The organism is Vibrio hangzhouensis (assembly GCF_900107935.1).
GTDB lineage: Bacteria > Pseudomonadota > Gammaproteobacteria > Enterobacterales > Vibrionaceae > Vibrio > Vibrio hangzhouensis.
In genome coordinates this window covers 1-115,343 of sequence record NZ_FNVG01000008.1, presented here as the reverse complement: position 1 = coordinate 115,343, position 115,343 = coordinate 1, and the positions used below count along the sequence as shown (strand labels likewise).

Genomic DNA, 115,343 nt, shown 5'->3' with positions numbered 1-115,343 from the left:
AGAGCCCAATCCTCATGATGAATGAGATTGAAGCTCCATCAAAATTTGCTCTACAAGCAATAGCGTCGGTCAGATCCGGCCTACTGACGAGCGTTTTACTAGTATAGGGGCAAACAGGTTTTGCTCTCTGACGACCTCTTTACCTGCGGCGCGATCCAATGCCTCCAATACCGCTTGCTTAGCCATAACCTGAATTGGGTAACGTATGGTAGTCAGTCTCGGATAGATAAAGCGGGCAATCAAACCATCGTCAAAGCCAATCACAGACATATCTTCAGGGATGCGGATCCCATTTTCCTGAATCAAGGCAAGACAGCCTGCCGCCATATCATCATTGTAAGTGGCAACAGCGGTGAGTGACAGATTCTTGGCCAGTAGATTGACCATAGCCTGCTCCCCACCAATTTCATCTGGTTCTCCGGACTCAATCAACTCTTCGTGCGCTTCTATGTCATGATCTATGAGCGCTGCCAGGTAGCCAGCTTTTCGGTCATAGGCATCATCGATATCGTGGTTGGATGCGATATAGCCGATTTTTCGATGGCCATTTTTGATGAGAAACTCAGTGGCGAGATAGGCACCTTTAAAGTTGTCGAGCGCGATACAGCGGTCGGCGATGGCGGGTACGGAGCGGTTAATCACCATCATGCCAGGGATTTCCTGTGCCAGCTCGGTTAACTCTTGATCTGACAGACCTTTGCTGTGTATTACTAAAGACTCACAACGACTACTCATCAGCAGGTTGATGGCATTACGTTCTTTAACGGGATCATGATAGCCACTGCCAATCAAAATCTGTTTACCCTGTTCACAAGCCACTGAGTCAATCGCTTTGACCATCGCGCCAAAAAAGGGGGCAGACACATCATGTACGAGAATACCAATGGTATTCGAAGACTTACTGACCAGAGCGCGTGCGTTAGCATTGGGCCGGTAGCCCAGCTTTTTCATTGCCTGTTTGACGGCAATGATGGCCGCTTCGCTGGTATGCGGTGCATTGTTGATGACACGTGATGTGGTCGCGATTGAAACACCAGCTTCTTTAGCGACTTCTTTAATGGTTGCCATGGGGTACTCTAATTCTTATGAATTCAATTTATTAAACAACGCTTAAGATGATATGACAAACGCTATTAGTGTGCGTCGCCCCTCAATTCTGAGGATTTGGGTAATCGTTTCCAGTCGTTGGTCAATATTTGCGCGGAATGTGGCCGGTTAAGAACTTGTGATATTCAGCAAGCAATACAATTCTTTATGCATCGGGGTAAAGAGTATGGTTGAGCAAATTGAATAATTGTAAACGTTTCCACTAATATGCAGTGGTTCACAGAATTAATTGATTTAGCAGCTATTATATATACCAAAATGACCTCAAGAATGCAGGGGCCGGAGCACTAGACGAAAGAGGTTTAAAGAAAAACCTCCACGACAAGTGCCATAAACCAGACCATTTTCACTGAACCTGCACCTTGACGTTACTTGGCTATATTTAATTAACAGTTTTTTAGGTTGAACCAAATGACAGACAAAACACTGATTGAGCTAAACGGCGATGGTACGCAGTTGATCCTTGAAGTCGGGGAGTTAGCAGAAATCCTGCACTGGGGGAAGAAGGTTGAGACATGTAATGCCAGTTCACGGATAGCCGTCAAACGTCCTGTGCCTTATGGTCGCCTGGATGATGATATCCCAATGTCACTGAGCCCTGAGCTCGGTCGTGGTTTATTCAGTAGCCCTGCGGTGGAAGGGCACAGAGACGGCCTGGATTGGGCGCCGGTATTCTCTATTAATAAGGTCGTGCGCCAGGAGAATGCTCTGACCATGGTGAGTGTGGACGCACAAGCTGGACTGGAGCTGGTCACTGAACTTGAGCTAGATCGCTATGATGTGGTTAAGGTTCGTCATTGTCTTAAGAATAACAAAGCTGGCGTGTATCAGGTTAACCGTCTGGCCAATACGCTAATGCTACCGGAGCGGGCCAAAGAGCTAATGACGTTTTATGGACGCTGGGTGCATGAGTTTCAGACGGTTCGTCAGCCCCTGTTACAGGGAGGTTTTCAACAGGAAAACCGACGGGGCCGGACTTCTCACGAACATTACCCGGCAATGATTGCCGGCACGCCTCACTTTGGCGAAATGTCGGGCGAAGTATGGGGTTTTCATTTTGCCTGGAGCGGCAACCACCGCATGCGAATCGACGTTAAAGCGGATGGTCGTCGCTACGCTCAAGCGGAGGTAATTTATCTACCGGGTGAGATTTCATTGGCCGAGGGAGAAAGCATTACAACGCCTTGGTTGTATGCCAGTTACAGCCATGATGGTCTGAATGGAATGAGTCAGCAATTTCATGACCATGTACGCCATCATATCTTGCCACAAGAATTTACTGCCAAACCACGGCCAATCCACCTCAACACCTGGGAAGGGATCTATTTTGACCATGATCCTGATTATATTAAGTCAATGGCCACGCAAGCGGCTGAAATGGGTGTAGAGCGCTTTATTATTGATGATGGCTGGTTCAAAGGTCGCGACGGGGATAGAGCAGCACTGGGGGACTGGTATCTGGATGAACGCAAATATCCTCAGGGTTTAGAACCTATAGTTGACCACGTCAACGCGTTGGGGATGGAGTTTGGGCTGTGGTTTGAACCAGAAATGATCAACAAAGATTCAGACCTATATCGTCGACATCCGGAGTGGTTGCTCGCTGTTGATGGCTATCAGCAGCCCACGGGCCGAAATCAGTACGTGATTGACCTGCAAAATCAGCAAGCGTTTGATTATTTGTTTGAGCGCCTGGACCATTTTTTGAGTAAGTATAATATTGCCTACATAAAATGGGATATGAATCGGGAAGTGGTTCAACCGGGCCACCTGGGACGCGCGGCTGGTCATGCGCAGGTTGTGCGTTATTACCAGCTCGTGGATAAGGTGAGGCAGAAGCATCCGCAAGTAGAAATTGAGTCGTGTGCTGCGGGCGGCGGTCGGATTGATTTTGAAGTGTTAAAGCGCACCCATCGTTTCTGGGCCTCAGATAATAATGATGCGTTAGAGCGTCAGTCGATTCAGCGTGGAATGAGCTATTTCTTCCCACCTGAAGTGATGGGTAGTCATATAGGCGCTAGTCATTGCCACAGTACCAGGCGCCGTCATGGAATTGAGTTTCGGGGTCTGACGGCCTTGTTTGGTCATATGGGTATCGAGCTGGATCCGGTGAAAGAAACACAGGAGGAAAAACAGGGATTTGAGCGATATATTGAACTGCATAAAGCGCTCCGACCTCTCCTCCATAGTGGCAAAAGCTGGCGCCTGGAGACCGATGACGATGCCCATCAAATTACGGCGGTGATTGCCAGAGACCAGAGTCAGGCCGTAGTACAGATAGCTCAGCTTGCGATGCCCACGAACTCGCTTAGCGGTTATCTCAGGGTACCGGGATTAGATCCCAAGGCATGTTATCGTGTGATGGTGCTGGATAAGCCAAATCTGTTTGACGACATTGTTAATTACCAGCCTCTCTGGATGGAGTGTGGTTGTGAAATAACAGGGGAGTGGTGTGAACAAGTTGGGCTTTCAATGCCAATTCTTGATGCGGAAAGCGCTGTGTTGATTAAATTTGAACGTGTGACATGAGAAGACTGACGACGAAAATGAACCGTTGAATGTTATGGGCTGCAAATTGAATGATTTGCAGCCTTTTTTATTAGCTTGACTGAAATCGTTTCCAGACTTTTGTGGGGATAATTCAACAAATAGACCGTTTTAGATCACATGTTTATCACATTTAGTTGGTTTTCTATGTCTGAGATCTCATTTTGATATCTGGTGGTGTAAACGTTTCCAATTATGGTCGCCGATCACAGAAAGCAGAGAGTGACAGCTGTAGCATTACCTCCAGTTCGATAACTTACAAAAAAATTAGTGTAGCGCTTACTACCAAAAGTAACCTGCACCTAAAGGATAACTATGTCTAATCAATTAACCCTACAAACAAAGCTCTCATATGGCCTTGGCGCATTGGGCAAAGACTTCGCCTGCGCGCCCATTTACATTTTCCTGATGTTTTATTTTACCGACGTTGCTGGTCTGTCAGCAGCGTTCGTGGGAACAATCTTCTTAATTGCGCGAGTTTTTGACGCAATCACGGACCCAATGATGGGAGTGATCGTCGATAACACCCGTTCCAAAATGGGTAAGTTCCGTCCATGGATTGTTATCGGCACCATTCTTAATGCCGTTGTGCTTATTGCGTTGTTCAGCACCCATATGTTTGAGGGTAAGGCACTGTATGTTTATGCTGCCGCAGCCTACATTTTGTGGGGATTGACGTATACCATCATGGACATTCCATATTGGTCTATGATCCCAGCGCTTTCAAATTCTCGTCAAGAGCGTGAAAAGCTGGTGGTGTGGCCGCGTCTGTTTGCCAGTTTAGCCTGGTTTATTATTGGCACATATGGCCTGCATATCGTGGGAACACTTGGAGACGGTGATCAAGGTGCCGGATTCTTCAATCTTTCAATCTTGATTGCCATTTTGTTTGTGATGAGTGCGTTCTTAGTGGCGAGAAACGTCAAAGAAGACACTGAGATCCAGGCCAATGCTGCTGAGAAGTTTAACTTCAAGGATGTCATGGTGATTATCGGTAAAAACGACCAGCTAAAGGCTTTAATTGGCACGGTTCTGTCGTTCCAAATCGCCAACTTGCTGGTGGGCGGCTTTGCGATATATTACTTCTCTTATGCGCTGGGAAATCCGGAACTGTTCCCGGTTTATATGATGGTTGCGGGTGCAGCGGAAGTGGCGGGCGTTTTCCTCTTTCCTCGTATCGCAGCGAAGCTGCCGAGAAAGAATTTATGGTTGCTGGCTTGTGGCTTCCCAATTCTGTCTTGCGGTCTGCTCTTAGCGATGAGTGGCTTGGCTCCGGGTAATGTTTTGCTCATTGGCCTATCTGGCGCGGCGATTAAGTTCGGGATTGGCATCGCTAACGCGTTGCAGACGGTAATGCTTGCGGATGTCGTCGATTATGGCGAGCACAAAACTGGCCGACGAAGCGAAAGCGTGATTTTTTCGGTACAAACCATGTTGGTAAAATTTGCGGGCGCTGCTGGCGGTTTCATTGTGGGCGTTGGTCTGTCATTGGTAGGTTATGTACCCAATGTCGAGCAATCTGCGGATACTATTCTCGGTATTGAGTTCATGATGGTGGGCCTTCCGGCTCTGTTGATGGCATTGAGTGGCATTGTTTACAAGCGATACTATCGCTTGCATGAAGGATTCAGTATCGAAGAGGTGTCGGAATCAGCGAAACAACAGCCTGAAACTGCATCGGTTTAACCATTCTTTTTTCAACGACTTCCGAACAACACCACTTTCACGGTAACACCCGTTCCGGGGAAGTGGTGTTGTTTTCTTACTCTTACTCTTACTCTTACTCTTACTCTAACCCTAACCCTAACCCTTACACCCGTCCTTCCACGTTACCCCTCTATCTGAATTTAGAGTGACACTTCATTACAACACTTGACGGTGTATCTATATAGACTATCTATATATTTATGGCTTCAGTTTTTGTTAACTGATTAATAAATATGATTTTTGCAGAAAACTTACATAGAGCCATTTAATAATGGTTTGCCACTAAGTACAGTTTGTCGCCAAAACTTTATCACTTTGTTTTTTTGGGGAGCCTTAATTAGCCAATGCTTTCAGTTTTTCTCAGTTTTGACCGAGCGTCAGTCTCATCTTCTGACATTGAGCGCTCGCATCGCTTTGCATTTTTATGGTGTTTTATCTACGCCGTAGCGTGGTCTTTGGTTTCATATCACCTTGACCCAACCGTACCTTATGACGCAGTGGAAGCGCTAAACTGGGCCAGTAATGGCGAATGGGGAAGCCCAAATAATCCTTGGTTTGTGGGCTTTTTCGCTCGCATCCTATTATTGTCAGAGTCTACTCAGTTTGCTTCTGCCTTCTGGTATGTGGGCCACTTCTCAGTGATCGCGTTAGGTATGCTGGGCTGTTATCGTCTGGCTTATAAACTCACCGAATCAACCTCTTTGGCCTGGTTAGGGTTGCTGACATTAAATCTATCAGGTGTGATTAACTTTGAGGCAATTCCATACAACGATAACTACTTGTTGTTTGGCTCATGGCCTTGGATTTTGCTGTTTTTTGTAAAGGCGGTTTACGAAGACAGTAAATGGTGGGTTCCGTTTGGTATTCTCGCTGGCTGTTCAGCGATGGCAAAATACACGACGTTTGCCCCTGTGGGTATGGTGTTTATTCTTAGCCTCACTGTGCCAAGTGTCAGGCGTTTTTGGAAACAGCCTTATTTCTATGTTGGAATTTTTGCTTTTCTGTGTTTGGTGACCCCAAATTTCTTTTGGATGTTTGCCAATAATTTCTCTTCTATCAAATGGGTAAGTGGTCAGGTTTCAGCGCAGCTGAGTCCAGGGAGCTGGCTGGCGCTGTTATCGGTATTTTATCCGTTTGTTTTGCTAGCCGGCCTGCTGGGCAAACGTGGTCTGAAATTGACCAGAAATGTACCAGAAAAAGTATTACTCACTACGTTCGTCCTTCTGGCTCCTCTTGTTATCATTATGGCTTGGTTTACTTTCCATAAAGGTGACCGTTTGGTTGAGTGGCTTCACCCATTCTTCATGCCTGCCCCGGCAGTACTGGTTGCGTATTTGGCAAAGGATGTGGTGGGACAGTTGTCAAGACCATTTAAGGTACTGCCAATTATGGCGGTCGTGATGTTGTCAGGATATGCGTCAGTCATGCATTTTAACGTTCGCAACGCTGGCCAAAGTTTTATTGGCATTAAAATGCTGAGCTACGAAGCCGAGCAATTCTGGTATGAGCATAATGAACAGCCACTTAAGCTTGTTGGAGGGGATGCGATTTCTCAGTGGTTCACGTTTTATATCGCGCCACATCCTGAACTGACTAACCAATGGAGCAATGAGACGTTACCCAATGTCTATAATCGTCATATTACGGCGGATAGGATCGAGGACCAGGGGGTGTTGTTGCTTGGTCAAATGGGCGCAGGGTGTCAGGAGGGGGTATTCTCGAGTTTTACAAACGAATGGCCTCAATTTACACCTGAAGTTCAGCGTGAGGTTATTTTTCAGGATTCGCCACAGGATGAAGCCAAGCTTGCCTGTTTAGGCATAATTCCGCCGGGGCAGTAGCTTCCTTTTGTCACTTCGTAGATAAAGGCCTCCTTATTGGGAGGCCTTTTATACATAGAAAAGATCACGCAATTTTGATGCCTTCCAGATGTTGTTGACACTGAGTCCTCGCTGTTCCAAAGAACGCCTGCAAGTAATGTTTTTCTCTTTCACCTTCTCTGACCGCGGCAAACAGTCTGCGCCATAACCCCTTTCCTAAAGGCTTACTGGTGATGAGTCCCTGTCTGGAAAACTCACTGACTGCCCAATTTGGTAGTGCGGCTACACCCAGTCCTGCTGACACCATTTGTACCAACATGAGCGTGTTGTCGGCTTGTTTCCATTTTTTCGGTTCAACCCCTGCAGGCGTGAGAAAGTGCTTAACCACGTCGAGTCGCTGTTTTTGAACCGGGTAGGTCAGCAGAGTTTGATCAGACAAATCGTTAGGCTCAATAACCTCTTTTTCGGCGAGAGGATGAGAGATGGAAGTCACTAATCGCATTTCAAAATCAAACAAGGGCTCATAATGGATTTCAGAGCGAGCTTGAATATCCGATGTGATAACCAAATCAAGTTCACCCGCCACCAGTGCAGGAATAGGCTCAAAACCAAATCCGGAAGAGAAGTCGAGCTCTACGTGTGGCCAGGCAAGCTGATATTCCTTGAGTGCTGGCATCAGCCACTGAAAGCAAGAATGGCAATCAATCGCCATATGCAGACGGCCATTAATGTCTTCTTTTAGTCCTGCAAGGTCCCCCTCGGCCTGAGCGATTCTGGGTAAAATTTCATTGGCGAGGTTTAACAGGATCTCTCCCTCAGAGGTGAACTTTACCGGACGTGTTTTGCGGATAAACAGCGGAGCGCCAATTCTGGCTTCAAGGTCTTTGAGTTGGTGAGAAAGGGCTGACTGGGTTAGGTGTAACGAAGTGGCGGTAGCCGTCAGTGAGCCTGTGTCTCGCAGCGACGCGAGCGTTTTTAAGTGTTTCAGTTCAATCATGAATATCCCTCATCTCCAATCCCTTTTCATTAACTTATCTTGATTGTTGAGACATGTAAACATCTAGACGTCTAAAATTTCAATGTGTTTATATGTTGAATATATTTCATATCTAATGTGAATAAATTGAGATTGTTCATAGTGCGCTTCCTGAGCAATAGTTTAGCCATCTAGACTGCTTTACTATAAGGACACAACAATGACAGTAACTCACATACTTGGCTACCCCCGCATTGGCGAAAAGCGCGAGCTCAAATTTGCACTAGAAAGCTATTGGAACGGCGAAACAGATCAGTCACAACTTAAACAAGTTGCTGACAAAATAAAACTACACAACTGGAGTCATCAGGATAACTGTGAGCTCTCATACGTGACGGCAGGTGACTTTGCATGGTATGACCATGTCTTAGGGACCAGTTTGCTTCTCGGTCACGTTCCCAAGCGCCATGCAAAGGGATTTCCAGATTTAGATACGTTATTTCGTGTTGGTCGTGGACAATCGCAGTCAGGGTGCGGATGTCATGGAGAGGCGGCCTCTGATATGACCAAATGGTTTAACACCAACTATCACTATATCGTGCCCGAATTTTCCTCCCGCGACACGTTTCAGGTAAGTTGGCCGCAATTGTTTGATGAGATAAACGAAGCACAGCAGAAAGGTCACCGTGTAAAACCGGTACTGCTGGGACCACTGAGTTATCTTTATCTGGGAAAAGAAGTTGAGGAAGGCTTTGACCGCCTTACGCTTTTGCCTCGATTACTCACTGCCTATCAGGCTATCATCGCCAAACTGGAAAAACTGGGTGTTGAATGGGTGCAAATTGACGAGCCCATTCTGGCGCTGGAATTGGATAAGGTATGGTTAGACAGTTTTAAACTTGCTTACCAGGTAATACGAGGTGAGGTGAAAGTGCTACTGACGACGTACTTCGACTCAGTGGTGGATACCCTGGATACCATTGTTGATCTAGAAGTTGATGGTTTGCATGTCGATTTGGCAGCGGCTCCGGAACAACTAGAGCAAGTAGCTGAGCGACTGCCAGATGACTGGGTTCTGTCTGCTGGCGTGGTGAATGGCAGAAACGTATGGCGTGCCAATTTGTACAGTGCACTGAAACAACTGCAGCCTGTGAAAGATCGACTCGGTGACAGGTTGTGGGTAGCGTCCTCCTGTTCTCTGCTTCATACACCGGTTGACCTGGAGCTAGAAACGGGATTACCAACCGTCACTAAGAACTGGTTCGCATTCGCCAAGCAAAAGGTGTCAGAGGTTCAATGGTTGGCAAAAGCGCTTGATGGGGACGATGTGGCTATTCAGTACTGTGCACAGTACAGCCAGCCTATTATCGAGCGAGATCTGTCTACCTGGGTCAATAAGCCAGAGGTACAAAAACGGATTGCAGGTCTCAACCTTAAGAGCGGATTGCGCAGCGCGCAATATCGTCAGCGTGCACATCATCAAAAAGAAGTACTTAAACTACCTTTGTTGCCGACAACAACCATCGGATCTTTCCCTCAAACCGGCGAGGTTAGGAACGTCCGAGCGGCGTATAAACGAGGAGATATAGACTTTGCCAATTATCAGAGCGCAATGCAGGGATTTATCAAAGACACCGTAGAGCGACAGGAAGCGGTAGGACTGGATGTGCTGGTGCATGGAGAGGCCGAGCGTAATGATATGGTGGAATACTTTGCAGAGAATTTGGAGGGTTTTCAGACCACTCAATTTGGTTGGGTGCAAAGTTACGGCTCGCGCTGTGTGAAACCGGCAATTGTAGTGGCAGACATCGAGCGCAAAAAACCGATCACTGTCGAGTGGTCCACTTATGCTCAGTCGCTGACTGACAAGCCTATGAAAGGGATGCTTACAGGGCCGGTTACCATCCTTTGTTGGACATTTCCTCGTGAAGATGTACCTCGTGAGACCATTGCAAACCAGCTGGCATTGGCTCTGCAAGACGAAGTCAGTGACTTGCAACAGGCTGGTATCAACATCATTCAAATTGACGAGCCTGCGATACGGGAAGGTCTGCCTCTGAAAGCCAATAAACATCAGGATTATTTGGACTGGGCGGTGAAGGCGTTCCGGATTTCTGCACAGACGGCCAAACCTGAAACGCAAATTCATACGCACATGTGTTACAGCGAGTTTAATGAGATTATTGAATCCGTGGCGGCGCTGGATGCAGACGTCATTACAATCGAAACGTCGCGCTCGAACATGGAATTGCTCAACGCTTTTGAAGCGTTTAACTATCCGAACGAAATTGGCCCAGGAGTTTATGATATCCACTCACCAAATATCCCAAGTGTCGAATGGATTGAACAGTTGATTCACAAAGCGGCCACTCGAATTCCAGTAGAACGGTTATGGGTAAACCCTGATTGCGGATTAAAGACGCGAAATTGGGAAGAAACTGAACAGTCACTGAAGCATCTGGTTCAGGCCGCAGCTCAACTCAGAGAAAAGCTGACTTAATCAGGCAATGGTTAAGGACGAAAAAGGCTCGCATTAGCGAGCCTTTGAGTTTTTAGCAACGTATGTCATTGTGAGACTGGTTGGTTGCAGTATTGTTTAGTGACCATTTGATCGACCATTAACTGGCCTCTGGCGTTGCGAATCATGATTCGATACGCGAGCCCCATATCCAGATTAGCTTTCACTTCTCTGTCTGTGCAGTAATAGTTCATGCTATTGCGTAACACTGTGTCGATAGGCTTCGCACCTTTTGCATCGGTGTTATAAAGCATCATGATTTCAACCACGCCTTTATTGGCCGACGCTTTCATAATCGAGAGAGGTCCCTGTTCAATAGGCAGGCCAGAAGACAGCACACTAGCACGACTTTGAGCTAACATTTCGATTTGACGTTGTTGGTCGTCACCCGTATTCGCACAACCGGCCAGAATGCTGGTTGCTGCAAGAGCAAGCCATGTAAGTTGTTTTTTCATCATGCCACTAACCGCCATTAAAAGACTTTCTTAAAAGGTTTTACGATGACATTTGCATAGACGCCTGCCTCGATATAAGGATCGGCATCCGCCCACAGTTTCGCTGCCTCGAGAGAGTCGAACTCTGCGATAACCGTTGAACCAGTGAAGCCTGCTTCCCCTGGGTTGTCGCTGTCGATTGCAGGCATCGGGCCCGCAGTAAGCAGTCGTCCTTCATCCTGGAGTTTTTGAAGTCTTTCCAGATGTTGTGGGCGAACGCTTAATCGTTTTTCTAGTGAGTTCTCAACATCTTGAGAAAAAATAACGTACCACATATTTGTTTCCTTCAAATAGTTATGTGCTATTAAGATGTCATTTTTTCACGGAAATGTCATCGCCCAACCTCGCTTAATTTGGATTAATTGGACGTGGGCGTCCATTTCCATCAATAGCTACGTAATGGAACGTCGCTTCACAGACCTGATAACGATCACCGACACCTTCAACGCTGACGGGCTTGACCCAGACCTCGAGGTTAATTGTCATCGATGTATTGCCAATTTTAGTACATTCGCCGTAACAGCATACGACATCACCCACTTTAACCGGGTGCTTAAATGTTATACCAGACACAGAGACGGTTACGATACGGCCATGTGAAATTTCTTTCGCCAGGATACCGCCCGCCAGATCGAGTTGTGACATGATCCAACCACCGAAAATATCACCGTTTGCGTTGGTGTTTTCTGGCATTGCCAGAGTACGAATGATTGGTTGGCCTTTAGGAGTGTTTGCTGTTGTATTCGTCATCGTTATAGTCTTCCGGAAACAAGACAGCGACCCGTAGGTCGCTGCTTTTTAATCGTTGGCGGAGTATACAAAGAATCCACTTTGAATCAAGATGTATGATCTTGGTTCTCATTTTTGGTAACTTCGACTTTCTGCTCTTTTGGCATGTGCTTAAAGATATAGATACCAGTCAGGACGGTAAACATCAGGGTGGCTGCCAGTAACCCAAATACCTTGAAATTGACCCAAACGTCAAGGGGGAGTTCGTAAGCCACATAAATGTTTAGGCCAGCACAGAAAGAGAAAAAGCCGACCCAGGCATAATTCACCTTGGTCCAGATAGAGTCTGGCAGAGTGATCTCTTTACTTAGCATACCCTTGATGGCACTGCGACCAATAGCGTGACTGACCGCGAGTCCAATAGCAAAAATGGCATAGACAATCGTGACTTTCCATTTAATGAAGTTGTCATCGTGCAAGAAAATAGTCATACCACCGAATACGGCCACCATCAGGAATGTGATGATTTGCATCTTCTCTACTTTCTTGAAAAGGAAGTATGTGAGGACGATTTGTACTGCCGTTGCAACGATAAGAGCACCGGTCGCTACGTAGATGTCCTGCATTTTGTACAGTACAAAAAAGATGATTAGTGGAATGAAATCGATTAGTTGCTTCATACTTCTAGCAAACCCTTCATAAACAGTTCACGACAGTGTAACCAAAAACGGACTCAATACAAAACCTTTAGAGACATTTCGAAACAATAAGCTTTACGTGCTACAGGACAAAAAAGTACGGTGCCAGGGTTCAGAATGGGCCGTTACAATCTGTTAAGTATATACCTACTAATCGCTGAAATCAGTGTTTGGGCAGATGAGGAGACAGATAAAAAAAGGGCCGTAGCAATGCAGCTGCGGCCCTGAATTTCGTTATTACAGGCTTTGTCTGTATTTACGCTTGTTGTTTCTGAAGCTCTACTTCTTGTGCTTCTTCTTCAACCATCGAGTCAACAATCACGGCACACGCAGCGTCGCCCGTGATGTTCAGTGCTGTACGAATCATGTCAAAGATACGGTCTAGAGCGAACAGTAGCGGTAGGCCTTCAATTGGGATGCCAGCAGCAAGAAGTACTGCAACAACAAGGAATGATGGACCCGGTACGCCCGCTTGACCCACTGCACCTAGCGTTGAAGTCAGGATGATGGCAATGTAAGCACCCATTGAAAGATCAATGTTGAACAACTGTGCAAAGAAGATAGCAACCAAGCCGTAGTAAATCGCATTACCAGACATGTTGATAGTCGCACCTAATGGTAGAACGAAAGAAGCAGTTGAGTTTTTCACGCCAAGCTCGTGTTCAACTGTATCCATCGTTACAGGCAGAGTCGCCATTGAAGAAGCAGTAGAAAGTGCAACGGCTTGAGGTTTTTTCATTGCTACAAGGAATTTCTTCGCTGATGTTTTAGTGAAGAATTGAACCATTAGAGGGTAGGCAACAAAACCAAAGATAAGGATAGCAGCAACGTAAACTACGAATAGTTTAAATACGACCATCAGCGCACCAAAACCGAATGTACCAACAGCTTCAGCCATAAGGCCAAATACACCGATAGGTGCAATGATCATGACTTTATTGATCATCCAAACCATCACGTCAACGATCGCATTGACACCGTTCAGTACAGGGTCACGACGTGTTGCTTCTAGCTTAGACAGACCGATACCAAAGAACAGGCAGAAGACGAGAATTTGGAGAATATTGGCTTCATTCAGTGACTGGAAAACGTTAGTTGGGATCATACCAGTGATGGTTGCCCAGAAAGTGGGTAGTTCACCTTTTGAAGCGTATTCTGCCGAGAACATGCCTTCGATACCAGCAGTGTCAATGTTCACACCCGGTTGGAATACTTCACCCATAACGAGTGCAAGTGCAACCGCAAGTGCAGACGTCAAACCGAAGTAAGCAAGAGTGGTCACACCCACTTTACCAGCGTTACTGCTGTTGCCAAGACCAGCAGCACCAGAGATTAGCGCAACGGCAACCAATGGGATCACAAGCATCTTGATCAGATTGATGAAGATGGTACCCAGCGGTGCAAACATTGACGCAGATTCACCCATAGCGGCACCGATAACAGTACCTAAGATCATTGCAATCACGACCTGGATGCCAATGTTGTTTAGCATCAACTTTTCCTTTAACACTTCCATAACTCCTGTGCTAATAAATTTTAAAATCCTAGTATAGTCTTCCATTTGAACGGCAAATATCAGACTAATATTCGATAGAGATTTTTACACTTTATTAGCACTGTACGCAATAGACAGAAATCAATTAGTGGTGAAATTTGTCAGAAAAAGCGAAAGAACGCTGTACTATTAACCGAAGGCAAACGTTTGCTATTGGCTTGGGTAATAAATTATTACCAAAAGACATAGGTTGAAAATAATTAACAGCGGTAGGGATGTAAAAAAAAGGTTGCACGATGAGTGCAACCTTAGTGATGAGCGATGTTGGGGTTAACGTTGCGTCGCTGCCTTCATGGCTTTAACAAAATTAGCCAGTTCATTGAGCATGTTGTCAGCGTTATTCAGGTTTTTCTCGATGATTTTGACTACCGCACTGCCCGAAATTGCGCCGGCTGCGCCTGCATTAAGGGCTTCTGTAACCTGTTGTGGTTCAGAGATGCCAAAACCAAGTAGTGACGGCGGTGCATCGTACTTGTTGAGTTTGTCCAACTGCGTGTTCATTGGCATGTTGGCTTTAGTTTCGGTGCCGGTAACCCCTGCTCGTGACAGTAAGTAGGTGTATCCACCGCCCAGTTGAGCCACTTGTTCAATGGTTTCTTCGCTGGCGGTCGGTGGTGCGATAAAAATCGGATGAACTCCGTGTCGATGGGCTGCTTCCACAAACTCTTTACTTTCGTTGGTTGGAACATCAGCAATCAATACTGAATCGACACCGACCTCTGCACATTGTTGATAAAACGCATCCACACCCTTTGAATAGACCAGGTTGGCATACATCAAAAGGCCGATTGGGGTCTCCGGGAATTTCGCTCGGATTTTTGCCAGCATATCAAAGCAGATTGTTGGGGTGGTTTTTGACTCGAGCGCTCGAATATTAGCGCCCTGAATCGTTGGACCGTCAGCTTGGGGGTCAGAAAACGGCATGCCAAGCTCTAATGCGTCTGCACCCGATTCAACTAACGTTTCGATAATCTGCAGTGACAACTCTGGGCTTGGGTCACCCATAGTAACGAAAGGAACAAATGCGCCTTGGTTTTTCTCGCTCAGGCGTTGAAACATCTCTTTATAGCGATCGTTTTTAAGGCTCATTACATAACTCCTTTTTCTTTTAGAATATCGTGAACAGTAAAGATGTCTTTGTCACCGCGACCTGATAGGTTGACGACAAGAAGCTGTTCTTTCTCTGGGTTCTCGCGCGCCATTTTTAATGCATAGGCCAGAGCATGTGATGACTCGAGCGCCGGGATAATCCCTTCATGTCGAGCCAGTTCCTGAAAGGCATCCAGAGCTTCATCATCGGTGATTGCTTCATATTCAGCGCGGCCGATGCTATTGAGATACGCATGTTGAGGACCCACAGATGGGAAGTCCAATCCTGCCGAGACTGAGTAGGACTCCTCAATTTGACCATGAGGATCCTGCATTAACGGTGCTTTCATGCCAAAGAAAATGCCGGTTGTACCGTGTTTCAGTGGCGCACCGTGTTGGTCTGTATCAATTCCCAGACCCGCTGGTTCTACGCCGATGAGGCGCACTGATTCTTCTTCAATAAAGTCGGCAAACATGCCAATGGCATTTGAACCACCACCCACGCAGGCAATAACCGCATCCGGTAGAACGCCTTCGCGAGCCAGGATCTGGTTCTTAGTTTCTTCGCCAATCATGCGTTGGAACTCACGCACAATTGTCGGGAATGGGTGAGGGCCAGCAGCCGTACCCAGTAAGTAGTGTGCATCTTCATAGCTTGCAGACCAGTCACGGAGCGCTTCGTTACAGGCGTCTTTCAGCGTCGCAGAGCCTGAATGCACCGGGATAACTTCTGCTCCCATCAGGCGCATACGAAATACATTCGGGCTTTGACGTTCAACGTCTTTTGCTCCCATGTAGACCCGGCATTTTAGTCCTAATAGCGCGCAGGCCAGAGCGGTTGCGACACCGTGTTGGCCAGCGCCAGTTTCTGCGATGATTTCATTTTTGCCCATACGCTTAGCAAGCAGCGCCTGACCCAGAACCTGGTTGGTTTTGTGAGCACCACCGTGCAGCAGATCTTCGCGCTTAAGGTAGAGTTTAGTTTTTGTACCTTTAGTCAGATTACGGGTCAACGTTAACGCAGTTGGACGACCGGCGTACTCTTGCAGTAACGACATGAATTCAGATTGAAACTCAGGATCGCTCTGAGCATCGATGAAGGCTTGCTCTAGTTGATCCAGTGCTGGCACAAGGATCTGTGGAACAAATTGTCCACCGTATTCGCCAAAATAGGCATCTAATTTAGACATGGTAAATTCCTCAAAATGAAACTTGATACTCGTACTAGAGCAAGTTTTAGTAATCTCTGATTAACGCAAAAGCCTGATTGAGTTTCTCTGCATCTTTTTTGCCCGGTGCAGATTCCACTCCAGAATTCAAATCTAAGCCAATGCATCCAAGCTGACTTGCCTGCCTGATATTGTCCGGTGACAAGCCGCCGGCCAGCATGATGTCGGTGGTATTGTTCAGAAGTTGCCAGTCAAAGCTGTGACCCGTCCCGCCTGACTGTTCACCAATTTGGGCATCCAACAGGTGACGGTCAACAGAAACAGAAGATAAGTCCGGCAGCTGATCTTTTACGCCGTGCGCTTTCCATATCTTGATGTTGTCACTCAGCAGAGGTTTGAGAGCATCGACATAAGCCTGATCTTCGTTACCATGCAGTTGCACAGCGGACAGTTTTAGTTGGTTTGCAGTCTGAGCTACGAACTCAGGTGTGTGGTTCTGGAATACCCCCACAAACTCAAGAGGCGCACCGCTCATAACCATCCGCGCCGCTTCCGTATCAACATAACGCGGTGATTTTTCCACAAAGATAAGACCACCTTTGACTGCCCCCGCTTGATAGGCTTTGGCGGCGTCATCCGCATGGGTCAGCCCACATACCTTGTTTTCGCCCAATAAAACTTTGCGCACCGCCAGCTCGAGGTTGTCTTCAGCCATCAGTGAGCTGCCAATTAAAAAGCCATTGGCATAACTGCACAGGTCACGGACTTGTTGGTGGCTATAGATGCCTGATTCAGAAATAATGATGGTGCCTTCGGGCAATTTAGGTGCCAGCTCTTTCGTGCGGTTGAGATCAACAGACAGATCGCGAAGGTTACGGTTGTTTATTCCAACGACTTTGGCACCTAAAGCAATCGCGCGTTGCAATTCTTCTTCGTTGCTGACTTCTGTCAGAATACCGAGCTTTAAGCTATCGGCAACAGCGGCAAGTTCACGGTACTCATCATCGTTAAGCACCGATAGCATAAGAAGAATTGCATCGGCCTGATAATGGCGTGCCAGATAAACCTGATAGGTGTCGATCATAAAGTCCTTACACAGCACCGGCTGTTTTACCTGACCGCGAACCTGAGGAAGAAAGTCAAAGTTGCCCTGGAAGTACTTTTCATCCGTCAGTACAGAGATAGCACTGGCGTGGTTGTTGTACACCGATGCGATGTAGTCCAGATTGAAATCATCGCGGATGAGACCTTTGGATGGCGACGCTTTTTTACACTCTAGAATAAACGCCGTTTTTCCTGTTGAAAGCGCATCGTAAAAGCTGCGATCAGAAGGTGTTAAATTGGCTTTAAAGCTCTTCAGGGGTTGAGATTGTTTACGAGCTTCAACCCAAATTCGTTTGTCGTCGACGATTTTTGCTAATACGGTTTCCATTGTTTTTATTTCCTACTGATTCGTCGAGTGATTAACCACGTGCCGCAAGTTGCTGCACCAGTTTATATGCTTCGCCTGAGTTCATCGCCTCAATCGCTTGTGTCGCGTTCGCCTTAAGATCTTCGTGTCCGAATAGCTTCATCAGGAGTGCGACGTTTACAGCTACTGCGCCTAGTTGAGCGTCCGTCCCTTTACCCGTCAGCATATTGGTAATGATGGCGCGGTTTTCTTCTGGCTCGCCACCTTTAATAGCTTCCAAAGGATGCGCCTCCAATCCAAAATCAGCGGGCGACAACGTGTATTCTGTGATTTGTCCGTCTTTGATTTCAGCGACAAGGGTCTCACCGTGGATCGCCACTTCATCCAGACCACTGCCATGGACGACGGCTGCACGCTTCATACCCATTTGTAGCATGGTTTCTGCGATAGGACGAACCAGTTTTTGGTCATAGACGCCCATCAGTTCGATGTTGGGTCTGGCTGGGTTGATGAGTGGACCCAGAATGTTAAAAATCGTACGGGTTTTCATGGTCTGGCGTACTGGCATGGCATGGCGCACACCGCCGTGATATTGCGGTGCAAATAGGAAAGCTACGCCAATGTCATCGACTGCTTTGCGAGTGTCTTCTGCAGACATCGCTAGGTTGATACCAAAAGAGTCAAGCAGATCAGAAGAACCAGATTTACTCGATACGCCACGGTTACCGTGTTTGGCCACTTTAAGGCCACATGCAGCGGCGACAAATGCCGCCGTGGTTGAGATGTTGATAGTGTTTGCACCGTCGCCACCTGTGCCTACGATATCCGCGAAGTCATAGTCTGGGCGAGGGAACGGGTTTGCGTTGGCAAGTAATGCTTTTGCCGCTCCGGCGATTTCATCCGGTGTTTCCCCTTTGATTTTCAGGGCCGTGAGCGCAGCGGCCATCAAGATAGGATCCAGCTCACCTTTAATAATGGTGTCAAACAACTGCTGGCTCTCTTGTTGAGACAGATCCAGTTGGTCGTAAAGTTTATTGATAATGGCTTCCATAATTACGATTCCTTGAATAATTGACAGTTGTTTGATTTGCTAAAGTTGTTTTGTTGCCCAAGCGATGGCGTTCGCCAACAGCGTGGCACCATAGGTGGTCATGATAGATTCTGGATGAAACTGGAATCCACAGACTCGGTCTTGCTCGTGAGCCACTGACATGACCAATCCATCGACCTCAGCCGTGACTTCCAGGCTATCTGGTACGGTGGTCGCGACCAGTGAGTGGTAGCGGGCAATGGCGAGGGGGGAGGGCAGTCCTTGATAAATCTCATGTTCACCGTGCTCCATCATGGAAACTTTACCGTGAATAATTTCACCGGCACCAGCAACGACACCCCCGTAGGCCTCAACGATGGCCTGATGTCCAAGACAAATGCCAATCATTGGTACCTTACCGCGTAACAGTGTAATCAGTTCTGGCATACAGCCGGCTTCAGACGGCGCACCCGGCCCCGGTGACAATACAACGACAGGGTTGTCCAGTGCTAACACCGCTTCGGCGATTTTGCTGGCGGCGATGTGGTTTCGATAAATCGTCACCTTGTGGCCAAGACTACGGAACTGATCAACCAGGTTATAAGTGAACGAATCGAAGTTATCGACGAAAACAATGTTGGCTTGCTGTGTTTCTGAAATACTTGTCATCGTGATTACCCCTTGTGAGCCGTTTTAATCGCAGAGATAACGGCTTGCGCCTTACCACGTGTTTCGTCTGCTTCCGATTGTGGGTCCGAGTCGAAAACCACACCAGCGCCAGCCTGAACCTGAGCGACGCCGTTCTCGACGTAAGCCGAGCGAATGACGATACAGGTGTCCAGGTCACCCGCCCCGTTCATGTATCCCACTGCGCCTCCATAGCTGCCACGAGTCTGCCCCTCAAACTGACGAATCAATTGCATGGCACGAATTTTTGGTGCGCCTGTCAGGGTCCCCATATTCATACAAGCCTGATAACCGTGAAGTGCATCTAAATCACTGCGCAACTGACCGACAACACGGGATACCAAATGCATGACGTGACTGTATCGATCGGTCTTCAGTAAATCTGCTACATGGCGGGTTCCCGGCTCTGCGATTCGGGCAACATCATTTCGAGCCAAGTCCACTAACATCATGTGTTCAGCGTTTTCTTTCATGTCGCTACGTAGTTCCAGTTCAATTCGGCTGTCCAGGTCGTGATTGATGGAACCATCAGGATTCTTGCCACGGCGACGGGTACCAGCAATCGGGTAGATTTCGATCTGATTGGAATCTGCCCCATACTTCAAAGCACTCTCCGGTGACGCGCCAAACAGGGTAAACAGTTCATCCTGCATGTAGAACATGTATGGGCTTGGGTTACTTTGTTTTAGCTCTTTATAAGCGGCAAGAGGAGAAGGACAAGGTAGGGTAAAGCGACGAGACGGCACGACCTGGAAGATATCCCCACGCACGACATACTCTTTTAAGTCTTTGACTATTTGGCAGAAGTCTTCATCTGAAATACTGACGGTTTCTTCTATATTGTCGATTTTGGTTGCTTCAGGCACCAGGGCCAGATTGTCACATTGATGGCTGATTTCGGTGATGCGGGAACGAATACGCGCAAGTTCAGCTTCATCGTGATTGAACAGAGTTGTTTGCAGGTCACAGGAGCCTTTCTGATGGTCGACGACCAGCAAACTCTCTGCAACGTAAAACACGAAGTCAGGACACTGGTTAGCGTGCGTAGCTTCACCGAGTGGTTCAAAGTTAGCAACGATATCATAGGCAAACAGACCGCCCATGAAGATGGCATTTTTATCCAGGCCAGTCAGATCAAAGCTGTGCTGGATTAAACGCAGTGCATCGAAAGAAGAGGCCTCTCTGAGTCTTGAGTCCTCGTCTAAGGTGTCGTCTGGCATTTCAAACTCAACGACCAATTCGTTGTTCTCGAGAGAATGGTTAAGCTCGCTAGTAATGTTCTGAGAGATGATGTCCAGTAAATTGACACCGTTTGTCGTCAGGGCCTGATAGCGAACCGTGTGACCTTCGCAAACAATTCGCACCGCAGAATCCACGATAAGCAGACTTTGGAGATCTTGCTTGGAGTCAATTTCGGCAGACTCAAGGAGCAGGCTATCCGTTTTGTTTTCACAAAGTGTATGGAACAGCCTTGTTGGGTCCTGAGCGTAGGGGACTTGCAGTGAGAGTACTTCCAGTCGACCCTGCTTTCTAATTGTAATGGCTTTGTTCACAAAACCTCCTTTTAATCTTGAATCTGCTCATGCAACAATATTGGTACATACTCGCATAATTAAAACGTTTGCCCAACGTAGAATGTGTCCAAACTGTTGCTAAAATAATCAGTTAAATCGAAAAAGTGTCAGTTAAATCAAAAAACAAAAAAGCCCACTCGATTGAGTGGGCTTTAATCAAATTTGGTTTGATTATGCACGTAACGAAGCCCACCCGGATTGTGTCCAAGTGCGCCACCAACCTTGTAGAGGATTAACCTTACGGTTTAAAGGTTTTTTGATTGTATGAATATCTAGTAACATACGTGCCTAACTCAAATTCTGTATCTGCGTACTAGTTAACTAGTTCGGCGAAAGAAAGTCAACCGAAATTGTGAAAAAATGAAGATAGATTTACATAGCCATACCACAGCCTCTGATGGCCGATTGTCGGTTGCAGAACTCATTGAACGTGCGATGAGTTTTGACGTTAAGGTGCTTGCCATTACCGACCACGATACACTGGATGCGATACCGGAAGCTCAACGTTTCATTCAGGAGCAGTCTTTGCCCATTGAACTGGTTAATGGCATAGAGATTTCTACTGTCTGGCAAAATAAAGACATTCATATTGTTGGCCTTGGTGTTGCGCTGGATTCACCTGAGCTACTTGCTTTAATTGATGACCAACAAGCCAGACGCATTGAACGTTCAGAGTTGATTGCGCACCGATTACAAAAAGCGACGCGTGAAGGGGTGTTGGAAGAGGTCAAACTCATTGCCGGCAACGCGCCCATTACTCGCGCTCATTTTGCAAAGTGGCTGGTCGACAATGGATACGTCAAGAATATGCAGCTAGTGTTTAAGAAGTACATGACCCGCAATAATCCGGGGTATGTGCCGCCCAACTGGTGTTCGATGGGCGAAGCAATAGATGCGATCCATAAAGCGGGTGGTGTGGCGGTATTAGCTCACCCTGGCCGCTACCAGCTCACTGCGAAATGGATCAAGCGACTTTTGACGGCATTTAGTGAAGCAGGAGGAGACGCGATGGAAGTGGCTCAACCGCAACAAAGTCTTCAAGAAAGGCGCAACCTTGCCGATTATGCGATACAATACAATCTATTAGCTTCGCAAGGATCTGATTTTCACTATCCTTCTCCTTGGATGGAGCTGGGTCGAAATTTGTGGCTTCCATCAGGCGTAACGCCAGTGTGGGACCGCCTTTCACTACAGACTGCAACGACACTAGGCGGCTCCGGGTCGACGGATGCTAATCCAGATTGTGGAGACGTTGCACCTTAGTATTCAATGTATTGCTCTTGACGTCGAACAACAAGGAAGGTTGTACCGAGAGCATCCTAAGTTTGAAGGAATAACAATGAGCCAATTTTTTTATGTTCACCCAGAGAACCCACAAGCTCGCCTGATCACTCAGGCGGTGGCCATCGTGCGCAATGGTGGTGTGATCATCTATCCTACGGACTCTGGCTATGCCCTCGGGTGCCAGTTAGAAAACAAGCAAGCGTTAGAACGAATCTGTCAGATCCGTCGTTTAGATGACAAGCATAATTTCACCTTGTTGTGTCGCGATCTCTCTGAGTTGTCATTGTACGCTCGTGTGGACAACACGGCTTTCCGTTTGCTTAAGAACAATACTCCTGGTCCTTACACCTTTATTTTCAAAGGGACTAAAGAAGTGCCGCGTCGTCTGATGAATCCAAAGCGTAAGACGATTGGTATTCGTGTACCTGATAACCAAATTGCGCTGGATCTGCTGGAAGCACTGGGTGAGCCTTTGATGTCCACCTCGTTGATTTTACCGGGCAGTGATGTCACAGAGTCTGATCCAGAAGAAATCAGAGACAAGCTGGAACATGCTGTTGATTGTATCCTCAACGGTGGCTTTCTGGGAGAGCAGCCGACAACGGTCATCGACTTCAGTGATGATGATGCCAAAGTCGTTCGTGTTGGCGCCGGTGACCCTGCACCTTTCGAATAGCATATCCAACGTTTTCTTACTAAATTAACAAAGAAACTTGATGCGTCCGTCCGGTTTCTTTGCGATAATGTGCGACCGCGATTTTTAGGTCGCATTATCTGGTTTCGACGTCTGTGAAGACGACATTATAGGTAGGTAAATGAGCGAAAAATTACAAAAAGTGCTTGCTCGCGCAGGCCACGGTTCTCGTCGTGAACTGGAAACCCTTATCAAAGCTGGGCGCGTGAGTGTGAATGGTCAGGTAGCAAGACTGGGTGAACGTCTGGAAGACGAAAATGCGGTGATTCGTATTGACGGTCATACGGTTTCTGCCAAAGCACAAGAAGAAGTGGTTTGTCGAGTACTGGCCTATTACAAGCCAGAGGGTGAGCTGTGTACCCGTCACGACCCAGAAGGTCGCCGCACAGTATTTGATCGCCTTCCCAAAATCCGTGGCTCTCGTTGGATTTCAGTAGGTCGTCTTGATGCAAATACCTCAGGTTTGCTTCTTTTCACTACTGACGGTGAGCTTGCCAACCGCCTGATGCACCCGAGCCGTCAGGTTGAGCGTGAATACCTGGTTCGCGTATTCGGTGAAATTAACGAAAAGAAAGTACGTAACGTCGTGAATGGCGTTGAACTTGAAGACGGTATGGCTCGTTTCGAAGACGTTGTTTATGCCGGTGGTGAAGGCATGAACCACACGTTTTACGTGGTGATCAACGAAGGTCGTAACCGTGAAGTTCGTCGTTTGTGGGAGTCTCAGGATACCACTGTTAGCCGTCTGAAACGTGTTCGTTACGGTGATATTTACCTGGATAAGAAATTGCCTCGTGGTGGTTGGATGGAACTGACCCTGAAAGAGGTGAACTACCTGCGTGAATTGGTAGAGCTTCGTCCAGAGAAAGAAACGATGCTGGACTTGAGCCAAAATACCTCGCGCCAGCGCGAACGTTCTCGTAGTCAGAAAATCCGCCGAGCGGTACGTCGCCACGAAGAACGCGCTAATGCGCCAAAAGGCCGTAGCAATCAGCAGCGCCGCAGAAAGTCTGCGGGAGAACAGGGTGCTCGTTCTAAGACGCGTCGCTGATGAAATGATTTAAAGGAAAGGCCAGCTCGTTAGCTGGCCTTTTTTGATCCCCAGGTCCGAAAGTGTCGGGCTATCGATACATCGGTGCTTTGTGGAAGTGACTTTCTACCATGCGCTGAGTGACAATGTGTTGCGGATTTGTCATGATTTCACTGGTATTTCCATACTCCACGACATCCCCCTCATGCATTACCATGACTTTGTCGGTGATGTGTTTAATGATGCCAAGGTGCTGTGATACGTAAACAAATGCCACGCCCATCTCTTCCTGAAGCTCAAGAAACAAATTGATGATCTGTGAACGCATAGCCATATCAAGACCGTTCAGGGCTTCATCGGCAACGATAATCGATGGTTGCAAAATCAATGCTCGCGCCAGACACACACGTTGTTTCTGTCCAGTGGCCAACATCTGTGGGTAGAAGTAGGCGTGCTCAGGCAGCAGACCGACTCGAATCAGAGTTTCCTTAACGCGCTTCATCCGGGCTTCGGGAGGCATGTTAGTGTTTCGCTTTAAAGGGCCTTCCAGAATACGGCCAATTTGGATGCGCGGATTCAGCGAAGTGTTTGGATCCTGAAAAATCATTCGAATCAGTTTACAACGAGTCGAATAGTCCCTGTGTTCCAGCAGTTCACCATTTACTCGAATCTCTCCTGAGGTCGGCTCGACCACTCCAGCCAACATTCGCGCCAGCGTCGATTTGCCTGAACCATTTTTTCCTATAAAGCCAATGGTTTGTCCTGCCTCAAGACTAAAGCTAACCGGCTTGACCGCATGCTGCACTTTCTTCTTAAACAGCTTGGAGCGTGTCACAAAGTCCTTCTTCAGGCCAGAGACTTCTAACAATGCACTCATGCTTTTTTCTCCGTATTAAGAGGGAAGTGACAACTGTATTTATGATTCTTCACACGTTTGGCTTGGGGAATTTCCACGCACTGCCGCTGAGCATATGGGCAACGTGGGCCGAGGCGGCAGCCGATTGGCAAATGTTGCAGCGGTGGGATGGAGCCGGGTAGCGACTGAAGCTTCTCTTTGTGAGGAATCCAGTCACCAAAATCTGGCATTGCTTTTAGCAGCGCTACCGTATAAGGGTGTTTTGGCTTGGCCATGATTTTAGCTGTGTCTGCGGATTCTACCGATTGACCACAGTACATTACGGTAATTCGAGTCGCCCACTGAGTGATGGTTGTCAGGTCATGGCCGATAAGAATGATTGTCGTATTGTTTAACTGGTTCATACGACTCAACAGGCGCAGTATCTGCGACTGGGTTATCGGGTCCAAATCGTTGGTCGGTTCATCAGCAATCAGCAGTTTTGGCTTGGCTGCGATAGCCATTGCAATCATGATTTTCTGACATTCACCATCGGTCAGTTCATATGGGTAGCTGTGCATGACCCTAGTATGTTCTTTGATCCCCACTTTGTGCAGTAAAGCGATAGCCTGTTTTTTACGCCACTTAAAGCGTTCCCACCACTTGCCTTCAAAAGAGCGAGAGGGGATGGATTCAATTAACTGCTTACCAACTTCTTCAGAGGGATCAAGACACGTAGTGGGTTCCTGAAAGATCATCGCAACGTCTCGAGCGATCACTCTTCTTCGCTCTCGAGGCGTCAGTTGTAGTAGATCGACATTGCCAAGTCGCATCCGGTCAGCGCTGACACGCCAGTTGTCCTTACAAACGCCAACGATAGCTTTTGCCACCAGACTTTTTCCTGACCCGGATTCTCCTACCAGACCACGGATTTCTCCTTCGTTGATGGTAAAGCTCATTCTGTCAACGGCCTTGACCAGCCCCTGAGGTGTCTCGATTTCGATGGTTAAGTGTCGAATATCTAAAACTGGCATTATTCGATCCCCGCATTAAGTGCGCTTCTGGCGCCCTCACCAACTATATTCACTACCACGACGGTAAACAGAATGGCCAGACCCGGAAGGATAACGGTCCAGGGGGCCAGGTATAAGAGCTCTGCAGCGTCGCCAAGTATCGCACCCCACTCACTGCTCGGTGCTTGAGCACCTAAGCCCAAAAAGCCGAGTGCAGTGATGTCCAGGATCGCAATCGAAAGTGCAAAGGTCAGTTCTGCAGCGATAACCGCCAGGATATTCGGGAAAATAGAATTCCAAAGTAGATAGAAGTCATTCGCGCCATCAAGACGAGCGGCCATGATGTAGTCTTTCTCGACTTCGGTATGAACAGCGACGTAAACCGAGCGAATGAAGCGTGGAATCAATGCCAGGCAGATAGCGAGTAGAATGTTAAATTCCCCGGGGCCTAGAAAAGCAACAAAGATGATTGCCAACAACAGTGACGGAATGGACATGACCGTATCGAGCAAGTGGTTTAATGTACTTGATAGTAAACCTCGGGTCATGCCAGCAAGGATACCAATAAAGCAGCCCACCAGAGCGGCGATAGCCGTAATAATGACTGCAGCGCCAAATGACAGGCGAGAGCCATCGATGATTCGTGAAAGTATGTCACGGCCAAGGTCGTCGGTACCAAAGAAGAAGTCAACAGTACCTTTAGGATCCCAGGATGGCGGTACAAGCAGATAAGAGCTCTGCGCCATTGGGTCGTAGGGCGTCAGGAAAGGCGAAACCAAGGTGATAACGATAATAAACAGCAAACACCATAGGCCAAACATGGATAAGCTATTGGAACGATAGCTACGCCAAAAACGTTCCAATTGAGTCGGAATCTGCTCTTCCTGATAGACATTATCTGACAGCATACCATTCCTTCCTTACCAATGGATTGATCATTGCTCCTAATAAATCCGACAGGATACTTGCGGCCAACACGATGGTAGCGACGACCAGAACGCCTGCCTGAATAGAGGCATAATCCTGAGTCGATAATGCATCGAGCAGCCAACGCCCGATACCAGGCCAGTTAAAGATGGACTCGGTCATGATCGCCAATGTGATCATACTGGACAACTGTACGCCTAGCTTAGGAATGATAGGTGGGATAGCGTTTCGTAACACGTGCTCAATCACGATCTCGTAATTGGATAAACCTTTAATTCGAGCCGCGCGGATGTAGTTCTGGCCCATGACCTCCGTCACAGAGGTTCTCATCATGCGAATAACCTGCATTGTGGGAGAAAGAGCAAGAACCAGACACGGCAAAATCATATGTTCAATGACACTTTGCAATGCCTCTTTACGGTAAGGTCCATCAGACAGTAGGGCGTCGACAAGAGCAAATCCAGTTACATGGTCGATTTCATATAGAAGATCGTATCTTCCAGCAACGGGAAACCACTGATAGTTCAATGAAAAATACATGATCATCAGCAGGGCGATCCAGAATAATGGAGCGGCATAGCCCACCATTGAAGAGAAGGAAATAATGTTATCGAGCCATTTCCCTTTGCGCATGCCCGCAATGGTTCCGGCTGGAATACCAACCACCACCGATATCATAAAGGCGACAAAGCAGAGCTCAAGTGTGGCAGGAAGCACCGCTGCCAGTTCATTGGTGATAGGGATGCCTGCCTTGGTCAAACCAAAATCAAGACGGGATAACTGCCTGACATAGTCTACCCAGCCAGGTAAAAATGCCTGTGTAGTCCATACAGAATTGGGATCGAGTCGCACCAGACTGTAACCAACAAACGTCAGGATAAGCAGTGTAATAATGAACAGGTTTAGCCTGCGTACTGAATACCAGAACATTATTTCAACCTCACGACTTGATCGAATGGTTGAGCATTAAATGGACTGGTTCTGAATCCGGTCAGGCTGTCATTGTGTGCCTGATACTTTTGTCCATGGGCAATAGGTATCACTGGTACCTCTTCGTTAAGAATATTCTGAGCCTGACGGTAAAGATTCAGCCGATAGCGGGGCTCACTTACTTCTAGTGCCAGATCGAGAATAAAGTCAAAGTCATCGTTACACCACATTGAGAGATTAAGACCTTCTCGTTTGGATGTACATGAGAGTAGAGGACGCAGATAGTTGTCTGGGTCACCAGTATTGCCGACCCAACCGGTGAGCAGTAAATCGACAGATTCAATGTTCGCTAGTTCTTGCCTGTCGACGCGATCATCTGTCAGCAGATTCAGCTTAACACCGATGTCCGCCAGATTGGCCTGAATGAGTTCGGCTGTCTTTCGCGGACTTGGGTTGTACACTCGCGGTTCAAGCGGTACCGCCATGGTGAGTTCTAAGCCTTGTTGATAGCCGGCATCGCGGAGTAAGGCCCTGGCGTAATTACGATCATAACGCACCTGAGTTTGGTCTTTCTGATGTGCCCATGAGCTTGGAGGTAACAAACTGTAGGCTTTTTCACCGGTACCAAAATAGACCGCTTCAAGAATGTTGTCGCGATTGATGGCGAGATTCAGCGCTTTACGTACGCGGGGATCACTGAGTGCTTTGTGCTGCGTATTGATGGCCACAAAGGCTACGTTCATCGCCGGTTTCGCCTGCAGGACAATGGAGTCCTCTTCCAGTATCACTGGGATCTGGCTGGAAATCGGCGAGTTCAACACATCGCATTCATTTCGCAACAGTTTTGCCAGTGCACCGGCACCACGGTGCGAGATATCAAAAACCACCTGAGACATTTCGACTGGTCCACGCCAATAGTTTTCATGACGTTTGAGGCGCACCAGATCGGCCACCTGATATTCATCCAGATAGAACGGGCCCGTTCCTACCGGATGCGTGTCGATAGCTAACTTGTGGTCTGAAAACAGCAGTTGTGCGGCGTACTCTGCGGAATAAATTGGCGCATGGGCAGTGGAGATATTGGATAAGAAAGAATTGTCTGGGCGAGTGAGAGTGAACCTCACGGTATGGTCATCAAGAGCTTCTACTTTCTCTACCAGATTGGCAAAATCAATACCCGCAAACCACGGATAGACACTTCCGCCCACCTCGTGAAATGGATTGCCTGAATCAATAATGCGATTGAAGCTAAACACCACGTCTTCCGCAATGAAAGGGCGGGTTGGGGTGAACCACTTGGTGGTCTGAAACTGAACGCCATCTCTGAGTATAAAGGTGTATTCTGTCCCTTCCTCGTTAACGCTCCAATGCTTTGCCAGATTCTGTACCGGTTGATGTGTACCCGGATTCAGCGTCAGCAGCGTATCAAAGAGTTGTGGCGCGATGGATTCGACAGTGATACCACCGTCTACGAGTTGAGGATTGAAGGTACCGGGACGCCCTTGGTCACAGTACACAAACCCATCTTGTCTGACTTTAGAGTGATCCACTTTATCTTCGCACCCTGTTAGGAAAATCAGGCCGCAAAGTCCAAGTGATATATTGAGTAATGCCTTCATAAACACGCTACATTCATTTTAGCGAACGTAATATCTGTATTGAGATCAGGGTAATTTACCACTAAATCGATAGCTAAACCAATAATGACAAACACTTATCACACGATTTGTGCAAATCTATGGTGACTATTTGACCAACCTCAAACCAGTTTATACTTCCGCACTAAGCCCCTTAGCTGATCATAGCTCAAGGACAGCAGCTTGGCTGCACCCCTTTGATTGTATTGAGCTTGTCTGAGTGCCTCATTAATCAACTTTATATTTTGCTCATCCTGCCAGGTTTTAAAGTCTAGCGGGAAGGTGAGCGTTGCCGCGGCATCTGAATTCTGGGCTGTGTGCGTGTTCTCTGCTGGCGTAGCCAGATCTGTGTCTGGGCGTTGTTCATTATCAACCGCATTTCCCGAATGAACCATGGACGGTTGTTCGTCAAACTGATTGTCGAACGGATTGATAATTAGCGATTCGATGGGTGACTCATTGGTTCCTTGCTGATAAACCGCTCGCTCAACCACATTTTTCAGTTCCCTTACGTTACCGGGCCAGTGGTATTCGAAAATACTTTGCCAGGCCTGGTCAGTGAAGCCGACGAAAAAAGGCAGCCCAAGTTCGCGGCACATCTTGATGGCGAAGAATTCCGCCAGTAGCGGGATGTCCTCTTGTCTGTGACGAAGGGGTGGTAAATGAATCACATCAAACGCCAGGCGGTCTAGTAAGTCAGGTCGGAATTTGCCCTGCTTAGCGAGCAAAGGTAGGTTTTCATTTGTTGCACATACTAACCGAACATTGGATTCCAGCGCTTTAGCACCTCCCACGCGTTCATATTGGCCATATTCGATCACGCGCAATAATTTTTCTTGTACGGCGAGTGGCGTCGTGGCCAATTCGTCTAAGAATAATGTGCCATTTTCTGCTCGTTCAAATCGACCCTGATGACGGCCTTTCGCTCCGGTAAAGGCTCCGGATTCATGGCCAAACAGTTCAGAGTCGATCAGTCCTTCACTCAGCGTTGAACAGTTAAGTGATACCAAAGGCTGTTCCCAGCGCTTAGAAAGGTAGTGCAAACGTTGCGCAATCAGTTCTTTGCCTGTACCGCGTTCACCAATGACCAATACTGGACGGTCGATAGGCGCCAGTCTGGACACCTTGTCCAGTACGGCGAGAAAGTTAGGAGATTCTCCAATTAAATTCTGAGCCATAGTGATCCCTCAGCGGTTGGTAAAAATGACCAATTGTTGGCACTAGCATCATAGCACGCTGTAAGATAAATTCGACGTTATTTATTTACCCTTTGAATTTTATAGTAATTTTATGTTGGCACGGTACTTGGATTAGTTAGCGTATCGATGAGAGTTCAGTGGCGAACTCATCCAAACAGGAGATGTATTATGGGTATTTTTTCGCGTTTTGCCGATATCGTAAACTCAAACGTTAGCGCACTGTTAGACAAAGCTGAAGATCCGGAAAAGATGATTCGTCTGATTATTCAGGAGATGGAAGACACGCTGGTTGAAGTGCGTACCAACTCTGCTAAAGCCATTGCAGACAAAAAAGAACTTGCACGTAAAGTCGCAGCCATTGAAGAGCAGATCGTAGAATGGCAACAAAAAGCCACTCTGGCTCTGACTAAGCAGCGTGAAGATCTGGCACGAGCTGCGTTGATAGAGAAACAGAAGCTTGAAAACGTCGTTAAAGGTCTGCACGATGAGCAGATGCTGGTCGAAGAGACCATCGATAAGTTAACGAATGAGATTGCCAAACTGGAATCGAAAATCACAGAGACACGAGCAAAACAGCAAGCTTTGGTGATTCGCTCACAAGCTGCCAGCAATCGACGTGATGTTCAGAAGCATCTTCATACTAGCCGCACCAATGAAGCGATGGCTAAGTTTGAACAGTACTCTCGAAAGATTGACGAACTGGAAGCTGAAGCGGATCTTTATTCTAAGACGGGCAATGCCAAGTCACTTGATCAGGAGTTTGCAGAGCTTCAGGCTCAAGATGAGATTGATAAAGAGCTTGCTAAGTTAAAAGAGCAGATGAACAACGAGAAATAATTCAGACTAGGAGAAAAGTATGTCGACGTTTTTAATTGCGGGTCCACTGATTGTCTTCTTGATTTTTGTTGCACCGCTGTGGCTTTTTCTCCATTACCGCAGCAAGCGAAAGGCAGAAAGCGGACTATCTGAACAGGACTTTCAGAAGCTGCAGAGTCTGTCTCAGCGAGCGGAGAAAATGCAGTCTCGCGTGGATAACTTAGAGCGAATTCTGGATGCTGAATCGCCGAACTGGAGACAAAACTATGACTCATAAAGAGCTGTATAAAGATCCGGTTAATGGCAAGCTCACCGGCGTTTGTGCCGGACTGGCCAATTACTTTGGTGTGGAAGTCTGGTTAATCCGAATTCTGGTCATATCTGCGGCCTTATTGGGAGGCAGTTTTCTGGTATTGCTGGCCTATGTAGCGATGAGCCTGATGTTGGAAAAACAGCCAGATAATTTCGTTGAAGCGATGAAGGCTAAGCAGGAACACTCACTAAAGAGTAAGCCCTGGAAACAGGGCCAAAATGCCAAGGACTTGCTCGATACCTTAGAACGGGACTTTGATTCGATGGAACACAAAGTCAGAGATATTGAAGCTTATGTCACTTCAGAGGCATTCAAGGTTAATCGAGAGTTCAGTAAGTTATAAGGAAAAGGAGGCACTTAGGTGCCTCTACTTGTTTTGGGCGAATATAAACCTCACGATTTGGGAGGTTTAATAAAACTGATTAATAATTAATTGGTTAATGGTAAACATTATTTCTCTCGACTATGTTTTAAAGTACAACTAAAACAGGGTAGTCGCAGAATGAATTTCAAGCTCTTTTTACTGGTCACTATCACCAGTCTTATCAGTGGGTGTGGTAAGGCACCGCCACCAATTCCCGAACCGGAATCCCGTCCAGCCAAATTATTCACAGTCTCAGTCGGCAATAGTAAATTTGAACGTACCTTTCCCGCGACCTCAGAAGCTGGCGACCGAGCGGTATTGGCCTTTAGGGTACCCGGTCAGCTTGAGCAGATAGTGGTCCGTTCTGGTCAACCCGTATCGAAGGGAGACTTGCTCGCTAAATTAAACCCTGATGAATATCAATTGCTCGAGAAGCAAGCCAAAGCCAATTTCCAGCTAGCCGATGTTCAGTATAAGCGTGCATTAAGCCTGAGAAAGGACAAAGTGGTGTCCGAGCAGGACTTTGATCAGGCCAAGGCGAATATGAACTCTGCGCAGGCGAACTGGTCACAAGCCAAAGCGAACCTGAGTTATACCCAATTAGTTGCCCCCTACGATGGCACCATCTCTATCATTCCTGCGGATAATTACGAATACATTCAGGCCAAGGAAGGAGTGATGAACATTCAGACTAATCAATTGCTGAAAGTTATCTTCCAACTGCCAGACATCCTACTGAATCGCTTTCGCTCTAAAGTTCAGGTGGATGCGACCATGGTATTCGATGCGTACCCTTCACGGGAGTTCGAGCTGACCTTTCAGGAAATTGATACCGAGGCCGATCCCAAAACCGGCAGTTATAAAGTGACCATGATTATGGAGCGCCCCAGTGATGTCGGTATTCTACCCGGTATGGCGGGTCAGGTGCGCGTGGTTGCGAGCAGCAGTGGAGCTACTGTGATACCAATATCTGCGCTGTTTATGGAGGGTGACAAGAAGTGTGTGTGGCGCGTTAACATCGATGGCATTGTCGAGAAAGTGGCGTTGGAGCTCAATGAACAAAGACAAGTGCTTTCAGGCTTAGAAGATGGTGACCAAATTGTCATTTCGGGCGTTCAGGGGATCGAGCCGGGAATAAAGGTTCGCGAATGGGTCAAGGAAAGGGGGCTTTAGTATGATGTATCGAGCAATGACTATTTTGGCCCTTACCCTGTTGATGGCGGGTTGCAGCAAACCAGAGGTTGGCGTTAGAGAAGAAGTGCCTAAAGTACGTGTGACACAGCTGGGTACGTCTGAGTTGAAGAGTCGCCTTTACTTCCCGGCTATCGCCAGAGCGGCGGATCGGTCTCATCTCAGTTTCAGAGTGGCGGGGGAAATTCGCACAATCGAACTTAAAGAAGGGGATTTCGTCAAGCAAGGCGATGTATTGGCGGAATTGGAACCAACCGACTATCAATTGGCCGTCGATAATGCACAAGCTCGCTTTAATGTGATTGATAGTCAATATCGACGTTCCAGCCCGTTAGTCAAGAAGGGCTTACTCGCACAGTCTCAATTTGACGAAATTGCAGCTCAGCGCTCCTATGCAAAAGCCGAATTAGAGCTTACCAAGCTGCGATTGTCTTTTACTAAATTGCTAGCTCCGGTGGATGGTGTTATCTCCCGAGTGTCAGCTGAGAGGTTTGAAAATATTCAGATTGGACAGCAAGTGGTGAATATTCATAGTGTTGGTGAAGTCGAAATTGTACTGCAAGTACCTGACAGCTATTCGCTAAATCAACCCAAAAGTCAGGACTTGTCTGTCATCGAGGCTCTTGTAAGGGTGCCTTCAGGAAATGAGTATATTGCTCGTTTAAAGGAATACACGACGGAACCGGATCCGAGCTTAGGAACATTTACCGCTACGTTGGTTCTGCCAATGCCTGAGAACGAATTCATTCTGGATGGGATGGCTGTGGATGTGACCTCGCGAGCGAAGGATATTGGGCTGAATCTTAGTCAGGGAGTCAGTGTGCCAATTGAGGCAGTGTTTAACCAGGATGGTGATGGACTCAATGATAGTGAGAAGTTTGTTTGGGTGGTAAACAGCGACAGTACGGTTTCGAAGCAAAAAGTGACCACAGGAAAAGTATCTCAGTCGACAGTACAAATCGTAGATGGATTAGAGCAAACCCAACAAATCGTCATTGCTGGTATTGCCCGTCTTAGAGATGGTATGACAGTGGAAGTGTTAGCGCAGGAGGCGAAATAATGAGTCAGGAACAACAAAAAATATCGCCTCAATCGGATGATGAAATTACGGGTGTCGCGGCCTATTTTATCCGTAATCGAGTCATCAGCTGGATGGTCTCGCTGATTTTTCTAATCGGTGGTGTGTCGGCATTTTTCGGCTTAGGGCGTTTAGAAGACCCCGCTTTTACTATCAAGGATGCGATGGTAGTCACTTCATACCCTGGAGCTACGCCTCAGCAGGTAGAAGAAGAGGTGACCTATCCCATTGAAAAAGCCATTCAGCAGCTTACTTATGTCGATGAAGTCAATTCCATTTCCAGTCGAGGTCTGTCACAAATCACAGTGACCATGAAAAACAATTATGGTCCGGACGATCTTCCACAGATCTGGGACGAGTTGCGCCGCAAAGTGAATGATGTAAAAGGTTCTCTTCCTCCAGGGGTAAATGAACCTTCTGTTATTGATGACTTTGGTGATGTGTATGGTGTCCTGTTTGCATTGACAGGGGAAGGCTATAACTACAAAGAGCTGTCGGATTACGTGGATTATTTGCGTCGGGAGCTCGAACTGATTGATGGCGTGAGCAAGGTTTCGGTGAGCGGAGAGCAGCAGGAGCAGGTGTTTATTGAGATTTCGATAAAGCGCATCAGTGCTCTGGGTATCTCACCCAGCACCATCTTTAATCTACTCCAGACCCAGAATATTGTGTCTAATGCTGGCGGCACTCGTATTGGTAGCGAGTACATTCGGATTCAGCCAACCGGAGAGTTTACTGACGTTTCGGAGCTTGGTGACTTGATCCTGACTGAAGGCGGCGCACAGGGGCTTATTTACTTAAAAGATGTCGCCGAAATCAAACGTGGCTTTATAGAGATCCCCAACAACATAATTACCTTTAACGGTAATCTGGCATTGAACCTCGGCATCTCATTTGCCTCTGGTGTCAATGTTGTCGAGGTGGGGAACCGCTTATACCGAAGATTGGCAGAACTCAAGTACCAACAACCTGTCGGTATTGAAATTAATGAAGTATACAGCCAGCCGAAAGAAGTTGATAAATCGGTGCGTGGCTTTGTGGTGAGTCTGGGACAGGCCGTTGCCATTGTTATTGTGGTTTTGCTGTTCTTTATGGGGCTGCGTTCGGGGCTGCTGATTGGTCTTATCCTGTTACTCACAGTGTTGGGCACCTTTATCTTCATGCAGTATATGGCGATTGACTTACAGCGTATTTCTCTGGGGGCTCTGGTCATTGCGCTAGGGATGTTGGTTGATAACGCCATTGTGGTGGTTGAAGGGATACTCATAGGCACTCAAAAAGGGCGAACGAGGATGCAAGCCGCGACCGACATCGTGACCCAAACTAAGTGGCCGTTATTGGGAGCCACAGTCATAGCGGTTACCGCCTTCGCACCCATAGGGCTCTCTGAAGACTCAACTGGTGAGTACTGCGGAACGTTATTTTCGGTGCTATTGATTTCTTTGATGCTGAGTTGGTTCACCGCGATTTCTCTGACGCCGTTCTTTGCCGACATTTTCTTCCGAGGACAGAAACAGCCAGAGGGTGACGAGTCGAAAGATCCTTACAATGGATTTGTATTTGTGGCTTATCGGAAGTTCCTCGAGTTTTGTATGCACAGGGCGTGGTTGACTGTCGCGTTCTTGATTGTTGCGTTGGTGGCCTCCCTTTATGGCTTTACCCAAGTGAAGCAATCATTCTTCCCTGCATCGACCACACCCATGTTCCAGGCGGACATCTGGTTGCCTGAGGGGACGGATATCCGCGCGACCAACACCAAACTTAAAGTGATAGAGAACTGGATCTCACAACAACCGGAAACGGACCACATCACAACCACCGCCGGGAAGGGATTACAGCGGTTCATGCTGACGTACTCACCGGAAAAAAGCTATGCGGCTTATGGGGAAATAACCACTCGTGTGAAAAGTTACGACGAGTTAGAAAGTCTGATGGATCGCTTTAGGGCGTATCTTGGTTCGAATTTCCCCGAAATAAACTACAAACTGAAACAGATAGAGTTGGGGCCTGGAGGCGGTGCGAAAATTGAAGCGCGCATTATTGGTTCCGATCCAACTGTACTCAGGACTATAGCGTCACAGGTGATGGACATTATGTATGCCGATCCGGGGGCGCATAATATTCGTCATGACTGGAGAGAACGGACTAAGATCCTGGAGCCCATTTTTAACGAAAGTCAGGCAAGGCGTTACGGCATCACAAAAGCTGATGTCGACGACGTGTTGTTGATGTCGTTTTCTGGCAAATCAGTCGGTTTGTATCGCGATGGAACAACCTTGATGCCAATTGTTGCTCGTCTTCCAGACGAGGAGAGGGTCGATATTCGTAATATCGAAGGTATGATGATCTGGAGCCCTGCGCTTAGTGAGTTCATTCCATTCCAGCAGGTGACGATGGGATATGACACCCGTTGGGAAGACCCTATCATTGTTCGTAAAAATCGCAAGCGTATGCTGACAGTGATGGCTGATCCTGATTTGTTAAGCGAAGAGACTGCCGCCACATTGCAAAAACGTCTGCAACCACAAATAGAAGCGATAGCGTTGCCGCCCGGATACTCGTTGGAGTGGGGAGGTGAATATGAATCATCGGGTGATGCACAGGCGTCCTTGTTCCAGACAATGCCAATGGGTTATCTGTTCATGTTCTTAATTACCATTTTCCTCTTCAATGCAGTTAAAGAGGCGATGATAGTATGGTTGACAGTGCCATTGGCGGTCATTGGCGTGACCACTGGGTTGTTGGTTCTGAATACCCCGTTTGGTTTTATGGCTCTGCTTGGCTTTCTGAGTCTGTCTGGTATGTTATTGAAAAATGGTATCGTGTTGCTGGATCAGATAGAAATAGAAATTCACTCTGGGAAAGAACCTTATCTGGCGGTTGTCGACGCTGCTCTGAGTCGTGTCAGACCAGTATGTATGGCTGCGATAACGACCATTCTGGGTATGATTCCGCTATTACCGGATATCTTCTTCAAGCCTATGGCCGTTACTATCATGTTTGGTTTGGGATTTGCGACCGTACTGACGTTAATTGTTGTGCCAGTCCTGTATCGTATTTTTCATCGGGTGAAACCAATCTGACCTAATGTCAGTTATCATTCCTTTCTTCCTTTGTCGTCCGAGGGAAGAGAGGGGCGTTGTGCTACCATCAGGCTAGCCACTTACGTTGTAAAAGAAAGGAATAGTATGTGTAAACGATGCCCATGGTTGGATGAGACCAAGGCGGATTATGTCGAGTATCACGATAAGGAGTGGGGTGTCCCGGTTCTCGATGATAAGACCATGTTTGAGTATCTGGTATTGGAATCAGCTCAGGCAGGATTGAGTTGGTATACCATCTTGAAACGACGCGAAGGGTATCGCCGGGCATTTGCCAACTTTGATGTAGAAAAAGTGGCAGCGTTTACTGAACAAGATGAGAATCGGCTTAGGGAAGATGCGGGAATCATCCGTAATAAATTGAAAATCAGTGCGACCATCACTAATGCCAGACATTTTATTGAGATTCAGAAAGAGTTTGGCAGCTTTTGTCACTATATTTGGTCCTTTGTCGACCACAAAGTTATTGTGAATTCTTACCAAACGCTTGAACAATATCCGGCGACTTCACCGATCTCCGATGCTTTGAGCAAAGACCTCAAGAAACGTGGATTTAAGTTTGTAGGCTCGACCATTATCTACGCCCACCTGCAGGCTGCTGGCCTTGTGAATGACCACAGTCTGGACTGTAATCGACGTCAGGAAGTGATAGATAGTTATGCTCAACTCGGTCTAGAATATCAGGCGGTGTAAGTCAGTGTTGTAAAGTCAGCTAGAGGACATATGGAAAAGTTTGATTCAATTTACGCAAGAGCGTCAGAACGCAAGGGGGGCGAAAAAGCGCTTGAAGCGATTGTGACGAGACCACTGAGTCGAGATGAGGTCGCATTGATACCGGAAGATCGTTGGTTGTCTGCCTTTACGATGAAAGTGTTTCAAAGTGGCATTTCCTGGAAAGTGGTGAGAAACAAGTGGCCAAACTTTGAGGAACATTTTTTCCAGTTTCGAATTGATCCATTGTTGATGTTGTCAGAAGAGCAGTGGGAAAAAAAAGCGCAGGACCCAAAAATCATCCGTCACTTGACCAAGGTGATGTCGATTCCAGCGAACGCAGCTATGATCCAGGCCGCACGTTATGAACACGACTCTTTTTCTCAGATGGTCGCAGACTGGCCTAGTGACTCGATCATTGATCTCTGGGCACATTTGAAAAAACACGGTGCCAGACTCGGGGGCAATACTGGGCCCTACGCGCTCAGACAAATGGGCGTAGATACTTTTATTCTGTCAAATGATGTGGAAGGCTATTTGAGAAACACCCACATTATCGATTCAGGGCGCGGAACCAAACGAGCGATGACGGCGGCTAACAAGGCATTTATGGACTGGCACCAGCAATCCGGACGTTCTCTGTCGGAGATCAGTCAGATCATTGCCTACGGTTTTGGAGATAATCGAGTGTGAATCAAAAAAGCAGCCAACGGGCTGCTTTTTTTTGTACTGAGATAAGTCTGAACTAGGACTCGAGAATCACGCGAGTATCTTCGCTCAATGCTTCCAGTTCATTGGCGACATCCTCAATCTTCATAGCTGGTGGAATTTTCAACGCCATATTGGCCGTAAACAGGCTCGAGCCAATGCCTCCTCCGCCAGCAATAAATACACGGTGACAATCCATATCCAGAATTCGAATGTCTTGTCCGTCAAGGAACTGAGTGATTTCGTTTACAATTCCTGCTCGGTCATTTGCATCGAGCCGCAATTGAAAGATCTCTTCGTTTTCATGCTTGTGCTGATCAGTATCGGTGATTTGCACCAGCAAATCTGGTTGACCCGTGAAGGCATCTTTGACGGCTTGTGCATTTTGAGTAGGAAGTTCGATTTTAATGACTGCTGCCACATTGTCTTCGATGAAATTCACTTTGCTTACTAGCCATTTCCCACCATTTTCGTGGGTGACTGACGCCAGGTTTTTAATGGTGGCTGGAGTAGCTTGGCCAACAAAGTTGACGATGAATGTACTGCTGCTCATAAGTTTCCCTCCACAGGTATAAAACCGATAACGATTGGAATTGCTAATTTCAGTTTAGTTCCAAATTCAGCTAACCGCATGACAGACTTCAAGTATTTAGCTCATACCTAAGGGGGAGATCAATGAAATGTAATAGACCACACAAAAATAGTGGACTTAACAGCAAAGGAATCAAGGATAGTTGTTTGATATCTGTTGCTATTTCCTCTTCTCATGTCATTCTAACAAAAAAGATAATCAAGGAGAGAGCATGCCTAAAATCGCAATGTTGAGTACCGGAGAAGAAGTATTGTATGGCGATATTGTTGATACGAATGCCGCTTGGCTCAGCCGTGAATTTTATGAGCATGGGTTTTCCATGTACAAGCGTTCCACCGTCGGAGACCAAAAGGCATCACTATTACAGGAAATAGTGATGTTGAGTCTGAATCTGGATGTTGTCATAGTGAACGGTGGACTTGGGCCTACCTCTGATGATCTGACGGCAGAAATTGCTGCAGAAGCCGCTGATGAACAGTTGGTTCTTAATCAGCGCTGGTACGACAATCTGAAAGCATTTTATGCCAAGCGTGGTAAAGAAATGCCAGAGAGCAATATTAAACAGGCCATGCTCCCGGCAAGCGCTACTGTCGTCGATAATCCCATCGGTACGGCATGCGGATTCAAAATGAGGATAAACGGGTGTCTCTTTTATTTCACACCGGGAGTTCCTAGCGAGTTTAAGAAGATGACATTAGAGCAAATTCTTCCGGATTTGCAGGCAGAATTCCCCGCTCAACAGGGAAAGGCATGTCGCCGTTTGTACACCTTTGGGCTCTCCGAGTCGGGCATTGCTGATACTCTCTCTAGTCTGGTGCTTCCGCCAGAATATGAAATGGGGTATCGCTCGTACCTGCCCTTTATAGAAGTGAAATTGTTCGGTCCGGCGGAGGATCTTGAGATGGGGGCTCGCCTCTTAGCCATGGTCGAGAAACTACTACACAGTAATGTGGTGAGTATTGATGAACCAATGCTGGAGCGGATTGGTCACCTAGTGAATTTGTATAAACCGACCATTGCTATCTCGGAACATGCTACCAAGGGGTATTTAGCTTCCTGGCTGCAAGATAATGACAATATCGCACAACATTGCGCGGCAACCTGGGTGCTCGGTAACAGGACTTCCTCACCATTGGACCGCGATAGCGAACGACTGGGCGCAACGTTAGCGTTAGCGGGGGCGACTAAATCCAATTGCAACGCTGATATTGCTATCTCAACCGGTAAGCTAGAGAGCGACGCGTTTTCTGTGGCGATAGCAACGTCGAAAGGGGAATGGGGACAAACCCTGAAACTACAACGAAGTTACAGCACCCAGAGTATCAAAACGGTGATAGCAACAGTGGCAGGAGACATGCTGCGTCGCTATCTGGATAATAAGCCGATGTTTCCTGACTATGGGTTTTTAACTCGATCGGAAGAGATCTTTGTTCCTCAGGATAAGTTAGCCTGATTAATTTGGTGCAAATATTCAACCCTGTGCGTATATATGTTTTAGTTATTTATATATGAAAATTGGATCTAGGTCACAATAAGCTGATCTCTAAGAGGAATTTAAAAATCTCATTTTTGAGAGTAGCCCTTTCCTTTTGATTGATTAAAATCAAGGTTCACCCTGAAAATAGTGGTGTTGAGGAGGGGTAAGTATGATCCAGCAGTCAAAAATAAGAGTGTTTTATCAGATTGCCAACGAGCAAATTATGCTAGGTGAAGCTTTCAGTAAAAAATGCGGTGATATTGCAGCTATGTGGTTAAAGGCGCCTATGGAAGATATCCTGTCTGACGACGGTTTTAGAATCTCACTCTACGATGATGGCGGCCGTCATGTTGCTGACAAACATGTGTCCATGGGGACAGCAGACTCAATCTTATCGACGGATGATTAACCGTTTCTTCTGAATATTTCGGGCTGGTCTTTTAGACCAGCCTTTTCTTTTGTCGTCGATATCTCTTTGTAGGCACAAAGAAAGCAGAAACTGTGATCAGTTTTGTGCTTTTGCTCTAATTTATTTTACGTTTTTTAATCCTGTCTCATACTTTGCGAATGTGAAATGTAAACAGTAAGTTAATCAACGGAATGGACTCCTTTTCAGTACAACAGATCAAATCTCTGATGGATGTCGATGGGCGGCCAAACTGTGGCTATCTCACCTCGATACCCGAATCACTAGACCTCGTCAGTTTTCGTTATTTTTCGTCGATGGATAGACCTAAAAGCGCATTATCTAAGTATCTGGATTATAAACAGTTTCAGTTCGTCAGTTTGTTTACACCTGACTACGTAGTCGGTATTGCGATAGCCGATATCCGTTATTTAGGATCAAGCTTTTGTTATCTGTACGACATTAAAAAAGATGTGCTTAAAGAACACAGTTGGATCCGACCGGGAGGGTTGGGGTATTCACTCACGGCGTCACCCTGGCAGGGAGTGGCTCAGTTTAATGGTGGCCAGATCCAGTTCGAGATAGAAGAAGGAGAGTGGACAGTACGCGCTCGTTGTCCGTCATTCGAACTGGATGCTCGTCTGGGTTTGAACAATCAGGACAGTGCGCCGCTGATGGTATGCTCGCCGACGGGTTATTCAGGTTGGACCTATACTCAGAAACACAATGCATTAGCCGTGACCGGAAGTTTGATTGTTGGCGGGCATTATGTTGATCTCGAAGGATGTCTCGGTGGTTACGATTTTTCGGCTGGCTATATGAGACGTGAAACCAGTTGGCGCTGGGCAAGTATGAGTGCCTTCTCTGACGGGGTGTATATTGGTTTGAATCTGGCTGCGGGGGTGAACGAAACCGGAGTAACCGAGAACGCAATATGGATAAATGGTGAACGGTTTTTATTGTCGGGAGTGATGTTTGACTTTGACCGGCACTCGCCGGAGTCAAATTGGCGGATATATGATTCTGCTGGAAAGCTGGATTTGACGTTTACGCCGCTCAATGTGCGCAAGGAAAAGCTCAATCTGTGGTTGTTAAAGAGCAACTTCAGACAGTTTGTTGGCCATTTTTCTGGGACAATCACCGTCGCGAAAGGGCGTACTTATCATCTATCTCAAGTTATGGGATTAACCGAAGATCACTTCGCTAAGTGGTAAGCTCAACTTTACGGTTTAATGGATTATGATGGAAAGACTGGTTCAAAGCCCGGAGTGGCTGCTCATTGTGTTGGCCCCTTTATTTGTGGTCATGATGATACTGGAATATTGGTTGGGTCAGCGGGCAAACCGACTACCAAGTTCGGCAAGTTACTCGCTCAAAGAGCTACTCTGCAATTTCTCTTTGGCTGGAATGCATCAGCTATCAGATCTGTTGGTCGGCCTCTTTATCGCTAAGCTATATTTGCTTCTTTTTGGCTGGAAACTGTTCGATATAGAAATGTCGCTTTCCATGTTTATCCTACTCATGGTTCTTCAGGATTTCTTTTACTACTGGTTCCATCGAGCCAGCCATCGAATACGTTGGATGTGGGCGGCACATGTAGTGCACCATAGTTCAGAAAATATGAATTTTAGTACTGCATTTCGGCAAAGTCTGATGTATCCACTTGCAGGAATGTGGTTGTTCTGGATACCACTGGTGATCATTGGCTTTGACCCTAAATGGGTGGTATTTGTGGTCTTACTGAACCTGGGTTTGCAGTTCTTTGTGCATACGCAGTGGATCAAGCGGTTAGGGCCACTGGAGTGGGTGATTAATACGCCTTCTCATCATCGCGTTCACCACGGTGTTAATGCTCAGTACATTGATAAAAACTACGCGGGTATTTTGATCATCTGGGACCGAATGTTCGGTACATTCGAGCCAGAAGTGGAGCAAGTCCGCTATGGTATTAGCAAACCGGTCAATAGTTTTAACCCTATAACCGTCACGTTTGCGGAATGGAAGGATATGTTCAGAGACGTCTCAGTTCCTAATCAGTCAATTAAGCAAAAGCTGAAAGTACTGTTTTCGCCACCTTCTGACAGTTAACTCCTGAAGAGTCTCCGCAGAGTGCCTATGGTGTGAAAATCTGGCTCTTTACTTGGTCTGGTGCCCGGTTAACTAATGGTTCATGTTGCTTTATTGACTCAATGCAATGGTAAAAGTGCAAATTAACCCGGATGGCGAGTTTCTTTGTAAGGTAAGTTTGCCACCATAAGCACTGGCTAGAGTACTGGTTATGGATAAACCAAGTCCGACATTCGAACTGCCGGTGTCTCGAGCAGAATCTAAACGGGTGAAGGGCTTGACGACTTCTTGTAGTTTATCGTCTTCAATTCCTACACCAGTATCGCTAACCTCAAAGTGTAGGAACTGGCCTTGCTTTTTGACCTTAAGGGCAATCGTGTTTTGTTCTCCCCCGTACTGTACGGAGTTGTTGACCAGATTTTCAATCATTCGACGTATGCTCAGTGGTGGGATGGACTCGATTAACATTTTTGAATCTTGATAATCGATATGCACGTTCCTATCCGAGTATTCATCGACGACGGTTTGCAGCAAGCTGTTTATGTTTGTGCGTTGTCTGGGTTCTAATTGACTATCATCCTTGGCAAATCTCATTGTGCTGGTGAGCATCTTGTCCATGATGCTTAAGGTTTGTAACATCTGCTGTTTATCGTCACTTTCTTCAATGAACTCCAGCCTCAGCCTAAGGCTTGTCAGCGGGGTCCTGAGATCATGTGAAATAGCGGCGAGGAGTTTGCTTCGCTCCTGGATATAATCCGCTAACTGAGTTTGCATTTCGTTGAAAGCCGTTATCGTAGGTAACAGATCCGCGGGGCCATGGCTTTCGATCGGCGAGACAAGTCGGTTTTGAGCAAATTGACGCGCTGAAACTTCCAAATTTCTTATTGGTGTCAATGCTTTATGAATGATTAAAATGCAACCGCCAACCGTAATAATCATTACACCTACAAGAGACAGGAGAATTCCGGTGGACCAGTGTGTTGTATCTTGCTGGATGCCGGAGGAAAAGTTGAGCCAGGTATCGGTGCCAAGTTTTACCGAACCGTCGATGGTGGCAATGTAACTCATTCTGCTGCTGTGCATCTCCCTCATAGTCATTCCAGTCATCATCGCATCATGCATATCACTCATATTTAGGATAGGGCGCTCGCGTTTGACCAAAGCAAGATGTACCTGCTCAAGGCCGGCCTGATTAAGTCTGCGGATAAGCAGAAGTTCTTCAGAGGAATGGCGGGCAGGTTCGTCCACCTGAGGTCGTCGAGAAATAGAAAGCGACAGGTCGGTGCTTTGACTAGCGTGAATAATCGATGAATGAAGCTCTGTTGGTGTTTGAGCCAGAATATCGGTGACGGAAATGACCCTTTGAATCGCCCCTGAAGATGATAGAAAACTCAGGTTTTCAGATTTCTCCGAAGAAAGAAGGTAAATAGAAAGGAAAAAACTTAATCCAAAGCCCAGTAAAATGACCAGGCCGATTTGATGAATGAGCTTTAGTCCCTGGTACCATCTAGTCATGACTCACCTCACAACTGAACTGGTAACCACCGCCCCAAATAGTTTTGATCAATTTGGGCGCCTTGGGGTTAGCTTCGATTTTTTTTCTTAGCCTGCTAATGAGCGTGTCTACGGCTCTGTCATAGACATCTGCCCCTCGACCTTGAACGAGCTTCAACAGGTCTTCTCTTTTGAGTACAACGTTTGGATGCGTTAGAAAAGCCAACAGTAGTTCAAATTCGGTAGACGTAAGTGTGATTAGAATACCGTCGGGATTGACTAAGTCACGAGTGATGGCATTGAGTGTCCAGCCTGCGAAATGGTAGCGCTCGACAGCTGAGATCTGCTCGGTCACATTTGGAATGGCGAAATGTCGTCTCAGTACAGACTTAATTCGTGCAAGCAGTTCCCTTGGGTTGAAGGGTTTTGCGATGTAGTCATCGGCACCAACCTCTAAACCTATAATGCGGTCAATATCTTCACCCAAGGCCGTTAACATGATAATAGGGATGTTTGAGCCTACACGAAGCTCTTTACATAACGTGATCCCGTCTCTACCAGGTAACATCAAGTCAAGAATGATGAGATCGAAGGGGCTATGGGCCAGTAACTTGTCCATCTCATTTCCGTCTACGGCCACGCTTACCGTAAAACCGTGTTGGCTCAGGAAGCGCTTGAGCAGGTCGCGGATTTCTGCGTGGTCGTCAACGACAAGAATATGGTAGGTGCGTTCCATCCTGATGCCTCTTTACGGTGTCTTATTATTCAATATAACCAGATTGTTAGGAAAAGTGTGGCAAAGTTTGTCAAACCTGACGTCTGTCATCAAATGAAAGAATTAATGGCATTTGTGACACACTTCGATTTGCCGAATCTGCTGTAATTGAATTGAAGAAAACAGAAAGGTGGAGGGATGTATTATGAGAACTTTAACCAGAACTTTAACCATTGTCGCTGCATTACTCCTTTCAGTAGGTGTATTAGCTCATATGGGCGGCGGCTACGCGCAAATGGGTTTTCAGCATCCAATGATGAATGAAGATAATCCGCAGTATCAAGCCATGCTTGAACTTCGGGGAAACCCAGAAGCAATGCAGGCCTGGATGCAAAGTATGCATAACAACCCTGAAGCAATGCAGGCATGGATGGATCAAATGCATGCAAATTATGAGGGTGATGAGTCTGTTGCACGTTTTGGTTGTCATGGACGTTGGCAACCGTTAGATAAACCAGAACAAAGTGAATAGGAGGTGACTATGCATGACTTCTATCACTCGTGGATGATTACAGGAGGTCACACTATGTTCTTATTCTGGATTTTATTCGCGGTTGTGCTGGTATGGTTAGTGTTTGCCTACCGTGACCGGGCAGAGAAACCGGGTGAGACGCCACTGGAGATAGCCCAAAAGCGATACGCTGCAGGGGAAATTAGCCGTACCGAGTTGGACGAGATCAAGCGAAACCTTTAATTAAAAACAGGATTGATAGTCGATCCTGTTTTTGTAAGCATTGCTTTAATCACAGGATGTGAACTTTAGACAAAAAAAACGGCTCCTTAAGAGCCGTTTTAGTATGCCTGAGAGGTTGTCTGTTTATGCGCGCTTTTTAATTTGGTGCGCGATATTGTCGAGCTCAATGTCGGTTTTTGCCCGACAAATACAAGGCAAAATCTCATTTTCCTTTGTATAAGCCATTGCAAACCCTACGTATTCCACCTCTCCTGAAACGAGTGTGCAACGACATGCGCCACAGTGACCGTCCCGGCAGTTATATTCTGGTTCTAACCCGGCTTGTTCCATCGTTTCAAGCACTGTATTTGAAGGGTTAGACTCGATCGAGGTGATAGAGTTTATCTTAATGGTCGGCATTAAAGTTCGAAGCCCTCGAAATCGTCTGCGCTTACTTCGTTGTCAATTTGACCAACAAGGTATGAGCTGATTTCCGCCTCTTGAGGTGCCACCTGAACGTTATCAGACGATAGCCATGCGTTAATCCATGGAATCGGGTTAGATGTTGCTTCAGGGTACGCTGCGTCAAGACCAACAGCCTGCATACGTACGTTAGTGATGTATTCAACGTATTGGCACAGGATGTCTTTGTTCAGGCCGATCATGGAGCCATCTTTGAACAGGTATTCAGCCCACTCTTTCTCTTGCTCCGCCGCTTCTTTAAACAGGTCGAAACATTCTTGCTTGCACTCTTCGGCCACCTGCATGAATGAGAAGTCGTCCTGACCGTTACGAAGCAGGTTGATCATGTGCTGAGTACCGGTAAGGTGCAGCGCTTCATCACGAGCGATTAGCTTGATGATCTTCGCGTTACCTTCCATCAGTTCACGCTCTGCAAATGCGAACGAGCAAGCGAAACTTACGTAGAAACGAATTGCTTCCAGTGCGTTTACTGACATCAGACATAGGTACAGTTTCTTCTTCAGCTCATACAAGTTAACTTTAACTTCTTCGCCGTTGATGTTGTGCGTACCTTCACCAAAGCGGTGGTAGTCGTTAGTCGCTTGAATCAGGTCATCATAGTAGTGTGCAATGTCTTTGGCACGCTTCAGGATGTGCTCGTTTTCAACGATATCGTCAAATACCACGCCTGGGTCATTCACAATGTTGCGAATGATGTGCGTGTATGAGCGAGAGTGGATAGTTTCAGAGAACGACCATGTTTCGATCCAGGTTTCTAATTCAGGCAGAGATACTAGTGGCAGTAACGCTACGTTCGGGCTACGGCCCTGAATAGAGTCGAGAAGCGTTTGGTATTTCAAATTGCTGATGAAAATGTGTTTTTCATGCTCTGGAAGTTTGTTGTAATCGATGCGGTCGCTTGAAACGTCCACTTCTTCCGGACGCCAGAAGAAGGAAAGCTGCTTTTCGATCAGCTTTTCAAAAATCTCAAATTTTTGTTGGTCGTAACGCGCAACGTTTACTGGTTGACCCAGAAACATAGGTTCTTTAAGCGCGTTATTTTTTGTTTGGGTAAAAGTACTGTAAGCCATGATGCTGCAATCCTTTTTAAGCCCCTCCTTCATTAGGAAGGGCAGAGAAATCTAAACTTAAATGCTGTGAAATAAAAGAACGGTTAGGTTCGTTAGATTTTACAGCCGCCGCCTGCGCAATCGTCTTCTTGCTCGACAACAGGTGCTTTATCGCCCTGGTCGTCTTTCGCGCCGTCACGGGTATTATGGTAGTAAAGAGTCTTCACACCAAATTTGTACGCAGTAAGCAGGTCTTGAAGTAGTTTCTTCATCGGTACTTTGCCACTATCGTAGACGCTAGGGTCATAGTTAGTGTTGGCCGAAATCGCCTGGTCAACAAACTTCTGCATGATACCAACAAGGTGCAGGTAACCATCGTTACCGCCAATGTTCCAAAGAAGCTCGTAGTTCTCTTTCAGGTTGATGAAATCTGGCACAACCTGCTTCAGGATACCGTCTTTAGACGCTTTCACTGAAACGTAGCCACGTGGTGGCTCAATGCCGTTGGTTGCGTTAGAGATCTGCGATGATGTCTCTGAAGGCATCAATGCGGTCAGCGTTGAGTTACGTAGACCAAACTCCATGATTTCTGCACGTAGTTCATCCCAGTCGTAGTGGAGCGGTTCGTCACAGACGAGATCGATGTCTTTCTTGTACGTGTCGATTGGCATTAAGCCTTTGGCATAGTTCGTCTCATGGAATGATGGGCAGCGACCTTGCTCTTTTGCTAGCTCAACAGACGCTTTCAGTAGGTAGTACTGAATCGCTTCAAATGTGCGGTGAGTCAGGTTGTTTGCAGAACCGTCCGAGTACTTAACGCCATTCTTCGCTAGGTAGTAAGCGTAGTTGATCACACCCACACCCAGAGTACGACGGTTCATAGTAGAACGGTAAGCCGCAGGCAGTGGGTAGTCTTGATAGTCAAGCAGTGCATCAAGAGCACGAACCACCAGGTCAGACAGATCTTTCAGGTCGTCCAGTTCGTTAATAGCCCCCAGGTTGAATGCAGACAGTGTACATAGTGCAATCTCACCAGATTCGTCTTCCACGTTTTTCAGTGGCTTTGTTGGTAGCGCGATTTCTAGACACAGGTTAGATTGACGAACCGGTGCAACTGTCGAGTCAAATGGGCTGTGAGTGTTACAGTGGTCTACGTTCTGGATGTAGATACGACCTGTAGACGCACGTTCTTGCATTAGCAGTGAGAACAGCTCAACCGCTTTTACCGTCTCTTTCTTGATTGACGGATCGTTCTCGTACTTCACATATAGACGCTCGAATTCTTCCTGGTCTTCGAAGAATGCATCGTATAGACCTGGTACGTCGGATGGTGAGAACAGGGTAATGTTGCCGCCCTGAACAAGACGAGCGTACATTAGTTTGTTGAGCTGAACACCGTAGTCCATGTGACGTACGCGGTTCTCTTCAACACCACGGTTGTTCTTAAGTACCATCAGTGATTGTACTTCGCCGTGCCACATTGGGTAGAACACAGTCGCTGCACCGCCACGAACACCGCCCTGAGAGCAGCACTTAACTGCTGTCTGGAAATATTTGTAGAATGGGATACAACCAGTGTGGAACGCTTCGCCGCCACGGATTTCAGAACCCAAGGCACGGATACGACCAGCATTGATACCGATACCCGCACGTTGTGACACGTAGCGAACGATAGAGCTTGCTGTTGCGTTGATAGAATCGAGGCTGTCACCACACTCGATCAATACGCAAGAGCTGAACTGACGAGTAGGGGTACGTACACCAGACATAATTGGTGTAGGTAGAGAAATCTTAAATGTAGAGGTCGCATCGTAAAAACGCTTGATGTAGTCAAGGCGAGTCGCTTTTGGATACTTAGCGAACAGGCACGCTGCTACCAGAATGTAAAGGAACTGTGCACTCTCGTAAATTTGACCCGATACACGGTTTTGAACGAAGTACTTACCTTCCAGCTGCTTAACTGCCGCGTAAGAGAAGTTATGATCACGAGTGTGGTCAATGTAGCTATCCAGCTCATCAAGCTCTGCTTTTGTGTAATCTTCAAGTAAGTGCGCATCGTATTTGCCCATTTCAACCATTTTACTGACGTGGTCGAACAGTGCAGGTGGCTCGTACTGACCATACGCTTTTTTGCGTAGGTGGAAGATTGCCAGACGTGCAGCCAGATATTGATAATCTGGTGCTTCTTCAGAGATTAGATCCGCCGCTGATTTAATGATGGTTTCGTGAATGTCTGATGTTGTGATGCCATCGTAAAACTGGATGTGAGCCTTCAGCTCAACCTGAGACACGGAAACGTTATTAAGCCCTTCGGCTGCCCATGCGATCACGCGATGGATTTTTTCAAGATCAATACTTTCTTTGCGGCCATTACGCTTGGTAACGGTAAGTTGCTGGTTCATTCTGAGGTGTTCCCTAACAAAACAAGATGAAGTCTCGCTTTTATGAAATTTTGTTGAGTCTTAGCGATGGCTTCGTGATCAATGTCACCCTACAAGTTTTGGCTTCCAACACAATATATAGGGGTCATTCAAACTACGAATTACAAGATAGTGCTATAGGGGTAAATTTTCAAGTTTGGGAAATTGAATGTCTTGTGGATAACTAGGGGAAAGAAAAAAATCAGTTAGTGAACACTTACCATTGAAGATAGAGCTGACTTAGTAGTGAAAATTACGTGCTTGTAGATTGGTTTTCTTTTAATCAAAGCAAAAAAAAATTCCTTGATCTTTCGCAAATTTTGGTTGCTATTGACGAGGTGATTAAATCTGCGAGTTCAGTATACAAAAACAGCGAAAGTGTCTTGTTTTTGTAAACAAATTGTGTCTCAGAATTAACGTATTCGGGGGCTACGTTCACTGATAAAAATGGTGAATGGCTCGCCCCCTTTACAGAGTTACTTAGAGTGACTTTTCGGTGTGGACGATGTAATTGACATCGACCCGGTTGCCTAACTTGTAAGTGTCGGTCAGTGGGTTATAAAGTAAGCCCGTGATGCCTTTCTCGATTAGGTCTGTTGGGTCGACCATTTTAATAAGCTCAGAGGGTTTGATAAATTTGTCGTGGCTGTGTGTGCCATCCGGAACTATCTTGAGCAGTTTTTCTGCGCCGACGATCGCAAACATGTAAGACTGGATATTACGATTGAGTGTCGAGAAGAAAACGTGCCCGCCAGGTTTGACCAATTTAGCGCATGAGTCAATGACCGAGGCAGGGTCTGGGACGTGTTCAAGCATCTCCATACAAGTAACGACGTCATATTTTCCGGCATTGTCAGCAGCATGCTGTTCTACAGTGCTCTGCACGTAGGTGAGTTTAGTGCCAGTCTCTAACGCATGAAGTCTAGCCACTTCAAGGGGCTCTTTACCCATATCTAATCCGGTAACATCAGCGCCTTGTTTGGCCATGCTCTCAGCAAGAATGCCACCACCACAGCCAACGTCCAGAACCGTTTTCCCAAACAGGCCATTGGCTTTTTCCAGTACGTAGTTGAGCCTGAGTGGGTTGATTTGATGCAGTGGTTTGAACTCACCTTCAAGATCCCACCAACGACTGGCCATCTCTTCAAATTTTTTAATTTCGTTTAAGTCGACGTTTTGTTGCTTATCCATATGTGCCAAGTTCTGTGTTCCGAGATTGGCAAGCAGTATACCGCAAATTGCTATTTGGGATATCCAAGAGCGGGTAGAAACATTCCATTTCTATATTAACGCCACAATTTCGTCGATTGATTGGCCGTTTTTTCGCCGCTTTTCAGAGTCATAGATTAGAAATGTGCAAATTCTGGACATTTGATTCCCAACCAAGGTCACAACATGATAAAAGCGAAGGGAAAGTGATGCCGAACGCAGTATTATTGTGTTATATTTTGTCACCTTATACGTATCGAGTATACGATCAAACTATAGAGGGATATTGGCTCTATGAGCGATCTAGCTAAAGAGATCACGCCCGTAAACATTGAAGATGAGCTGAGAGGCTCGTACCTCGACTACGCGATGTCAGTTATCGTGGGTCGTGCTCTTCCAGATGTGCGTGATGGCCTAAAACCAGTTCACCGCCGCGTTTTGTTCGCGATGAATGTACTGGGAAATGATTGGAATAAACCATATAAAAAGTCTGCCCGTGTGGTTGGCGACGTAATCGGTAAATATCACCCTCACGGTGATAGTGCTGTGTACGACACTATTGTTCGTATGGCTCAGCCGTTCTCACTTCGCTACATGTTGGTCGACGGTCAAGGCAACTTCGGTTCCATTGACGGCGATTCAGCGGCGGCAATGCGTTATACCGAAGTGCGCATGGCTAAAATCGCTCATGAGCTGTTGGCAGACCTAGACAAAGAAACCGTTGACTATGTTCCTAACTATGACGGAACAGAGCAAATTCCAGCGGTTCTGCCGACTAAGATTCCAAACCTGCTTGTTAACGGTGCGTCCGGTATCGCAGTAGGTATGGCAACCAACATTCCACCGCATAACCTGAATGAGGTTATCGATGGCTGTTTGGCGTACATCAAGAATGAAGACATCACCATTGATGAGCTCATGGATTATATCCCGGGCCCAGACTTCCCGACAGCGGCACTGATCAGTGGCCGTAAAGGCATCATCGATGCTTACAAGACGGGTCGTGGTAAGGTCTACATGCGTTCTAAAGCAGAGATCGAAGAAGACAAGAATGGTAGAGAAACCATTATTGTCACTGAGATCCCTTATCAGGTGAACAAAGCTCGCCTGATCGAAAAGATTGCTGAGCTAGTTAAAGATAAGAAAGTAGAAGGTATTAGCGCATTACGTGATGAGTCTGATAAAGACGGTATGCGTATCGTTATCGAATGTAAGCGTGATGCGGTAGGTGAAGTGGTTCTAAACAACCTGTACTCACAAACTCAGCTGCAAACGACATTCGGCATCAACATGGTTGCCCTGAATAATGGTCAGCCACAGCTGTTCAACCTTAAGGACATGCTGAAGTGCTTCGTTGATCACCGCCGTGAGGTTGTGACTCGTCGTACTATCTTCGAACTTCGTAAAGCAAGAGACCGTGCTCACATCCTCGAAGCATTGTCATTGGCCCTAGCGAATATCGATGAAGTTATAGAACTTATCAAGAACGCGCCAACACCAGCCGAAGCGAAAGTGGGTCTGGTTTCTCGCGGCTGGGAACTAGGTAGCGTTGCATCTATGCTAGAGCGTGCTGGTACCGATGCAGCTCGTCCGGATTGGCTGGAAGACCAATACGGTATCCGTGACGGTCTGTACTACCTGACTGAGCAACAAGCTCAAGCGATTCTAGAACTTCGCCTACACCGTCTAACTGGTCTAGAGCATGAGAAGATCCTAGAAGAGTACAAAGCACTTCTAGAAGAAATTGCAGAATTAATGCACATCCTTGCAAGCACAGAGCGCTTGATGGAAGTGATCACCGAGGAACTTGAAGAGGCTCAGGCTACTTACGGTGATGAGCGTCGCAGTGAAATTACCGCGGCAGTTCACGATATTGATATGGAAGAGCTGATCGCTCGTGAAGACGTAGTAGTGACTCTGTCTCACGAAGGTTATGTTAAGTATCAAATCCTGAGCGACTACGAAGCCCAGCGCCGTGGTGGTAAAGGTAAGAGTGCCACTAAGATGAAGGATGAGGATTACATCGAGCGTCTGCTTGTTGCTAATACTCACGATAATATCTTGTGCTTCTCTACGCGCGGTAAGACTTACCGTCTGAAAGTATATCAATTGCCACTAGCAAGTCGTACCGCTCGTGGTAAGCCTATCGTTAACATTCTTCCTCTGGAAGAAGGTGAGCGTATTACGGCGATTCTACCAGTCAGTGAATTCAGCCCAGAGAAATTCATCTTTATGGCAACTGGTGACGGTACCGTTAAGAAGACTTCTCTAGATCAGTTCTCTAACGTTCGTTCAAACGGCCTGATTGCTGTGAACCTGCGTGATGACGACTCGTTAATCGGTGTTGATATCACAGATGGTCAAAGCGACATCATGCTGTTCTCCAAAGCGGGTAAAGTAGTTCGCTTTAGTGAAGACAAAGTACGTGCTATGGGCCGTACCGCGGCAGGCGTTCGTGGAATGAAACTGGCTGATGACGACCAGGTAGTGTCTCTGATTGTTCCTTCCAATGAAGGTGACGTTCTGACCGTGACTCAAAACGGTTATGGTAAGCGTACAGAACTTGCAGAGTATCCAACAAAAGGTCGAGCAACACAGGGTGTTGTTTCTATTAAAGTTTCTGAACGAAACGGTCCTGTCGTTGGTGCAATCCAAGTTGAGGAAGGCGACGAAATGATGATGATCACTGACGCAGGTACGCTGGTTCGTACTCGTGTTGCTGAGGTGAGTCAGGTTGGTCGTAATACTCAAGGTGTGACGCTAATCCGCACTGCATCAGATGAGTCGGTAGTCGGCTTGCAACGTATTGATGAAGTGGAAGAGTTGGAAGCGGTTGAAGGTGAAGAGGGTACAGAAGGCGCGGTAGCAGATGCTGCAGCAACAGATGCTCCTGAAGCACCAGCAGCGGATGACGCTTCTGAAGAGTAATCAAATACTCGAATAATAGAAAACCTGCCTTTTGAGGCAGGTTTTTTTGTCCTCAAAATGAGCGATGATCGCTCGTTACCATCCCGCTTTTTCTATCTATGCATATAGGCTATTTGCAGTCATTCTCAGTTCTAAGACGAATAACGACGTCCTGAGTACTTTGAGGCTTAAAAATATGCACTAGTCATCTGATTTTATTGAGCTTTAACAATCAATTATCAAATAGACTTGAGTCACAGAATTGTTAGTCAGCACATTGAATATAACATGGTTGCTGTGCAATTGATTACTCTAAGAAAATGTTGTTCTATTTGCTTAGCTATAGTTTTCTTGGCTTAAAAAAAAACGTCAAGGAAGGCTTATTATGTTACGGCGAATATTCTCTGCTCTATTAGTGTGGGCGGTCTCCGCGTCCAGTTATGCGATTGTGTATGGTGATGAGGTCGAGCAACTTGAATTCGATGCTGACTATAGTTACATGGTTTCTGTCAGGGCCTCTTTTGAAGCGGAAGATCATAAGTGTGGTGGTGTTGTACTCAATGAACGTTGGATTCTGACTGCTGCTCACTGTCTAATTAACTCTTCCACCAGTTTAGAGGGAGAACCTAATAATCAAGAAAGTTTCACGACATATGAGGTTGTGAAGCCGAAGGAGATTTCGGTAACAGTAGGAACCGCTGACCTTGCCGCCGTTGGTTTCTCAAACATATATAATATCACCCACATTGTAATTCACCCACAGTACGACCCGCTCCATTCCGTAGAAACGGATGAAGCTGGTAATGTTACGGTCACAACGGCATTTCAACATGATCTAGCGCTATTGTATTCAGAGCGTGATCTCCCAGAAGTTGCCGTTGATATTTTACCTAACGACGAAGACTACGCTGCATTACAGCTGCTAGAGCAGGAATGGGATGATGCAAACCCACCATTTAATTTGACGGTAGCGGGGTGGGGAACTGGTGGCGACACCACTCTTAACGAAACCAGTGTTGCTTACATTTCTAATGAGCTGTGTTACCAACGACTAGAGTCGGCAGAAGACTATCCAAGGTACATTGCCTCTCCAGACGACCCGACGAAAATATGTACCTTACCAACAACGGTAGAGACTATTGGAGATCAAATATGGGGCAATGGTGCCTGTATTGGCGACACGGGTGGGCCACTTGTGAAAGATGGGGTATTGGTTGGAATCATTAGTGCGAGTCCAATTATTTACGACGTGTGCAGTTCGGTTACTCTGCCAACTTGGTACAGTAACGTACACCACTATTTAGATTGGTTAAATGTTCATAAAAATATGGAAGAGCCGCCGGAAAAGGTAATCAGCTTACCTGATTTTCTTGTAGAGAAAAGCGTATCAGAAATGGAAGAAGAATACCCTTATGTTGTCTCCATTCGTGCATCATTTGAAGCTGAGCAACATAAATGTAGTGGTATGATTCTAAGCAAAAGGTGGATTTTAACGGCAGCCCACTGTTTGGTTCAGTCTGGCACTAGTCTTGAAGGTGACCCTGGCAATCCGGAGAGCTTCACTCAATTTGAGGTGGTAAAACCAAAAGAGATCGCGGTAACAGCAGGGACTGCCGACCTGGCCGCTGCAAAATTATCAAACGTTTATAACATTACTCATATCGTGATTCACCCGCAGTACGACCCAATCCATTCTGTGGAGGTGGACGAATTTGGTGACACCGTAGTCACGACGGCATTTCAAAATGACTTGGCACTGCTGTACTCTGAGCGGGATCTGCCAGACACCATAGCGCCTTTAATCAACGACTCCACGTTACATGCTGAGTTGTTGCAGTTAGATCTGCAGTGGGATCCAGCAAACCCTGTCGCCAACCTTCAAGTAGCAGGCTGGAGGATTAATGGGCAGGAAGACACTATTCTTAAAGAAACGGGTGTTGCTTACATTTCAAATGAGCTGTGTTATCAGCGACTGGAAACCGCAGAAAAATATCCGAGGTATATTGCCTCTCCAGACGATCCGATGAAGATATGTTCTCTGCCAACCATTTCAGAAACCAATGGTGGCGATACCATAGTGGGAAACGGAGCTTGTACAGGAGATACTGGCGGTCCTCTTGTTAAAGATGGAGTCGTAGTTGGTGTAATGAGCGCCAGCCCACTTATAGACAGGATTTGCAGTTCGGTGACGTTACCAACGTGGTATAGCGATGTGTATTACTATCTCGATTGGTTGAAGTCATATTTTGACTCTGAGGAGGCCCCAGACGTGGTAATAAGCTTCCCCGAATTTCTCTTACAGCAAAGTAACCCAGTAGGGGAAGAAGAAGGAGTCACTGATGAAGAAATCACAGAAGAGGTAATAGGCGACACATGCGATACTCCTGCTACTGTTACGATAGGCGGCAGTACGGCCGAGGTTGGTTGCTATAGTGATAGCAGTGGGGGAAGTCTGAGCCTATTTTGGATTTTGGGATTGTTAATGTCTTCGGTATTGCGAAGGCGAGATTTCCAGCTGGAAGAGTGAATTAATAAGAGCCAGGCCATTAACAGCCTGGCTTTTTAATGGTTGATATCCGCCATAATCAGGCTCAACAATCTGCTCGGGTCTTTATAGTCGATCGGAATATCAATCAAGCGGTCTTGCGTTTGCAAAATCAGTGACGGAAAGCTGTTACCACCAATAGATCGCGCGAAGGCAATTTCGTTGTTTAGATACTCATTTGTTGCCTCTGACAGAAGATCGGTCTCGAATTGCACACCGTTGAGACCGATAGACTGAGCCACATCCACTAACACAGCATTGTCACTTGGGTTCTTCGCTTCCAGATAGTACGCTCGCTGAATAGCATGGTACATGTTTTTCTCTGCACCTTGATTACGGGCGGCAATGATGGCTCGACAGGCTGGGTAGGTAGACCGCCTGGGCGTATTTTGCGACCAGAAGTCATAGTTAAATTCGGTCCCCAGATAATCTGCAATTTTACGCCAGTAGCTGGCAATTTGTTGCTGCATCTCAAGTGGCATTGGGACATCAGAATCCGGGGCGAGGCCGCCCAAAACGTAATGAATGTCGACCTGATCTTTTAGCTGTGTTTTCACTGCCTGCCAGGTGGGCCGAAATCCCCAGCACCAGGAGCACATAGGGTCATAAACGTAGTAAAGGCGTGGCTTAGAGATGCTCAAAGAGGGTGTCCTTACTGGGTGTATAGAAAAATGGCCTTCTGTGAGAAAGCCATTGAGTTATTTATTGTGTCAGCGCTTGTTCTTGAATGACAGAGTTATAGCGCTCAAAACCTGCTTTCAGATCATCAATCAGATCATCAACACTTTCTAGTCCAATGTGCAGACGAATCAAAGTGCCAGTGAAGTTAGGATTGGCAACCGTTCGCAGTGATTTAAAGCTTTTTGGCTCGTTGGCCAGAATCAAACTCTCAAATCCACCCCAAGAGTAGCCCATACTGAAATGCTTCATACCATCCAGTAACGCTGTTGTCGCTTTAGGGCAACTCGTTTTCAAGATAAATGAAAACAGGCCATTACCTCCGGTAAAGTCACGGTGGAAATACTCGCTGCCCGGACAGGTCGCCAACGCCGGATGACGCACGTGGTCGACTTCCGGGCGTGAAGCGAGCCACTCAGCCACTTTGAGGCTGTTTTCCGCGTGTTGACGCAATCGTACGTCAAGAGTTCTAATACCACGTAAACCGAGGTATGCGTCGTCAGGAGAGACGCACTGACCCATCAGGTAGCTTTGTTCACGCAATTGGTCCCAGTATTTCTCATGGGTAACTGCGGTGCCGAGCATCACATCTGAATGGCCGACAATGTATTTCGTCGCCGCCTGTATTGAGATATCTACGCCATGCTCAAACGGTGAGAAATTGACGCCTGCTCCCCAGGTATTGTCCAGCATTACAATCACGTCATGTTCGTGAGCAATCTTTGCCATACCGGGCACATCTTGCACTTCCATCGTAATTGACCCTGGAGATTCCAAAAATAGAATCTTGGTATTGGGTTGGATTAACTCACGAATGCCTTCACCAATCATCGGGTCGTAGTAAGTGGTTTCTACTCCCATCTTTTTCATGATGCTATCGCAAAAATCGCGGGTTGGTTCATAACAGGTATCGACCATCAGGATATGGTCGCCAGTTTCGACAAAAGACAGAATGGCATTAGAAATGGCTGCGGTACCGCATGGGTAGAGTGCACAACCCGTTCCACCTTCAATTTCGGTCATGGCATCCTGAAATGCAAAGTGAGTGTTGGTACCACGGCGTCCATAGAACAAAGTCTTATTTGCGCGGTTGATGGTGGCGTGGTTTTTTTCGGCAACGGTATCAAAAACGATGGTTGAGGCGCGCTGAACGGGTGGGTTTACCACACCGTTTGTCCATTTCTTATCACGGCCTGCAGTGACAAATTTAGTGGTTTTGCTCTCTGACATTTAGAATCCCTGTCTGAACCTACAGCAACAAGTGTGCATAGGAGAGTAGTTATTGTTATTAGCAATAAACCACGAAGGCTAAAGAGTTTCAAGTCTTTAGCCTTCGTAAGGAACAACTGCTAATAAAACAACCGAAGGTCAGAGCAGTGGGTTGAACAGGTAAAATAGTCGCTCAAAGAATCGGTGATAGATGCTTCTGTGTTTCCAAACTTCGTAATCAACCAAATCGGAACGACGGATATAGCTTGTCTGCAACTGATGCATCTCGTTGGTAAATTCTGGGTCTTCTACCGCCAGTGTTACTTCGAAGTTGAGCCACAGGCTTCGCATATCCATATTGACGGTGCCGACCAGACAGAATAACTCATCGATGACAACAGACTTGGTATGTAACAAGCCGCCATCGAATTCGTAGATTTTCACGCCTGATGAGAGCAGGTCTGTATAGAAGGCACGTGATGCCCACTTTACCATCATGGAATCATTGCGCTTGGGAATGATCAGCTCGACGTTAACACCGCGTTGGGCGGTAGTCTTAATCACTTCCAGTAGATCCGCGCTGGGTACAAAATACGGTGTAGTGATTCGGACAGATTGCTCTGCCTGGTGCATTGCCAACGTCAGTACTTGCCCGATCAACTGGTCTGGCATACCGGGACCTGACGGAACCACTTGGATAGGTTTCGAATCTTCGGAGATCTCAATTTGACACTCCGGTTGCTGTGGTAGTTGCCGATCTCCAGTTTCGACTTCCCAGTCCCAACAGTGAATCGCCGATAAGACGTTGACCGTCGGTCCCTGAACACGCGCCATGATATCAATCCACTGGCCGACTCCAGAACTTTGCTTGAAATAAGCCGGGTCTACCATATTCATTGAACCGGTATAGCCAATTTCGTCATCGATAACGATGATTTTTCTGTGCTGACGTAGGTCTAGTCTGCGAAGGAAGATACGCCACGGCGACACTTCCAGTCCTTCCACCAGTTCGATGCCTGCGTCGCGCATCATCTTAGCCCAGTGGCTTTTAAAGAAGGTCGGGCTACCTGCGGAATCGAGAAGAACTTTAACCTCGACTCCGCGTTTGGACGCCTGAATCAAGGCTGCCGCTACTGAGTCTGCAAGACCGCCTGGGTGCCATATATAGAACACCATACGAATGCTGACTTTTGCCTGTTCGATGTCTTTGATGACAGACCGTAAAATTTCTTCAGGGGTGGTTTGCAGCTGGAGGCTGTTGCCACACAATGCAGGTATCCCCATTCGGTTGTTACACAGGTTGTCTATTTTTGAAATATGGGTGCCGAGGCCGTCAGTAACATGGGCATTGCAGTCGTTAAGTTGATAAAACCAATCACCGAAAGGATGGAACATTTCCTTGGCACGCTCGGCTCTCTTTCTTCCTAAGTTGAGTTCTCCAAACATGAAATAGCAGATTACACCTACTACCGGAAGGATATATATGATCATCAACCAGGCCAGCGATACGCTGACAGCGCGTCGCTTTAAAACAACCCTTAAGGTTACACCCGCAACAAGAACCCAATAGAGTCCAATACCGGCGAGTGTAAGAAAGTGATATACCTTGTCCATTTTTCCTCGATAGAAAGATGCATTTTCAGCTTATTTCAAATAATAAGCTCAGAATCAAGTATTTGGAATAGTTAACAGACTGTCAAATACAACCTGTTACAGAAGCGATAAATAATCATAAACACAGCAAATGTTCAGTTTTAGCCACAGAGCGAGTAACTGCCACTTTTTGGTATGAACCAGTGTTTAAAAGCGATGTAACGAATATTACGGTGGGAAAGTAACCGACCTATCGCAGAATTTGCACAAAAACGCATCGGTCAGAAGTTTGGGGGCTTCCAATTTTAAATTTAAATTGTTCTACTTGCCAGATGAGGTTGTTATTCTTGTAAAGCCTGAGCTGTAAATAAAATTATACATCCAGCACTCTTAATTCCTCAATCACATCGCACAAGGAAAGACGGTCATTCATCAATGACTGTGTTGTGCCGATCGCTCTACTTCACGGAAAGCAATTGCAATAAGGTCTTGAAAGACTCAACTGGTAACATATATGGCTAGCTCCGATAGAGGACAATTCACTTCTCGCTTTGGATTTCTTATGGCAGCGGCGGGTTCCGCCGTTGGTTTGGGTAATGTCTGGGGATTTCCTACCCAGACTGCGAGTAACGGCGGTGCCGCTTTTCTTCTGATCTATTTATTAATGATGGCATTGCTGGCTTTTCCGATGCTGGTGGCAGAGCTAACGATTGGTCGATATGGGCAATCTAACCCGATAGCATCTTTACGGAAAATCTGGGTTAAAAACCGCTTGTTGGCGACGATTCTGGGTAGTACGGCAATGCTGACCGCATCAATGATATTGAGCTTTTACGCCATTTTGGCTGGTTGGTTAATTGGCTTTGCATTGGCACCTGTACTGGCGCTGGTTGGGTTGGATTCGATCGCCAATTGGCTGACGACTTTTGGTACTGGCCGCAACGTCCTGCTCACTGTGTGCTTTATGATGATGACGGTATTTGTTGTTCGCCGCGGGGTGTCCGATGGCATCGAAAAGTGGTCTTCCCGGTTGATGCCGGTTCTGTTTGTTCTGTTTCTCATACTGATCGCTTATATCTTTACTCAGGAAGGTGCCACTCTGGGCTTAGAGATGTACTTGATCCCGGATTGGAGTCACGTTAATGGCGGGTTGGTTGTCAATGCAATGGGGCAGGCTTTCTTCTCTTTATCACTTGGCGTTGGTGCGATGATGGTTTATGGCTCTTACCTCGGTAAAGATGTCAACATTGCTAAAACTGCGGGACAGGTAGCGGTTATTGATACAGGCGTCGCTTTTTTTGCTGGGTTGCTGATTCTGCCAGCGATGTTTGTGGCCAAAAATAACGGAGTGCAAATCTTCAATGAAGTCGGCGAGCTAATTAGCTCAGGAAATCTAGTGTTTGTTGTTTTGCCAAGCTTGTTTCAATCCATGGGTATGGTTGGGGAGGTCGTAGGAGTCGCTTTCTTTGTATTGATGGTGATTGCAGCGCTGACTTCTTCGATTGCAATGCTGGAGGTGCCGGTATCTTGCCTTCAGGAAGAAACTCAGATCCAACGAGACAAGGCCGCTCTAGTACTCGGCGGGCTGATATTGTTATTGAGTGCCGTAATTGCTGCGAACTTTGAATCTCTGTTTGACTGGGTAGCGACAGCATCGACTTTGTACATGCAGCCACTCCTTGGTATGTGTTGGGCGGTTGTTTTAGGCTGGGTCTGGAGCCGAAAGGCGTTGCTGGACGAAATCAAACAGGGCAACCCTGAAATCGAGACATCGTTGTTCTGGCGCATCTGGCCGTGGTATGTGAAATTTGTCTGTCCAGTGGCGATATTAATGGTCTTTGTTTATCCATTTGTATAATCAAACGCAACAAAAGCTGCTCAAAGAGCAGCTTTTGTGTATTATCGCAGCCAGTTTTTTAATAACAGTCGAAACCAGTTATGTTCGATATTCTGTTTGAAAATAATGAATTTGTTGTGATCAACAAGCATCCCGAAGTCAGTGTTCACAAAGATGATGGTGATTCTATGTTGGTGGCAGAGGTAGCGAACGAGGTGAACGTCGGGTCACTGTATCTGGTTCACCGTCTCGATAAGATGACATCTGGCCTGTTGATTCTTGCCAAACGTTCTGACGTTGCGGCAGAGTTTTCAACGCTGTTCGAGCAAAGAGAGATAGAGAAATACTATCTGGCGATAGGCAGTAAGAAGCCAAAGAAAAAACAAGGGACGATTTCCGGGGATATGGAGCGTTCAAGGCGAGCTTCATGGAAATTGATGAGCTCTAAAGCTAACCCTGCAGTTACTCAGTTTTTCTCAACAGCTGGCGATGAAGGTGAGCGAGTCTTTATTTGTAAACCGCTAACGGGAAAAACGCATCAAATACGAGTGGCGTTAAAATCAGTAGGGTCACCGATTTCGGGGGACCCGATTTACAACACTTCAAGTGAGGCGGATAGGGGCTACTTACACGCGTTTGCGCTTCGCTTTAATCTACGCGGTCAGGACTTTCAGTTTCGATGTGATCCCCGAGAGTATGACCTAGGCGAAAAGTGGCATTCAAATACAGTATCGACAACGATCGAACAGTGGTCTTCACCTTGGGAGTTAACATGGCCGAAAAAATAAACCAGGAAGCTTATCAGTCTGAGTCTATGCAAGAGAGCCAGCTGCCGGTGTTTTTTACTGAACTGACCAAACAACTAGGCTCGGCACCGACGGAAGTACGCAGGTTATTTCATGGGCGTGGTAAGTGTTGGCCCGGATTGGAGCAATTGACCTGTGACTGGGCGGCTAACCAACTGTTGGTAAACCTATTTAAACCAGTCAGTGAGACGTTTCTGAGTCAGTTGAAGACGGGTCTGATGGCCATTTCAGACACATTGATTTGGCAGCAGCTTGAAGGCAAGTCAATCGCCATTCAACACCGCTACAGCGACGGTGCGCCAACCGAAGTTTTATGGGGTGAATTGATCACCAACCCTGTTGTTGAGGAACTGGGGTGCAAGTATCAACTGGATATTGGTCGAAATCAGAATTTCGGTCTGTTTCTTGATATGAGAAATGGCAGAGAGTGGGTCAAAACACATGCAAACGGAAAGCGTGTACTGAATCTGTTTGCTTACACTTGTGGATTTTCGGTCGCCGCTATTTCTGGTGGAGCAGAGCATGTTGTCAATGTCGATATGGCTCGCGCATCTCTGAACAAGGGACGTGATAACCATCGCCTCAACGACCATGACACCAGTAAAGTGACTTTTTTGGCTCATGATATTTTTAAGTCATGGGGCAAAATCAAGAAGTATGGTCCCTATGACATCGTGGTGATCGATCCTCCCTCATTTCAAAAAGGCAGTTTTGCGCTGACCAAAGATTATAAGAAGATCTTGCGTCGACTGTGTGAACTTATGACCGAAGACGGACAGGTGATGGCGTGTGTGAATTCTCCGAGTGTTACCCCGAATTTTTTGGTGGACAGCATGAGTGAAGAAGCGCCCCAGCTAGAGTTTATTGAACGAATTTCTAATCCGCCTGAGTTTGCCGATGAAGATGAGCAAGCCAGCTTAAAGGTTTTATTATTCAAATGAAAAAAACGGCACCAGAGTGCCGTTTTTGTTTTGAACTTTGAGGAATTAGTTCATCCAGTCTTTAAGTTCGAACGTCAACGTATGTTCTGCGCCTTTTAGGACAAGACCATCTTTCGTTACGGTGATGTCACTCCAGTCTGACAATGTCTTGGACATAGTTTGTTCGATGTCCATAGCGTTGTCGTTACACATCTTCATGGTCATGCCCATCTTTTCGATACGGAACTGGCCATCTTTTAGCTCGCCCTGGCCAAAGAAGTTGTTACAACCAGCGTTACCATTCGCGGTCATCTTCTCACCGATTTCCAGACGAGGTGCTTGGCTCTGCTCATCGACCTGAATTGGGTTGCCATCGATCTGAACTAAATTCCAGTTATGATGTTGAAGATCCTGAGCCGTTACTGCCTTCATTGCTTCCTCTTTCGTGTCGTTTGCTGTACAAGCCGTCATAAGTACCGGAAGGGCAACAGCCGCTAGTAACTTCTTAGAAAAAATCTTCATATTATTTGCTCCAACTGAATGAAATTATTGACAAGGCTAACTAATAAAACAGTGTTTTTTGTCAGCGCTAGGTTATCTTTAGTATATACTCAAGTAACCTCAAGATGCTTGTTCAGCGAGAATTACTTGGCTTCTAGGCGCGGCGGTGATTTGAAGTTCTAGTGGCTCTAAATCGAAAATCGCTAACAAAGCATAGAAGCCAAGTAAACTCGCCCTTTGGGAGCTCATCAAGGTGCACATTTCTGCGTCAAATAGCTTTGAAAGGGAATAGCCATTCCTTCAACTATTTTCCTTGAACTGAACACCTTGATGAAGCTCTGAGTCCTGCATCTTGAGGTCACTTGAGTATAGTGGTATTTCAACCGATCAATTGTAAACCGTTGCGTCTCGGTGATAACCGATTCGCAAAAACCAAAGAGTTCAGACTATTCTTACTATCCGGGAGTTGATTTTGCCTTTTAAGTCTGCCGTCGCTAAATGATTAAAGGATGTCAATGGAGCAGCTAGAGTTTTTTACGGTGCCTAGTCCGTGTGTACGCGTGTGTACTGTTGATGAGAAAGGGTACTGCATGGGTTGTATGCGCAAGCGTGAGGAGCGCTTTAACTGGCTCTCCTACACGCCTGCTCAGCAGTTACATATCATCAAGCTATGTCGACAAAGGTATCGTCGGAAGTTAATGCAGGGCAAAGTTCAGGTAGTTAACAAAGTCCTGGAGGAGCAAGAAAGTCCTCAGCAAGACCTGTTTTGATGAAACCGCACTTGGGCAGCTAATCGTTCAAAGTGGTGTTTTTGTATTTGGCTTCTAATTGAGTAATGCGTCTTATTGATAATGCAGAATCGTAGACAGTCGTGTGCCAATTTGTCCCTTTCCCAGTTCTTAGTGGTTCTCCGTCTAACCCGTTTGGACTTCACTTTTGTCATTGTTAAACCAATCCCAAGGTTCCTACTGGCTAAGGCTGTTAGGTTAGATCCTGACATGCCAGTTTTTTGAAGTGGCTCTCAAAACAGGATGATGTAACGTCTATGTTAAGAATGACGGGCCAATTCACGCAAAAAGTGTGACGTTAGTTCAAAATAGCTCTGGCGTCCCACACGCAATTCTGTTTATTATAGATTGGTCAATTACCAATAAATTTGAATGGATTCATGCGGATACTCATATGTGATGACTCAAAAGTCGCCAGAAGAAGTTTAGCAAATTGTATTGCCGGCTCGTTTGAAGGCGAAATCATGTATGCCGAAAGTGGACAAGAAGCTCTGGATTTGATGGAGAGCGTTGCCATCAATGTTCTGTTTCTGGACTTAACCATGCCAGAAATGGATGGTTTTGAAGTATTGCAGTCTCTTCAATCTACAACACACGAAGCGAAAATCGTGGTGGTATCTGGTGACATCCAACAGCCGGCTCAGCAACGCTGCTTCGAACTCGGTGCCTACGCTTTCATTCAAAAGCCCTTGACTGCCGAGTCCGCTGGCCCACTTTTCAACGATCTGCACATCCCATTTAGCACTATTCAGGCGGTGCAAACGCCACTGAGCAAGGCTCAAATGTTCGAGCTGTTTCAGGAAACAGCGAATATCGCTTTGGGGGCGGGGGCTGCAACCATGTCTGAGCAGCTTAAAGAGTTCATTTTATTGCCGGTACCTACGGTCGGTGAACTGACCTTCAGTGAACTGACGATGATGATTCAGGATACTCTGAATCGAGACGGCAGTTGTGCTGCAGCCCAGCGATTTGTGGGCGGAGGTCTGCATGGTGAGGCTTTGGTGTGTATTGAGGGGGAATCGGTTTCCCTTGTTGGTCGACGATTAGGGTTTGATCACGGCGAAGTGTCCCGCGATGAAATAGTGGTCAATCTGGTGAATGTTCTGGTTTCTTCCTTTCTGGTATCACTGTCGGAGCAGTTGGGGTTGGAATTTTCATTGCGCGAACCCCTTCGAATTCAAGCGTTTAGTCCCCAAAATTCGATGCTTAACGAGAGCGAGCACGTGTTTACAGTGGAGTACACCTATGACGCGGAAGCGTTAGATTTATTCTGCTCAGTCCTTTTTATGTTTGATGAAGAGTCAGTGGAGATCATTCATCGCCAAATGGAGTTATTACAATGACGACCATGACGACTATGACTCTGGAACTGACCGATTTTCACTGGACGATGCAACTACTCGACACCTTGGATGCAGGCCTTGTGGTGGTGGATCGTGAATACCGAGTGTGTGCCTGGAACAGTTTCATGCAGCATTACAGCGGAATTAATGCTGACAACATTATGGGCAAATGTTTGTTCCGTAGTTACCCGAACCTACCTGAGCGGTGGTTAAAGGCGAAGCTGGAATCAACCGCAAAGTTGAAAACACGCGGTTTTTCTAACTGGGAAGACCGACCAATTATCTTTGAGTTCAAGAATTTCTCTCCAGTGTCTCAAGGGCTGCTCAACATGTATCAAAATATGGTGATTACGCCTCTCAAATCTCCTAAGGGCGAGGTGACGCACTTTGCCATCATGCTCCAGGATGTCTCTGACATCGCCAAAAGCAAGATGCACCTGAAACGCTCGAATGAAAAGCTGACCGAGATGGGCAGAACCGATGGTTTGACCGGTTTATTCAATCGGGCTTTCTGGGAGTCTAAGTTTGTTGAGGAGTTCAATTCGCTACAAACTCATGGTGGGACGTCAACACTCGTCATGTTTGACATTGACCACTTCAAACGGGTCAATGATACCTATGGCCATGCCATTGGCGACTTCGTGATCAGGGAAACTGCGCAACAACTGATGAAAGCGGCGCGAGGAAGCGACGTGTGTGGGCGATATGGCGGAGAAGAATTTGCAGTGTTGCTGACAGAGACGACGGCAGATCAGGCCTCGTATTTTGCGGAGCGGCTGCGCAAGCGTATCGAAGAACTGTCTCTTGCAATTGATGGGCATGAACTGAAATACACCATCAGCCTCGGTATTACGGAGTATAACCTCCTCGACACTGGCCACCTTGACTGGCTGAAAAGAGCAGACAAAGCCCTCTATCAATCTAAAGAAGCAGGGCGCAACGCAACCTCAATCCTTTGATATTTATCTTTGATGAACGGTTTTCGGAGCGCGGATTGCGTGTCGCGCTCGCTTTCGTACGATCAAAATCCCCGATGCTAACAACGTGATTGCAATGCCGCTTAATGCGAGAAAGTTCATAACGCTAGAAATACTTTGCTTTTCAATAAAGTAGCCTACAATGAACGTTCCGAAAGAGAACCCTATAGAAACTGCCGCTGCCATGAAGCCTTGTGAGGTAGCGGGTGAATATGGGCTAAGCTCGTCAGCCAGTGCAGCAATCGAAATATCATTCCATGCGCCATTCACAATAGAAATTAGCACCAAATAAAGGGGTAATAGCACTGTTAAAGTGGCACCATACATCAGCCATATTCCGACGCCAACCATAAGGTTGACCAGAATGGTGACAAACCATAATGCATGTGACCCGTGCTTCTCCATCCAGCGTCCGGCGGGTTGCAGGGCGATAAGCGTGACAGCAGCAGCCATTGCCATCCCGAACGACGAACTGGACATACTGACCCCAAATCCCTGTTCAATGATGACCGGCCCCATCTCAACCATGTTTGAGCCGACAAACATGGACAGCAGGACGCACAATACAAAGCTATACCATAAAAACTTAGAACGGCTATTGGTGGGGAGAGTTTGGCGGTCATTATCTGAAGAGTTCAGCACGATTTTCTTTGGAGGCGCGGCGATGATGACCAACAAAAGCACAAGGTCTAATACCAGTAAAGCGATGAGTTGGGTTGATGATCCAAAGCCTGTGTAATCTAAAACGCCAATAAGTGTACCAGCGACCATCACTCCGAACATTTGCAACTGGAACAACCGTTTCAGCGAGCGGGACTGTTTGATGTTACAGGGATTAAGACGTAGGGCATAGGTAGGATTGAGTATGAGCAGAAGATTACTACCTATACCAATAAGAGCGGCTATGAACCAATAATGCCACAGGGTATCAGAGACGAAGATCAACAGTAACAGAGCAGCAGTGTGGCTAATAAGTGCCGTAAGATGGAAGGGGCGATGCAAGGCGTAGTGGTCAGCAACGGCTCCCAAAACAGGAGCAATTAAGCCACACAAGCCAAGAATCATCATAACTTGTCCGACGACGATACCACTGCCAGTACGAGAAATGATAAGAGGAGCAATCACGACAGCTATACCTATCCACTGAACGACCCCCATAGAAGCCTGACTCAACTGCCAGAGGTTTTTCTTATTCATAGTCCATTCTTTCCCCATAATAATGGTTGGACTATATAAGAAAACGAGCTTCCGTGAAGCTCGCTCAGTGTCAATAATACTATACGCTTAGCTGAGTGCCAGTTTCGGGTTGTTGATCATAACCAACCAACGCTTTCTTTGCTCTTTCAACACCATATCCAGTTGTTTAATACGCACCCGAAGCAGCGCATTTTCGTACTTCTCTTTGACACTGGATTTTGCCGAATCAATCAGTTGCGTCTTGAGTTCATCGTATTCGCCAAGTCGGCTGAGCAGTTGTTGTAACTCACTCTCTAGTACCGACTGGATTTTGTCCGCATTCGGCAATTGAAAGATTCGTCCTTTTGCCGCTTGCATCGTCTGAATCAGACGGGCCTTTTCTATGCGGTAGGAAGAGACACGTTTGAGATTTTTAGTTAAGCCAACATAAGCGCAGCTGCGGATGAGCCATTTTGTCGGGTCGAACTGCCACCAACGAATGCCATTTCGATAGTCGTGTTCAAAGATATGGTGGAAGTTGTGGTAGCCCTCTCCAAATGTGAAAAATGCTAACACGCCATTGTCTCTCGCTGTGTTTTTACTGGTGTAGGGCTGTGATCCCCAAATGTGAGCCAGCGAGTTAATGAAAAAAGTTGTGTGATGACTTAATACCAGTCGAAGTGCTCCTACGACCAAGACGAAGCCAAGAATGTCACCGTAGATGGCACCAAGTAAAACAGGAAGTCCCAGGTTCGTCAAAAGAGCGAGCGAGATGTAGTGTTTGTGTTGCCACATGACCACTTTGTCCTTCTGTAGATCACGGCAGTTTCGATAGTCAGAGTATCGTTCAGCCTGGTACTCTCTGAGCATCCAACCGATATGAGAATACCAGAACCCTCGTTTAGCCGAGTAAGGGTCTTTGTCATTGTTATCCACGTGTTTGTGATGGACACGGTGATCGGAAGACCAGTGCAATGCGCTGTTTTGTAGGGCGAAAGCGCCACCAATCGCAAAAAGGTATTTCAAAGCATCATGCGCTTCATACGTTTTATGGGACCAGAGTCTGTGGTAGCCCGCGGTAATCGACAGGCCACAAAAGACAAACGCAATGACCAACCAGATCCAATGCACCAATGAATATCCCTGTACCAAACCATACCAGGCAACGCCAACCGTCGCCAAAAGAAAAGTACCAAGGAAAATAGCCACATTTAGCCAGATGATAGGGGGTTTTTGAGCCGTGTTCATACCAAAACTCCATTTAGGCTTACAACTGTTCGCTAGAATATCAGCGTACACGTGTAAGTCAAACGGTTAGTTGTTACTTTGTTTTTCTTTATATGCACCAAGGTAACTCGAAACTGAAAACTTTTGGTGCAGAAAACAGGGTAGCTTGATTCTAACGTTCTGAAATTAATGGGTTAAGTTAAATGGTATGCATGCTGATCATGGAATGTGGTCTAAGTTGTATACAATCAACAATACATAAGGGAAAGTAAATGGAAAAGGACGTGAACAATGACTTGGTCTAGGGGTTGGATGACAGACGCAAGATCATGACGATTGCGATCTCGTTTGGATTAGGCCTCGGAGTCATGCTGGTACCTGATTTGTTCAAACAGGCGCCCAAATTGGTACAGACAATATTTGGCTCACCAGTCACCATGTCGGGCATCGTCGCATTGACCATTACCGGATTACTCTCTTTTGTGCCTGAGAGTGAGAAAACGTCAGTCCCTGAGTCGGTAGAAGCTGGCAAGGCATAATTAAGACGGGCATTCAGCTACTTTGCTGGATGCCCAGGTTGATGTCAGCGCTGTCGAGCCTTCACTAATCTTGCCGCCAGCTCGGCAAATCCATAGCCTCCATTGGCATTGGTAATGTAAGACGGTCTGGCCCCAAGTTTCTCAAGTAATGGTGTAATATTGCTGACCCCAAAGGTGACAGGTAGCCAGGCGAACATGGATTCATCGTTAAGTGAATCACCTATATAGCTGATGTTATTCAATGTGAGTCGATCAAAGTCAGTATGGTCCTTTAGATACCGCTCACTAGAATAGCGTTTATTGTGGTCACCGATCCACACGTTGATGTGAATGGAGCTTTGCGTAGCATGGACTTGTTGGCCTTCAAGGGTCAGTGACCGGATGCTGTGAAGCAGTCGGGCGGCCATATCGGCGTTGACGGGTTCTCGGTCTTGCCCAAGATTGATGGCAACGTCACAGAAACGAAAGGGCTGATCATTGGCGAATTCGATGCCCGGGTAATCACGGAGAACGCTGCTCAATAATTTGAGCAGTTTTTTTTGCTGTTCTCTCATCTGCTCCATCGGGATCAGCGAATGCGTTCGAAAGCCGGTTTCGTTTTTTTGCATCCAAAAGGCGCCGTTTTCACCGATCACGCCATGCACTGGCCACAGTTTGGCTATTTGGTCACACCAACCGGCACAGGCTCCTGTAACAGCAATGACTTTGATACCGACATTTTTCAGTTGGTTGAGCGCTTGGAGTGTCTCAGCCGGAAGCGTTCCGTCCCAGGTGAGCGTGTCATCTACATCGGTCAGTAGCCATGTAATCTCTTTGGCCTGAGCAAGGGGCAGCTCAGTTAAAGGCCTAGGCATTGATCACCTCTTGTTCTGATTGCAGAGCGATATCCAACGGAATACGCTTTGATGTTCGATTATCAAAAAGATGCACATGTTCTGAGTCAATATCAATACCCAGCTGTTCTCCGATAGTGATTTTTGAGTGCCCTTCAACGCGAATGACCAGTTTTTGCTCATCCTTGTTCAGCGTTTTACAATAAAGTAGTAAGTCAGCCCCGAGTGCCTCAATGAGCTCCACTTCAACGTGGAACCAGGGGGTGTCTTCCGTCAGACGTAAATGTTCCGGTCTTAAACCCAGTTTAATGTCGCCCAGATTAAGCGATTGAGTGTTCAGTTCAAGAAGCGAACTGCCAAGCATGATGCCTTCGCAGGACACGGTCGCGTCCATGATATTCATTGATGGGGAGCCAATAAATGTGGCGACGAACAACGAAGCGGGGCAGTCGTAGATCTCGAGCGGTGTCCCTACCTGTTCAACATGACCTTTGTTCAGGACGACGAGTTTGTCCGCCAGCGTCATGGCTTCGACTTGATCGTGGGTCACGTAAACGGAAGTTGTGCCTAAGCGGCGCTGTAATCGCTTGATTTCCAGACGCATCTGAACGCGCAATTTGGCGTCCAGATTCGATAGCGGTTCGTCAAACAAGAACACTTTAGGCTCACGGACTATGGCTCTTCCCATAGCGACGCGTTGTCTTTGTCCTCCGGAAAGCTGCTTTGGCTTGCGGTCAAGTAGCTCATTGAGCTCAAGCATCTCGGCGGCTTCAGAAACCAAACGCTCAATCTCCGCTTTTGGGGTTTTACGATTGCGAAGGCCATAGGCCATGTTGTCGTACACCGTCATATGAGGATAGAGCGCGTAATTCTGAAACACCATGGCGATGTCTCGCTCTCCGGGTTCAAGGGCGTTTACGACCGTATCATCTATGTGAAGTGTCCCAGAGGTGATCTCTTCCAGACCGGCTAACATGCGGAGCAGAGTGGATTTTCCACAGCCACTTGGTCCAACCAATACGACCATCTCACCATCTTCAATGTCCAGATTCAGTTTTGGGATCGCCTGGTAGCCGTTGGGGTAACATTTAGCGATGTTTGAAAGTGTAAGTGTTGACATTTATTTCTCCGAATCTACCAAGCCTTTGACGAAGGCTTTTTGCATGCCGATAACGACGATAACAGGGGGCAACATTGCGATGATGGTGGTTGCCATGATTTTGTTCCATTCAATGACGCCGTCGACGACACCGAGCATCTGCTTGATGCCCATAACTATGGTGTAGTACTGCACGTCCGTAGTAATCAATAACGGCCAGAGGTACTGGTTCCAACCGTAAATAAAGGTAATCACAAAAAGCGCCGCGATATTGGTGCGCGATAGGGGCAACAAAATATCGAAGAAGAACTTAACAGGGCCTGCTCCGTCGATTCTTGCTGCTTCAACCAGTTCGTTGGGTACCGTCATGAAGAACTGCCGGAATAAAAAGGTGGCAGTGGCACTGGCAATCAATGGAATCGTTAACCCATAGAACGAATTCAACATATTGAGATTAGTGATGACTTCAAACGTTGGCATGATGCGTACTTCCACCGGCAACATCAGGGTAAAGAAGATCATCCAAAACGCGACCATACGACCTCGAAAACGGAAGAACACCACCGCGTACGCAGACATGATGGAAATCGTCAGCTTACCCAGGGTAATGCACAGCGCCATAATCAGAGAGTTGGTCAGCATGTGGGTGATTGGCAGGGCACTGTTGTTAAAAGTACTTTCGTTACTCAACAGCTCGCGGAAAACGCTAAGGCCGAGATCGCCAAACCACAGTGGTGTGCCAGTGGCAAATTCCGTATTTTCATGGGTGGTGGCGACCAGGGCGATCCATACGGGGAGAGCAATGGACACAATACCAAGTACCAGAACCATGTGGCAAAACAGTGTAAACAGGGGTCTTCTTTCTACCATTAGTACGCCACCTTTTTTTCTACATACTTAAATTGAATTACGGTCAACATGGCGACAAGCATCATCAGAATGACGGACTGAGCCGCCGAGGAGCCAAGGTCGAGTCCAATAAAGCCATCGTTGTAGACCTTGTAAACCAGTGTCGAGGTGCTATTGCTTGGTCCGCCTTGCGTCATGGCATGGATAATCGCAAAGGTATCGAAGAAGGCATAGACGAAGTTCACAACCAGTAAGAAAAAGCTGGTGGGTGAAATAAGTGGGAAACTGATCGTCACAAATCGTTTGACGGGCCCACTTCCGTCGATCGCAGCGGCTTCATGCAGTGATTTGGGCACCGACTGTAAAGCAGCCAAAAAGAATAAGAAGTTATAGCTGATCTGTTTCCAGGTTGAGGTGATCACCACCATCCACATGGCGTGAGTGCCGTTCAGGGTGGGGTTCCAGTGCACACCAAACCATTTGAGTATGTCGGTGATCACACCAATTGTCGGGTCGAAAAGAAACAGCCATAGCGATCCTGCGACCACAGGGGCAACAGCGTATGGCCAAATCAAAAAAGTGCGGTAGACGGTTGAGCCGCGTACAATGTGCTCAGCAAATGCGGATAATATCAGGGCACTAACCAGAGCAAGTACCGCGACGCAAACGCTGAATTGCAGAGTGGTAAAAAACGAATCCAGATAGTAACTGTCGCTGAGCAGTTTGCTGAAATTCTCCAGCCCGACGAACTCCCTGCTGATTCCGAATGCGTCTTCTAATTGCGAGGACTGGAACACAGCCTGACCCGCAGGCCAGATAAAAAACACCAGGGTAATAATCAGCTGCGGCGCAATCAGTGCGTATGGCAGCCACTTATTTTTAAATACAACTTGTGATGACATATAAGATTACCGAACAGTCGCCACCCTCATTGAGGGCAGCGACGGTGAAAGGACTACGGATTATTTCTGTGTGCGCTCGAAGCGACGCAGCTGTTCGTCACCACGGCGAACGGCGTTGTTCAGTGCAGATTTCGCGGATGCTTTACCTGCCCAGACCGCTTCCAGTTCTTCATTGATGATGTCACGCGTTTGCAGGAAGTTACCAAAGCGAATGCCCTTAGAGTTTGCGGTTGGCTGTGTTGATGTCATCTGCACTACCGCAGTATCCGTGCCTGGGTTGGCTTGGTAGAAGCCCTGTTGTTTGGTGAGCTCATACGCTTGTTTGGTGATAGGCAGGTAACCGGTAAACTGATGCCAGTCTGCTTGCACTTCCGGGCTAGACAGGTAAGTGAAGAATTTAGCAACCCCTTTGTACTCATGCGACGAATGACCACGAAGTACCCACAATGAGGCACCGCCTATGATGGTGTTTTGTGGTTTGGCGATAAGTTCGTCATCGTAAGGAAGCTGGGCCACGCCAACATTGATGTCTTTCATGTTTTCCTGAATGCCAGCCAGACCCGCCGATGAGCCCATCGTCATTGCGCACTCTTGAGTGTAGAACAATGGCATGCCATCAGATTGGCGGCCGCCGTATTTAAACAGGCCTTCTTTCGACCACTCACCCATCTGTTCAATGTGCTTAACATAGGGTGCTGCATTGAATTTGAATTCGGTGTCGAAGCCACCAAATCCATTGTTTTTGGTGGCGACAGGGATGTTATTTCGTGCACCAAAGTTCTCAATTTGAGTCCAGGACTGCCAGGTGGTGGTAAAGCCACATTTGGCCCCCGAGGCAAGCAGTTGGCGCGATACGGTTTCCATTTCTTTCCAGGTCTTCGGCGCCGATTTGATGCCCGCCTTCGCGAACATATCTTTGTTGTAGTACATCACCGGGGTAGAGCTGTTAAACGGCATCGACAGCATTTGTCCCGCATTTGTGGTGTAGTAACCGGTCACCGCTGAAAGATAATTGTCAGGGCTGAATGGCTCTTTGGTGTCTTCCATCAACTCATAAACCGGGTAGATGGCTTGCTTTGCACCCATCATAGTGGCGGTACCTACTTCGAACACCTGAACAATAGCCGGCTGCTCTTTGGCGCGAAACGCGGCAATAGCGCTGGTCATTGTTTCGGCATAACTGCCTTTATAGACGGGTTTGATCTCGTACTCAGACTGGCTAGCGTTGAAATTCGCTGCGATTTCGTTCACTTTCTGACCCAGTGCGCCACCCATCGCGTGCCACCACTCAACCTCGGTTTTGGCATGTGCGCCCGTGCTCATGAGAGCGGCGGCAACCGCCATTCCTGTGAGGTGCTTAATAGACATAACTTTTCCCTTATCGTTTTGAGTATCAGTTCAATAAAGTCAGCGCAGATGTTCATTTGGTTTCGTGTATCCGCCCTGAATGTTCACTTGAAAGTTAGACTAGGAAAATGACGTTTCAGTGACAGTTAAATGAACTTAATTGAAAGATACCATTGTCATAATTTGTTGTTTTAATTGAAATATTTCTGTCACATAGCCCTGAGATGCTTCAGGTGAACATAAATGAACATCCAGGGGAAACAATGAAACTAACCGCACACCGAGGTCTATCCAGTAAGGCACCAGAAAATACTCTGGCGGCATTTGAGTATGCAGTGCGTTATGGGGCGGAGTGGATCGAAATTGATGTCCAGCTGAGTCAAGACGGAGTGCCCGTTGTCATTCACGATCAAACGGTCAATCGATGCACCAACGGTAGTGGCAATGTGGCGGCTTTAACACTCTCTCAACTGCAAAAGCTGGATGCGGGCCTTTGGTTTGATGAGCAATTTCGTGATGAACGAATTCCCACGTTAGCGGAAACCTTGATGTTTGCAAAAAGGCACAGGGTTAAACTTAATATCGAGCTGAAAGTTCATGAAGGGGACAGTGCAGAACTGCTGTGCCAAGCGGTTAAAAGGGTTATTGAGGATGTCGGTGCAGAGTGTGATTTGCTGCTGTTTTCGAGTTTTGAGACCGAAGCACTGATGCTGATGAAGCACCTGCTTCCAGATATCCGTCGAGGACAATTGTGGCAAAAAGTTCCGGGTAACGCGCGAGATATGTTGACCGAGCTTCAGGCTTTTAGCGTCCACTGTGATTACCGTTTTCTGGATGAAGCAACCGCGAAATGGGTCAAAGCGGCCGGTTATCAACTGTATTGTTATACGCCAAACTTTCCGGAACTGGTGGAACAACACTGGAGATGGGGCGTTGATATGATGATCACTGATGTTCCGCAAAACTATCAGCATGAAAGTTGTGTTCAGGAGTAATTTGTCCCGACTATGGAGTCGGAGTTTCTCAGAATTCAGAATGTGGTAGTTAAACATGCACAACTTGAGCATGCGGCAGCAACGGATCGTTGACCTGATCCAACAACAGGAATATTGCACCATCGATGGTTTGTCGGCTCTCTTCAATGTCACGACTCAAACCATTCGGCGCGATATCAATGAGCTGTGTGCGATTGGACTGGCACGCCGTCATCACGGCGGCGTGAGTTTGCCAGCAACCCTGACCAATCGTAGCTTTACAACGCGCAGTGCCACCAATCTTAGTGAGAAGCAGCGGATTGCAGAGCGGGTCGTTCAACAGGTTCCGGACGGCTGTACGCTTTTTCTTGGCATTGGTACGACGATTGCCGCCATTGCGGCATTACTAGGGAATCACAAAGAACTGCGGGTGGTCACTAACAATTTTCAGGCGGCACACATTCTTGCTCAACACGACCACATCGAGACCTGGATCCCCGGAGGCAAACTCAGAACCAACGATGGTGATGTCGTTGGTGATAATGTCGGATACTTCTTTGGCCAGTTTTCGGCTGACGTCGGCATCATTAGTTGTGCCTCGGTGATGAAAATTGCTGGTGGAGCCCGGACACCCGATCTGCCTCCGCTTGAGGCAGAGCCAACAGAGTTTGCGATGGAGCACCAGTTACGCGAAGCTGCTGTCAGTCAAGCCATCATAGCGGGGGCACAGCAAAAATGGCTGGTCGCCAATAGCTCAAAATGGCAATGTAAAGCCAGTGCGAGAGTCGCCCCCCTGACTGTATTCGACCGAATTTTCGGGTCAGCAAACGGTGCGGATTAGGCGACATTTTCCTCTGAATCGGCTTCAGGGGGAAACTGTTCGTAGATCGCTCTGAACTTGTCAATGTGTTCTAGCAGAGTGGCTACCAGCAGGGGATCGAATGCGGATCCCGCTTGATTGACGATATATTGCTGGGTCTCATCCATGCTCCAGGCGTGTTTATAACTGCGTTTGCTCAGCAGGGCATCAAAGACATCAGCGATGGTGATGATTCTGGCTTCCAGAGGAATATCGACTCCAGAGGTTTTTGAGGGATATCCCTGGCCATCGAAGCGTTCATGATGGCAGTAGATAATATTTTTCAGAAACCCGACTTCAGCGCTACTCGCCGTCATGACATCGATGTTGTTGAGCACGTCATCGATAATATCGATACCATATTCGACATGCTTATCCATGATGGCTTTTTCTTCAGCCGTGTAACGATGTGGACTAAATAGAATGTGATCTGGTATGCGATATTTGCCGATGTCGTGGAAAGGGGAATACAGTTCTATCCATTGAATGAACCTGTGGTCGACGGGCAGCTTCTTTGCCAGCAGCTCAGCAAGCAATTTGCTGTACTGGCTCATGCGCATAAGGTGATCTGCAGTTTCTGGATCCCGTTTGTGGCTGATCTTCAGCGCCAGTTTTAGCGCTTGCAGAAACATCTGGTGTTTATATTGGTCGTGACACAGCAAACTGACAATCACTTCTTTCACAAACAGCAAATCGGCGTGCAGCGCGCCATCGTTAAAGTAATCGGGCTGGGTGGCGTTAAAAAATAGCAATGCGCCGTTTTTTCGGTCGGTTTTCAGACCCATGGTGAAACTGCTTCTATGGCCTAAACCTTTTAGGCGCACATTGCGTTCGTTGTCACTGAGTTCGTTCAGATCGGCGACCACGCGGATTTCCTGATTTTCGATGATTTTAATCAGTGGCTGACAGTGTTGACTGCACATGGAAATCACATCAAAGCGATCGCTGGTGTCCTGATGGTCGATAACGTGGAAGTTTTCAAGGTGGTTACCCGATGTTACAGACACGCAGAGGCGTGACAGGAAAGGGTACTTTTTCCTGAGGGTGTTAAACAGCTCATCGATGCCGTTACGGCAACTCAGAGCACGATTGGTGCTGGCAATACAATCAATATAATCCATACATTTCTTATCATTAATTTTTATATGGTTATTGGGATAGTAGCGAGCACAAGTTGACCAGTTCAAGTGACTTCATTCACACATGACAATGCAAGCACATGTATCTCGTGCCGGGTCGATTTTTCTGTGATCAGGTTATCACGATCGCAAGTTGAGCAAAGAAAACGTTTGCCTGCCCTTGAGGGGCGCATTATCATCCAAACAAAAGTTTGTATGACCGGACAAATGTTTATGACCGAGCGCGAGCAACAGATTTTAGATCTTATCAAGCAAGACCCGATGATTGCCCAAAACACGCTAGCAGAGATGTTGGATCTCAGCCGCAGTGCCGTGGCGGGGCATATCATGAATCTCACTAAAAAAGGTTTTATCCAGGGCAAGGGCTATGTAATAGCACCCGAACGTTTTGCTACCGTCATTGGCGGTGCAAACATGGACTTGTGTGGACGTTCAACCTCAGAATTGTTGATGGGTGATTCTAATCCCGGCGTTCTGACATCAGGAGCAGGGGGCGTCGCCCGCAACATTGCAGACAATCTCTCCAGACTTGGCAGTAAAGTCCAGTTTATCGGTGCCATTGGTGACGACCTGTGGGGTGAGCAACTTCTGGAGTCTTGCCGTACCGCCGGCATTGGCGTTGAACAGTGTTTGATCGTACCGGGCAAAGCAACCAGTACTTATCTATCCATTCACGATCCCAGTGGTGAGCTCCAATTGGCGCTTAACGATATGTCATTGATTAATGAGTTAAACGTTGAGCAATTAACCAAACGCGCTGCGATGCTAAATCGCTCATCAGCAATTGTCCTGGATGCCAACCTCAGTGAGTCAGCGCTGGATTATCTGTTTCATGCGCACGCCGATAAGCCCATATTTGTTGATCCGGTCTCCTCAGTCAAAGCCGGCAAGATCAAACCGTATTTGGAATACATTCATACCCTTAAGCCTAACCTGTCAGAAGCTGAGTTGTTGGCGGAGTGCAAAATCGAGCACCCGCAGCAACTACCAGATGTCGCGAACAAGCTACATAGTATGGGCGTAAAGCGATTGCTGATCAGTTTGGGGAAAGAGGGCGCATATTCAAGTGATGAAGGGCAGGGGCACTTTATCTCCGCATCTAAAACTCAGGTCAATAATGTGACCGGAGCCGGCGATGCACTTATGGCGGGCTTAGCCCATGGTTATTTACAGAGTTGGGATTGGGCAACCAGTGTAGAGTTTGCCTTAGGTGCCGCAAGACTGGCATTGCAGTCCAACTCGACCATCAATTCAATTATGTCTGAAAAGGCGGTTTATCGCCTAATAGAGGAATCCACATGTTAGAGAAATATCTAGATATTCAACCAGAAGTCGCACAGGCACTGGCGGAAAACAAACCTGTTGTTGCACTCGAGTCGACGATTATCTCTCATGGTATGCCTTACCCGCGCAATGTAGAAACAGCATTGTTGGTAGAAGAGACCATTCGTGAGTCTGGCGCCGTTCCGGCGACTATCGCTATTATCAAAGGTCGCCTGAAGGTTGGATTGGACAAAGAGCAGATCGAGTATTTAGGTAAAGCTGGAACGGCCGTAACTAAAGTTAGTCGTCGTGATATCCCATTCATGGTGGCAGGTGAGAAAGATGGTGCAACAACCGTGGCAGCCACTATGATTTTGGCTGAAATGGCGGGTATTCGCGTGTTTGCAACTGGTGGTATTGGCGGTGTTCACCGTGGTGCTCAGGAAACGTTTGATATTTCTGCGGACTTACAAGAATTGGCGAACACCAACGTTGCCGTAGTATGTGCGGGTGCAAAATCGATTTTGGATCTGGCTCTGACTCGCGAATATCTTGAAACTCAGGGTGTACCGGTGATTGGCTATCAGACCGACAGCTTGCCTGCTTTCTACACACGAGAAAGCGAACATGGCATCGACTACCGTCTGGATTCTGCGCAAGAGATCGCGGTTGCTCTTAAAGCCAAGTGGGAAATGAATCTCGCTGGTGGTGCAGTGATTGCGAATCCTATTCCAGAGCAATACGCCATGCCAGTTGAAACCATTAATGGCGCTATCGAGCAGGCATTGGCTGAAGCTGAGGAGCAGGGCATTGCCGGTAAAGAATCAACACCGTTCCTGCTTGCGCGAGTCTGCGAATTAACAGGTGGCAACAGTCTGGATTCAAACATTCAGCTAGTCCTGAACAACGCTCGTTTGGGCGCAGAAATCGCAAAATCTTACTGTCAGGCATAATTAAAATAACGTCAATTTAGCCCCGCTCTGGTTAGGCTCATTTACCAGAGTGGGGCTTTTTCGATCTTGGAAGGCTGAGGCCAGACTTAAAACAGATCCTTTATTCGACTTAAGCGTTGTAGGGGGGATTTCAGGACGACTGGCATCATATACAACATCATCAATCGCATCACGTGATTTATTGCCACAAAAGCCGGTTCAAGGCCCAAGAGTAAAGCAACCGCCGTCATTGCCTCCACACTACCCGGAACCCAGGCGAGCAGCAGTACTTCCCAGTCAGTTCCTGTCAGGCTGCTAAACAGCCAGGCGTAAAATACGGTGACACTAACACCAAGTAGGGTGACGATGAAGCCTGCTTTAGAGTATTCGAGCGCCTGTTTCAGAGTTGTTGGTGCCAGCCGTGAGCCAATCAGAACACCTAAGATCGCGGTGGCGACCATGATCAGACTCTCGGGAATCACAAGTTGGAGCGTTGGAAACTGCGCGTTGTAGAGCGCCGCTACCAATAAACTGGTGAGCAGAAACGGCGCAGGTACACCGATTTTTCCTACAGCTTTACCTAGCAGGTAACTCGCCAGTGCTAAGAGTGCCAAATGTGGTATCTGAGAAGGAGATAAGGTTTGACTTAGCTGTGAAGTGCCATCCCCGGTGGTCGCGATAAATCCGGCCAGTACGACTAGCAACAGTAAGCGAATAGAGTGGGAGAATATGATTTTCGGAGAAGGTTTTTGTTGCTCCTCACTGATCATCAGTATCGCCGCCATCGCGCCAGGGATTGCGCCAAGGAGTGACTCAAACGGTGTCCACTTTTCTTTTTTATATAACCAGACAAAGTTAACACTTGTCTGCGACAGCATACAGAGTATTAGCCCAACAAATAGCGGCATAGAGAAAGAGTCAATCAGCTCTGAAAGCTGGACAGTAATACCGATACTGACCCCAAGGATGATCTGGATGGTGGTCAATACGGCAGTGGGCAACCTTAGATTTTTTTTGGTCAGGCGCAGATACGCCACCACAACCAGTGCCGCGGCAAACAGTTCGGCCAGGGGTATGGGTAACTGGCTTCCTAGAAGAGCGCCAAAGAGCCCAACTACGATGGTTTTGTATACATCCATGTAAAAAAGATCCATTACAACAATTGATCGAATTGTACTCTAATTTACATCTTCATCCCACGAATTACTCCAGCCTTAAGCAAATGAGACTTGATATTTATCCAAACCAAACAATACTTTACTGATAAAAAAGACAAGTAAGTGGTTGGAAATGAGCGCTGAACCTTATAAGGACGATAGGTTTACGGTACTGGTTGTCGATGATACCCCCGAGAACCTGGACGTACTCAATGGAATACTCTCCGATAGTTATCGGGTCAAAGTGGCCATTAATGGTCGTATTGCCCTAAAAATTGCCGAGCGTACCCCAAAGCCAGACATTATTCTGTTAGACGTAATGATGCCTGAGATGGATGGCTACGAAGTGTGTCAGACCCTCAAACTCAATCCGTTGACTCGCGACATACCGGTGATATTCGTGACGGCCAAGAGCCAGGTAGAAGACGAAACGAGAGGTTTTAAGCTAGGGGCTGTTGACTACATTATAAAGCCAGTCAGTCCGCCTATCGTTCGGGCCAGAGTTGCCGCACAGTTGGCTTTACACCACCAGAAAAGGCAGTTAGAGCGAGAAGTTCAAAAAAGAACCGAAGACATTAAGACGACACAGAGAGAGATCATTCATTGCCTGGGGCGGGCCTCTGAGTACAAGGACAATGAAACAGGTATGCATGTGGTTCGAATGAGTCACTACAGCCGTTTATTGGCAGAGAAGATTGGGGCCGATCCCAAGTGGGTTGAGCTGCTTTATGAAGCGGCACCGATGCATGATGTCGGCAAGATCGGTATTGCAGATAGCGTGTTGCTGAAAACGGACAGACTGGATTCCTCCGAATGGAACGAGATGCAACGTCATGTTGAGTACGGAGTGGCGATTCTAGGAAAGCACAGTTCTCCTTTGATTGATCTTGCTAAGGAAGTGGCTCTGTACCACCACGAAAAATGGGATGGCAGTGGCTACCCTAGAGGTATTGCCGGTAAGGCAATACCTCTCTCAGCACGTATCGTTGCCATTGCGGATGTGTTTGACGCATTAACCAGCGAGCGGCCCTACAAAGCCGCATGGAACACAGCAGACGCATTTGATTACCTTTGTCAGCAGTCAGGCCAACATTTCGAACCTCAGCTTGTAGAGGTGTTTATTTCGCTTGAGTCTGAAATAGAAAAAATAAAGCGGACTTTCGCCGATGAGGCGGTTGGTCAAGTCATGGAGAGACAATGAATTCAAGCAGCGTTAAACATTCTATATTGACATCAAATAAGATTGCAGCAGGCTTTTTGATTGTTCTGGTATTGCTGCTGTGTGTCGGGCTTGCGGCGTGGATAAGCCTGGACAAGCTCTTTCGTTCAGTCGATCGATATGAAGGGGCCGGACAGCTGCTGCTTACACTGGATCGGGCCCGCCTGCATGAATTGTCCTTTACCCGGGATTTATCGGATAAAGAAGCTGAGACCGCTTTTGATTATATGACTGAGGCACTGAAACTGTCGGAAACGTTTCATTTGGAGCGACATGAAGACAGCTCCGGCACCAAGGAGTTGGTGAGTCAAATCACGAATTATCGTGTCGATTTTCAAAACTATGTCAGTTTGTCGCAAATCTCCCTGGATAAGCGTGCGCAGATGGTTTCGGCGGCGAGAACCGCCAGTGCAATTGCTGACGCGATCCACACCTTGCAGGTGAAATACATTGAGTATGACAAGGAACAGGTCACTCAGTTGCGACAATCAATGAGTGACATCTCACGAAACTCTACCACGTCGTTTCAACTTTCTGTTGCAGTCGAGTCGGCGCGTAATCATGCCAAAGATTTTCTGGTTTCTGGAAACTTGAAGGAATACCACCTCAGCAAAGCAGAGTTAAATAAGATCGCACGATATCTGGATTTTCTTAATGACCGAATCGAAGACAGTCGGAGTCGTGAGCTATTAAATGAATTGATCAGCTTAGAAAGAAAGTACTTCCAGAACTTAACGGCATTCAGAGAGTCATCGGGTTCACAAAACCTGCGGCTAGATGATCCTCAGCTGGCCAATTTTACCCGAGTCGCGTTTGACCTGGCGCAGGCCGCATTGGATTTAAGAAGTAATGAGAGCCTGGTGTTTGAACGAGCGCAGGCGAAAGTAGCCCAAATACAGAATTTCATGGTTCGACGTATTAATTTGTCTAACAGTATTACCGCACTCACACAGGAAATTGATTCCGCCAGACAGACCGACAGGGATTTCTCACTCGCCATTTCTCCTGAAGCAAAAACCATTCATGCGCAAAACGTAATTACCCTGTTGGAGAGGGGGATTCAGAGAACAGAGATCCTAAAGGGCATGTTGATTGAGCTTGACGAAAAGGCATTGTTGACTGAGCTAGATCCCGCGTTGACTTTATATTTGCAACAGTTCCATCAACTGATGCAAGTCTCAAATAACATCGATCAAATTGCTGAACAAATGGTGGACTCGGCCATCGAAATTGACAGTGCTATTCTGGAAATTCGTAATCGCCGTTTCAAAGAAATGTCGGAGGCAAGAGGTTTAGCGAACATGACGACGTATGGAGGCGTTCTGTTTACATTAGCCATCCTGTTATTAGCCTACCTGATCAGAAAGTCACAAAAAGAGCTTCATACTGTTACGGAAGAACTGGCTGAGAGTAACGTGAGGGCTCAGAACGCCAGTCAGGCGAAATCGGACTTTCTGGCCAACATGAGCCATGAAATCCGAACACCAATGAACGCTATTATTGGCATGAGTCATCTGGCTTTGGAAACGAACCTCGACAACAAGCAGCGTCACTACATTAACAAAGTTCACCATTCTGCTCAGGCACTATTGGGTGTGATCAATGACATACTCGATTTCTCCAAAATTGAAGCCGGGAAAGTCGAAATAGAAACGGTGGAGTTTTCGCTGGACACGGTTTTAGATGATGTCATTAATCTGATTGACGATAGTGCTAAGCGTAAGCAACTTCAGTTGGTGATTGATGTGGAACCGGATGTACCCTCTTATCTCATTGGTGATCCGTTGCGGTTAAAACAAGTACTGACTAATCTGGCCACCAATGCCGTCAAGTTTACCGACCAAGGTGTTGTGACGATAAAAATATCGACTGAATTGAAGCGTAGAAAGAGTTGCCGGCTTCTGTTTTCGGTGGAGGACGAGGGGATTGGGATGTCTGAGTCGCAGATTGATTCGTTGTTTGAATCTTTTTCACAGGCAGACTCTTCTACGACGCGCAAATACGGCGGAACAGGTTTAGGATTGGCCATTACCAAAAATTTGGTTGAATTGATGGGTGGCAAGATCGCTGTTAAGAGCAGTTTAGGGGAAGGTGCCCGCTTCAGCTTCACATTGCAATTTGGCACCATTGAATCCGAGCGACAAGTCTTATATCCGCCTAAACTTCAAAGCCAGAGTGTTGCCCTTGTCGATGGTTCAGAGGAATCATCCCGTGTTACCTTGAGTCAGCTTGAAAGGATCCAATGTAAAGTCGCGTGTTACCCAACGCTGGAGAGCCTTGCTGAAGCACATAAAGACAAAACCACGTTTCCTAACGTCTTATTGTACGCCTGGCGCAGTGATGCTACAGATAACACTCAGTTGCTGCTCAAATTCCGAGAAGCTTACCCACAAGCGCTCACAACGAAGCTTCTGGTGTTGTGTGCTAGCGGACAAGACGACGTCATAGATGCGCTTGAGTCCACCGACATGCAGGCTGACAACGTGCTTGAAAAGCCTTTTACCGCATCAACTCTGCATGACGCATTAGTCTCTGCCGTGTTAGATGGCGAAGTCACAACCCATCGTCACAGAGCTCACTCCAACACCACTTCAAAGGCTGTGAATGCGCTATCTGACAGTCACATCCTGATTGTCGAAGACAACGTAATTAATCAGGAAGTGGCTAAAGAGCTATTGAAGTCCAAAGGGGTCAAGGTGACGGTGGTTGAAAATGGACTTGAGGCCGTGGAAATACTCAAAGAGCAAGCCTTCGATGGCGTTCTGATGGATTGTCAAATGCCGGTTATGGATGGCTATGAAGCTACGCGTACCATCCGTAGTGAACTGGCACTGGATACATTACCTATTATAGCTATGACTGCTAGTGTTTTGGTTGGGGACAGAGAACGAGCATTACAAAGTGGTATGAATGACCTCATAGGTAAACCTATCATTCTTGAGGAGATGTTCGAGGTAATGGCGCGCTGGATAACACCGTCACAACGCAAAGCGTCATCCGAGGCAGCCGACTTTAGCCACATCGAAGGTATCAATACCGGACTTGGGCTAAAGGCCGTTGGTGGCGATCATAAACTGTATCTGAAATTACTGTCTCGTTTCTTGGAACAGTATCGACAAAAAAGGTTTCCGTTAGTTAGCACAGAAGAGTCATCACAATTACCATTTGAACTGCATACACTCAAAGGCGCAGCGGGAAATATTGGTCTTACGAGAATTTCAGAAATTTGCGAGCAAATTGAGCGATGCCTTAATAATGGTGAATCTGAAGGGGTTGAACCCCAGTTAGTGCAATTGAATAAAGAACTGGATACAACGATTCGGTCTTTGGTTGAGCATCTAAAAGTTCCTCATCAATCCCAGACAATTAGTGATGCCAGCCTTTCGGTAACTGAGCAGGGACGTACCCACCTCAAGGCGCTTATTGATTTGGCAACTGAGTTCGATACTCAGATCGTGGATCATCTTAGCGACTCTGATTATCTGTCAGGAACCGGACTGAATCAGCAAACCATTAACGACCTGAAATTTGCGTTGGGGCAGTATGACTTTGAGAAAATCACTCATCTTCTGACAGAGCATGAAAAACGTATAGAAACTCAGCACGGTAATCTTTTGCCAGCAGGGAGTAAGGCTTGAACAACAATACTCCCCCTTAATCATTAGGAGTCTGGTATACTCGCCCCTTTTAGGGGTAAGTAGGGTTAATAATGAATTTCAAAGCAGCAATTTTCGATATGGATGGACTCCTTCTCGACACCGAGAATGTCTGTAAACGCATTTTTGAGAAAGCGTGCAACACCTTGGGTGTGCCTTTTCTTGAAGAGAGCTATCTGTCGATCATTGGTTGCAATTCCAAAACCATTCACGCCAAATTGGGTGAGGCTTATCACGATATCATCGACTATAAGGTGATCAATGAGGAGTGGCGTAAGAGCTATGATTCTGTGGTGTTTCATCAGGCGATTCCCAAAAAACATGGTGTGATTGAGTTGTTGGATTGGCTGAAATCGAAGGACATCCCTCTGGCCGTTGCCACCTCTACGCATCGTAATGTGGCCGAAGTGAAACTGAAGCTGGCGGGGCTGGATAGCTACTTTGATTGCCTTGCGACCGGCTGTGAGGTTAAACGCGGTAAGCCCGATCCAGAAATCTACCACTTAGCAGCGAGTCGCTTAGGCGTGGCGTCAGAGCACTGTCTGGCGTTTGAAGATTCAAATAATGGTGTGAAAGCAGCCGTCGCAGCGTCCATGCACACTTATCAAATTCCCGACCTGGTTGCACCGTGTGACGATGTCAAAGCGCTAAATGCGCAAACCAGAACTTCATTATTCGAGGTATACCAAGAACTATCAGATAGTTATACTATCGCATAGGAATAATTACACACTCATATGGAGCGATGCTGTGAAGCAAACACAACGTCACAGAGAAATATTGGCCATGCTTTCAGAGCGGGGTTTTCTGAATACTGAAGAGTTTGTCGAAGTGTTTGGTGTCAGCCCGCAGACGATTCGCCGAGATCTCAATGATCTGGCTAAGCAAGGGTTGGTGACCCGTCACCACGGTGGCGCATCGCTTCATTCCAGTACCGAGAACGAGGCTTATTCAGCGCGTAAAGTCAGTTATCAGGACGAAAAGAACCGCATTGCCAGAGAGTTGGTTAAACGCATTCCTAACTCTTCTTCATTGTTTATTGATATCGGTACCACCACCGAAGCGGTTGCTACCGCATTGCTTGAGCACAAGGATCTGAAGATAGTCACTAACAATATCAATGTCGCCAACATTCTGCGTGTGAAAGATGACTTTACGGTTATTGTGGCGGGCGGACAGATCCGCAATAAAGACGGCGGTATCATCGGCGAGGCAGCCAAAGAGTTTATAGAACAGTTTCGTCTGGACTACGGCATTATCGGAATTTCCGGTATCCATGAAGATGGCAGCCTGCTGGATTTTGATTTTTCCGAGGTTCGAATAGCTCAGGCCATCATCGCCTGCTCAGGACAGACCATTCTCGCCGCCGACAGCACCAAATTTAATCGTGGTGCCATGGTTAATCTCGGCCACATCTCACAAGTAGACGCGTTTTACACCGACGAAATGCCACCCCAGGAACTGGTGGATATACTGGAGCAAAATGAGGTGGATTTGCAGGTGTGCTAATCCCGAAGCAGAAAAGCAATCCCCAAGCATAACAATGTTTGGGGATTTTTTTTGTTTATGGACTCTGGTGTATTTATTCCTGTGGTAAATGATTCATTAAATATATAGCTTTTTACGCATAAACGACGTAAACCGACCTGGCATTAAATGACTCTGGTCTTTTTTTTGTAAACTAAACCTTCAGTCAAGAAATTCATATTTAACAATTGAATTGATATCACTTTGAACAAATCATGCTTAGGTGTGTGCGCTTAAATAAATAGGGAAAATTTTTTCTTTAATTCAATGACATATGCGTGATATTTGATTCTATTTGCAAACCTGTCGCACCACATTGGATGAGTCTTAAGTGTTCAATCGCTGTCTATTCGAAATATCATAGTTAGTGTCAATAGGGATATTGCATGATCACAAAAAAGTTACCGATAGTTTTACTGATTACTTTGTTTGTTGGTTGTACATCGGATAATGGGCATGAAGGGAAAAGTGATACAAGCATTACTTTTTCAGAATCTTTAAATGAAAAGCTTATCGTTCCAATGGTAACCACTGAAAATGTGAGAATTTTTGGTTTCCGTCATTATGACTATTGTGGAATTGAAGATCCTATCGGCTTAAATGAAGTACAAAATTACACGTTTAAGGAACTGCTAGATAAAGCCAAAGAGAATGATGGGGCAGCTCAATACAGGTTAGGGGTTATGTATGACATTGGCTATCAAGTGGCTGAAAATGATCATGATGCACTCTATTGGTATTGGCGCGCAGCAGAAAATGGGTATTCACCTGCACAATTCTTGTTTGGCATGCGCGCAATGCAAGGCACACATGTAAAAAAGAATCTCTCCATTTCAGTAAGTTGGCTTGAAGCTGCACATTTGGAAGGACACCCTTGTGCAACTACACAGTTGGCAAGGCTTTACCTAACAGGTTCAGGAGTTGATAGCGATCCAGAATACGCGTTAACTTTGTTGAAGCAATCAGAAACCTATGACCACAATTCATTTTATTACCAAGCAAAAATTCATCTAAATGGTATGGGGGTGGAGAAAAACAGAGCTAAAGCAGATGAGTTATTCATAAGGGCGGGGCAGTCAGGACACATCACAGCCCAGTTCCTTAATGGAAATAGATACCAATTAGACAATGACTTAGAAAATGCAAAATACTGGTATGAACGTGGTAGTGCTGGTCATGCGACTGCTAAGTATCAATTGGGCTTGATTCTGATAAAAGAGAAAGCATCAGAAGAAGATTATTTAAAAGGGATTGCTCTTCTAGAAGAATCATCAGAGCTTGGTTTTGCCCCCGCAAGTTACTATCTAGGAACGATGATAGTTAAAAAGGAAAATAAGACCGAAAAAGATATCGCAGATTCATTGAAATGGTTCCAAGTAGCAGCTAATCAAGGTCATTTTCGAGGGATGAATTTCATCGGACACTACTATGCGGAAGGGAAAGGAGTGGAACAAAGCTACGGAACCGCTTTAGTGTGGTATTTGAAATCATTACAAGTCGATAATTCGGATAGTAACAAATATGCGCTTGACCAATTAGCTAGCACATTGAGTAAATTGCCAATGGGTGTTATCGATGATGGAACTCAATCTTATGAAAACTCGTCACTAATCACGCCGGTTAAAAAACTAGGTTATGAAGTGGTATATATTCTTGAACGTGGTGATGGTTGGGAGAAAATATACTCAGAAAATGAAGATATTATCGTATTCATTAAACAAGGAATAGCATACTAAAGGAAGCGATCATGCCGAAAATTTACTTGAAAATGAATAAGTGTGTTGCTTTTGCGCTAATTGCACTATCAGTAGGAGTAACTCAAGCAAGCGAAGATGAGATAAGTGTCGATAGTGCACTATCGAATCAAATTAGTCAGCTACGAAAGAGTATTATTGCTCAAGACTATCCAGCCGTTGACCGAATTCTGTTGCAGTGCGGAAAGGGCTTTACGTCTAACTATCAACAAGAACAAAAATGCCTTTCTATTTATAAAGATACTCCGAATTTGCGTGAAGAGTTTGTTGATGCCCTTAAGCAATGGTACGGGACTGAAGCAGACAATTTTCACGCAAATATGCTGATGGGTAGCTTATCTTCTCTTGACGGGTGGGTGGAAAGAACCCACTTCGGTAGAAAAAGTGTGTCTATCAATCAAATGAGCTACTTTAGAAAGGCTCAATTAACGGCAGTAGAACATTTTCGTCAAGCTATTGTAATACAACCAGACTTACCCTTTGGTTATTTGATGGGCGTGGAATCCCTAGGAAAACTATCTGAAGAGTATGACGAATATCGAACGTTCTGGGTTAACGCGACAAATGAGAAATTCCCAAATAATATCTCGTTAGCGAAATTAAATATCTATGACAATCAGGTGCGCTGGGGAGGTTCATATGAGGCAATGGAAGCCATAAAGGATCAGTACTGGAATAGGTCACAAAACCAACTTGGCAGGGCGATTCTAGAGAACCAAATAGAGTTAATTAAATCACGTGACTTATATGGTAATTTTGGTATAGGCGAAGATAATCCTGATTATAAACTGGCACAAAGTATCTTATACATGCTGTTAGATAGGGGGTTTAGTATAGCGGAGACGCATATGCAGTTATCGGAGGCACTTTCTCGTGACAATAGTCACTTAGAGGCCGAAGAGCACTTAGCGATGAGTTTAAAACATAACCCCTTTAATGAGTTTAGTTTATGGGTTGCGGCTACATGCGAGGACTGCGAAGACTTCCAAAAGAGGGTACAGTATCTAGAGCAGTACCTTTATGATTATCCGTCATCCTACGGTGGTTGGATGCAACTAGGCAGGCACCAGTTTGATGAAGGTAATTATTTAAAAGCGATAGAAGCATACACTAAGAGTATTGAACTCAAGCCTCATGAACCGGCACCTTGGCAAATGATAAACTTTTCAAATAGGAAGTTGGGTCGAGAAACAGCACATTTTGAATCTGAACAGTGGTTCAAAAACACCCTGGCTTATGTATACCCTAGTCAGGAAGTTCTTACATTTTTAATGGCAAAGTTAAACGAAGTATTTGAAAAGGTTGAACCAAATAAGAGGCAAGAGCTAGTACTAGCAATCGATAGACACTTTACTTTGGAAAGGTACACGCAAAAGTTGAGATATAATTTGGATGTTCTGGAATTAACCAGTCAAGAGTGGAATGACGTGATCACATATTTTGCTCATACTAGCAACATAACGACGCAGACAACCAAAAGCTATAAAGAAAGAGTAGTGGAAAGGTTTCAAGGAAAAGATCCCGCTTTACCGAGCTCGAAGGTTAACCTCATAGCTCAGCAGACTCTTAATGAACTCCATAATGAATTTATTATGGCTAATGAAAGTATTATTAAACAATTATAAATACTGACGAGCTGGCTATATATTCTTCGAAGCGTTGACTAAATGAATGCAAACAGGTCTAGAAGGACACATACCATTAAAAAGTAACAAACAACTTAGTTGCTTTACTTTTTTGCACTGCTCCAACACCCAAGATGGTCTAGCCTTTCGCTAGGCCATTTTTCATGTTTGTTGGTGTCACTTAATCTGATTTTGCTAACGGTCGCTTAGAATGAGTAAAGGCCGCCAAGCCATGCGTTTAGGTTGCAGCCTGTTTGGTCAGATGTATTAAAAAGCGAAAAGAAGGAGTAAATACAGTACCTTGGTCACAATAGCGTGTGTTTTGGGACCAAGATAGTAAAAATGGTGCCGTGTCTCCTTGAAGACTGGATTGTGAGCACCGTGATGCGTCTCTCCCAATGTAACTTCACTTGCTAGTGATCATAAGTATCTCTCCACGCTCAGGTCTGTTATTACTTGGCGTCCGTCGGAGGCAATCAACTCCGTGAGTATATCCGCGGATCCGCAGGCCATTGTCCAACCTAAGGTGCCATGTCCGGTATTAGTGTACAGATTGGTGAGCTGAGTTTTGCCGATAATCGGAGTGCCATCTGGTGTCATGGGGCGAAAACCGGTCCAGTAGTCGGCTCTATCCAGATTGACACCTTTAGGAAACAAACTGCTGACCACGTGGTTGAGGGTCGCCAGGCGTTTGTCGGGAAGGGCGGGATCGAATCCGGCTAACTCAGCGGTGCCCGCCACACGAATACGATCATCAAACCGGGTCAGGGCAACTTTGTAGGTCTCATCCATTATGGTCGAGGATGGCGCGTGGCGCGGGTCGACAATGGGGAGGGTGAGGGAGTAGCCTTTGACTGGATAAACCGGAAGATCAATACCATGTGGCTGTAACAAGGCCTTTGAGTAACTGCCCAACGCCACCACAAAGTGCTCTCCCGCGAGGGTACCGTTAGAGGTTGCCACACCGACAACACGGCGCTTCTCAGTAATCAGAGCATTGATTTTAGTATCGAACAGGAATTTAACACCGGATTGCTCTGCCATCTGTTGTAACTGCTGACAGAAAAGGTAGCAGTCTCCGGTTTCGTCGTCGGGTAGGTAAAGTCCACCAACCAGTTCGCCATCCATGTTTGCCAGTCCGGGCTCTTGCTGAAAGCACTGTTTCGCATCGAATAACTGGAACCGAGTACCGCTTTCAGATAATAACGCCATGTCTTTCTCAATAGCTTCGAGTTGCTTGTGAGAGCGGAATATCTGCAGGGTACCCTGAGTACGTCCGTGATATTGGAGGTTGTGGTCTTTGTTTAGCTGAGCTAAACAGGCACGACTTCGATTGGCAATGGTAAGCATGCGGGACTTGTTTACTTTATATCTGTCTAATTGGCAGTTAATGAGCATCTGACTAGCCCATTGTATCAACTCCGGGCTCAGGCTTGGCTTGATCTTAAGTGGAGCGTGTTTCTCAAATAGCCACTTGATAGCCTTGGCTGGTATGCCGGGTGCTGCCCAAGGTGATGAATATCCGTAGGAAATTTGCCCGGCATTGGCGAAACTGGTCTCTTCACCCGCTCTGGACTGTCTGTCTACAACCGTTACGTCAAAGCCCGCCTGAGACAGATACCACGCACTTGTCAGGCCGATGACCCCGCTTCCCAATACAACAACTTTCACTATGGCTTCTCACACTTTTGAATTTTGCTAAGAATGAGTAATTTACATCTGATTAACAATCAATAAGAATTAATAGTAGGTTTTAGATATTTTTAAGGCTTTAAATGAAATCAGCGCTGCTAAATGGAGTGAATCTGATCTGCATCGTCGCGCGGCATACAAGTATTACCAGTGCAGCTAAAGAGCTTAACCTCACAGTAGGTGCAGTGAGTCAGCAATTGCAACAGGTAGAGGACAGGTTAGGCTTTAGTGTTTTTGAACGCCACGCTCGCGGTATACGACTGACAGAGCAGGGTCACCGACTTGTGGATGCCACCGGACATCACCTTGCCGCTATCGAAGAGAATGTGTTTCAACTGACTCGGGTGTCTGAGCGCAAACAGATCAGACTCAAGCTGACACCGTCGTTTGCTTTTAAATGGTTGGTGCCCAAACTTGAAGATTTTCATCGCCACTATCCCGATGTTCAGATTCATACTTTTGCGGAGGGCGCGCTGGTGGACAGCGAAAACCGGGATTTCGATATTGCCATCGACTACGGGCCGATACCCTATAAGCATTCAGGTGCAGAATTGCTGATGGAGGAGTGTCTGATCCCAGTGTTGAGCCAGGATTATTTGGCAAAACACCCCGGACTTGACGAGGGGAGCGAGGCTTGGCGTCATGTTACGTTGCTTCATGATTTGATGCCTTGGCAGGGAGCGCCAAAAGATTATGAGTGGTTGTACTGGGCTTCTGAGCAAAACCTCGATTTTGAGACCAATAAAGGGCACTTTTTCAATCGTACTGATATGGCTATGTCGGCAGCGGAGGCGGGAGTAGGCGTGGCATTGGCCAGACAGGCGTTACTGGGCAGTGAAATCGAACAGGGGCGACTGGTCGCCCCTTTTGCTCCGATAGCCGCACATGCTGGGTACTTTATCATCACCCATATCGACGACCCTTATACGCGATTGTTCAAAAACTGGCTGCGAGAGCAGAGCCAGTTGATGATTTAGTCTAGCTTTGGCAGTAATAGATGTGGTCACCCATTTCGATCAGCTTATCGAGAATACGCTCACCATCGGCACGTAATCCATTATGTTCGTATTCGTTGGTGATCCAGGCTTTTGAATTCGGGATGCCAGCGAGTGTTTCCCGGCTGATGTCCATCTCGACAAACATATCATCAGCGTAGACAGCACAACTGACCGGAACGCGGTTTTTTGCTAATACTTCAGCATTGTAAAGTGGGCCCCAGTCGTCTTTTCTTGCCAGTTGGTCGGCGGCTTCTTTGAGTGGCTGCAAGCATTCGTATTGCTCAAACATCCACGGGAACACCATTTCCCCAGTGAAGTAGAAATACTTGTCGCCTGATTGGTAGTTGAACTCATCGTGCAGTTGACGAACTCGCTCTGCGGACCAACTAGATGCAAAGCCCTGACAATAAATCGACTCGTGTAAAAGTGCATAAATGGGATTGGTTTGAAACGCCTGTTGTATCAGCATTTCGTTAAGGAACTCATAGCGTAATGTTGACTCTCCACCCACTTCAATAAATGCATTCTCAAGAGAATAGTAGGTAGGAAGGAAACTGTCGCTCACACCAAAATTAATCCCTATTTGCTGAAATTGCTCGACGGTGAATGGTTGTCCATTAGGCAGTAACACCTCGTGTTTCGCCAGATGGTCAGCGATCTTTTTGCAAAGCGACTGCGCATGTGGGAACTGAGTAAAGAATTGCTGGTTTTTCTCTTTGGTACGTTTAAAAGTGGCTTTATAGACATCATCGGGATGTCGCTCTATTGAAGGCACTCCACCTGTAATGTACGCACGGCTTAGGCTATCCGGAAACAGTGATAGATAGGTCAGAGAGCAGAATCCGCCAAAGCTTTGACCCAGGATGGCCCACTGCTTCACGCCAAAAGCCTGACGAATAAATTCGGCGTCACGAACGATATTGTCGGCTCGAAAATGACTTAAGTAATCGGCTTGCTCGGTTGGAGACAGGTGCGCCAGAGTCTGGTGACTGATCACACTGCTGTTCCCCGTACCACGCTGGTCGAGCAGTAACACGCGATAGTCCTGCAAAGCGCGTTTTATCCAGCCATTGTGGCCGTTAGGGCGTGGTGAAGGAAAACCAGGACCGCCTTGAAAAAAGACCAGCCAGGGCTTATCGGCGTTCTCCTTGGCCAGAGAGACTTCTCTGGCGAAGAGTTGCAGCGATCCTTTGGATGGGTCCTGATAATCGAGAGGAACCGTAAAGTAGTGAGGTGTATATTTTACACCGGCATCAATAAAGGCTGGGGAAGTGTGAGTCATATTCGGGCATCCGTGGAGAATAGAATTTCATGTAATTAAAGAGTTAACACGCTGTTACTCTGACAGCAAACGCTGAACTTAGCGGGTTTCACAGTAAAACGCCAGAGTTGAGACAGGAATGTGCAGATAAAAAACGCACCAAATGGTGCGTTCTTTTTTGCAAGATTGGGTTAGCGGGTTTTTGTACGTCCTATGGCTTCGAGCCAGCCGCCGTATAGCGCTTCCCGTTCTGTACGTTCTAGCTCGGGGCTAAAGGTTCGCTCTATCTCTTTTTTATCAGCGAGTTCTTCCTGACTGTTCCAAAAGCCTACTGCTAAGCCTGCCAGCATGGCAGCACCCAGAGCGGTGGATTCGCGAACCACGGGACGCACCACTTTGCTGCCCATAATATCGGCCTGAAACTGCATCAGGAAGTCATTGGCGACCGCACCACCATCAACTCGGATCTGACTTAGCTTGATACCGGAATCTTCCTCCATTGCCAGTAATACATCACGACTCTGATAGGCAATAGACTCTAATGCTGCTCGGATGATGTGATTGCGATTGGTGCCGCGTGTAAGTCCGGTTAATGTCCCTCGTGCATGCGGATCCCAGTAGGGTGCGCCAAGTCCGACAAAGGCCGGAACAAGATACACGCCGTTACAATCATCGACTTTCTCGGCAAAATACTCGGTATCTTGTGCATCGCGAATCAATCCCAGCTCATCACGAAGCCATTGAATGGTAGCGCCACCCATAAACACACTGCCTTCAAGAGCGTAGGTGACCTGTTCTCCCACTTTGTAGCCAACCGTGGTCAACAAGCCATGCTTAGAGGCAATAGGCTTGTCTCCGGTGTTCATTAGTAGGAAACAGCCAGTGCCGTAAGTGTTTTTGACCATACCTTTTTTGAAACACTGTTGGCCGAAAAGCGCCGCTTGTTGATCGCCAGCGATTCCACTGATTGGAATGTCTGCGCTGCCACCACCTATATGCGCGTAGCCGTAGACTTCACTACTGGATTTGACTTCCGGTAGCATGCTTCTCGGGATATTGAAGATCTCAAGCAGTTTGTCGTCCCAATCCAGAGTATGAATGTTGAACAACATGGTTCGTGAAGCATTACTGACGTCTGTGACGTGAGATTTTCCGTGAGTGAGTTTCCAGATAAGCCAAGTATCGACCGTACCGAAGAGCAATTCGCCTTTCTCCGCACGTTCACGAGCCCCCTCTACATGGTCAAGGATCCAGGCAATTTTTGAGCCGGAGAAATACGCGTCAACAACAAGGCCAGTCGTGTCACGAATGTAGGCTTCATGCCCGTCTGCCTTAAGTTGTTCACAAAAGTCTGCGGTACGGCGGCATTGCCAGACGATGGCGTTGTAGACTGGATGTCCGGTTTCTTTCTCCCAGACGATGGTTGTTTCTCGCTGGTTGGTGATGCCGATCGCGGCGACTTCTTCATTGGCGATATCGGATTGTGCCAGTACCTCAGTCAGAGATGAACGTTGCGTCGCCCAGATCTCCATAGGGTCATGTTCGACCCAACCGGGCTTTGGATAGATTTGTGTGAATTCACGTTGCGCAGAGCTAACGGTATTAGCGTCATGATCAAATAGGATGGCACGGGAGCTGGTAGTGCCCTGATCTAAAGCGACGACGACTTTCTTCTTGCTTTCCATATCTTTCTCGTTATTTCGTTATCATTTTTCGCTGTCATCGCGAAATGTTCGTTTCCGCACACAGCGGTGGTCGAAATGTCAACAATAGTTGAATGTAATGTTAATGAACTTTTTTAAGGTTTGCAAAGGTTGACTTCTCATTCCTTGATTTCCTTAGTCTTCATTAAATTTTCGTTAAGGGAGTAAAAAATACTCGATCTTTTCGTTTGCGATGATTATATTGTATTTAAACGAACATAAACGCGCATTTTGCGAAGTGAAAAGGTCTGACGGGGAAACTATGAGCGTAACAAACAAAGCGTACGATTTAGTCGTAATTGGAGGCGGCATTAATGGCGTTGCTGTTGCTGCGGACGCAGCTGGACGAGGCTTGAAGGTGGCGCTCTATGAAATGAACGACCTGGCGTCTGCCACTTCGTCTGCAAGCAGCAAGTTGATTCATGGTGGGCTGAGATACCTCGAACACTACGAGTTTCGCTTAGTTTCGGAAGCGCTCGCAGAGCGTGAAGTGTTACTCAAAAATGCCCCCCATCTTGTTTCGCCACTTCGGTTCCAGTTGCCTCACCGACCACATTTGCGTCCTGCGTGGATGATTCGTACTGGTTTGTTCCTTTACGATAATTTGGGCAAACGAGTGTCGCTACCTGGTAGTCATGGGGTCAAGTTCTCTGGTGACAACAGTCCGCTGCTTCCAGAGATGAAGGTTGGATTTGAATATTCAGATTGTGCGGTCGATGATGCGCGTTTGGTTGTCACCAATGCGAAGCTAGCGCAGGAAAAAGGTGCTGAGATTTTTACTCGTTCAAAGTGCATCGCTGCACAGCGAACCAGTGAAGCCTGGTCGGTTGATATTGAAAATTCGCTCACGGGAGAGAAAACGACAGTTCAAACCAAAGCGCTGGTCAATGCAGCAGGGCCCTGGGTTGATCGATTCTTCGATAATCAACTCACTATGCCTTCTCCGCGTGGAATCCGATTGGTTAAAGGCAGCCATATAGTCGTGCCCAAAATGTATGAGGGCAATCATGCGTTTATCCTACAGAATGAAGACAAACGGATTGTCTTTGTGATTCCGTATATGGATAACTACTCGGTAGTCGGCACCACGGATGTGGAATACCAAGGTGATCCGAGTCGGGTGAAAATCGACGACGATGAAATTGCTTATCTGTGCGACATCGTGAATCAACATTTTAAGAACAAGATTTCTCCAGAGGATGTTCTGTCTGACTGGTCTGGTGTCAGACCGCTGTGTGATGACGAGTCCGATGACCCTCAAGCGGTAACCCGAGATTATACAATCGAGCTGGATGATCAGTTTGATGATGCGCCACTTCTGTCTATTTTTGGTGGCAAACTGACGACGTATCGTAAGTTAGGGCAGGCAGCCGTGGATAAACTGGCACCATTTTTCCCTCATATGGGACAAGAATGGACCAAGGACGCCTTATTGCCAGGGGGCAACTTCTCGAACCGTGACAGTCTTGAACGGCAAATTGCCGGGCAATATCCTTGGCTAAACAGCGCAACGATCAAACGCTGGGTGCGTGCTTATGGCACCCACGTGACCTACTTTTTGGAAGGCAAGTCGTGTTATGACGATCTTGGCCAGTGTTTTGGGAATGATTTGTATCAGGCCGAAGTGGACCACATGATTCAACGCGAGTGGGCAATTACCGCTGAGGATGTGTTATGGCGGCGAAGCAAACTTGGTCTTGAGCTGGGGGATGAACAACTTGAGCAACTGAGTCAATATCTTGATGCTCTGCTGGTGAAGCGAACGGGGGCGAAACTGAAGTGCGTCAGCTAGTGACTTGGCTATCAGATTGAATTCGCGAGCGCCCTCTTTGTGAGGGCGCTAGTGATTATTGCTGGGAGCAGTTGAATTTTCTTGATGTCATTAACGAACTGAGCCGATAGAAAATCAACGAGAAGAGCAGCAACAAGCAGCCGAGTATTTTATTGATAGGCATGGGTTCGGCGTAGATAATCACACTTAGAATCAATGTCCACACGGGTTCCAACAGCATCAGAAGGGCGGCGTTGGTTGGGTGGGCGAACTTCTGCCCTGTGGTCTGCATCAGGTATCGCAGACTTGTTGCCAGCAGAACGCTCAGTACAAACCAGTTCCACGTGGTCGCAGAAATCTGATCTGGCCAGCTCTCAAACATGAGCGACAACACAATCCCCAAACAGCCAGTAGAAAATAACTGTAGCGTCGTTAGCAGCATAGTGGACAGTCTGACTGAGTATTTGCTGTTGAAGTTGAAATGCAGTGCTAGACCAACAGCTGAGCCCAAAAACCAGAGTTGGCTGGCATCGATCTGCCAACTGCCTCGCCAAGATAGCAAAAACAAACCTGCTACTGCGATGGGCAGTGATAGCCAGAACGCGCGTATAGGCTTGGTCTTAAACATTATCCAGGCAACGATAGGTACGAATAACATCGAAAGGCTCATGATGAAAGCACCTTCACCCAGAGTGTCGCTGATCGATATTGCGTAGATCCAGCAGAATATGGCGCTTCCCAAAAAACAGCCAACGCTCATCGCTCGAAGACAGTCAGCCAACGATGCCGCTTTTAATGCACGCAGGCAAAATGGCAACAGGATAAGTGAAGCAAAGACAAATCGTAATCCGATAAAGCCGAATGGGGGTAATCCTTGGATGGCTTCTTTAGAAAATACCCATCCAGCGCCAGCCAGTAATGTAGTAATAATCAGTATGAATTCAGCGCGATATTTTGACGTCATGACATTGTTCTTGTTGTTATTCTTTGTTTTTTCCTATTTTGCGCCAATCGACGTTGATAAACCACAGATATATCGAGCTCATCGGTAGATAAAACAGGAAAGGTCACTTGAATATAAATGGTTGTGGAGCGGGTTTAGCGTTGAAGACACTTGCCGCGCCAAAATTCGTATAAAAAAGAGTCATGTCGGGGAGTTACAGCACTGTTTTGGTTGACGACAAACCGGTTGTCATACACACTTACTGTCAACATTTCGTGACACTTTCTACAGGAAGACAAAGTGCGTTTAGAGGTTTTCTGCGAAGACAGACTCGGTCTGACTCGTGAGCTATTGGATATTCTGGCGTCTAACAGTATTGATTTACGTGGAATAGAAATCGACACGTCTGGGATTATCTATCTGAACTGTCCAGATATCGACTTTGAGACATTTCGTGAACTGATGGCTGAAATTCGTCGGATTTCGGGCGTAAAAGATGTAAGAAAGATCCAGTTTATGCCAAGTGAAAGACATAACACGGAACTTGTCTCCCTACTGACCAATCTGCCTTATCCGGTGCTCTCTATCGATCTGAAGGGAGCCGTTGACATGGCGAATCATGCAGCGCTTAAGCTATTGGCGAAGAGTGAGGAAGAGGCGATTGGCCAATTGATCTCTCAACTACTACCAAGTTTCAACTTCGCCAAATGGATAGAAGGTGACATCTCAAGACAAAAGCAGGCGATTGTCATTGATGGCCTCGACTACACCATGGAAATTCTGCCCGTATATATCACAGGTGAGTCGAACGAGACTGTACTGGCCAGTGCAGTAATGAGCATTCATCCCACAAATGGAGCAACTGCCCCTGAAGTCCTTGCAGACAGCAACACTTTGGGATTTGAGCACTTTGTAGGACTGTCCAATCGTCATAAGGCATTGATGAGTCAAGCTAAGAAGCTTGCGATGCTGGACCAGCCGTTGTTAATCGAAGGTGAAACCGGCACGGGTAAAGAGATGCTGGCGAAAGCCTGCCATAATCGCTCGAACCGTGCGTCCCATCCGTTTTTGGTGTTAAGTTGCGCTTCCATGCCAGATGATGTGGCGGAAACCGAATTGTTTGGCCATGCGCCAGGCTCATTCAATCATGAACATGGGCATAAAGGGATCTTTGAGCAAGCGAATGGCGGAACGGTTCTGTTGGACGAAATCGGTGAGATGAGTCCGCATTTGCAGATCAAACTGTTGCGCTTCTTACAAGATGGAACGTTCAGGCGCGTGGGAGAGGAGCATGAAGTGCACGTTGATGTGCGTATTATCGCTTCGACTCGTCATAATCTGGCAGATCTTGCGGAGCAAGGTTCGTTCCGTGAAGATTTGTACTACCGACTGAATGTTTTAACGCTCAGTATCCCACCATTGCGTGAGCGCGCCAGTGATATTGCGCCTTTGCTCGAGCTATTTGTTGCCAAACACAGTAATAAACTGGGTATCGCTAAACCTGAAAGCCGTGATGATCTTGTCAAAGCACTAAGCAACTATCCATGGCCCGGAAATATGAGGCAGCTGGATAATATGGTGCTTCGCGCCTTAACTCAAATGGCGGGAAGCAAGCTGGAACTGGAAGACTTCAATCTGCCCAAACTGGAAGCGGTCAGCTCCGGTAGTGTCAATCTGAATGTGGACGGTTCCCTCGACGATATCATGAAGGATTACGAGTCTCGTGTCCTTGAAAAGCTGTATCAGTCATTCCCATCGAGTCGCAAGTTGGCCAAGCGACTCAATGTGTCACACACCTCAATTGCTAACAAACTGCGTGATTACAACATCAGGAAGAATTAATGGAAGATCTTAGCTCGGCGGTGCAGTTGCATCGCCGTGAAGGGAACATACTGGTCAGGACGTCGCGTCCCTCTGATGCGTATACCATCGCTCGTTATTTTCAGGACAATCGCCAATTTCTAGAGCCTTGGGAGCCGAAACGCGACGAAGACTTTTATAAAGTCGACTCCTGGGCGGGTAAGCTGGTCAAATTAGAAGAGCTTCATCGATTGGGGTTGGCATATTACTGCCTCATCTTTGATGCTGACACCAACCAAATGCAGGGCACGATTTCTTTTAGTAATCTTGTTCGTTTCCCATTTCACTCCTGTAATCTGGGTTATTCTCTGGCTGAAAGTGCACAGGGTAAAGGAACCATGCGCAAGGCGCTAAGTATGGCGTTGCCTTACATGTTTGATGTACAGAAAATGCATCGAATTGCCGCGAGTTACATGCCTCATAACCTTCGAAGTGAAGCCGTGTTAACTGCCATGGGATTTGAGAGAGAAGGGTATGCGAAAGACTACCTTTTGATTAACGGTCAGTGGCAAGACCACGTTCTTACGGCTTTGCATAACCCAGACTGGGAGTCATCATGAGCCAGCGTCTCGAACAGCAGCTAAACCTGTTGATAGAACTCGACAAGCTTAAGTCAGTCCTAAGAAGAACCCGCGTGCGCAGCGCGCAGGGAAGGTTGGAAAACAGTGCCGAACACAGCTGGCATGTGGCTATGATGGCTCTGCTACTGCAAGAACACGCCAATGAACCGGTTGATATTGCTAAAGTAGTCAAAATGTTACTGTTGCACGATGTGGTTGAAATTGATGCGGGGGACACATTTGTCTACGATGCTCACGCCTCTTTGGAGCAGGAGCAGAAAGAACTGGAAGCCGCACAACGGTTATTTGGTCTGCTACCTGACGATCAGGGTGAAGAGTTGTTTGCCTTATGGCGTGAATTTGAACAGGCAGAGTCTGCTGAAGCCAAATTTGCGAAGGCACTAGACCGTCTGATCCCAATGCTGCTCAACTATCACAATGAGGGGCAGAGCTGGATTGAGAACCAGGTAACTCAGCAGCAGGTGCTGCAAGTGAACCAGAAAATAGAAAAAGGTTCACAAGTCCTTTGGGATAAAGCAAAATCTCTCATAGAAGAAGCCGCCGCGAACGGCTGGTTAAGAAATTAGGAGACGCAATGTCTTACACGACTTTGGATGAATACCAAAGAAAATGGATTTTTACCCACCAATCAATGCCTGTACCAGACGAAGATTGGCCACATATCAAACCAATGACACAAGCAAGAGCCGCCCAGTTCTGGAAAGAGAATGTGAGCGCTCAGAGTCCGGATGCTGAACGACTAAGCTCTCAGGACTGGCCAATGAAAGAGAGTAATTGGAAGGACGAAGTCGACTGGATGAAAGCCTGGGAAGCCGACGAAAATGATTTGCCCCAGGAGGTGAGTGACTTCATCGACTGGCAAGATGATGTAACGGTTTATTTTTGCTATGAAAAATACAATGTTATCGAAACCAAGTGGTCAGTATTTAAAAAATACTGGAAAAACTTTTTGTTTTACGATGATGGCCCGATTCTCTTAGGCCGCCGCCGCTCTGAAGCGCTTTGGTTTTCGACAGACGGCACCGTAAAACTGGGCAAGCGTAAATAATGATACTAGCCAGCTGATGCTGGCTTTTTTGTACTCGCTCTTAACGTTTGCGGGCAAAATCGATCTCGACGTATCTTTGACTCGATAGTTGTCTTTGGTGGCGTCAATAGTTTTTGTGAAAGCGATAACAAATTGTTACCTAATTCACACTCCAAGAATCTTCCTGATTTATATGCCAAAACTTTGATCCTACGCTAAGTAGGCAGCTGCATAGCAGCGTGATACTGCTCACAGTATAATATTTCTCAGGATGAGCAGTACCATGCAAAAATATTTAAAGTATATCATTCCGATATCTATCCCCTTGATTGTTTTGCTTTTGCCTCTATCGGCATTTCCTTTCGACGGACTGACGATTATTCAGCAGCGCGTCATTGCAATTTTTCTTCTCGCTGCACTATGTTGGGTGTTTGAGCCAATCCCAATCTACGCCACATCTGTGGTGATCATTGTGCTGGAACTCTTGCTTGTGTCGAATAAAGGCATTTACTTGTTTCGACTGAGTGAAGGGCAACCTCATTTTGGCGAGTTACTTAAGTACAACGAAATAATGGCGACCTTTGCTAGCCCGATTATCATGCTGTTTTTAGGTGGCTTTTTTCTAGCCATGGCAGCCACCAAATATCGTCTTGATGTAAACCTGGCCAGGGTGTTATTAAAGCCATTTGGTAGCGATCCAAAGTTCGTGATGCTAGGTCTCATGCTGATAACGGGCATTTTCTCGATGTTTATGTCCAATACGGCGACGACAGCAATGATGTTGTCGATTTTAACGCCGGTTATAGCGGTGTTTGGCCCTAAAGATCCGGGCAGAGTGGCATTTGCATTATGTATTCCGGTCGCGGCGAACATTGGTGGTATTGGTACGCCGATCGGTACGCCTCCTAATGCGATAGCGCTGAAATATCTGGTAGGTGATAACTATATTAGTTTTGGCGAATGGATGGCGTTTGGTGTCCCTTTCGTTGTTGTGATGATGGCGCTGGCCTGGATGCTAATTAGTTTCCTTTACAGTGCAGATCAAAAGAAAATTGAGCTATCGATTAAAGGTAAGTTTCTGAAAACACCGAAGGCGATCATGGTGTACGTTACATTCGCACTGACGATTATCTTATGGTTAATGGGCTCTAGTCACGGGATGAACTCATACACCGTCGCTTTGATCCCTGTTGCGATTTTCTCTTTGACAGGAATAATCAATAAAGAAGATCTTAAAAAGATTTCCTGGGATGTTTTGTGGTTGGTCTCTGGTGGTATCGCCCTCGGCTTAGCGTTAGATAAAACGGGACTGGCGAGACTGGTAGTACACAGTATTCCATTTGACGCATTCTCACCTTATGCGGTGTTATTTGGTGCTGCCTTCTTGTGTTTGATAATGGCGAACTTTATGTCACATACGGCGACAGCGAACTTGCTAATGCCAATTATGGCGGCGTTGGGCACATCGATGGCTTCTCTGACACCACTGGGCGGCGAAATTACCCTAATTCTTGTTGTGACTTTTGCAGCGTCGTTAGGGATGTCTCTTCCGATCAGTACGCCACCAAATGCGCTGGCTCACGCAACAGGGCATGTACAAAGCAGTCAAATGGCGAAAGTTGGGGTCGTACTGGGCATTGTGGGTGTTTTGCTGAGTTTTGCCCTCGTGTGGTTGCTACACGCTGTTGGTCATGTCGGGTAGAGAAAATATGGAACAGTTAGTTCGACATTATTTTTCTCAAAGTCACAGGCAAGTGACACTGCCTGTGGATGAAGTAGTGCTGCGACAAAATGGCCATAATGATCGTTTGTACTATGTGCTCAGTGGAGAGTTGGAAGGCTATTTTGAGAGTGATGAGGACGGCAAACTGACTAAGCTGTTCACTGCGTCTTCAGGTGCGTTTATTGGTGTTCATAGTTTTTTTTCTGGAACCTGGATAGCGTCTTCGACAGTGATTGCCAAAACAGAGGTGACATTGGCCTGGATAGACCGGAATACGCCCGCAGTACGACCCGACGTATTAGGGCCTCTGAACGCCCAGTTTATGCCGGTGATGGTCAATGAACTTTCACGCAGGCAACGCAGGGCGACACAGGAAGCTTTGGCCAAAGAAAAAGTGTTGCAACGCTTGCATACAGCGGAGCAGATGACCACTTTGGGGCAGTTGGCGGCGGGCATTGCACACGAGCTGAATAATGCGATTGGTGTGGTCAGCAGCAAAACTGAACGCATGCAGCATGATTTGATCCAATTGCTGGAAGAAGTGCACCCGGAAGCGAGCCAATATTTCGACGCGGGTCTACTGCAAGGACAAAGTGTCTCTTCGAGTGAGGTCAGAAAAATGGCCAAGCAGATTCAGTCCCGTTATCGCCTCGACAGAGATTTGGCCAAGCAACTTGCGCGGGCGACTGGCAGCGAGATTGTGCCAGACGCATGGCTCAATGACCCAGTTCAGGCTTTGAAATACTGGGGGATGGGGCGAGATCTTCATGATTTGCGTATTGCCGCGAAACATACCGTTGGTATCGTTAAATCGGTAAAACAGTTGGGACGCACGGATGGGGAACCAGATGAACTTCTGGATATCAACGATACCATCAATAAAGCGTTAGCCTTGCTTCAAAGTGATCTGCGGCGTGTATCGGTACGGATGAGGCCAGCTACTTTGCCTCTAATTAGAGGCGCATCGACGGAATTTGTGCAGGTATGGAGTAACATCATTAAAAACGCCTGTGACGCCATGTTGCCAACAGAATCGCCGCAAATTGACATTCAGACCAAAATATCAAACCAACGAATCTTGGTGACCATCGCCAATAATGGTCCGGAGATTGATGAATCAACACGACGAAAAATATTCCAGCCAAACTTCACTACTAAAAAGGGCGGCTTGTCCTTTGGTTTGGGGTTGGGCCTGTCAATTGTAAAACGAATTGTTAGCGAGAATGGTGGAACGATTGTGGTGAAAAGCGCACCTGAGCGCACCATCTTTCGAGTTAAGTTACCTTTAGGAGAAGCATATGGAGAAGCTTAATATCATTTGTGTGGATGACCAGCGAGAGGTATTGAGTGCGGTGGTTCAAGATCTTGAGCCACTGTCAAACTGGCTCAATATTGAAGATTGTGAGTCAGGTGAAGAGGTTCTCGATCTCATGGACGATCTCGACGCAGAAGGGGAGAGTATTGCTGTGATCATCTCAGACCATGTAATGCCAGGGATGACCGGTGTAGAGTTGTTGACAGAGGTCTCCAGAGACAACCGATTCAAAGAAACTAAAAAGGTGCTACTGACCGGACAAGCGACACATTCTGACACTATTACGGCCATCAACACGGCAGGGGTCAGTCATTACTTTGAAAAACCCTGGAAAGCGGAAGAGCTTGTCAGTTGTGTGCGTACACTGGTAACAAGCTATATTTTTGATAGAGGATTTGATTATCAGCCGTATCACGAGGAACTTGATCAAAACGTAGTATTTGAAAGGTTACGTTAAACCTATGTCGTCGTAGTTGGTACGATATGACCCTCAGCAAACGCTGAGGGTTAACGATGTGGCGTAATCGTCAAAGAGTTGGAGGAAAGATGAGAAAACCAGTATTGTTCACCACCGCTGTAAGCTGCTTATTATCATCTGCTGTCGTGATGGCAACAGAGCGAGCTGAAAAAGGTTGGGAGATGATTCAGCAAGGTGCGTGGGTCGTCGATGTTCGTACCGCAGATGAGTATGCTCAGGGACACTTAGACAATTCTGTGAATTTTCCGCTCTCTGAGATTCAACGTCATTTCGCCAGTGTGGATAAAGACCAACCTGTCGTGGTGTATTGCCGCAGTGGCAATCGCTCCGGACAGGCGATGAATTATCTCAAATCAAAAGGTTTTACTCAGGTTCACAACGGCGGTGGTTTAGAAGAAATGCTCTCAGAGCAATGAGTCTGTTGATTGCCTGAGAATCCAGTTGTCCTCACCAAAGTCATGTGTATGGGATCCACAGCACGCTGGACGAGCTCCCCTTTTTCAAGGGGATGACGGGGTTCTATTATGGATTCACGGCGCGAGGGCGCCTTCCAGCCCAAAATATTCCGTCATCCTCACGAAAGTGAGGATCGCTTAAAGCGCATAGTTCATTGAAAATAAATGATAAAGTGACGTACATTGAGCTCACGGCACGCTGGACGAGATCCCCTTTTTCAAGGGGATGACGGGGTTTTATTATGGATTCACGGCGCGCTGGATGCGATCCCCTTTTTCAAGGGGATTTTGAGTTTTAGCGACAAGTAGGGGGGTATCAGTGAGTCTTTTACTCCCAGAATTTCCACCATTTTTTACTGTTTTCCTCTCGTTTTTGCTGTCCTGTTTCCGAGCCTTTACCTGCTTCTTTGCGCTCTTGCTCTGATTTTTTCGCTCGTTGTTTTTCTAAGCCTTTCTCTTTTTCTTTTAGTTTTTCCTGTGCCTCTTCCAGGGCTTCTTTCTCTTCCTCAAGTGCTTCTAATTCATCATCGATCTTGTCGTTTTTCTTGCCATTCTTATTCTTAGCCTTTTTGTTTTTCTTCTCTTTAATGAGTTGGTCGATTTCATCTTTGCGCTTTTCGATGTCTTCTTCCATCGTCTGGGCTTCTTCAACCGTTTTGACCTGATCAATGTCGGGTTTTCCCTTGCCAACCCAAGCTGGCTTTTCAGCCATTACCTGACCGGAGGTCAAAGACAGCAGGCAGAAAAGGCCAACGGATAATGCAATAATTCTCATATTAAAACTCCTTGTTATATAGCCTAGTGTTGGTTTGAAAGTCCAAGCAATTAGTTACAATTAAACATGCTTTGTATTAAATTCCATTTAAATGTAATTGTATCAGTTAATTGAAATACAGCCAGAAATAGCTGTTATCATTAATCAATGATTGGTTACAAATGTGATATGGAAGAGAGTGAATCACTCAGGATAGAATTTCGATTGTTCTTGGGGAGAAAGAACATGCTGACGCCCATCAAAATTGACGGCTGGCTCATTAAAAGCATTGATGCTGGCTGTAAAACTCTCGTTTTAACAACAGAATACGTTTCAATTTTATAGCCACACTCCAAGAAAAATTAGCTTGTATATATCCATTGTTCACAACAGGTCGCTCGTTATCTTCAGCGGCCTATTTGCTATGTTTGAATTTTCTCAAAAGGGCAAATTTGAGGCTAGGGATATCGGATACATATATATTTCGATTTAAATAACACTAAATATTCGGACTGTCCGAAACGACACTTCGAAAATATAGTGCGATTAAACGGCTTAATTGATATAGGTGAGTATTAACTTGAACATCGAAAAGGCTGCGTTGACTATTCATCAGACGAGCACCCCTAATGCAGGACTCAATACCAGGAGTCAGCATTGGTTTGGTCTTTTTGCTCTGTTTCCGATGATGATTTTCGTCTCCATCTTGTACTTGTACCATCCAGAAGGTGTGCAATGGAGTATTCCGTGGGTACCAAGTCTGGGTCTGAACCTGAGTTTCAGACTCGACGGTTTGTCATTCTTATTTGCGTGTCTGATTAGCGGGATAGGAACCTTGGTACAAGTCTATGCACTGGCGTACCTGAAATCGTACAAAAATCGCTTCTCATTCCACTGCTATTTGACCGCGTTTATGTTGGCGATGTTGGGTGTGGTATTAAGTGACAACATATTGTTGCTGTTTGTTTTCTGGGAACTGACCACCATCACATCCTATTTATTAATCGGTTTCAACCATGAAAACCCAACGTCTCGAAAGAATGCGTTGCAGTCGCTGTTGATCACGGGTTCGGGTGGGCTGGCGATGCTCGCTGGTTTAATCCTGCTGGGCAATATGGCAGGCAGTTACGAGTTAACTGTGATTCTGCAACAGGCTAGTATGCTTCCTGAACATGGGTTATTCGTGCCTTCTCTGGTGCTCATTTTACTGGGCGCGTTTACCAAGTCAGCGCAGTTCCCGTTCCACTTCTGGTTACCGAACGCAATGGCAGCGCCAACACCAGTCAGTGCATACCTGCACTCGGCGACTATGGTGAAAGCGGGCATCTATTTGCTTGCGCTGTTGTCACCCATCTACGCTCAAAGTGAGCTCTGGTTTTATACCTTAACTATTGCCGGTGGCTTCACGGCATTGTGGTGTGCGTTACTGGCTCTGAAACAGACGGACCTTAAACTGATGTTGGCTTACAGTACGACTGTGGTACTGGGTAAGCTGACGTTCTTACTGGGTATGGGAACAGAACTCGCGCTTAAATCTGCTTTGATGCTTATTGTTGCCCATTCATTGTACAAGGCCGGTCTGTTTATGGTTATCGGCAACATTGATAAGGCAACGGGTACGCGTGAGGTTGGCGCTTTACGCGGTCTGCGTCCGATGCTGCAATTGAGTTTTGTTGCGGCTGTGGTTGCTGCTCTATCCACATCCGGCGTGCCCCCTTTGCCAGGGTTTCTGAGTAAAGAATACATGTACAAAGCAGGACTTGAGGTCAGCTCATGGTCGGTACTGCTGATGCTACTAGTGAATGCGCTGACCGTTACTTTGGTTTTAGCGCTGTTGATTAAACCTTTTTCTTCTAAATATCAGGGAGAGGCGACTCCTGCGAAACCTGTTGAGGAGATCAAAGGACTTTGGATACCACCGATTATCCTGGCGATCATCAGTGTCCTTGCCACTGTGTTTGGCCTGAGTTGGTTAAATGAGCAGGTCATTATTCCGGGGGTCACCTCGATTTCTCCGCTGGCTGAACCCGAGCCACTAAAACTCTGGCACGGAATCAATCTGCCATTGGTGTTGAGTGGCATTACGCTGCTATTGGGTTGCGTGGTGTATAAAGCATATCCAAAACTGCTTGAGCTGTGGACGCGTACGTCGATCACAATGCCCAACGCCAATCGAGTGTTCGATAAGCTATTACAGGCGCTGATGAGCTTTGCACATTGGCAAACACAGGTGTTGCAACAGAAAAAACTGAGCGTATACAGCCTGATCTCATTTGCTGTATTGGCGGCGTTGCTGCTAAGTCAGGTCAGGGTATCTCCAGAGTTACAGACGTTTGCCTGGCAAGATATCAAGTTTTACGAAATCGCGGTCGCTCTGCTTCTTATTGCTTCTGCGATCGTGGTGATAGTTTCCCGTACCAAGCTACTCGCGGTTGCGGCCTTGGGAATGATCGGCTTTATGACAACGGTCGTGTTCATGATTTATAGCGCACCTGATGTCGCTAAAACCCAGCTGCTTGTTGAAACCTTGATGGTGGTTTTCCTGGTACTGTTGATGCGCCATGTACCTAAGCTTGTCACGGTTCAAAAGCATTCGGTACACAGACGCGTGATTCATGCTGTTGTGGCTAGTGTGATTGGTTTTGCGGTGACTATGATTCTTATCAACATAACAGCTCAGCCGATAGACACCTCTGTCGCTGACTTTTTCTCACAGAACAGCGTTCCAGGTGGACATGGTCGTAATATTGTCAACGTGATTCTGGTTGATTTCCGTGCGTTCGATACCTTTGGAGAAGTGGTCGTCGTCGTGATGGCGGGGCTATGTGCCATGAGCTTGCTTAAACCGGGTCGTGTTGCCACTAAACAGGTTCAGTCTTTGATCCTTGGTACCGCTTCACACATTGTGGCTGCACTGATGTTGGTGTTCTCACTGTATCTGTTGATGCGCGGACACAATTCACCGGGTGGCGGCTTTATTGGCGCGTTAATCGCCGTTATTGGTTTGTCTCTGCTGATGTTTGCTGAATCTCCGAAGTACGTACGAGAGCGTCTGCACTATGCGCCGTTCAGTATAGCGATGTTTGGCGTTCTGCTGAGCTTCATCGCCGGAGCGATCAGCTTGTTATTTAATGTTCCTTTCCTGACAGGGTTGTGGTGGAAAGATGTATTGCCAATAGGCACACCGCTAATTTTTGACATCGGGATCTACCTGGGTGTGATTGGCGGAGTGATGGGTATGGTGTTGCATGTTAGTGAGGAGCTCAATTAATGGAAATTCTATGGAGTGTGGTTGTTGGTGTTTTCGTGGCTTCCGGTATTTACCTAATGCTTGAACGACACCTGCTTCGCGTCTTATTTGGGTTAATTTTGCTTAGCAGCTCAGTCAATCTGGCGATATTCACCGCGGGCAGGCTAACGTCAGGAGAGCCTCCTTTGATTGACTCAGGCGCTCTGTTGCCTCCGGTCGGTGCCGCCAATCCGTTGCCTCAGGCACTGATTCTGACGGCCATTGTAATTGGCTTTGGATTATTGGTGTTCACCTTGGTTTTATTCTATCGAGCGTATGAAGAAACGCGTTCAGCTGATGTGGATCAGATGAAATACTCAGAGGAGAGCCAGTAATGTCAGTATGGTTAACCTTACCTGTCGCAGTGTCTGTACTGACGGCTGCGCTGGTGTTTTTCACGCGTCATCAGGCTCGTACAGTAGAGTGCATCAGTGGCATCAGTGCTCTGTTTACTCTATTAGGCAGCGTGATCTTGCTGACCAATGTGATTCAGCAGGGACCACAAGCGGTGGCCTTTGGCCAATGGGTCGCGCCTTTTGGTATCGTATTTGTCGCAGACTTTTTGAGTGCGGCTATGGTCACCATTACTGCGATTGTGGGTGTCGTCAGTGTGTTCTACGCTATGGCCGATCTTCGTTCAAAGCCTTCATATGGGTTGTTTCATGCTCTGATGCACGTCTTGTTGGCGGGGGTCTATGGCGCCTTTTTGACGGGAGACATTTTCAACCTGTATGTCTGGTTTGAAGTGATGCTGATAGCCTCTTTTGGATTGATGGTTCTTGATGCAGAAAGAGACCAGGTCGATGGAGCCGTCAAGTATGTCATGCTTAATTTGATCTCTACTCTGACGTTCTTGCTGGCGATTGGATTACTCTATGGAGCGACCGGGACACTTAATCTGGCGGATCTTCATGTCAAAGCCGCCGAGATTGCGCCAGAGACGAAAGCTCTGTTGGCGGTGTTATTCCTGTTTGGATTTGCCATCAAGTCGGCATTGTTTCCACTGTTTGCCTGGCTTCCTGCGTCTTATCATACGCTGCCAAGTGGCGTTGTCGCTCTGTTTGCGGCGTTGCTAACGAAAGTGGGTATTTATGCGCTAATGCGTGTATTCACCTTAGTCTTCCCTCTGGCAGACAGCGGTTGGCAACCGGTCATGCTTTGGGTGGCAGGGCTGACCATGCTTACAGGAGTACTTGGGGCTGCCAGCCAATTTAACGTAAAGAAAATTCTGTCGTTCCATATTATCAGCCAGATTGGATATATGGTGATGGGTCTGGCACTGTATACACCGCTTGCTCTGGCTGGTGCCATTTTCTATATCGTGCACCATATCATTGTAAAGGCGAATCTGTTTCTCATCGGTGGTTTGGTTGAACGCAAGTACGGTACGAGTGAGTTAAGTCGTCTTGGCGGTGTCTACAAGTCCGCGCCCTTGTTGGCTTTTTTGTTTATTATTCCTGCTTTTTCGTTGGCTGGCTTCCCTCCGCTGTCAGGATTCTGGGGTAAATTCCTGGTGATCAAGGACAGTTTGCAGACAGAGCATTACTGGCTGGCGGGTGTGGCCTTGTTTGTCGGGCTACTGACGGTCTTTTCGATGACCAAAATCTGGAGTGAAGTTTTCTGGAAGGCACGACCTGAGAAAACAGAGGCAATCGCACTGCCTAAGCAGACACGTCTGCTTTACTACGTGCCTATTGTGACTCTGACTTCGATGACGCTGGTAATTGGCTTCGCGGCCGAGCCTTTTTTCCAGTTCGCTGTTGGAGCAGCAGAACAGTTACTTGATCCTAGTGCGTATATTCATGCTGTTTTAGGGGGTGGGGTATGAACTACTTCTTTTTGAATGTTTTTTTGGCGGGCGCATGGATGCTCATCAATGGTGAGTATACAGGACTGAATTTTGTGGTCGGTTTCACCGTGGGCTTTTTTGCCCTGCGCTTAAGCCAGCCATTCGGCCTGAAAGCCAGTTATTTCTCGCGATTCAGCGCTGTGCTCAAACTGTTCTTGTGCTTCTGCTATGAAATGGTGGTATCAGCTGCCCAGGTTGTGTGGGATGTGTTGACACCGACGCACCTCAGCGATCCGGATATTGTTTATGTGCCTCTCGACGTTAAATCTGACCTAGAGATCACTCTGTTGGCCAACATGGTGTCTTTGACTCCGGGGAGCTTGAGTCTTGATGTGACCGAAGACAGAAAACATTTGGTCGTGCATGCCATGTTTGCTCCTAAACATGAAGATGTCATTCGTTCGATTAAAGAGGGAATGGAAAAACGTATTTTGGAGGTGACTCGTGGATAATTGGTTGCAATTTACCATTACTCTGTCATACGCAGGGCTACTATTTAGCTTGGCAATGGTATTTATTCGATTAATTAAAGGGCCGACGCTTGCGGACAGAGTGGTTGCACTCGACTTAATTGCATTTATTACGGTGGGCTTTATTGCTGTTCATACTCTTGATAGCGGTCAAAAATCATTATTAGATGTTGCTATTACTTTAGGTTTGGTAGCCTTTTTAGGAACTATCGCATTTGCCGGTTTTATTGCCAAGCGAAGTGTCGAAGGAGAAAGTGCTCACACTGAACGGACTGAAGGAGAACACTAATGGAAATATTAACAGGAATCTTACTCTGTCTGGGCACATTCTTCGTTGTCGTTGCCAGCTTAGGGGTACTGAGAATGCCAGACTTATATACTCGAATGCACGCCTCAACCAAGGCAAATACCATGGGTTTAACCGCGTTATTAGCGGCAGTAGCCATGGGCATTCCTGATGTGTCAGTTGTTTCCAGAGTACTTGGTACCATGCTGTTTATCTTGCTGACGGCTCCGGTCGCGACTCATCTTTTAGGTAAGAGCATGCACGCGAACGGTTACAAGATGTGGCGCCGAAAGAAGTAAGCAGTGCGTAAGGGGTAGGTTTCCGCGATAAGGAGCCTACTCCTTCGTGCTCCCAATTATATTATTGGCGCTTTGAGTTAATTTCTAAATATTTCATTGTTCTTATTTGAGTAACTTTATTTAGAGAATTGTATTAGTGTGGCTTGGGTTTAAATGTCTACTGAAAGTAACCTCTGGCTGGGTGGATTTGATTGCCCGCTAACTAGGGATAAGTAAAATAGTAAAGTGTTTTGTCCACTCCTCTATTTTTAACAAAGCAATTTGTAGAAAAGTAAACTCCGAGCTCCATTAGGTGAAGTTCTTAGTTCGTTAATATGAGAAATTGAAGGAGATATTATGCGTAGGAAAGAAATAATACTACTTATGATCACTTGTACTCTGTTTTTAGTTAGTTTAGTGATTGGAAAGTAGTGTCTGCGAGAATAAAGCGAAAAGAGGACTGGCTTGACTGCCAATCCTCTTTTGATATTTATACTCAAGTAAACTCGCCCTTTGGGAGCTCATCAAGGTGCCCATTTCTGCGTCAAATAGCTTCGAAAGGGAATAGCCATTCCTTCAACTATTTTCCTTGAACTGAACACCTTGATGCAGCTCTGAGTCCTGCATCTTGGGGTCACTTGAGTAAATCGGGACTTACTCGTAATCAGAAGCGTAAGTTTCTTCGTAAGTGTGCGAATATAGCTCGAAGAGGTTACCAAACGGGTCTTCCAGATACACCATTTTAGCTGGCTTGCTGTCATCTTCTGGGTGGTAACGCATAATGTCCATGCGAACCTTACCACCGTATTGTTCAGTACGTGCGATAGCACCCTCGAAATCAT

General features: G+C 46.7%; 99 protein-coding genes, 2 pseudogenes and 1 other annotated feature. Of the genes and pseudogenes, 56 read left to right on the top strand and 45 right to left on the bottom strand.

The genetic code is table 11. The features are described 5' to 3' along the window. Positions 1-69: 69 nt before the first annotated feature. A complete protein-coding gene (locus C4S60_RS10160) occupies positions 70-1,068 on the bottom strand; it encodes a substrate-binding domain-containing protein (RefSeq protein ID WP_103880236.1) in 999 nt (332 codons plus the stop codon). 450 nt (positions 1,069-1,518) lie between these two features. On the opposite strand from C4S60_RS10160, the gene C4S60_RS10155 reads away from it, so the two are divergent. The 3 genes from C4S60_RS10155 (at position 1,519) to C4S60_RS10145 (ending at position 7,202) form a co-directional block, all read left to right on the top strand. Next, positions 1,519-3,636, top strand: a complete 2,118-nt coding sequence (locus tag C4S60_RS10155; protein ID WP_103880235.1) for an alpha-galactosidase — start codon at positions 1,519-1,521, stop codon at positions 3,634-3,636. Between the two features lie 333 nt (positions 3,637-3,969). Then, positions 3,970-5,340 carry a melibiose:sodium transporter MelB gene (gene melB, locus C4S60_RS10150; protein ID WP_103880234.1) on the top strand — a complete coding sequence of 457 codons (1,371 nt, stop codon included), beginning with the start codon at positions 3,970-3,972 and terminating at the stop codon, positions 5,338-5,340. Between the two features lie 365 nt (positions 5,341-5,705). Further along, entirely contained in the window at positions 5,706-7,202 is a 1,497-nt protein-coding gene (locus C4S60_RS10145; RefSeq protein ID WP_103880233.1) for an ArnT family glycosyltransferase, read from the top strand. A 64-nt stretch (positions 7,203-7,266) separates the two neighbouring features. On the opposite strand, the gene metR is transcribed toward C4S60_RS10145, so the two are convergent. Next, the gene (gene metR / locus C4S60_RS10140; RefSeq protein WP_103880232.1) at positions 7,267-8,178 is read right to left on the bottom strand and encodes an HTH-type transcriptional regulator MetR; all 912 of its coding nucleotides are present in this window, start codon (positions 8,176-8,178) and stop codon (positions 7,267-7,269) included. Positions 8,179-8,377: 199 nt separating this feature from the next. Between metR and metE the strand changes: the two genes are divergently transcribed. After that, the gene (metE, locus tag C4S60_RS10135; RefSeq protein ID WP_103880231.1) at positions 8,378-10,657 is read left to right on the top strand and encodes a 5-methyltetrahydropteroyltriglutamate--homocysteine S-methyltransferase; all 2,280 of its coding nucleotides are present in this window, start codon (positions 8,378-8,380) and stop codon (positions 10,655-10,657) included. Between the two features lie 65 nt (positions 10,658-10,722). Here metE and C4S60_RS10130 read toward each other — a convergent pair whose 3' ends face one another. The 11 genes from C4S60_RS10130 to C4S60_RS10080 form a co-directional block, all read right to left on the bottom strand. Further along, positions 10,723-11,130: a GspS/AspS pilotin family protein gene (locus tag C4S60_RS10130; RefSeq protein WP_103880307.1), complete on the bottom strand. Its 408-nt coding sequence runs from the start codon at positions 11,128-11,130 to the stop codon at positions 10,723-10,725. A 17-nt stretch (positions 11,131-11,147) separates the two neighbouring features. Further along, positions 11,148-11,444, bottom strand: a complete 297-nt coding sequence (locus C4S60_RS10125) for a YciI family protein (protein WP_103880230.1) — start codon at positions 11,442-11,444, stop codon at positions 11,148-11,150. A gap of 73 nt (positions 11,445-11,517) precedes the next feature. Next, on the bottom strand, positions 11,518-11,919 hold the full coding sequence (yciA, locus tag C4S60_RS10120; RefSeq protein WP_103880229.1) for an acyl-CoA thioester hydrolase YciA: 402 nt from the start codon (positions 11,917-11,919) through the stop codon (positions 11,518-11,520). Positions 11,920-12,005: 86 nt separating this feature from the next. Then, positions 12,006-12,578 (bottom strand): septation protein A, encoded by a 573-nt coding sequence (locus C4S60_RS10115; RefSeq protein WP_103880228.1) that lies wholly within the window; start codon positions 12,576-12,578, stop codon positions 12,006-12,008. A gap of 274 nt (positions 12,579-12,852) precedes the next feature. Beyond that, a complete protein-coding gene (locus C4S60_RS10110; protein ID WP_167390971.1) occupies positions 12,853-14,112 on the bottom strand; it encodes a dicarboxylate/amino acid:cation symporter in 1,260 nt (419 codons plus the stop codon). Between the two features lie 309 nt (positions 14,113-14,421). After that, positions 14,422-15,240 (bottom strand): tryptophan synthase subunit alpha, encoded by an 819-nt coding sequence (gene trpA / locus C4S60_RS10105; protein WP_103880226.1) that lies wholly within the window; start codon positions 15,238-15,240, stop codon positions 14,422-14,424. Then, a complete protein-coding gene (trpB, locus tag C4S60_RS10100; RefSeq protein WP_103880225.1) occupies positions 15,240-16,430 on the bottom strand; it encodes a tryptophan synthase subunit beta in 1,191 nt (396 codons plus the stop codon). The genes trpA and trpB overlap by 1 nt, the downstream gene beginning before the upstream one ends. Before the next feature lie 46 nt (positions 16,431-16,476). Further along, entirely contained in the window at positions 16,477-17,841 is a 1,365-nt protein-coding gene (trpCF, locus tag C4S60_RS10095) for a bifunctional indole-3-glycerol-phosphate synthase TrpC/phosphoribosylanthranilate isomerase TrpF (RefSeq protein ID WP_103880224.1), read from the bottom strand. A gap of 31 nt (positions 17,842-17,872) precedes the next feature. Continuing rightward, on the bottom strand, positions 17,873-18,871 hold the full coding sequence (gene trpD, locus C4S60_RS10090) for an anthranilate phosphoribosyltransferase (protein WP_103880223.1): 999 nt from the start codon (positions 18,869-18,871) through the stop codon (positions 17,873-17,875). Between the two features lie 39 nt (positions 18,872-18,910). Next, positions 18,911-19,519, bottom strand: coding sequence for an aminodeoxychorismate/anthranilate synthase component II (locus C4S60_RS10085; protein WP_103880222.1), 609 nt, complete (start codon positions 19,517-19,519; stop codon positions 18,911-18,913). Positions 19,520-19,524: 5 nt separating this feature from the next. After that, positions 19,525-21,090 (bottom strand): anthranilate synthase component 1, encoded by a 1,566-nt coding sequence (locus C4S60_RS10080; RefSeq protein WP_103880221.1) that lies wholly within the window; start codon positions 21,088-21,090, stop codon positions 19,525-19,527. A gap of 144 nt (positions 21,091-21,234) precedes the next feature. Further along, positions 21,235-21,336, bottom strand: a sequence feature (Trp leader region). Between the two features lie 135 nt (positions 21,337-21,471). Here C4S60_RS10080 and rnm point away from each other — a divergent pair. From rnm to rluB, 3 genes are all read left to right on the top strand, one after another. Next, positions 21,472-22,374 carry an RNase RNM gene (gene rnm / locus C4S60_RS10075; protein ID WP_103880220.1) on the top strand — a complete coding sequence of 301 codons (903 nt, stop codon included), beginning with the start codon at positions 21,472-21,474 and terminating at the stop codon, positions 22,372-22,374. A 76-nt stretch (positions 22,375-22,450) separates the two neighbouring features. Next, on the top strand, positions 22,451-23,071 hold the full coding sequence (locus C4S60_RS10070) for an L-threonylcarbamoyladenylate synthase (protein WP_103880219.1): 621 nt from the start codon (positions 22,451-22,453) through the stop codon (positions 23,069-23,071). 139 nt (positions 23,072-23,210) lie between these two features. Next, positions 23,211-24,140, top strand: a complete 930-nt coding sequence (gene rluB, locus C4S60_RS10065; RefSeq protein WP_103880218.1) for a 23S rRNA pseudouridine(2605) synthase RluB — start codon at positions 23,211-23,213, stop codon at positions 24,138-24,140. Positions 24,141-24,210: 70 nt separating this feature from the next. Here rluB and C4S60_RS10060 read toward each other — a convergent pair whose 3' ends face one another. The 6 genes from C4S60_RS10060 to pspF form a co-directional block, all read right to left on the bottom strand. After that, the gene (locus tag C4S60_RS10060; protein ID WP_103880217.1) at positions 24,211-24,996 is read right to left on the bottom strand and encodes a peptide ABC transporter ATP-binding protein; all 786 of its coding nucleotides are present in this window, start codon (positions 24,994-24,996) and stop codon (positions 24,211-24,213) included. Next, positions 24,993-25,988 carry a peptide ABC transporter ATP-binding protein gene (locus tag C4S60_RS10055; protein ID WP_103880216.1) on the bottom strand — a complete coding sequence of 332 codons (996 nt, stop codon included), beginning with the start codon at positions 25,986-25,988 and terminating at the stop codon, positions 24,993-24,995. Before C4S60_RS10055 ends, C4S60_RS10060 begins: the two co-directional genes overlap by 4 nt. Then, complete coding sequence (locus C4S60_RS10050; protein WP_103880215.1) at positions 25,988-26,875, bottom strand: ABC transporter permease subunit; 888 nt, start codon at positions 26,873-26,875, stop codon at positions 25,988-25,990. The genes C4S60_RS10055 and C4S60_RS10050 overlap by 1 nt, the downstream gene beginning before the upstream one ends. After that, positions 26,862-27,824 carry an ABC transporter permease gene (locus C4S60_RS10045; RefSeq protein ID WP_103880214.1) on the bottom strand — a complete coding sequence of 321 codons (963 nt, stop codon included), beginning with the start codon at positions 27,822-27,824 and terminating at the stop codon, positions 26,862-26,864. Before C4S60_RS10045 ends, C4S60_RS10050 begins: the two co-directional genes overlap by 14 nt. Continuing rightward, a complete protein-coding gene (locus C4S60_RS10040) occupies positions 27,824-29,443 on the bottom strand; it encodes an ABC transporter substrate-binding protein (RefSeq protein WP_103880213.1) in 1,620 nt (539 codons plus the stop codon). Before C4S60_RS10040 ends, C4S60_RS10045 begins: the two co-directional genes overlap by 1 nt. 140 nt (positions 29,444-29,583) lie before the next feature. After that, complete coding sequence (pspF, locus tag C4S60_RS10035; protein WP_103880212.1) at positions 29,584-30,639, bottom strand: phage shock protein operon transcriptional activator; 1,056 nt, start codon at positions 30,637-30,639, stop codon at positions 29,584-29,586. A gap of 189 nt (positions 30,640-30,828) precedes the next feature. Between pspF and pspA the strand changes: the two genes are divergently transcribed. The 8 genes from pspA (at position 30,829) to C4S60_RS09995 (ending at position 38,927) form a co-directional block, all read left to right on the top strand. After that, positions 30,829-31,497: a phage shock protein PspA gene (gene pspA, locus C4S60_RS10030; protein ID WP_103880211.1), complete on the top strand. Its 669-nt coding sequence runs from the start codon at positions 30,829-30,831 to the stop codon at positions 31,495-31,497. A 19-nt stretch (positions 31,498-31,516) separates the two neighbouring features. Continuing rightward, on the top strand, positions 31,517-31,753 hold the full coding sequence (pspB, locus tag C4S60_RS10025) for an envelope stress response membrane protein PspB (RefSeq protein ID WP_103880210.1): 237 nt from the start codon (positions 31,517-31,519) through the stop codon (positions 31,751-31,753). Then, positions 31,713-32,132 (top strand): envelope stress response membrane protein PspC, encoded by a 420-nt coding sequence (pspC, locus tag C4S60_RS10020; protein ID WP_208623260.1) that lies wholly within the window; start codon positions 31,713-31,715, stop codon positions 32,130-32,132. Before pspB ends, pspC begins: the two co-directional genes overlap by 41 nt. Positions 32,133-32,291: 159 nt before the next feature. Continuing rightward, positions 32,292-33,326: an efflux RND transporter periplasmic adaptor subunit gene (locus C4S60_RS10015; RefSeq protein WP_103880208.1), complete on the top strand. Its 1,035-nt coding sequence runs from the start codon at positions 32,292-32,294 to the stop codon at positions 33,324-33,326. 1 nt (position 33,327) lies between these two features. Then, entirely contained in the window at positions 33,328-34,404 is a 1,077-nt protein-coding gene (locus C4S60_RS10010) for an efflux RND transporter periplasmic adaptor subunit (protein WP_425275118.1), read from the top strand. Then, complete coding sequence (locus tag C4S60_RS10005; protein WP_103880207.1) at positions 34,404-37,505, top strand: efflux RND transporter permease subunit; 3,102 nt, start codon at positions 34,404-34,406, stop codon at positions 37,503-37,505. Before C4S60_RS10010 ends, C4S60_RS10005 begins: the two co-directional genes overlap by 1 nt. Positions 37,506-37,610: 105 nt before the next feature. Beyond that, the gene (locus C4S60_RS10000) at positions 37,611-38,216 is read left to right on the top strand and encodes a DNA-3-methyladenine glycosylase I (protein ID WP_103880206.1); all 606 of its coding nucleotides are present in this window, start codon (positions 37,611-37,613) and stop codon (positions 38,214-38,216) included. A gap of 30 nt (positions 38,217-38,246) precedes the next feature. Further along, positions 38,247-38,927, top strand: a complete 681-nt coding sequence (locus C4S60_RS09995) for a DNA-3-methyladenine glycosylase I (protein WP_103880205.1) — start codon at positions 38,247-38,249, stop codon at positions 38,925-38,927. A gap of 52 nt (positions 38,928-38,979) precedes the next feature. Here C4S60_RS09995 and C4S60_RS09990 read toward each other — a convergent pair whose 3' ends face one another. Continuing rightward, the gene (locus C4S60_RS09990; protein ID WP_103880204.1) at positions 38,980-39,495 is read right to left on the bottom strand and encodes a glycine cleavage system transcriptional repressor; all 516 of its coding nucleotides are present in this window, start codon (positions 39,493-39,495) and stop codon (positions 38,980-38,982) included. Between the two features lie 250 nt (positions 39,496-39,745). On the opposite strand from C4S60_RS09990, the gene C4S60_RS09985 reads away from it, so the two are divergent. The 4 genes from C4S60_RS09985 to C4S60_RS09970 all read left to right on the top strand — a co-directional run bounded on the left by C4S60_RS09985 (position 39,746) and on the right by C4S60_RS09970 (position 43,505). Further along, on the top strand, positions 39,746-40,987 hold the full coding sequence (locus C4S60_RS09985; protein ID WP_103880203.1) for a CinA family nicotinamide mononucleotide deamidase-related protein: 1,242 nt from the start codon (positions 39,746-39,748) through the stop codon (positions 40,985-40,987). 193 nt (positions 40,988-41,180) lie between these two features. After that, entirely contained in the window at positions 41,181-41,420 is a 240-nt protein-coding gene (locus tag C4S60_RS09980) for a 30S ribosomal protein S6 modification protein (RefSeq protein WP_103880202.1), read from the top strand. 191 nt (positions 41,421-41,611) lie between these two features. Beyond that, positions 41,612-42,631: a DUF2804 domain-containing protein gene (locus C4S60_RS09975; RefSeq protein WP_103880201.1), complete on the top strand. Its 1,020-nt coding sequence runs from the start codon at positions 41,612-41,614 to the stop codon at positions 42,629-42,631. Positions 42,632-42,656: 25 nt separating this feature from the next. Next, positions 42,657-43,505, top strand: a complete 849-nt coding sequence (locus C4S60_RS09970) for a sterol desaturase family protein (protein ID WP_425275117.1) — start codon at positions 42,657-42,659, stop codon at positions 43,503-43,505. Positions 43,506-43,595: 90 nt separating this feature from the next. Here C4S60_RS09970 and C4S60_RS09965 read toward each other — a convergent pair whose 3' ends face one another. Continuing rightward, positions 43,596-44,999: a HAMP domain-containing sensor histidine kinase gene (locus tag C4S60_RS09965; RefSeq protein WP_103880199.1), complete on the bottom strand. Its 1,404-nt coding sequence runs from the start codon at positions 44,997-44,999 to the stop codon at positions 43,596-43,598. Continuing rightward, on the bottom strand, positions 44,992-45,714 hold the full coding sequence (locus C4S60_RS09960) for a response regulator (protein WP_103880198.1): 723 nt from the start codon (positions 45,712-45,714) through the stop codon (positions 44,992-44,994). Before C4S60_RS09960 ends, C4S60_RS09965 begins: the two co-directional genes overlap by 8 nt. A gap of 184 nt (positions 45,715-45,898) precedes the next feature. Between C4S60_RS09960 and C4S60_RS09955 the strand changes: the two genes are divergently transcribed. Both C4S60_RS09955 and C4S60_RS09950 read left to right on the top strand, forming a co-directional pair. Continuing rightward, positions 45,899-46,225 (top strand): hypothetical protein, encoded by a 327-nt coding sequence (locus C4S60_RS09955; protein WP_103880197.1) that lies wholly within the window; start codon positions 45,899-45,901, stop codon positions 46,223-46,225. A gap of 9 nt (positions 46,226-46,234) precedes the next feature. Continuing rightward, positions 46,235-46,447 carry an SHOCT domain-containing protein gene (locus C4S60_RS09950; protein WP_103880196.1) on the top strand — a complete coding sequence of 71 codons (213 nt, stop codon included), beginning with the start codon at positions 46,235-46,237 and terminating at the stop codon, positions 46,445-46,447. A 123-nt stretch (positions 46,448-46,570) separates the two neighbouring features. Here the strand turns inward: C4S60_RS09950 and yfaE are convergent, their stop codons facing one another. From yfaE to ubiG, 4 genes are all read right to left on the bottom strand, one after another. Beyond that, positions 46,571-46,846 (bottom strand): class I ribonucleotide reductase maintenance protein YfaE, encoded by a 276-nt coding sequence (gene yfaE / locus C4S60_RS09945; protein WP_103880195.1) that lies wholly within the window; start codon positions 46,844-46,846, stop codon positions 46,571-46,573. Then, positions 46,846-47,979, bottom strand: a complete 1,134-nt coding sequence (nrdB, locus tag C4S60_RS09940) for a class Ia ribonucleoside-diphosphate reductase subunit beta (RefSeq protein WP_103880194.1) — start codon at positions 47,977-47,979, stop codon at positions 46,846-46,848. The genes yfaE and nrdB overlap by 1 nt, the downstream gene beginning before the upstream one ends. 92 nt (positions 47,980-48,071) lie before the next feature. After that, positions 48,072-50,360 (bottom strand): class 1a ribonucleoside-diphosphate reductase subunit alpha, encoded by a 2,289-nt coding sequence (gene nrdA / locus C4S60_RS09935; RefSeq protein ID WP_103880193.1) that lies wholly within the window; start codon positions 50,358-50,360, stop codon positions 48,072-48,074. Between the two features lie 498 nt (positions 50,361-50,858). Beyond that, a complete protein-coding gene (gene ubiG, locus C4S60_RS09930) occupies positions 50,859-51,569 on the bottom strand; it encodes a bifunctional 2-polyprenyl-6-hydroxyphenol methylase/3-demethylubiquinol 3-O-methyltransferase UbiG (RefSeq protein WP_103880192.1) in 711 nt (236 codons plus the stop codon). Between the two features lie 312 nt (positions 51,570-51,881). Between ubiG and gyrA the strand changes: the two genes are divergently transcribed. Both gyrA and C4S60_RS09920 read left to right on the top strand, forming a co-directional pair. Beyond that, positions 51,882-54,515 (top strand): DNA topoisomerase (ATP-hydrolyzing) subunit A, encoded by a 2,634-nt coding sequence (gene gyrA / locus C4S60_RS09925; RefSeq protein WP_103880191.1) that lies wholly within the window; start codon positions 51,882-51,884, stop codon positions 54,513-54,515. 364 nt (positions 54,516-54,879) lie between these two features. After that, positions 54,880-57,021, top strand: coding sequence for a S1 family peptidase (locus C4S60_RS09920; protein ID WP_103880190.1), 2,142 nt, complete (start codon positions 54,880-54,882; stop codon positions 57,019-57,021). A gap of 35 nt (positions 57,022-57,056) precedes the next feature. On the opposite strand, the gene C4S60_RS09915 is transcribed toward C4S60_RS09920, so the two are convergent. The 3 genes from C4S60_RS09915 to cls all read right to left on the bottom strand — a co-directional run bounded on the left by C4S60_RS09915 (position 57,057) and on the right by cls (position 60,540). Next, entirely contained in the window at positions 57,057-57,680 is a 624-nt protein-coding gene (locus C4S60_RS09915; RefSeq protein ID WP_103880189.1) for a DsbA family protein, read from the bottom strand. Between the two features lie 61 nt (positions 57,681-57,741). After that, on the bottom strand, positions 57,742-58,947 hold the full coding sequence (locus C4S60_RS09910) for a cystathionine beta-lyase (protein ID WP_103880188.1): 1,206 nt from the start codon (positions 58,945-58,947) through the stop codon (positions 57,742-57,744). A gap of 138 nt (positions 58,948-59,085) precedes the next feature. Beyond that, entirely contained in the window at positions 59,086-60,540 is a 1,455-nt protein-coding gene (gene cls / locus C4S60_RS09905) for a cardiolipin synthase (RefSeq protein ID WP_103880187.1), read from the bottom strand. Between the two features lie 493 nt (positions 60,541-61,033). On the opposite strand from cls, the gene C4S60_RS09900 reads away from it, so the two are divergent. The 3 genes from C4S60_RS09900 to C4S60_RS09890 all read left to right on the top strand — a co-directional run bounded on the left by C4S60_RS09900 (position 61,034) and on the right by C4S60_RS09890 (position 64,103). After that, positions 61,034-62,377: a sodium-dependent transporter gene (locus tag C4S60_RS09900; protein ID WP_103880186.1), complete on the top strand. Its 1,344-nt coding sequence runs from the start codon at positions 61,034-61,036 to the stop codon at positions 62,375-62,377. 80 nt (positions 62,378-62,457) lie between these two features. Continuing rightward, entirely contained in the window at positions 62,458-63,144 is a 687-nt protein-coding gene (locus tag C4S60_RS09895; protein ID WP_103880185.1) for a TIGR01621 family pseudouridine synthase, read from the top strand. 26 nt (positions 63,145-63,170) lie between these two features. Beyond that, positions 63,171-64,103 (top strand): class I SAM-dependent methyltransferase, encoded by a 933-nt coding sequence (locus C4S60_RS09890; RefSeq protein ID WP_103880305.1) that lies wholly within the window; start codon positions 63,171-63,173, stop codon positions 64,101-64,103. Positions 64,104-64,148: 45 nt separating this feature from the next. Here the strand turns inward: C4S60_RS09890 and C4S60_RS09885 are convergent, their stop codons facing one another. Further along, positions 64,149-64,604 carry an META domain-containing protein gene (locus C4S60_RS09885; protein ID WP_103880184.1) on the bottom strand — a complete coding sequence of 152 codons (456 nt, stop codon included), beginning with the start codon at positions 64,602-64,604 and terminating at the stop codon, positions 64,149-64,151. A 494-nt stretch (positions 64,605-65,098) separates the two neighbouring features. Between C4S60_RS09885 and C4S60_RS09880 the strand changes: the two genes are divergently transcribed. The 3 genes from C4S60_RS09880 to C4S60_RS09870 all read left to right on the top strand — a co-directional run bounded on the left by C4S60_RS09880 (position 65,099) and on the right by C4S60_RS09870 (position 67,673). After that, positions 65,099-65,353: a DUF1289 domain-containing protein gene (locus C4S60_RS09880; protein ID WP_103880183.1), complete on the top strand. Its 255-nt coding sequence runs from the start codon at positions 65,099-65,101 to the stop codon at positions 65,351-65,353. Between the two features lie 398 nt (positions 65,354-65,751). Next, positions 65,752-66,714, top strand: coding sequence for a response regulator (locus C4S60_RS09875; RefSeq protein WP_103880182.1), 963 nt, complete (start codon positions 65,752-65,754; stop codon positions 66,712-66,714). A 5-nt stretch (positions 66,715-66,719) separates the two neighbouring features. Continuing rightward, positions 66,720-67,673, top strand: coding sequence for a sensor domain-containing diguanylate cyclase (locus C4S60_RS09870; RefSeq protein ID WP_103880304.1), 954 nt, complete (start codon positions 66,720-66,722; stop codon positions 67,671-67,673). A gap of 3 nt (positions 67,674-67,676) precedes the next feature. Here C4S60_RS09870 and C4S60_RS09865 read toward each other — a convergent pair whose 3' ends face one another. Both C4S60_RS09865 and C4S60_RS09860 read right to left on the bottom strand, forming a co-directional pair. After that, positions 67,677-68,888, bottom strand: a complete 1,212-nt coding sequence (locus C4S60_RS09865; protein WP_160111352.1) for an MFS transporter — start codon at positions 68,886-68,888, stop codon at positions 67,677-67,679. An 87-nt stretch (positions 68,889-68,975) separates the two neighbouring features. Beyond that, positions 68,976-70,115, bottom strand: coding sequence for an acyl-CoA desaturase (locus C4S60_RS09860; RefSeq protein ID WP_103880180.1), 1,140 nt, complete (start codon positions 70,113-70,115; stop codon positions 68,976-68,978). A 293-nt stretch (positions 70,116-70,408) separates the two neighbouring features. On the opposite strand from C4S60_RS09860, the pseudogene C4S60_RS09855 reads away from it, so the two are divergent. Further along, positions 70,409-70,633: pseudogene (locus tag C4S60_RS09855) on the top strand (xanthine permease XanP); the annotation flags it as partial. 44 nt (positions 70,634-70,677) lie between these two features. Here C4S60_RS09855 and C4S60_RS09850 read toward each other — a convergent pair. From C4S60_RS09850 to ugpB, 5 genes are read right to left on the bottom strand one after another with little or no spacing between them, the layout of a single operon-like run. Next, on the bottom strand, positions 70,678-71,487 hold the full coding sequence (locus C4S60_RS09850; protein WP_103880179.1) for an HAD-IIB family hydrolase: 810 nt from the start codon (positions 71,485-71,487) through the stop codon (positions 70,678-70,680). After that, on the bottom strand, positions 71,480-72,586 hold the full coding sequence (locus C4S60_RS09845) for a sn-glycerol-3-phosphate import ATP-binding protein UgpC (RefSeq protein WP_103880178.1): 1,107 nt from the start codon (positions 72,584-72,586) through the stop codon (positions 71,480-71,482). Before C4S60_RS09845 ends, C4S60_RS09850 begins: the two co-directional genes overlap by 8 nt. After that, positions 72,587-73,435, bottom strand: coding sequence for a sn-glycerol-3-phosphate ABC transporter permease UgpE (ugpE, locus tag C4S60_RS09840; protein WP_103880177.1), 849 nt, complete (start codon positions 73,433-73,435; stop codon positions 72,587-72,589). Continuing rightward, positions 73,435-74,316 (bottom strand): sn-glycerol-3-phosphate ABC transporter permease UgpA, encoded by an 882-nt coding sequence (gene ugpA, locus C4S60_RS09835; protein WP_103880176.1) that lies wholly within the window; start codon positions 74,314-74,316, stop codon positions 73,435-73,437. The genes ugpE and ugpA overlap by 1 nt, the downstream gene beginning before the upstream one ends. Before the next feature lie 60 nt (positions 74,317-74,376). Beyond that, a complete protein-coding gene (ugpB, locus tag C4S60_RS09830) occupies positions 74,377-75,684 on the bottom strand; it encodes a sn-glycerol-3-phosphate ABC transporter substrate-binding protein UgpB (protein WP_103880175.1) in 1,308 nt (435 codons plus the stop codon). Between the two features lie 242 nt (positions 75,685-75,926). Between ugpB and C4S60_RS09825 the strand changes: the two genes are divergently transcribed. After that, positions 75,927-76,658, top strand: coding sequence for a glycerophosphoryl diester phosphodiesterase (locus tag C4S60_RS09825; RefSeq protein ID WP_103880174.1), 732 nt, complete (start codon positions 75,927-75,929; stop codon positions 76,656-76,658). Positions 76,659-76,713: 55 nt separating this feature from the next. Beyond that, on the top strand, positions 76,714-77,478 hold the full coding sequence (locus C4S60_RS09820) for a DeoR/GlpR family DNA-binding transcription regulator (RefSeq protein WP_103880173.1): 765 nt from the start codon (positions 76,714-76,716) through the stop codon (positions 77,476-77,478). Here C4S60_RS09820 and C4S60_RS09815 read toward each other — a convergent pair. Beyond that, entirely contained in the window at positions 77,475-78,617 is a 1,143-nt protein-coding gene (locus C4S60_RS09815) for an HD-GYP domain-containing protein (RefSeq protein WP_103880172.1), read from the bottom strand. The two genes, C4S60_RS09820 and C4S60_RS09815, sit on opposite strands and share 4 nt — an antisense overlap. A 213-nt stretch (positions 78,618-78,830) precedes the next feature. On the opposite strand from C4S60_RS09815, the gene C4S60_RS09810 reads away from it, so the two are divergent. Both C4S60_RS09810 and C4S60_RS09805 read left to right on the top strand, forming a co-directional pair. Beyond that, positions 78,831-79,940 (top strand): PfkB family carbohydrate kinase, encoded by a 1,110-nt coding sequence (locus C4S60_RS09810; protein WP_244183077.1) that lies wholly within the window; start codon positions 78,831-78,833, stop codon positions 79,938-79,940. Next, positions 79,934-80,851 carry a pseudouridine-5'-phosphate glycosidase gene (locus tag C4S60_RS09805; protein WP_103880171.1) on the top strand — a complete coding sequence of 306 codons (918 nt, stop codon included), beginning with the start codon at positions 79,934-79,936 and terminating at the stop codon, positions 80,849-80,851. Before C4S60_RS09810 ends, C4S60_RS09805 begins: the two co-directional genes overlap by 7 nt. An 86-nt stretch (positions 80,852-80,937) precedes the next feature. On the opposite strand, the gene C4S60_RS09800 is transcribed toward C4S60_RS09805, so the two are convergent. Then, positions 80,938-81,969 carry an AbrB family transcriptional regulator gene (locus C4S60_RS09800; RefSeq protein ID WP_103880170.1) on the bottom strand — a complete coding sequence of 344 codons (1,032 nt, stop codon included), beginning with the start codon at positions 81,967-81,969 and terminating at the stop codon, positions 80,938-80,940. A gap of 151 nt (positions 81,970-82,120) precedes the next feature. Here C4S60_RS09800 and C4S60_RS09795 point away from each other — a divergent pair, with 151 nt between their 5' ends. The 6 genes from C4S60_RS09795 to C4S60_RS09770 all read left to right on the top strand — a co-directional run bounded on the left by C4S60_RS09795 (position 82,121) and on the right by C4S60_RS09770 (position 91,768). Further along, positions 82,121-83,188 carry a response regulator gene (locus C4S60_RS09795; RefSeq protein ID WP_103880169.1) on the top strand — a complete coding sequence of 356 codons (1,068 nt, stop codon included), beginning with the start codon at positions 82,121-82,123 and terminating at the stop codon, positions 83,186-83,188. Continuing rightward, positions 83,185-86,844, top strand: coding sequence for a hybrid sensor histidine kinase/response regulator (locus tag C4S60_RS09790; RefSeq protein WP_103880168.1), 3,660 nt, complete (start codon positions 83,185-83,187; stop codon positions 86,842-86,844). The genes C4S60_RS09795 and C4S60_RS09790 overlap by 4 nt, the downstream gene beginning before the upstream one ends. Before the next feature lie 71 nt (positions 86,845-86,915). Continuing rightward, positions 86,916-87,581, top strand: coding sequence for an HAD family hydrolase (locus C4S60_RS09785; protein ID WP_103880167.1), 666 nt, complete (start codon positions 86,916-86,918; stop codon positions 87,579-87,581). A gap of 31 nt (positions 87,582-87,612) precedes the next feature. Further along, complete coding sequence (locus C4S60_RS09780) at positions 87,613-88,371, top strand: DeoR/GlpR family transcriptional regulator (protein ID WP_103880166.1); 759 nt, start codon at positions 87,613-87,615, stop codon at positions 88,369-88,371. A gap of 404 nt (positions 88,372-88,775) precedes the next feature. Further along, positions 88,776-90,125, top strand: coding sequence for a tetratricopeptide repeat protein (locus tag C4S60_RS09775; protein WP_103880165.1), 1,350 nt, complete (start codon positions 88,776-88,778; stop codon positions 90,123-90,125). Positions 90,126-90,136: 11 nt separating this feature from the next. Next, on the top strand, positions 90,137-91,768 hold the full coding sequence (locus tag C4S60_RS09770; protein WP_103880164.1) for a tetratricopeptide repeat protein: 1,632 nt from the start codon (positions 90,137-90,139) through the stop codon (positions 91,766-91,768). A 420-nt stretch (positions 91,769-92,188) separates the two neighbouring features. Here C4S60_RS09770 and C4S60_RS09765 read toward each other — a convergent pair whose 3' ends face one another. After that, positions 92,189-93,439 carry a D-amino acid dehydrogenase gene (locus C4S60_RS09765; RefSeq protein WP_103880163.1) on the bottom strand — a complete coding sequence of 417 codons (1,251 nt, stop codon included), beginning with the start codon at positions 93,437-93,439 and terminating at the stop codon, positions 92,189-92,191. 104 nt (positions 93,440-93,543) lie between these two features. Here C4S60_RS09765 and C4S60_RS09760 point away from each other — a divergent pair, with 104 nt between their 5' ends. Then, a complete protein-coding gene (locus tag C4S60_RS09760; RefSeq protein WP_103880162.1) occupies positions 93,544-94,437 on the top strand; it encodes a LysR substrate-binding domain-containing protein in 894 nt (297 codons plus the stop codon). A gap of 1 nt (position 94,438) precedes the next feature. Here C4S60_RS09760 and C4S60_RS09755 read toward each other — a convergent pair whose 3' ends face one another. Beyond that, complete coding sequence (locus C4S60_RS09755) at positions 94,439-95,740, bottom strand: alpha/beta fold hydrolase (RefSeq protein WP_103880161.1); 1,302 nt, start codon at positions 95,738-95,740, stop codon at positions 94,439-94,441. Positions 95,741-95,910: 170 nt separating this feature from the next. Next, entirely contained in the window at positions 95,911-97,404 is a 1,494-nt protein-coding gene (gene glpK / locus C4S60_RS09750) for a glycerol kinase GlpK (protein ID WP_103880160.1), read from the bottom strand. A gap of 280 nt (positions 97,405-97,684) precedes the next feature. Between glpK and glpD the strand changes: the two genes are divergently transcribed. After that, positions 97,685-99,214 carry a glycerol-3-phosphate dehydrogenase gene (glpD, locus tag C4S60_RS09745; protein WP_167390970.1) on the top strand — a complete coding sequence of 510 codons (1,530 nt, stop codon included), beginning with the start codon at positions 97,685-97,687 and terminating at the stop codon, positions 99,212-99,214. A gap of 55 nt (positions 99,215-99,269) precedes the next feature. Here glpD and C4S60_RS09740 read toward each other — a convergent pair whose 3' ends face one another. Beyond that, positions 99,270-100,157 (bottom strand): DMT family transporter, encoded by an 888-nt coding sequence (locus C4S60_RS09740; protein ID WP_103880158.1) that lies wholly within the window; start codon positions 100,155-100,157, stop codon positions 99,270-99,272. A gap of 279 nt (positions 100,158-100,436) precedes the next feature. Here C4S60_RS09740 and tyrR point away from each other — a divergent pair, with 279 nt between their 5' ends. The 8 genes from tyrR (at position 100,437) to C4S60_RS09700 (ending at position 107,536) form a co-directional block, all read left to right on the top strand. After that, positions 100,437-101,978 (top strand): transcriptional regulator TyrR, encoded by a 1,542-nt coding sequence (gene tyrR / locus C4S60_RS09735; protein WP_103880157.1) that lies wholly within the window; start codon positions 100,437-100,439, stop codon positions 101,976-101,978. Further along, positions 101,978-102,556: a ribosomal protein S5-alanine N-acetyltransferase gene (gene rimJ / locus C4S60_RS09730; RefSeq protein WP_103880156.1), complete on the top strand. Its 579-nt coding sequence runs from the start codon at positions 101,978-101,980 to the stop codon at positions 102,554-102,556. Before tyrR ends, rimJ begins: the two co-directional genes overlap by 1 nt. Further along, entirely contained in the window at positions 102,553-103,143 is a 591-nt protein-coding gene (locus tag C4S60_RS09725; protein WP_103880155.1) for an HD domain-containing protein, read from the top strand. Before rimJ ends, C4S60_RS09725 begins: the two co-directional genes overlap by 4 nt. An 8-nt stretch (positions 103,144-103,151) precedes the next feature. Continuing rightward, complete coding sequence (locus C4S60_RS09720) at positions 103,152-103,625, top strand: DUF2947 domain-containing protein (protein WP_103880154.1); 474 nt, start codon at positions 103,152-103,154, stop codon at positions 103,623-103,625. Between the two features lie 262 nt (positions 103,626-103,887). Further along, entirely contained in the window at positions 103,888-105,306 is a 1,419-nt protein-coding gene (locus tag C4S60_RS09715) for an SLC13 family permease (RefSeq protein WP_103880153.1), read from the top strand. Positions 105,307-105,313: 7 nt separating this feature from the next. After that, positions 105,314-106,639, top strand: a complete 1,326-nt coding sequence (locus C4S60_RS09710; RefSeq protein WP_103880152.1) for an ATP-binding protein — start codon at positions 105,314-105,316, stop codon at positions 106,637-106,639. After that, positions 106,626-107,099 carry a response regulator gene (locus C4S60_RS09705; RefSeq protein WP_103880151.1) on the top strand — a complete coding sequence of 158 codons (474 nt, stop codon included), beginning with the start codon at positions 106,626-106,628 and terminating at the stop codon, positions 107,097-107,099. Before C4S60_RS09710 ends, C4S60_RS09705 begins: the two co-directional genes overlap by 14 nt. 149 nt (positions 107,100-107,248) lie before the next feature. Beyond that, positions 107,249-107,536, top strand: a complete 288-nt coding sequence (locus tag C4S60_RS09700; protein WP_425275120.1) for a rhodanese-like domain-containing protein — start codon at positions 107,249-107,251, stop codon at positions 107,534-107,536. Between the two features lie 367 nt (positions 107,537-107,903). Here C4S60_RS09700 and C4S60_RS09695 read toward each other — a convergent pair whose 3' ends face one another. Continuing rightward, positions 107,904-108,350, bottom strand: coding sequence for a hypothetical protein (locus C4S60_RS09695; RefSeq protein ID WP_103880149.1), 447 nt, complete (start codon positions 108,348-108,350; stop codon positions 107,904-107,906). A gap of 682 nt (positions 108,351-109,032) precedes the next feature. Between C4S60_RS09695 and mbhE the strand changes: the two genes are divergently transcribed. The 6 genes from mbhE to mnhG are packed head-to-tail and all read left to right on the top strand — an operon-like array spanning position 109,033 to position 114,522. Continuing rightward, the gene (mbhE, locus tag C4S60_RS09690) at positions 109,033-111,600 is read left to right on the top strand and encodes a hydrogen gas-evolving membrane-bound hydrogenase subunit E (protein WP_425275119.1); all 2,568 of its coding nucleotides are present in this window, start codon (positions 109,033-109,035) and stop codon (positions 111,598-111,600) included. Beyond that, the gene (locus C4S60_RS09685) at positions 111,600-111,953 is read left to right on the top strand and encodes a Na+/H+ antiporter subunit C (RefSeq protein ID WP_103880148.1); all 354 of its coding nucleotides are present in this window, start codon (positions 111,600-111,602) and stop codon (positions 111,951-111,953) included. The genes mbhE and C4S60_RS09685 overlap by 1 nt, the downstream gene beginning before the upstream one ends. Beyond that, positions 111,953-113,446 (top strand): proton-conducting transporter transmembrane domain-containing protein, encoded by a 1,494-nt coding sequence (locus C4S60_RS09680; RefSeq protein WP_103880147.1) that lies wholly within the window; start codon positions 111,953-111,955, stop codon positions 113,444-113,446. Before C4S60_RS09685 ends, C4S60_RS09680 begins: the two co-directional genes overlap by 1 nt. Then, positions 113,443-113,919 carry a Na+/H+ antiporter subunit E gene (locus C4S60_RS09675; RefSeq protein WP_103880146.1) on the top strand — a complete coding sequence of 159 codons (477 nt, stop codon included), beginning with the start codon at positions 113,443-113,445 and terminating at the stop codon, positions 113,917-113,919. Before C4S60_RS09680 ends, C4S60_RS09675 begins: the two co-directional genes overlap by 4 nt. Then, the gene (locus C4S60_RS09670; RefSeq protein WP_103880145.1) at positions 113,912-114,226 is read left to right on the top strand and encodes a cation:proton antiporter; all 315 of its coding nucleotides are present in this window, start codon (positions 113,912-113,914) and stop codon (positions 114,224-114,226) included. Before C4S60_RS09675 ends, C4S60_RS09670 begins: the two co-directional genes overlap by 8 nt. Further along, positions 114,226-114,522, top strand: coding sequence for a monovalent cation/H(+) antiporter subunit G (mnhG, locus tag C4S60_RS09665; protein ID WP_103880144.1), 297 nt, complete (start codon positions 114,226-114,228; stop codon positions 114,520-114,522). The genes C4S60_RS09670 and mnhG overlap by 1 nt, the downstream gene beginning before the upstream one ends. 633 nt (positions 114,523-115,155) lie before the next feature. Here mnhG and C4S60_RS09660 read toward each other — a convergent pair. Next, positions 115,156-115,343: pseudogene (locus C4S60_RS09660) on the bottom strand (glyoxalase); the annotation flags it as partial.

Bases quoted from the DNA above. Each gene is read 5' to 3' on its own strand.
- C4S60_RS10160 (WP_103880236.1), bottom strand. From the start codon at position 1,068: ATGGCAACCATTAAAGAAGTCGCTAAAGAAGCTGGTGTTTCAATCGCG.
- C4S60_RS10155 (WP_103880235.1), top strand. From the start codon at position 1,519: ATGACAGACAAAACACTGATTGAGCTAAACGGCGATGGTACGCAGTTG.
- melB (WP_103880234.1), top strand. From the start codon at position 3,970: ATGTCTAATCAATTAACCCTACAAACAAAGCTCTCATATGGCCTTGGC.
- C4S60_RS10145 (WP_103880233.1), top strand. From the start codon at position 5,706: ATGCTTTCAGTTTTTCTCAGTTTTGACCGAGCGTCAGTCTCATCTTCT.
- metR (WP_103880232.1), bottom strand. From the start codon at position 8,178: ATGATTGAACTGAAACACTTAAAAACGCTCGCGTCGCTGCGAGACACA.
- metE (WP_103880231.1), top strand. From the start codon at position 8,378: ATGACAGTAACTCACATACTTGGCTACCCCCGCATTGGCGAAAAGCGC.
- C4S60_RS10130 (WP_103880307.1), bottom strand. From the start codon at position 11,130: ATGAAAAAACAACTTACATGGCTTGCTCTTGCAGCAACCAGCATTCTG.
- C4S60_RS10125 (WP_103880230.1), bottom strand. From the start codon at position 11,444: ATGTGGTACGTTATTTTTTCTCAAGATGTTGAGAACTCACTAGAAAAA.
- yciA (WP_103880229.1), bottom strand. From the start codon at position 11,919: ATGACGAATACAACAGCAAACACTCCTAAAGGCCAACCAATCATTCGT.
- C4S60_RS10115 (WP_103880228.1), bottom strand. From the start codon at position 12,578: ATGAAGCAACTAATCGATTTCATTCCACTAATCATCTTTTTTGTACTG.
- C4S60_RS10110 (WP_167390971.1), bottom strand. From the start codon at position 14,112: ATGGAAGTGTTAAAGGAAAAGTTGATGCTAAACAACATTGGCATCCAG.
- trpA (WP_103880226.1), bottom strand. From the start codon at position 15,240: ATGAGCCTTAAAAACGATCGCTATAAAGAGATGTTTCAACGCCTGAGC.
- trpB (WP_103880225.1), bottom strand. From the start codon at position 16,430: ATGTCTAAATTAGATGCCTATTTTGGCGAATACGGTGGACAATTTGTT.
- trpCF (WP_103880224.1), bottom strand. From the start codon at position 17,841: ATGGAAACCGTATTAGCAAAAATCGTCGACGACAAACGAATTTGGGTT.
- trpD (WP_103880223.1), bottom strand. From the start codon at position 18,871: ATGGAAGCCATTATCAATAAACTTTACGACCAACTGGATCTGTCTCAA.
- C4S60_RS10085 (WP_103880222.1), bottom strand. From the start codon at position 19,519: ATGACAAGTATTTCAGAAACACAGCAAGCCAACATTGTTTTCGTCGAT.
- rnm (WP_103880220.1), top strand. From the start codon at position 21,472: ATGAAGATAGATTTACATAGCCATACCACAGCCTCTGATGGCCGATTG.
- C4S60_RS10070 (WP_103880219.1), top strand. From the start codon at position 22,451: ATGAGCCAATTTTTTTATGTTCACCCAGAGAACCCACAAGCTCGCCTG.
- rluB (WP_103880218.1), top strand. From the start codon at position 23,211: ATGAGCGAAAAATTACAAAAAGTGCTTGCTCGCGCAGGCCACGGTTCT.
- C4S60_RS10060 (WP_103880217.1), bottom strand. From the start codon at position 24,996: ATGAGTGCATTGTTAGAAGTCTCTGGCCTGAAGAAGGACTTTGTGACA.
- C4S60_RS10055 (WP_103880216.1), bottom strand. From the start codon at position 25,988: ATGCCAGTTTTAGATATTCGACACTTAACCATCGAAATCGAGACACCT.
- C4S60_RS10050 (WP_103880215.1), bottom strand. From the start codon at position 26,875: ATGCTGTCAGATAATGTCTATCAGGAAGAGCAGATTCCGACTCAATTG.
- C4S60_RS10045 (WP_103880214.1), bottom strand. From the start codon at position 27,824: ATGTTCTGGTATTCAGTACGCAGGCTAAACCTGTTCATTATTACACTG.
- C4S60_RS10040 (WP_103880213.1), bottom strand. From the start codon at position 29,443: ATGAAGGCATTACTCAATATATCACTTGGACTTTGCGGCCTGATTTTC.
- pspF (WP_103880212.1), bottom strand. From the start codon at position 30,639: ATGGCTCAGAATTTAATTGGAGAATCTCCTAACTTTCTCGCCGTACTG.
- pspA (WP_103880211.1), top strand. From the start codon at position 30,829: ATGGGTATTTTTTCGCGTTTTGCCGATATCGTAAACTCAAACGTTAGC.
- pspB (WP_103880210.1), top strand. From the start codon at position 31,517: ATGTCGACGTTTTTAATTGCGGGTCCACTGATTGTCTTCTTGATTTTT.
- pspC (WP_208623260.1), top strand. From the start codon at position 31,713: ATGCTGAATCGCCGAACTGGAGACAAAACTATGACTCATAAAGAGCTG.
- C4S60_RS10015 (WP_103880208.1), top strand. From the start codon at position 32,292: ATGAATTTCAAGCTCTTTTTACTGGTCACTATCACCAGTCTTATCAGT.
- C4S60_RS10010 (WP_425275118.1), top strand. From the start codon at position 33,328: ATGATGTATCGAGCAATGACTATTTTGGCCCTTACCCTGTTGATGGCG.
- C4S60_RS10005 (WP_103880207.1), top strand. From the start codon at position 34,404: ATGAGTCAGGAACAACAAAAAATATCGCCTCAATCGGATGATGAAATT.
- C4S60_RS10000 (WP_103880206.1), top strand. From the start codon at position 37,611: ATGTGTAAACGATGCCCATGGTTGGATGAGACCAAGGCGGATTATGTC.
- C4S60_RS09995 (WP_103880205.1), top strand. From the start codon at position 38,247: ATGGAAAAGTTTGATTCAATTTACGCAAGAGCGTCAGAACGCAAGGGG.
- C4S60_RS09990 (WP_103880204.1), bottom strand. From the start codon at position 39,495: ATGAGCAGCAGTACATTCATCGTCAACTTTGTTGGCCAAGCTACTCCA.
- C4S60_RS09985 (WP_103880203.1), top strand. From the start codon at position 39,746: ATGCCTAAAATCGCAATGTTGAGTACCGGAGAAGAAGTATTGTATGGC.
- C4S60_RS09980 (WP_103880202.1), top strand. From the start codon at position 41,181: ATGATCCAGCAGTCAAAAATAAGAGTGTTTTATCAGATTGCCAACGAG.
- C4S60_RS09975 (WP_103880201.1), top strand. From the start codon at position 41,612: ATGGACTCCTTTTCAGTACAACAGATCAAATCTCTGATGGATGTCGAT.
- C4S60_RS09970 (WP_425275117.1), top strand. From the start codon at position 42,657: ATGATGGAAAGACTGGTTCAAAGCCCGGAGTGGCTGCTCATTGTGTTG.
- C4S60_RS09965 (WP_103880199.1), bottom strand. From the start codon at position 44,999: ATGACTAGATGGTACCAGGGACTAAAGCTCATTCATCAAATCGGCCTG.
- C4S60_RS09960 (WP_103880198.1), bottom strand. From the start codon at position 45,714: ATGGAACGCACCTACCATATTCTTGTCGTTGACGACCACGCAGAAATC.
- C4S60_RS09955 (WP_103880197.1), top strand. From the start codon at position 45,899: ATGAGAACTTTAACCAGAACTTTAACCATTGTCGCTGCATTACTCCTT.
- C4S60_RS09950 (WP_103880196.1), top strand. From the start codon at position 46,235: ATGCATGACTTCTATCACTCGTGGATGATTACAGGAGGTCACACTATG.
- yfaE (WP_103880195.1), bottom strand. From the start codon at position 46,846: ATGCCGACCATTAAGATAAACTCTATCACCTCGATCGAGTCTAACCCT.
- nrdB (WP_103880194.1), bottom strand. From the start codon at position 47,979: ATGGCTTACAGTACTTTTACCCAAACAAAAAATAACGCGCTTAAAGAA.
- nrdA (WP_103880193.1), bottom strand. From the start codon at position 50,360: ATGAACCAGCAACTTACCGTTACCAAGCGTAATGGCCGCAAAGAAAGT.
- ubiG (WP_103880192.1), bottom strand. From the start codon at position 51,569: ATGGATAAGCAACAAAACGTCGACTTAAACGAAATTAAAAAATTTGAA.
- gyrA (WP_103880191.1), top strand. From the start codon at position 51,882: ATGAGCGATCTAGCTAAAGAGATCACGCCCGTAAACATTGAAGATGAG.
- C4S60_RS09920 (WP_103880190.1), top strand. From the start codon at position 54,880: ATGTTACGGCGAATATTCTCTGCTCTATTAGTGTGGGCGGTCTCCGCG.
- C4S60_RS09910 (WP_103880188.1), bottom strand. From the start codon at position 58,947: ATGTCAGAGAGCAAAACCACTAAATTTGTCACTGCAGGCCGTGATAAG.
- cls (WP_103880187.1), bottom strand. From the start codon at position 60,540: ATGGACAAGGTATATCACTTTCTTACACTCGCCGGTATTGGACTCTAT.
- C4S60_RS09900 (WP_103880186.1), top strand. From the start codon at position 61,034: ATGGCTAGCTCCGATAGAGGACAATTCACTTCTCGCTTTGGATTTCTT.
- C4S60_RS09895 (WP_103880185.1), top strand. From the start codon at position 62,458: ATGTTCGATATTCTGTTTGAAAATAATGAATTTGTTGTGATCAACAAG.
- C4S60_RS09890 (WP_103880305.1), top strand. From the start codon at position 63,171: ATGCAAGAGAGCCAGCTGCCGGTGTTTTTTACTGAACTGACCAAACAA.
- C4S60_RS09885 (WP_103880184.1), bottom strand. From the start codon at position 64,604: ATGAAGATTTTTTCTAAGAAGTTACTAGCGGCTGTTGCCCTTCCGGTA.
- C4S60_RS09880 (WP_103880183.1), top strand. From the start codon at position 65,099: ATGGAGCAGCTAGAGTTTTTTACGGTGCCTAGTCCGTGTGTACGCGTG.
- C4S60_RS09875 (WP_103880182.1), top strand. From the start codon at position 65,752: ATGCGGATACTCATATGTGATGACTCAAAAGTCGCCAGAAGAAGTTTA.
- C4S60_RS09870 (WP_103880304.1), top strand. From the start codon at position 66,720: ATGACGACTATGACTCTGGAACTGACCGATTTTCACTGGACGATGCAA.
- C4S60_RS09865 (WP_160111352.1), bottom strand. From the start codon at position 68,888: ATGAATAAGAAAAACCTCTGGCAGTTGAGTCAGGCTTCTATGGGGGTC.
- C4S60_RS09860 (WP_103880180.1), bottom strand. From the start codon at position 70,115: ATGAACACGGCTCAAAAACCCCCTATCATCTGGCTAAATGTGGCTATT.
- C4S60_RS09850 (WP_103880179.1), bottom strand. From the start codon at position 71,487: ATGCCTAGGCCTTTAACTGAGCTGCCCCTTGCTCAGGCCAAAGAGATT.
- C4S60_RS09845 (WP_103880178.1), bottom strand. From the start codon at position 72,586: ATGTCAACACTTACACTTTCAAACATCGCTAAATGTTACCCCAACGGC.
- ugpE (WP_103880177.1), bottom strand. From the start codon at position 73,435: ATGGTAGAAAGAAGACCCCTGTTTACACTGTTTTGCCACATGGTTCTG.
- ugpA (WP_103880176.1), bottom strand. From the start codon at position 74,316: ATGTCATCACAAGTTGTATTTAAAAATAAGTGGCTGCCATACGCACTG.
- ugpB (WP_103880175.1), bottom strand. From the start codon at position 75,684: ATGTCTATTAAGCACCTCACAGGAATGGCGGTTGCCGCCGCTCTCATG.
- C4S60_RS09825 (WP_103880174.1), top strand. From the start codon at position 75,927: ATGAAACTAACCGCACACCGAGGTCTATCCAGTAAGGCACCAGAAAAT.
- C4S60_RS09820 (WP_103880173.1), top strand. From the start codon at position 76,714: ATGCACAACTTGAGCATGCGGCAGCAACGGATCGTTGACCTGATCCAA.
- C4S60_RS09815 (WP_103880172.1), bottom strand. From the start codon at position 78,617: ATGGATTATATTGATTGTATTGCCAGCACCAATCGTGCTCTGAGTTGC.
- C4S60_RS09810 (WP_244183077.1), top strand. From the start codon at position 78,831: ATGACCGGACAAATGTTTATGACCGAGCGCGAGCAACAGATTTTAGAT.
- C4S60_RS09805 (WP_103880171.1), top strand. From the start codon at position 79,934: ATGTTAGAGAAATATCTAGATATTCAACCAGAAGTCGCACAGGCACTG.
- C4S60_RS09800 (WP_103880170.1), bottom strand. From the start codon at position 81,969: ATGGATGTATACAAAACCATCGTAGTTGGGCTCTTTGGCGCTCTTCTA.
- C4S60_RS09795 (WP_103880169.1), top strand. From the start codon at position 82,121: ATGAGCGCTGAACCTTATAAGGACGATAGGTTTACGGTACTGGTTGTC.
- C4S60_RS09790 (WP_103880168.1), top strand. From the start codon at position 83,185: ATGAATTCAAGCAGCGTTAAACATTCTATATTGACATCAAATAAGATT.
- C4S60_RS09785 (WP_103880167.1), top strand. From the start codon at position 86,916: ATGAATTTCAAAGCAGCAATTTTCGATATGGATGGACTCCTTCTCGAC.
- C4S60_RS09775 (WP_103880165.1), top strand. From the start codon at position 88,776: ATGATCACAAAAAAGTTACCGATAGTTTTACTGATTACTTTGTTTGTT.
- C4S60_RS09770 (WP_103880164.1), top strand. From the start codon at position 90,137: ATGCCGAAAATTTACTTGAAAATGAATAAGTGTGTTGCTTTTGCGCTA.
- C4S60_RS09760 (WP_103880162.1), top strand. From the start codon at position 93,544: ATGAAATCAGCGCTGCTAAATGGAGTGAATCTGATCTGCATCGTCGCG.
- C4S60_RS09755 (WP_103880161.1), bottom strand. From the start codon at position 95,740: ATGACTCACACTTCCCCAGCCTTTATTGATGCCGGTGTAAAATATACA.
- glpK (WP_103880160.1), bottom strand. From the start codon at position 97,404: ATGGAAAGCAAGAAGAAAGTCGTCGTCGCTTTAGATCAGGGCACTACC.
- glpD (WP_167390970.1), top strand. From the start codon at position 97,685: ATGAGCGTAACAAACAAAGCGTACGATTTAGTCGTAATTGGAGGCGGC.
- C4S60_RS09740 (WP_103880158.1), bottom strand. From the start codon at position 100,157: ATGACGTCAAAATATCGCGCTGAATTCATACTGATTATTACTACATTA.
- rimJ (WP_103880156.1), top strand. From the start codon at position 101,978: ATGGAAGATCTTAGCTCGGCGGTGCAGTTGCATCGCCGTGAAGGGAAC.
- C4S60_RS09725 (WP_103880155.1), top strand. From the start codon at position 102,553: ATGAGCCAGCGTCTCGAACAGCAGCTAAACCTGTTGATAGAACTCGAC.
- C4S60_RS09720 (WP_103880154.1), top strand. From the start codon at position 103,152: ATGTCTTACACGACTTTGGATGAATACCAAAGAAAATGGATTTTTACC.
- C4S60_RS09715 (WP_103880153.1), top strand. From the start codon at position 103,888: ATGCAAAAATATTTAAAGTATATCATTCCGATATCTATCCCCTTGATT.
- C4S60_RS09710 (WP_103880152.1), top strand. From the start codon at position 105,314: ATGGAACAGTTAGTTCGACATTATTTTTCTCAAAGTCACAGGCAAGTG.
- C4S60_RS09705 (WP_103880151.1), top strand. From the start codon at position 106,626: ATGGAGAAGCTTAATATCATTTGTGTGGATGACCAGCGAGAGGTATTG.
- C4S60_RS09700 (WP_425275120.1), top strand. From the start codon at position 107,249: ATGGCAACAGAGCGAGCTGAAAAAGGTTGGGAGATGATTCAGCAAGGT.
- C4S60_RS09695 (WP_103880149.1), bottom strand. From the start codon at position 108,350: ATGAGAATTATTGCATTATCCGTTGGCCTTTTCTGCCTGCTGTCTTTG.
- C4S60_RS09685 (WP_103880148.1), top strand. From the start codon at position 111,600: ATGGAAATTCTATGGAGTGTGGTTGTTGGTGTTTTCGTGGCTTCCGGT.
- C4S60_RS09680 (WP_103880147.1), top strand. From the start codon at position 111,953: ATGTCAGTATGGTTAACCTTACCTGTCGCAGTGTCTGTACTGACGGCT.
- C4S60_RS09675 (WP_103880146.1), top strand. From the start codon at position 113,443: ATGAACTACTTCTTTTTGAATGTTTTTTTGGCGGGCGCATGGATGCTC.
- mnhG (WP_103880144.1), top strand. From the start codon at position 114,226: ATGGAAATATTAACAGGAATCTTACTCTGTCTGGGCACATTCTTCGTT.